Consider the following 113,368-nt stretch of genomic DNA (forward strand, 5'->3'; position numbering starts at 1 on the left):
CGGAAGCAGTACCGGGTTCCGGCCGATCTGCAGCGCGCGGTCCGCTTGCGAGACGGCACCTGTCGGGCACCGGGGTGCGGCAGGCGCGCCAGAGCCTGCGACCTCGACCACTCGGTCGCGTGGGACCACGGCGGCACAACAGATGTCGGCAATCTTGCCTGCCTCTGCCGACATCACCATCGCATGAAACACCTCCCCGGGTGGAACCTCGACCACGGACCCGGCGGGGTGCTCGATTGGACGACACCCGACGGGAAACATCACCGGACCGAACCGGACCCCGCGCCGTTCTAACCCCCGCAGGTCCCCGAGCCAGTCGATGGGTTCCTCGTGGGCACTTCGACAGGCTCAGTGACCGGGCTGGACTGTGCTCGCAAGCTTTTCGGTCCCTGAGCCTGTCGAAGGGCACTCGGGTCGCGCCGCCTCGATGAGCGGGAGAGGAGCACCCGGAACGATGAGGCATCCTCGTGGACACTTCGACAAGCTCAGTGACCGGGAGAGGAGCACCCGGAACGATGAGGTGTCCTCGTGGCCACTTCGACAGGCTCAGTGACCGGGAAACGTTCACCGGCGACGCTGAGGCATCCTCGTGGGCACTTCGACAGGCTCAGTGACCGGGAGAAGTCCACCGGCGACGCTCCGGTCGCTGAGCCTGTCGAAGGGCACCTCGGTTGCTCCGGCTCCGTGGCCGGGAGCGGTACGGCCGGATCGCTCCGGTCCCTGAGCCTGTCGAAGGGCAGTCGGGGTGCGTTCGCTCGGTACGCGGGAGGACTCCCGCCGGCTCACATCGTGTGCCACCGTCCGCAAGCCCCCGACATCGAGGTCCGATCGCGACAGACTGGTCGCATGAGTTCTGCAGACGACCGCACGACCGACGGCCCCGACGACGCCCACCGAGTACCCGCAGGGGTCGACGACGCGACCGTGGAAGCGGTCGGCAAAGTGACCGAGGCGCTCGAGGTCGTCGAGCAGGCGCGCGGCATGCTCTACGGCTTCCACCGACTGACCGGTAAGGCGGACCTCGCGCTCGGCGAAGCCGCGGAGGCCCTCCGCGAGGCAGGACAAGACGCCCTCGCCGACCGGATCGACACCGAGCTGGTCGGACGCAACGTCATCGACGGACGCTGGACGTTCCAGATCGTCGAGGACTACGACGGCAACTACTGGGAACCGTTCCGCACGCTCGAGGCGGAGGTCCGGAACGAGCTCGCGGGCGGCCGCCGCCACCTCGCGGAAGCCGCCATGAAGGAGGACCGCCGCACGCACGGCGCGCCCCACCAAGAAGCCACACCGCCGACGGTCTGAAGCCGCACGGCATCACGGCCGCGTGCCGTTAGGCTCGATCCGATGACCGATGCACCCGTTTCCCGGACCAAGTTCTCCCGCCAACGGGTGATCGTCGGAGCCGCCGAGTTCGCCGACACGCACGGCGCCGACGCCCTCACGCTCGCCGCCCTGGCCCGCGAGCTCGACACCTCTGCACCGGCCCTCCTCAAGCACGTCCGCAGCACCGAGGACCTCCGCGCCGCCGTCGCCCAGCTCGCCCTCGCCCAACTGGCCAGCGGACTCGACATCGCGACGAACGGACTGAGCGGGTCCACCGCACTCACCGCACTGGCCGACGGGTACCGCCGCTTCGCCCTCGCCTATCCCGGTCGGTACGCCCTCGCGTTCTCGACCGAAAACGCCCGTGCCGACACCGGCGAGCCTGCTGATCGCGAGCTCGTGATGCTCGTCGAACGCGCACTCGCGGGCCGCGGTCTCGACAGCGTGGCGATGACGGACGCCGGACGCATCGTCCGGGCAGCACTCCACGGCTTCGTGTCCCTCGAACTCGTCGGCGGCTTCACCCGCGGCGCCGACCCCGCCACCAGCTACGCTGCCCTCGTGGACCTCCTCGACCATTCGTCCGTGCTCGGCTCACGCCACCTCCAGGAGACGCCATGACCATCACGCCCACCATCCCCACCGTCCTCTTCGTCTGCGTGCACAACGCCGGTCGCTCCCAGATCGCAGCCGGCTTCCTCGGCGCCCTCGCCGGCGACCGGGTCGAGGTGCTGTCGGCCGGGAGCGAACCGAAGGACCGGATCAACACCGTGGCGGTGGAGGCGATGGCCGAACACGGTGTCGACATCACCGCAGCCGTGCCCCGCATCCTCACGACCGACGCCGTCCGGGCCTCCGACGCGGTCATCACGATGGGCTGCGGCGACGCCTGCCCGATCTTCCCCGGCAAACGCTACGAGGACTGGGAACTCGAGGACCCGGCAGGGCAAGGCATCGAGGCCGTCCGCCGCATCCGCGACGACATCGAGGAGCGGATCGCCGCGCTGTTCGTCGAGCTCGTGCCCGCCGAGGCGTCCGAGTTCCCGGCCACCATCGGCTCGGTCGCCCACGAAGCGCTCGGCGCGCACGGCTTCACCCGCTTCGAGCAGCTCACGCGGGTCTCCCCCGCCGCCCTGCTCCGCATCCACGGCGTCGGCCCGAAGGCCGTCGACGTCCTGACCGGCGAACTCGCAGCACGCTCGCTCGCCTTCGCCTCCTGAGCGCGGCCGGCGGCCGGCGCCCGGCGCCCGGCGCCCGGCGTCGGCACGCAACCCCATTGCCCAGCGCGACACCCGTCGTATCGTGGTCGTATGAGCAAGCACGCAGCGAACGACGACAACCTTCCCCAGGACCACGAGACCACCGAGGACTCCATCGAGCAGGAGGTCGACGGCGAGGACACGTTCCTCCCCGTCGCCGAGCCGACCACCGGTCCCGCTCCCGCCCCGTAACCCGAGGCACCTCGAGGACGCCGCGGATCAGGGGCCGACGAGGGCCTGGAGGTCGCGCAGGGAGCCGTCGAAGACGTTCACATCGATGAACTCCTCCTTGCCGACGTACCCGGGCATCCGTTCCCGGCTGGTGTACTGCCAGAGGTCCCACGCCCGCCCGCCCGACAGGACCGGCGGCGTGACGACCGAGCGGATCCAGAGCGGGTTCCGCTCGTACGAGCCCGCGAGGAACGCGTCGTAGTACCGCATGGTCGCGTAGATGATCGGCGGCCGGGCGTAGTGCTCCTCGAGTGCAGCAAGGAGCGGATCGAGTACGGCGGCGACCCGCTCCGCACTCGGAGGCGTCCGGCAGTAGTCGGCGTAGCACTCGAGATCGATGGTGATCGGGAGAGCGCCCGCGGTGACCGGCACGGTGTCGAAGATGTTCTGCGCCTGCGTCTCGGCCGGGCTGTCGAAGCTCAGGAAGTGGTAGGCCCCGATAAGCAAGCCGGTCTCATCCGCCGCACGCTGCGCGCCCGCCCAGTTCGCGGCGAACCGTTCGTCCTGATCGCCTGATCCCTCGGTCGCCTTCATGATCGCGAAGTCGATGGGCTGAGCCGAGAGGACGTCCCAGTCGATCTCGCCCTGGTACGAGGAGACGTCGACACCGCGCACCGCGTACGAGGCGGCCAGGATGGCGTTCGGGCGCACGAGCCCCATGGCGACGAGCGCCGCGCAGATCCCGCCGATCGCGAGCGTGCCGGCGGCCCCGACGACGAGCGGCCACCAGCGTCTCCAGAATCGGTTCATCGACTCACTCTGTCACGTCTCGGCCGTGTCCCGGTGCAGGACGCCTCAGCACGGGTACAGGACGGCTGCCCGCGGGTCGACCACGAAGTCGACGACGTCCCCCGTCGACCAGCCCGCGGCCGCGAGCTGCTGTACGGCGACGTCGGCGGTGATGACCGCCGAGCGGACCCGGACGACGTCGCCCCGCGGCTCGAGGTCGGTGATCGTCGCGCGGAGGGCACCCGGCGCACTCGGGCTGCCAGACCCGTCAGCCTCCCGGACCTCGACGCGGGAGGGTCGGAACGCGCAGGCGACGGCGACCCCGACCGGGATCGGGTCCGCCTCCGCGGAGGAGTCGACCTCGACCTCCGCTCCGTCCGGCAGACGGAGCCCGCGTTCCGTGCGCACGCCCGTCAGCAGTTCGAGTCCCGCGAGGTCCGCGGTGAACGCCGTCCGCGGCCGCTCGAGCACCTCCGCCGTCGGCCCCTGCTCGACGATGCGCCCGGCGTCCAGGACGATCACCCGGTCCGCGAGCGTGTACGCGTCGAGCACCTCGTGCGTCACGAGCACGGTCGTCCGTCCGTGCAACTGGTCACGGAGCATGCGGCGCAGGTGCGGCGCGACCGTCGCATCGAGCGCGGCCATCGGTTCGTCGAGGAGGAGGAGGGCCGGGTCGGGGGCCAGTGCGCGGGCGAGCGCCACCCGCTGCGCCTGGCCGCCGGACAACTCGGCAGGACGGCGCCCCTCGAGCTCGGACACCTCAACCTCCGCGAGTCGTCGTCGGGCGATGTCCCGAGCCTCGCCGCGCGACGCACCGGCGACCAAGGGGCCGTAGGCGACGTTGTCGAGCACGGAGCGGTGCGGGAAGAGCAGTGCCTCCTGGGCCAGGAGCGAGATCCCCCGTCGGTGCGGCGGCGACCACTGGTCCCGACCCGGTCCACCGACCGCGAACAGCTCGCGACCGGCGAGGGTCGCGTGACCCGTGTCCGGACGCAGGAGCCCGGCGAGGACGGCGAGCAACGTCGACTTGCCGGCGCCGTTGGGGCCGAGCACGGCGACGGTCTCCCCCGCGGCGAGGTCGACGGCGAGCTCCCAGTCGCGTTCGCGCAGCGTCGCTCGGAACTCCAGGGCCGCCCCGGTCATCGCACCACTCCGGCGACGGTCCGTCCACGCCGGATCGACCCCTGCGCCCCCGCGACGCCGACGACGAGGACGGCCACGACGACGAGGACGAGTGACAGCGCGACCGCGGCGTCGGGATCGGTCTCGCGCTGCAGGTAGATCTCGAGCGGCAGCGTCCGGGTGACCCCCTGCAAGCTGCCCGCGAAGGTGAGGGTCGCCCCGAACTCGCCGAGGGCCCGAGCGAACGAGAGGATCGCGCCCGACACGACGGCGGGTGCGAGGAGCGGCAGCGTGACGGTGCGGAAGACGGTGGTGGGACGTGCGCCGAGCGTCGCGGCGACGGCCTCGTACCGCGAGCCGGTCGTGCGGATCGCCCCCTCGAGGCTCAACACCAGGAACGGCAAGGCGACGAACGTCTGCGCGAGGACGACGGCGGTCGTGGAGAACGCGATGTCGATCCCGGCATCCGCGAGTGCCGGTCCGAGCAGGCCGAGCCGACCGAAGGTGTAGAGCAGGGCGATCCCGCCGACGACGGGCGGGAGCACGAGCGGGAGGAGGACGAGCGACCGCAGCAGCCGTTGCCCCGGGAATCGGGTACGCGCGAGGACGAGGGCGAGCGGCACGCCGAACACGATGCAGAGGGCCGTCGCGAGTGACGACGTCCGCAGACTCAACCCGAGCGCCGCGACCGACGACTCCGAGGTGACGAGCGCGCCGAAGTCCGCCCAGTCCACCCGCAGGACGATCGCGACGAGCGGCAGCAGGACGAACGCCGCGCCGACCATCGCGACGACGACGATCCAGCGGGGCACCCCCGAGCCGAGGTCCCTCACGGGGTCACGGTGCGCCGAAGCCGGCGTCGGCGAGCACCCGCTGTCCCTCGGCGCTCACGACGTAGGCCGCGAAGGCAGCCGCGACGGTGGGGTTCGCACTCCCTGCGAGCGGCGCGATGGGGTAGGTGTTGACGGCCTCCGACGACTCGGGGAAGGTGATGCCCTCCACGGCGTCGCCGGCCGCGATGACGTCGGTCACGTAGACGAGGCCCGCATCGGCCTCGCCCGAGGTCACCTTGCCGAGGACGTCGGTCACCGACGACTCCTCGCTGACCGGGCTCAGCGCGACACCCGTGGCCTCCTCGACGGCGACGGTGGCCGCTCCACAAGGGACCTGCGGCGCGCACACGACCGTCTTGACGCCCGGACGGGCGAGGTCGGCGAAGGTCTTCACGCCGGCGGGGTTCGACGGGGGCACGGCGATCTGCAGGACGTTGGTCGCGAAGTCGACCGGGTCGCCCTCGACGAGGTCGGCATCGGCGAGCTTCGTCATGTTCTTCTCGTCTGCGGAGGCGAACACGTCGCCGGGAGCACCGTTCGTGAGCTGCGTGACGAGGTCGGAGGATCCGGCGAAGGTCAGCTCGACGGTCGTGCCGGGGTGCGCCTCCTCGAAGTCCTCCGCGAGCGCCGTGAAGGTCGTCTTGAGCGACGCCGCCGCGTAGACCGTGATGGAGCCGCTGAGCTCGTCCGCCGTGGCCGAGGCGGTGGGTGTCGGCGTCGCGGCGGGGGCGGCGCAGGCGGACACTGCGAGCAGGACGCCGGCGCCGAGGGCCAGTGCGCTGAGCAGTCGGAAGGATCGACGGGGTGCGGTGCGGTTCATGAGCTCGCCTTCGGGGTCTCGATGAGGACCGTCGTGGCCTTCACGACGGCGATGGCCGTGGAGCCGAGTTCGAGACCGAGTTCGCGGACCGCCTCACTGCTCATGAGCGACACCACCCGGTGCGGCCCGCACTGCAGTTCCACCTGCGCCATGACCGTGTCCATCGTGATGTCGGTGACGATGCCGACGAAGCGGTTGCGGGCCGAACGCCCGATCTCCGAAGGGTCGACGGGGAGGACGGCGTTCTGCCGGGCCAGTTGAGCGAGCGACAGGCTGTCGACGACGCCACGGCCCGCGTCGTCCTTCGCGCTGACGAGTGCGCCCTGGTCGATCCAACGACGGACGGTGTCGTCGCTGACCCCGAGGAACAGGGCGGCGTCTCGGATACGGATCTGCGGCATGGAGTCAGGTTAGCGCACGTATTCGCGTGGACATGACCTAGCTGCAACCGCATTCGCGTTCCGAATCCTCCGCAGCCCATCGGCGCTTCGACCCTCCGCGACGCCCACCGCTCCGAAGCATCCGTATGAGATCACGACTGCTCGCCGCCGTCACCCTGCTCGCCCTCGCCACCGGCCTCACCGCCTGCGCGTCCCCCGGCGCAGGGACCGGCGGCGCCACGGGCGACGGACCCCTCGTCGCGTTCTATGGCGACTCGTACACCCTCGGCACCGGAGCGAGCGACCCGGCCGACCGCTGGTCCACCGTCGTCAGCGAGGAACGCGGCTGGCGGGAGTTCAACCCCAGCGTCAACGGCCTCGGATTCGTGAACCACCGCGACCGCTTCGGCGACGGCAGCGGTGACCTCCCCTCCCTCATCATCGCCGAGCAGCCCGACATCGTCTTCGTCACGATGGGGCTCAACGACGCGTTCAGCTTCGACGATGCCGCCGACCGGATCCACGAGCAGATCACGACGGACCTGCAGCGCCTCCGCGACGCCCTCCCGGAGGCCCGCTTCATCGTCGTCGAACCGTTCTGGTACACCGACGAGCGACCGCAGTCGATCGAGACGATCATCGGCTGGGTGGCCGACGCAGCTCAGGAGATCGACGCCGACACCATCCCCGGGGCGTCGCACTGGATCGAGGGGCACCCGGAGTGGATGGCCGCGGACGGCCTCCACCCGAACGACGAGGGGTACGCGGAGATGGCTCGCCGCATGGACACCGAGCTCGAGCGCCTCGGACTCTGACGACTCGATCAGAGGCGCGGCTCAGCCGAGGCGGATGCCCCGGTCCGCCATGAACGGGACCGCGTCGACGCGCGAACCGCCGATCCTGACCTCGAAGTGCACGTGGCATCCGGTCGAGGCACCCGTCGTTCCGACGAGCGAGATGTTCTGACCGGCGGACACCCGCTGACCCTCGCCGACGAGGATGCTGCTGTTGTGCGCGTACCCGGTCATGACGCCGCCGCCGTGGTCGACGAGGACCCAGTTGCCGTAGGTGCCGAGCCAGCCCGCGTAGACGACGGTGCCGGCGTTCGCGGCGTAGACCGCTCGCCCGCAGCCCGCTCCGATGTCGGTGCCCGAGTGGAACGGGTTGACGCCGGGCACGGGGCGACCGGGTCGCGGTCCGTAGCTGTCGGTGATCCGGCCGGAGATCGGCAGGGCCCATCCCTGGCTCCCGACGGCACCCGAGGCACCACCACCACCACCTCCGCCGCCACCGCCACCTCCGCCGCCGGCGTTCGCAGCGGCCTCGGCCGCCGCGCGTGCAGCCTCAGCTGCGGCCGCCGCGGCTGCAGCAGCGGCGGCCGCAGCCGCCTTCACTTCCTCGCCCTTGCGGTAGTCGGCCTCGGTGGCTGCGCGGTTCTCCTTGAGGACCACGAGCTGGGCCTCGAGCGTCGCGAGGTACTCCTGCTGCTCGGACACGGCGGTCTCGGCGTCGGCACGGGCTGCGACCGCGTCCCCGAGCGCGGTCTCAGCCGCGGCGGCGAGCTCGCCGAGGGCGGCCTCCGCGATGGTCGCCTGTTCGGTGAGCAGCGACGCCGTGTTCGCGTCGGTCCTCGCCCGCTCGTAGGTGCCGTCCGTGGACTCGCTGAGCTTCGTGATCGTGCTCAAACGCCCGAGGAGCGACTCCGGTTCCTGGCCGTCGAGGAATGCGGCGGTACTGAGGTCGACACTCCCCGACCGCAACCACGCGGCGACGAGCGCGCCGGCCTGGCGTTTGGAGGCCTGCGCCGCGGTCGTCGCGGCGACGGCCTGCTCACGGAGGGAGACGGCACGGTAGCTCGCCTCGTCGACGGCCAGCTGAGCGGCCTCGTACTCGTCGGCACGGAGGACGGCCTCAGCTTCGGCGAGCGCCGCAGCGGTCTTCAGCTGCTGGACCAGCCCCTCGATCTGACCGATGGTCGACTGCTTCGAGGACTCGCTCGAGCGGGCCGCCTCGACGTCCTCCCAGCTGGGGTACTCCGCAGCGGCGGCCGGCTGGGCGAGACCCATCGAGAGGACGATGACTCCGGCGAGCGCCGCGGCGATGGAGGCGCGACGGCGCGCGGGACGGAGGCGTGGCATGGTGTCATCGTGGCAGTGGTCAGCCCCGTTCGGGGGGAGGCTCGCCAGCCTGGGGACGAACCGGCTCGGCCCGGTGGGCGAGCACGAGGTCGAGCAGCCGGTCGGCGATGCTGCGCTTCGAGCCGGTCGCCTCACCGACCACGTCGCCGACGCCGTCGATCACGACGACCTCGTTGTCGGGCGTGCCGAAGCCGTCCGTCCACCCCACGCGGTTGAGCACGAGGAGGTCGGCGCCCTTGCGTGCCACCTTGGCCCGACCGAGGGCCAACAACTCCTCGTGGTCGGCGGCGGTCTCCGCGGCGAACCCGACGACCAGTCGTCCGGGCACCCGGGCCGCGGCGAGTCCGGCGAGCACGTCGGGGTTGCGGACGAGTCGCAGGGTGAGCTCGTCGCCGGTGTCGTCCTTCTTGATCTTGCGTTCGGCGATCTCGGCGGCGCGGTAGTCGGCCACGGCTGCCGCCATGACCACGAGCGTCGCGTCGGCCGCCACGTCCTCCATGGCGACCGCGAGTTCCGCTGCGGTGCCGACCGGGACGACCCGCACACCGTCGACCGCGGCCGCTTCGGCAGCGACGTCGGCGTCCAGGTGTGCCGCGACGAGCACCACCTCGGCCCCGCGCTCCGCGGCGGCCTGCGCGATGGCCAGCCCCTGCCGGCCGCTCGACCGGTTCCCGAGGAACCGGACCGGGTCGAGCGGCTCGCGGGTGCCTCCGGCCGAGACGACGACGCGCTCGGCCCGCAGGTCGTCCGGGTGCGCGTCCGTTCCGCCTGTGCGTCGGGCGAGCAGCGCCAAGCCGGCGGCCACGATGTCGTCGGGTTCGCTCATGCGTCCCGGACCCGTGTCGCCGCCCGTCAGCGCGCCGTGCGCCGGCCCGATGACGGCCACCCCGCGCGATCGCAGGAGGGCGACGTTCGCGGTCGTCGCGGGGTGCTGCCACATCTCGGTGTGCATCGCCGGTGCCAGCAGGACCGGTGCCCGGCTGGCCAGGATCGTGGTGCCGAGGAGGTCGTCGGAGAGTCCCGCCGCGAGTTTCGCGAGGGTGTTGGCCGTCGTCGGCGCGACGACGATGAGCTCCGCGCGCTGCCCGAGGGCGACATGCCGGACTTCGGCGACGCCGTCGTACAGCGAGGTCGTGACGGGGTTCCGGCTGATCGCCTCGAGCGTCGGCAAGCCGACGAACCGGAGGGCACTCTCGGTCGGCACCACGTGGACGTCGAAGCCCGCGAGCACGAACCCGCGGACGACGCCGACCGCCTTGTACGCGGCGATCCCGCCCGTGATCCCGACGACGACCGTGCACCCCGCCGCCTCCCGCGATGCGTCCCGCACGCCCATGCCGCCTCCTCGCTTCCGGCGCTCCCGCGCCGGGTCCTCGTCTAGTCTGTCCTAGTCCGGCCGGCCGAGGAGGAACCAGCGTGTGCACCGTCATCATCGACTTCGACCCGGGGCGCGCGTGGCCGATCGCCGTCCTCGGGCTGCGAGACGAGCAGCCGGGGCGTGCCTGGGACCCACCCGGCGCGTGGTGGCCCGGACTCGGTGACGGCGTCCGCGGCATCCACGACCGCGAAGCGGGCGGCGCGTGGCTGGCGACGAACGACGATGCCCCGGGCGGCCCACGGGCGGCGGTGGTCCTCAACCGACGCGAGGACCTCGACATGCCCGCCGCCGGGTGGACCTCGCGGGGCGTCCTGCCGCTGGAGGCCGTCACGACCGGCGTCGATGCGGAGGACGCCCGCAGCGCCCGGTCATGGAACCTCGTGGAGCTGCGTCCTGACGGCGTCGCCGTCACCAGCTGGGACGGCTCCTCGCTCCGGTCGATCGACGTCGCGCCCGGTCTCCACCTCGTGACGCACGAGGGCCCCGACCACCTCGACGTCCCACGGGTCCACCGGTGGCGGCCGGCCTTCCTCGACGTCCCGTCGCCCATCGGGCCGCTGGACGGTGCGACGGCCGCGTCCTGGGAGCCGTGGTTGCGCACGTTGCGCTCCACGACGAGCGTCCCCGCCGACGCCGACGAGGCGATCGTCCGTGTCGACGACCACGACGGCCTGCGCCTCGCCTCGCTCTCGGTGACGGCACTCTCGCTCGGCACCGACGGCGCGGTGCTCCGGAACGCCCGACTCGCCGAGCCCGGCCGTCTGCCGGAGGAGTTCGTCTGGGAGTGACCCGGACGGCGACGGTCTGCACCCTCCGGGAGCCACGGGACCCGGATCGGACTGCCACCCGTGTGGAGGGCGCCCTGGCGCGCTCGATACTGTTGCAGCATGGCCCTGAACCCCGTGCGACTGCGACTGCTCGAGGCGTTCGACCGCCTCGGTACGATCCGCGCCGTCGGCCGTGAGCTCGACCTCAGCCCCTCGACCGTCTCGCAGCAGCTCTCCGTGCTCGAGGCCGAGACCGGCGCCGCACTCCTGGAACGACGCGGCCGGACGCTCACCCTGACACCGACGGGTGCGCTGCTCGTGGAGCGCGCTCGGGCCCTGCTCGCGCAGATGGACGCCATCGAGGTCGAACTGGCCGAGGTCGAGTCCGAGCCGTCCGGTCGGTTCCGCATCGCCGGGTTCGCGAGCGTCATCGCCCCCATCCTCATCCCCGCCGCGCGCTCCCTCGCACGGCAGTACCCACGACTCGAGGTCGAACTCATCGAGGTCGAACCACACGAGAGCACCACCGCCGTCCAGCGCGGCACCTGCGACGTCGTGATCACGGTCGACCAGGAGGACGGGTTCCTCCTCGACCCCTCCGTGCACAGCGTGCCCCTCACCACCGACCCGCTGCTGCTCATCGCGCCGCTCGACCACCGACTGGCCGCGCAGGAGCAGGTCACCTTCAGCGAGCTGCAGACGGAGTCGTGGGCCCTCGACGCACCGGGCACCTACCTCGGCGAACTCGTCCCGCTGATCTGTCGTCGCGCGGGGTTCGAGCCGAGGGTGGCCGGACGGTTCACGAGCTACGAGGTCGTCATCGACCACGTGGCGGCCGGCCTGTCGATCGCCGTGCTCCCGGACATCGCGATCGGATCGCGAACGGACGTCGTGCGGAAACCCATCACCGGGATGAGTGAGCGGAAGATCGTCGCGACGGCGAGGAAGGGTTCACTGCAGCGTTCGGCCGTCGCGGCAGCACTGGCAGCGGTGCAGCGGGCCACGGACGAGGCCGTCGCCCGCTGAGCCGCCGCGAAACCGGCCGAGCCCCTGCGGGGAGGATCAGCCGTGGTAGCCCGACTTGGACATCGCGACGAGCGCCCCGACCAGGCCGATGCCGCCGAAGACGGTGATGAAGGCGATCACGCCGATGAGGATGTCGTTGACGGTCATACACCCATCGTACTGAACTCGACGGGCCCCGCGACTAGGGTTGGTCCGTCCCCCGACAACCACCCGGAGCAGCACCATGATCACCTCATCGAGCGAGTCCCAGGCTGCCGCCTTCCGCGACGGCCGGATCCCCGCGACGGAGCACCTCGACGCCGACACGGTCGTCATCGCCGTCCCGACCGGCGACCCCGGAAATCCCTCCACCCTCTGCTCGGTCCTCTTCGGCACCGACGGTCGCGCGATCGTCGTCGACCCCGGAACCGACACCCCCGAGGGCCGCGAACACCTGCTGCAGGAGCTCCGCGGCATCGGGGTGACGACGCTCACGGGCGTCGTCGTGACCCACCTGCACCCCGATCACCTGGGCCTCGCCGGCACCCTCCGCGACGAACTCGCGGCACCGGTCCTCATGCACCGCCTCGAGGACGAGGCGGCCGGCTCGACGCCCCCGGGCCCGGCCGACCTCGCGGTGGCGTTGGACGAGTGGGGCGTCCCGGCGGACGACACGACCGTGCGCCCCTGGGCCACTGGTGCGACGGCACCCGCCGGGCACCTCGGCGACACTCGCGCGGACCGGACGCTCGAGGACGGCGAGCTGCTGACGCTCCCCGGTCGCTCGATCAGGGTCCTGCACACACCCGGCCACACGACGGGCCACATCACCCTGCGCGACGAGGACCGCGGCTACCTGTTCACGGGCGACCACGTGCTGCCGACGATCTTCTCGGGCCTCGGCCTCGGGGCGCGCACCTCGGAGAACCCGGTGACGGCCTACCTGTCGTCGCTCGACCGCGTCCGCGGCTACGACGGCGATCAGGTGGTCCCCGGACACGGCTTCCGGTTCACGGGACTCGCGGACCGGTGCGACGAGCTGGCCGCACACCATCTGCGGCGCGCCGACGAGGTGCACGCCGCCCTTCTGGACGACCCCGACGCGAGCGTGTGGACCATCGCCTCCCGCATCGGTTGGTCGGCCGGATGGGACGCACTGACCGGTCTCCTCCGCGTCTCGGCCCTCACACAGACCGACTGGCACCGGGCACGACTCCGGCAGCTCGCCGGCTGACCGTCCGCGCTACCGGCTGAGGCCGGCCCACCCGCCTCGACGACGCGCCAGCGCCCGTTCGAAGGCGTAGAGCCCACCGCCGGCCGCCACACCGGCGGCGAGCACCGCGAACACGACGACCCCGATCGTCGAGCCGAGTCCGATGGGTGCGGCGATGAGGCCGCCGACGATCAGGACGAGGAAGGCCGCACCGCCACCGGCGATCCAGGCCCGATGGACCGGGCCCCGCTCGCCCCAGTGGTCGAGGATGCCGAGCGCCAGCAGCGCGCCGACCGCCCCGACCGCTGCGAGCATCCCTCCGACGAGTCCGCCGACGAGGACGGCGATCCCGCCGAGATCGGCCGGATGCACCGAGATGGTCCCGACCGTCCCGAAGAGCTCTGCACCGGCCGCGAGGGACGCCCCGGCGACCGCTCCGATGCTGACGGCGAGGCCGAACAGCGGGACGACGCGGAGGAGGGACCAACCCGGGTCCGCTGCTTCATCGAACACGTCCATGGCCTCGACCGCCTCCTGCGCGCCTCGTCGTCGACGGCGCTTGGCGCTCAGCGTGGCATGCGGGTGCGTGGTGCTCCAGGGCGTTGCGCGCGAGAGAGGAGCGGGTGTAGGGCGGCGGCGTCCGCTACCAGCCGCGCGTGCCCGGGGCGCCCTTGAACGGCCCGACGATCCCCGGCGTGATCCATCCGCCGTAGAAGTCGCCCTCCTGCGCCTGCACCGGTACCCCGTCGACTTCGCACGCGTCCATGCGTCCCGGATAGACGGCGATCATGCCGAACAGCGGCGCGTATCCCGGGCGTGGATCGGGGTAGGTCCACGCGGCGGCACCGGCTACTGCTTCGCCCACGCGCACGTCGAGGTAGTGGGCCTCTCCCTTGAACTCGCACATGGTCGTCCCGTCGACCGGCACCAGGACCCCGGGCGAGAAGTCCGCCGCCGGGACGTAGTACACCGGCGGGTGGCTCGTCTCCAGGACCCGGACCGCGGCCGTCGACTCCGCGATGACCGTGCCGCCGAACCGGATCACGACGCGCTCGTCGCGCGGCTCGACCCGCGGTGGACGCGGGTACTCCCAGACGGACTCCTCACCGGGTCCGGGCTGGACGGGCAGGGGGCGGCGGAATCGCGAGGAGTCGGGCATCTCCCCATGCTGCCCGTTCCACCTGAACGACGACCGCGAATCAGGCGCGCCGGCCATTGGGCCGGAGCGCCTGCCAGAGCAACCAGGTACCGGCCGCGGCGTACCCGATCAGCAGCAGCACGACGGCCGTCGACCCGAGGTCGTAGACGACGGGGATCACCGGGGAGCCACCGACGCCGGCGTCCGTCGACTTCCAGTTCGCGGTCAGGAGGGCCAGGACGAGCAGCACCACGGTGCTCGCGAGGATCGGTCCGCCGGTGGCCCAGGCCTTCTGCCTGGTGGTCCAGGCGCGCGACCGCCACAGCATGACCATGCCGGCCACCCAGCCGACGAACGGCACGACGAGCCCTCCGAGCATCACGAACAGGGCCGCCGTGATCGCGAACCCGCGGCGTTCGAGGAGCTGCTCCGCGAAGGGCCGGTCGTCCTCGGGTTGGCGGGCGCCCTCCTCGTCATCGTGTCCGATCATGCGCTCCTCCTCGTCGACGTCGCCCGGACGTGCATCCGTTCCGCAGCCGCTAGCACTGCGCGCCGCTCCCCTCATCCAGCCGCGGCGACCAGGACTGACAGGAGTTATCTCAGTTAGTGTGTTCGTCGCTTGTTAATTGCGCCAATGGGCACTCGGTCCCCACCACCTCAACGACAGGAATCCGTCCAGATATGCCGGGGCACACCCCACGGTGGGGTGAAGACCCCGCCGTCGGATGCTTGCCGATGAAGCAGCGATCAGCGGCCCTCCCCCTGTCACACCCGGACGTCACGAACCGCGACTGACGCACCAACGCCCGACCCATCGACACAGTACCTTCCCCATCGGGGCAGGATCCTCGACAGGCAGGGCGTGTCACCGAGGTCGGCGCCGCTCCACAGCGGCTGTGCCACGGCAGTGCCGTCGCACGCGTCGGAACGAACAACGCCCTACCGGAGTGGGGTCCGGCATGATTTCACTGGTGTCTGAGGCGATTTGACCGCGCTGATCAGGTGACTGCCGTCGGAACGGGTGATGGACCGGATCATCTCATCGGCCTGAAGGATTCGTTCTTGCGTTGGATGGAGTCGTTGGTGCCCCAAGGTCCTTTGAGAGCGAGGACGAGTTGCAGGACTGCAGCCGCGACAATGGCGACAGCGAGAGAGACTGACCCGTCGAGCGCGAGACCTCGGCCGATGCCGAACATCAGGAGAGCAGCGGCATCGATGATGACGACTATGCGGAGCACGGTGTTCGACATGGTCAAACCAGCGAGTAGAACTTGTTCTCGAAGGCCAGAAGGAAGACGCTGCCGAAAATAGGGCCGATGGCTCCGATGACCATGGCGCGCATGCTCCATTTGATCTCCTGGTACTCCGCGAACCGCAGGCCGGCGTAGTACATGCGTTGTGCGGCCTGGCTTCCCATGTAGTCAGCCGCGCCGCCGGCTGCGATGACTGCGGTCAGGATGGTCGCCCAGGCGATCCTCGTCTCGCGGGCCTCGGCGTCGAGGCCAGTGGCCGATTGGGCTCCTGCTGAGTGCGCGATAGCCGTTGTAGTCGCTGGTCGCGCGCCCAGCGGTGCGGCGTTCGCGGGGGTTGCCATTGATGTGGTGAGGGCAAGGGTGATTACCGAGGCGGTACCAAGACGCGCGAGTTTCGAGCTCGGTGCGAACTTCATGATGACTCCTTTGTCTCCGTTGATGCTTACGACAACAAGGTTAGCTATCGATATGATCAGTAGGTATCCGTATAAATGTGGACTTGATCTGGATTTGCATCTGATGTATCAGAGCTATCTGGATCGAACGCCTGGGGGACAGGCAACCTCGGCGGAAGGCGCCTGCCGCTCTCAGCCGCCGGTAATCACCCGTGCACGCCATCAGGTGAGCGGCGACGGATCCTCTTGGGTCTGCGACGTGGCGCTCAAGGCAGCACGTCGCCGCCGCAGGTAACTGCCCGCGCATGGCGGGTGGGCCGCAGCGGAGATCTTGGGGACAGTCCGCTACGGCCCACACGAGCAGTGTGCGCCGACGAACGGCACGACGAGCCCTCCGAGCATCACGAACAGGGCCGCCGTGATCGCGAACCCGCGGCGTTCGAGGAGCTGCTCCGCGAACGGCCGGTCGTCCTCGGGTTGGCGGGCGCCCTCCTCGTCATCGTGTCCGATCATGCGCTCCTCCTCGTCGACGTCGCGCGGACGTGCATCCGTTCACCCTGCTTGCCGAACAGGCTGAGGAACTCCACCGCTCCGGCCTCTGCCCGGCCGAACCAGTGCGGGACGCGGGTGTCGAACTCGGCGACCTCCCCCGCGGTGAGGATGATGTCCTGGTCGCCGAGGAGGAGCCGCAGCCGCCCGTTGAGGACGTAGAGCCACTCGTATCCCTCGTGGACCTGCTGCGTCTCAGGCGCCTGCGGGCCGTCGCCGCCGTGGATGATGCTCTTGAACGCGTGGATGCCGCCCGATCGACGGGTCAACGGCACGATCGTCTGGCCGTACCGCTGGAGGGGCTTCAGGTGGACGCGGGGATCACCCGTCTGCGGAGCGCCGACGAGGTCGTCGAGGGGCACCTGGTGCGCCTTGGCGAGCGGGAGGAGCAGCTCGAGGTTCGGTCGGCGCTGGCCGGACTCGAGCCGGGAGAGGGTGGAGACCGAGATGCCCGTCTCGGCTGACAGCGCGGCGAGCGTGGTGCCGCGATGCTGCCGGATGGCTCGCAGTCTCGGCCCGACGGCATCCAGGACGCCGTCGATGGACCGTTGCTCGTCGTGTGCATGCGCCATGGGTCGATTCTCGCTCGCACGTTGCCGCTTCGGCAAGTGTTCTTGCCACTTCGGCACCGGTCGGCGCACCCTGGGAACCTCCCAGCACGTCGACCGAACGGAACGATCCATGAGCACTCCCGTCACCCCAGCAACCACCACCGACCTCGTCGACGCCGTCATCGTCGGCGGGGGCGCCGCCGGGCTCAGCGCAGCCATCATGCTCGGACGATCACGACGGTCCGTGATCGTGGTCGACGGCGGCGAGCCCCGGAACGCACCCGCCGACGGCGTCCACGGCTTCCTGACCCGCGAGGGCACCCCGCCTCGCGAGCTCCTGCGCCTCGGCCGCGCGGAAGTGGCGTCGTACGGCGTCCGCGTCGTCGACGGTCAGGTCGTCGATGCCGGGCGCGACGATGACGGGTTCACCCTCACGACGGCGGACGGCGCGATCGTCCGAGGCCGCCGCCTCCTCATCGCCACCGGCACCTCCGACGAGCTCCCGCCGATCCCCGGCCTCTGGGAGCGGTTCGGCCGCGACGCCCTCCACTGCCCCTACTGCCACGGCTGGGAGGTCCAGGACCGCGTGATCGGTGTCCTCGGCACGAACGCGGAGGCCGCAGCCCACCAGGCGCAACTGTTCCGGCAGCTGAGCGACCGGGTCGTCGTGCTCCGCAACACCGCGGGTGTTTTCACGGCGGAGCAGGAGGCGGCGTTCGCGGCGCGGGGCATCGACGTGGTCGACGGCATCGTGGAGCGGCTCGAGATCGCCGACGACCGGCTCGTCGGTGTGCGCCTGGACGACGGCCGCACCGTCCCCGTCGAGGCGCTGGCCGTCGCCCCGGTCAACCGCGTACGCGCCGAGGCGTTCGCCGGTCTCGGACTCCACACGCGACCGCACCCGCGCGGAGCCGAATTCGGCGATGCGATCGGCGTCGACGAGCTGGGCGCCACCTCGGTTCCGGGTGTCTGGGCGGCCGGAGACGTCACCAACCTGCGCACCCAGGTCCTGCAGGCCGCGGCCGCCGGATCGATGGCCGGTGCGATCATGAACGCCGACCTCGTCCAGGAGGACGTGCGCCGCGCCCTCGCGAAGCGGTAGAACCACCACTGTCGCGCGAGACGCGGACATGGGACGATGACGGCACGGGGGCAGCGGCTCCCGTGCCGTCTCCGTTCCGACGAGGAGAGACATGCCGGGTGCACCCACCACGATCGACGACTACCTCGCCGCGCAACCCACCGACGCCGCGGACGCCATCGAGGAGATCCGACTCCGCGTCCACCGCATCGTGCCAGGAGTCACCGAGGCCATCCGCTACGGCATGCCGACGTTCATGCTCGACGACCGCTACCTGCTCTACCTCGGTGCCTGGAAACACCACATCGCCCTCTACTCGATCCCGCCGTTCGACGGCCCCCTCCAGAACGCCGTCGCCGACTACCGGGCCGCGAAGGACACGCTGCAGTTCCCGTTCAGCCGGCCGATCCCCTTCGACCTCATCGACCGGATCGTCACGGAGCTGCTGGAGCGACGGCGGGCGGCGGACGCACGGCACGAGCACTGAGGGAGAGCGCCCTTCGACAGGCTCAGGGACCGGGGAGGGTGCTCAGGGACCGGGGAGGGTGCTCACGGACCGGGGAGGGTGCTCACGGACCGGGGAAAAGTGCGATAGGACGTCACGGCAGGATCGCGCCGGCACCCTGGGCCAGCCAAAGCCCGACGGTGGCAAGGGCGACCGTCAGCGGGGCGACCACGAAGCCGAGCGCGATGAACCGGCCCCAACCGAATTCGACGTCCGCAGCGGTGAGCCGCGCGTGCCAGAGCAGCGTCGCGAGCGCCGCCCACGGGGTGATGAGCGCGCCGGCGTTCACGCCGATGAGCAGGGCGGCGAAGCGCACGGGGTCGCCGGCCACCGGCTCGAGGGCGAGGTACGCCGGGAGGTTGTCGACGAGGTTGGCACTCGCCATGCCGACCCCTGCCAGCTGCAGGAGCGCCAGGAGCGAGTCGCCGGTCCCCGCGATGGACGCGAGCGCCCGTGCGAGTCCAAGGGCGTGGGCCGCCTCCACCACGAGGAACAGTCCTGATGCGAGCAGGACGAGCTGCCACGGGACGAGCGCCGGACGCAGCGCCGCCGGACGCCGGATGAGGAACACGACGACGAGGATCACCGCCGCACCGACCGCCGACATCCACACCGGGATGCCGGACACCAGCAGCGGCAGGAGCACGAGCACCACGAGCCCGGACGTCCACAGCAGCACCCGGTCGTCGTCCTGCGCTTCCACGTCCACCGTGTAGGCACCGGCGAGCTGACGGCGGTACACGATCGCGAGGACCACGCACGGGACCACGACCGCGATGATCGCGGGGACGACCATGAGCGCTGCGAATCCGCCGGGGCCGAGCGGGCCGCCACCGGACGCCGTGGCGGCCTCGTCGATCGCGTGCTCCGCGAGGAGGTTGGTGAGGTTGGACACCGGCAACAGCAGCGACGCCGTGCACGCCAGCCAGACGGTCGTCAGGGCGAACGGCACCGGCGACAACCCGGCGTGCCGCGCGAGGGTGATGACGACCGGCGTCAGCAGGACTGCCGTGGTGTCCAGGGAGAGGAAGACGGTGCTGAGCGTGGCCAGCGCGACGACGAACAGCCAGAGCAACCAGGTGCTCCCCCGACCCCAGCGCACGAGCCGGGAGGCGACGAGGGTGAACAGGCCGGCGTCGGCAGCGAGTTCGGCGACGACGGTGATCGCGACGACGAACAGGAGGATCGGCCACACGCGGTCGGCGATGCCGAGTGCCTCCGGGGCGGGGAGGACACCGGTGAGGATCGCGATCGTCCCGATGACGAGCAGCACGACGCCGAGCACGGCACTGCGCACGAGGCCTCCTTCACCACCGGTCCGTCGGTGCGCTGTCGCCCGCTCGGCAGTCGATCATACGACGGCTCGCCGACCGCGTGCTCCCGCGCTCGTCGACGGGTGTCAGGCCCGTACCCAGCGCCCGATGAGTTCGAGCAGGGCGGGCTCAGCGTCGGCTGCCGCATCGATGGTCGAGAAGGTGACGACACCGCGATCCGGTGCCGCCCACACCACGAGACCGGAGGGGTCGTCGAATCGGAAGTCGTCGGTGTCGTCCCGCTGCTGCGCGCCCCGATGCAGGATGATCCTGATGCGGTTCGCCGGGTGCAAAGCGAAGGTGACGCGGTCCTCGCCGTCGTAGACGAAGCTCGGGGCCTTCCACTTGAGGTGCTCCGACATGCCCTCGTCCGAGGCCATGATCGCCTCGCGCAGCCGCACGACCGCCGGCTTCAGCTGGTGCGTGAGGGAGGCGAGGTAGGCGTCGACCTCGGCGGAGCTCATGAGGTCAACCCGTCGGGCGACCGACGTAGGGCGCGACGTCGCCGGATCCCCAGATGCCGCCGACACGGGTGCCGGCCCGCTCGTTGGCCGCCTCCACGATCTGGCCGTTCCCGAGGTAGATGGCGACGTGGTAGTAGTCGTAGCCGCTCGACCAGAAGATGAGGTCGCCGCGCTGCTTCTGGCTGTAGGGCACGAGGCGTCCCTGCGACTGCATCGTGTAGTACTGGTTCGTCGCCGAGTGCGTCCCGATACCGCTCCCGTAGGCCGCGCGGGTGAGCCCCGAGCAGTCCCACACGTTCGGGCCGGAACCGCCGAGCTGGTAGCCCTTGCCGACCTGGGCGAGCGCGAAGGCGATCGCCGACTCGACGCCGGCGGAGTTCGGAGGTGCGACCGAGCCGCCTCCGCCGCCGCTGGACGCACCGCCGCCACCGCCGCTCGATCCACCGCCGCCGGAGGAACCGCCGGACGACGCGGGAGGGGTGTTGGCCGCGGCTGCCGCCGCCGCTGCAGCCGCTTCCGCCGCCTGGCGAGCGGACTCCCCGGCCGCGTACCCGCGCTCGGTCTCGGCGGTGGTGTTCTTCAAGGAGGCGAGCTGCGCGTACAGCTGGTCGGCCTGCTGCTCCTGTGCCGCCACCGCTGCGGATGCCGCCGCCGAGGCGCTCTCCGCCTCGTCGTACTTCGTCTGCGCTTCGCCCTCGAGGCGCTCGCGTTCCGTCTTCGCGACCTCCGCCTGGTCGGTCAGGCCGCTCGCCGCGTTGCGGTCGGTCACCGCCTCGGCGTAGCTCGCGGCGTTCCGTTCGCCCAGCTTGTCCATGACGGACAGGCGGGACAGCAGGTCGTCGGACTTCCCCGCGCCGAGGACCAGGTCGAGCGAGACGTCGCCGCCGCCGCCGCGCGACAGCTGCGCGATGAGCGCTCCGGCGCGCTGCTTCGAGACCTTGGCGGCGGCCGCAGCGGCCTCGGCCTGCTCGCGCAGCGCCGACTCGCGGGCGGTCGCCTCGGTCACGGCGTCCTGTGCTTGACGATAGGCCTCCGCGGCGATCTGGGCGGTGCGGAACGCGGCGTCGGACTGCTCCTGCAGGGAGGTGATGAGTGCGGTGATGTTCGTGATCTCGGCGGCCTTCGCGGACTCACTCGACTTGGCCGCTTCGACGTCGGCCCAGCTCGGGTAGTCGTCCGCGTGGGCGGGCAGGGCACCGACGGTGAGTGACGCCGTGACGACGCCGACGGAGAGGGCCATCGCCAGCCAGGGACGGCGGCGGCCGTACTGCGCACCGGGCGTTCGTGCGGGGGTCATCATTCTCCAGTCCGACGACACGATCACGGCGACCTCGGCGGGTCGCGGCCGTCATCCTGTCACAACAGTCACAATAGAAACTTTGATCACACTAGCCACTCTCGCCCCGGAGCACCAGCTCGAATCCCCCCGGACGGGGCACGGGTGCGCGCAGATCCGGCCCTGAGCGAACCGTCGACGGGCAGCCCCGGCCGGACACCCTCGCATCACGAAGGTCCCCCGTGGGCGCTTCGACAAGCTCAGCGACCGGAAGACGTGCACCCGAACCCGGCACGGTCCCTGAGCCTGTCGAAGGGCAGCCCCGACCGGACACCTGCGCTTCACGAAGGTCCCCCGTGGGCGCTTCGACAAGCTCAACGACCGGAAGACGTGCACCCGGACCCGGCACGGTCCCTGAGCCCGTCGAAGGGCAGCCCCGACCGGACACCCTCGCATCACGAAGGTCCCCCGTGGGCACTTCGACAAGCTCAGCGACCGGAAGAAGTGCACCCGGACCCGGAACGGTCCCTGAGCCCGTCGAAGGGCAGCCCCGACCGGACACCCTCGCATCACGAAGGTCCCCCGTGGGCACTTCGACAAGCTCAGCGACCGGAAGAAGTGCACCCGGACCCGGAACGGTCCCTGAGCCCGTCGAAGGGCAGCCCCGACCGGACACCCTCGCATCACGACGGTCCCCCGTGGGCACTTCGACAAGCTCAGCGACCGGAAGAGGTGCACCCCGACCCGGAACGGTCCCTGAGCCCGTCGAAGGGCAGCCCCGGCCGGACACCTGCGCATCACGAAGGTTCCCGTGGGCGCTTCGACAAGCTCAGCGACCGGGGGCAGGCTCAGTGACCGGGGGCACGCTCAGTGACCGGGGAAGGGCGGCCCGGCAGGCAGGTCAGGCGGGTTCGACGTCCTCCGGCGACCAACGGGCGGACTCGCCCGAACGGATGATCGCGAGCAGCTGCGACCGCAACGCCGACTCGTCGGGAAGATCCGGGAAGACGTCGGCCTCGAGCCGGTGTGCGGCGAGCCAGGCCTCATCGCCTGCGGGCGTCCGGCTCACCACGTGACGACGACGGTCGTCGGCCGCGGCGATCCGCTCGATGTGGCCGGCCCGCTCCAGTCGGTCGAGCGTGCGCGACATCGTCTGGTTCTGCACGCGGGCCCGCCGGGCGAGCTCCTTCTGACTGGCGGGGCCGCTGTCGAGCAGGTGCAGCACGATGAGCCCGGCGTGGGTGACACCGATGCCGTCGAGGGCCTGCTGCCAGGTGTGCTCGATCAGTCGCGAGGCCGTGGAGAGGAGCCGTCCGGTGGGCCAATCGGCCATGGGATCACGGGCGGCGTCGGCGATCACGCCATCGGTCGCGCGCGCTCCATCCATGGCACCAATGTAGTCGCTGAGCGTACGGCCGAGCCGCCACCCACCACCGGCGTGACGTCGGCAGTGGGTGCTGTCCCCCAACCGGCAGTGGCGAGAGCCACCGACGAGGTCCGTCGTCATCTCAGCCGATGACGACGGAATCACGCGCGGCAGGACCTCCACACCCCCAGCATTGGGGGCGGCGACCCCCCTGGAGTGGGGGATCCGCCGATGACCCCCGCTTCCTACAGTTGAGGGATATCCAAGGGGGACGCTCATCTCGGCCGGTTTCACCGGTCGGTCGTGGGCACACGAACGACGTCGCGTTCTCCGCGGGCGGCCCGAACCGCCCTCGCGCACCGCGCGTCCGAAGCACACCCGAACCCACAAGTGGATAGCAGCCCCATGACGACGTACCCGAACCGCCGTCGGTCCTCCCGACAGCCCGGTCCGCACCCGCGGATCGAGGCCACTCCCGCGCACCGTCCCGAAGGACGGGTGCACGCGTGAGCGCGGAACTCAACGAGAGCCCGTTCCCGATGAGTACGCCGATCGCGACCCCCATCGGCCTGCGCCGCCGTCGGACCGCAACGCTCGGCGCCCAGTCGTCTCCCGCCGCGGTCACCTCGTTGACGCAGCGCGAGTGGTCGAAGCGCTACCGTCGCTGGCTCATCCTCACCGACAGCGTCATCGCGCTCTTCGCCGTCTCAGCCGCCTTCGTGGTGCGGTTCGGCGACGACCCGGTCGGCCCCGAGGCCCAGCAGCTCTACATCCTGCTGTCGGGGGTCATCGCGCTCGTCTGGCTGGCCTTCCTCAGCTTCACCAGGACCCGGGACAGCCGCATCATCGGTTCCGGCGTCGCCGAGTACAAGCGCGTCGTCAACGCCAGCGCGTTCGCCTTCGGCATCCTCGCCATCGTCTTCCTCATCCTGAAGATCGACATCGCCCGGGGGTACTTCATCCTCGCGCTCCCGGCAGGGACACTCGCGCTCCTCGCCTCCCGGTGGATGTGGCGCAGGTGGCTGCTCAGCCGTCGTCGCGTCGGTGAGTACACCGCACGGACGGTCGTCGTCGGCAAGCGCGACGACGTCGCGTACGTCCTGGAACAGGTCGCCAAGCAGCACAGCATGAGCTACACCGTCGTCGGTGCGGCCGTGGTCGACCAGGAGACGGCCGAGCCGTTCTCGAGCCGGGGAACCTCTGTCCCGGTCATCGCGCACATCGACGGCGTCGCCCAGGCCGCCGCGAACCTCACCGCCGACGCGGTCATCATCGCCGGGCCCGTCGACGGCGGCAGCGACTACGTCCGTCGCCTCGGATGGGACCTCGAGGGCACGGCGACCGAACTCGTGCTCGCGGCCCGTCTCACCGACGTGGCCGGGCCCCGCATCCACTTCCGCCCGGTGGAGGAGCTGCCGCTCATCCACGTGGAGATCCCGCAGTTCGAGGGCGGTCACCACATCATGAAGCGCGCACTCGACGTCGGGCTCACGAGCCTCGGGATCCTCCTCATCTCGCCAGTGCTGGCGCTCGTCGCCCTCGCCGTCAGGCTCGACAGCCCGGGCCCGGTCCTGTTCCGTCAGGAACGCGTCGGCCGCAACGGCGAACGGTTCACGATGTTCAAGTTCCGGTCGATGGTCACCGACGCCGAGGCCGCGCTGCCCGCCCTCATGGCGCAGAGCGAGGGCAACGGCGTGCTCTTCAAGATGAAGGACGATCCGCGCGTCACCCGCGTCGGTCGCATCCTGCGCAAGTACTCCCTCGACGAGTTGCCCCAGCTGTGGAACATCCTCACCGGTGACATGAGTCTCGTCGGCCCCCGGCCGCCACTGGCCAGCGAGGTCGCCGAGTACGAGAAGGACGTCCACCGGCGTCTGCACATCAAGCCGGGCCTCACCGGCATGTGGCAGGTCTCCGGGCGCTCCGACCTGACGTGGGAGGAGAGCGTCCGCCTCGACCTCTACTACGTCGAGAACTGGTCCATCACGGGCGACCTGATGATCATGTGGCAGACCGTCAAGGTCGTCGTGAAACCGGTCGGCGCGTACTGATGTCGAGGCCGCTGTCGGTGATGCCCCCAAAGCGAGGGGTGTCCTGCAAAAAGAGGACAAATCCCCTTCCAGAGGGGGCAACACTTCGATACAGTCGTCACCATCACCGCGAACCGGTGGGCTTCTCGACACCCGAATCCGTCGAGTCCCCACCTGGTCAATGAAGCCCCTCGCGCGCATGCACCCGAAGCTGCGACGAGACACGCGACGCTTACCCGAGCCGACCGCGCCTCCGTCCCGTCATCTCCCGACGACGGACGCTCCGCACGCTCGCGAGCGGAAGCATCGTCGACGTGCACCGGTACCCGACCGAGCACCAGACACCCGAACACCGACGCCTGAGGCGCCGGGCACCAGCACCATCGCACCCACCCGAACCCGGTGCGGCGGTCGAACGACCATGAGAGACCCGAACTCAGCCATGTCACCCACCCTGCTCCCCGCCGTCCGAACGACCTCGGCGTCCACCCGATGAGCGCGCCGAGGCGCAAGACCGTCGCCCACGGCCGACGCCCCGACGGCACGCTCCGGATCGCGATGGTCGGGACGAGAGGCGTCCCGGCCGCTTACGGCGGGTTCGAGACCGCGGTCGAGGAGATCGGCAGCAGGCTCGCCGCCCGTGGACACGATGTCACGGTCTACTGCCGACGCACCGCCGCAGAGCAGCCGGCGGAGCACCTCGGGATGCGCCTCGTACACCTGCCCGCGGTCCGCAAGAAGGTCCTCGAGACCCTCAGCCACACCGCCCTGTCGGTCCTCCACATGGCGCTCACCCGCCGCAACGACGTCGCCTTCGTCTTCAACGCGGCGAACGCACCTTTCGTCCCCGTCATCCGTGCCAAGGGCGTACCGACCGCCGTGCACGTCGACGGCCTCGAATGGAAGCGGGCGAAGTGGAGCGGTTCCGGCAAGCGCTACTACCGCTGGGCCGAGGAACGTTCCGTTCGCACCGCCGACGCCCTCATCGCCGACGCGGCCGGCATCGCCGACTACTACGAGCAGCAGTTCGGTGTGCCGACGGAACTGCTCACCTACGGCGCGAAGATCCTCGAGCAGCCGCGCACGGACCTGCTGGGCTCCGGTGCGGGCGTCGAGGCCGGTGCCTTCCACCTCGTGGTCGCCCGCTTCGAGCCGGAGAACCACGTCGACCTCATCGTCGAGGGCTTCATCCGCAGCGCCGCGCGCCACCCGCTGGTCGTCGTCGGCTCGGCACCGTACGGCGCCGAACACAGCGAGCGCATCGCCGCCCTTGCCGCGAGCGATCCGCGCGTGCACCTGCTGGGCGGCGTCTGGGACCAGGAGCTCCTCGACCAGCTGTACGCCGGCGCACTCACCTACGTCCACGGCCACTCGGTCGGCGGGACGAACCCCTCGCTGCTCCGCGCCATGGGTGCCGGAACGGCCGTCATCGGCTTCGACTCGGTCTTCAACCACGAGGTCGTCGGGAGCACCGGTTCCTTCTTCGCCACGGCGGACGAGGTCGCCCGGCTCATCGAACAGGCCGAGCTGGACGAGGCGGGCACGGCAGCCCTCGGAGCAGCGCTCCAGGCACGCGCCGGCGAGGTGTACCGCTGGGACACCATCGCCGACGGCTACGAGGCACTCGCCCTCCGCCTGGCCGACGGCGCGACCATCCACGGCACCGGACGGTTCAACCGTCTGCCGATCGACTGGAACCCGAAACCCGTCGCCGGCATCCACCCGACACGCATCACCGAGAGCACCGGAGGCTTGGCATGACCCGAATCACTGCCGACACCCGTTCGACCACCGAGTCCTACACCGAGATCGTCGCCCGCCTGGCCGGCGCCCAGAAGAAGCGCGCTCCGGGGGCCCCGGCGTACTCCATCTACGTGAACCGCAAGGCCGGACGCTATCTCGCGGCCGGCGCCTACAAGGTCGGGCTCACCCCGAACCTCGTCACGGCCATCAGCGCGGTCTTCACCTTCTCGGGCATCGCAATGCTGGCCATCCTCCCGCCGGAGTGGTGGACCGGCGTCGCCGTCTGGCTCGCGCTGGCGATCGGCTACGCCTTCGACTCGGCCGACGGTCAGGTCGCCCGACTGCGCGGTGGCGGCTCCGCCAGCGGCGAGTGGCTCGACCACGTCATCGACGCGACGAAGATCTCGACCCTGCACCTCGCCGTGCTGATCATGGTCTTCCGCCACTTCGAGTTCACCGACCCGGCGCTCTACCTCATCCCCATGGGGTACACGGTGGTCGCGGCGGTGTCGTTCTTCGCGATGATCCTGAACGACCAGCTGAAGGCCGCCTACGGGTTCAAGCCCGCTGCGGACGCACGGAAGAGCTCTCCGCTCCGCTCGCTCCTCGTGATCCCGACGGACTACGGCTTCCTCTGCCTGGTGTTCCTGCTGCTCGGCGCGCCCGTCCTCTTCTTCGCCGTGTACACGCTGATGTTCGTCGCGAACACCGGCCACCTGCTCCTCGCCTCCGTCAAGTGGTTCCGCGACATGGACCGCCTGGGTGCAGACCCCGTCTCCGAGCTGCTGAGTTGATCGGACGATGAACGACCTTGGGGGGTCTGGACGGCCCGAGTCGGCCGGACGGAGGACGTTGCTGCTCGCTCACCCGAGCGCGGACCTGTACGGTTCCGACCGCGTGTTCCTGGAGACGGTCGAGGCGTTCGTCCGCGACGGGGCCGACGTGGTGGTGACCATGCCCGCAGACGGGCCGCTGAGTCCGCTGCTCGTCGAGCGGGGGGCGCAGGTGCGCATCGTGCCGACCCTCGTGCTGCGCAAGCGGCTGCTCACGCCGCGCGGGTTCGGCGAGCTCGTGTCGCAGACCGTCCGTGGGCTCCGGGCGGGCGGTCGCCTCATGCGCGAGGTGCAGCCCGACCTCGTGTGGACCAACACCATCACGATCCCGCTGTGGACGGCGCTCGCGCGGCTGCGCCGCCTCCCGTCCGTCGTGCACGTGCACGAGGCGGAGGGCTCGGCGAAGCCGATCGTGATGCGCGCCCTCGCGTTCCCCCTGCTGTTCGCCGATCGTCTGATCGCCAACAGCTCGTACAGCGCCAAGACCCTCGAGCGTTCGTACGCTCGACTCGCCGCCCGCACGACCGTCGTCCTCAACGGGGTCCCCGGGCCGTCCGAGGTCACGGCTCCTCGGACGGACGTCCTCGACGAACTTCGCGTGCTCTTCGTCGGACGCCTGTCACCGCGGAAGGGGCCGGACCTCGTCATCGAGGCCGTCGACGAACTCAACCGCCGTGGGATCGACGCGCGAGCCGACATCGTCGGCGCGGTCTACCCCGGCTACGAGTGGTTCGAGGACGAGCTGCGCGCCTCGATCACCGCGCGGGACCTGACGGACCGCGTCACGCTCCTCGGCTTCCAGCCGACCCCGTGGCCTGCACTCGCCGCCAGCGACGTGCTGGTCGTGCCCTCCCGGCTCGACGAGCCGTTCGGGAACACCGCCGTCGAGAGCATCCTCGCCGCACGGCCGGTCGTGGTGAGCGACACCTCCGGGCTCCGCGAGGCCGCCGCCGGCTACCGCGCAGCGAGTTTCGTGACCCCCGGAGACGCCGTCGCGATCGCCGACGCGCTCGCCGAGATCCAGTCCGACTGGGCTGCCCGGTCCGCGGCAGCGCTCGACGACGAGCGCATCGCGGCCGACCGCCATTCGGTCAGGGCCTATCAGGACCGCATCATCGAGTCGGTGGACGGGCTTCCGCTCCGGCCTCGTGGGGCGGAGCGGGTCGATGCGTAGCGTCCTGCTTCCAGCGCAGGGCCTCCTGGCAGCGGCGGGTGGTCAGGCCACGTCGCGCGGTGCCGTCCTCGGCAACGCGTCGGCGAGCAGCCCGGCGACCTCACCGACCTGCGCGATGGTGCGGTCGTGGGCTGCCGCCCCCGCGAGGTGGCCGTCGGCGATGTCGAACGGGTCCGTCGGCGCCGCAGCCCGTCCGAACCGTCGGAGGCCCTTTGGTCGACGGCTCGGCGCGACGAACCCGCGGCGCCCGTGGATGACTGCCGCGAAGCGGTCGAGCACACCCTCCAGCTCGATCCCGTCCTCGTCTGCGAATCCGGGCACGACGGCCAGAGCCGCCGCCTCCCGTAGGGTGAACGTCCGGGACCGGGCAGCGGGTGCGAGCGTGGCGATCGCTGACCGCTCGGCCGTCGACGCCGTGAGGATCAGCGATGCGTGGTCGATGATCGCCTCGGTGATCGGCCGTGAGCGGTGGGCATCGGCGAACGCCGCGAAGCCGGTGCCGCGCTCGAGCCGCCTCACCCGCTCGCAGATCTCCGAGCCGGTCCGCGCCGTCACCCCGGCGCTCTCGACGATGACCTGGTCGAATTCGGCGAGACCGCTCAACCGGCGTCCCAACTGGAACGCCGCAAGTGGCGACCGGCAGATGTTCGCCGCGCACACCACCAGCAGTGTCTGGTCACGATGCTCGTCCAGATCCCTGCTCCCCTCGTCCTCCCCACATGATAGTGGGACCGCCGGGACGGCCGTACCGGCCCTCCCGCAGTACAATCCCGGCCCGGTGCCGGCAGAAGGGCACTGACGTGACCGTTCACGACTACCTCGGCGCGATCCGCAAGCAGTGGGCCGTCATCCTCATCCTGGCGCTTCTCGGTGCAGCCGGTGGGTACGTCTACGCCCAGTCCATGCCGAGCATGTACCGCTCGACGAGCAGTGCCTACGCCTCGGCCGCCTACGGTGAGTCCACGAGCGAACTGGTGCAGGGGTCGACCTACGTGCAGAACCTCGTGCAGTCCTACGCGCTGATCGCGAAGTCGCCCTACGTGCTGCAGCCGGTCATCAACGACCTCGACCTCGACCTGAGCGTCGCCCAGCTCGCCCGCACGGTCACGGCCGACACCCCGCTCAACACGGTCGTCGTCGACATCTCCGTGGTGAACTCCGATCCCGAGCTCGCCAGGGCGATCGCAGACGGCATCGCCAAGTCGCTGTCGGACGCCGTCGCGAACATCTCCCCCAAGGACGCCGCGCAGGCGGCCTCGGTCCAGCTGACCATCATCTCGCCGGCCTCGGCGCCGGTGAACCCGGTCTCCCCGGACGTGCGGCTGATCACCGGTCTCGGCGCCGCAGTCGGTGTCCTGCTCGGCCTCGCTTGGGCGGTCCTCCGCGAGCTCGTGGACACCCGGATCCGGAGCAACACCGACATCGACCTCGTCACCGACCTGCCCCTCCTCGCGGAGATCGGCCGCACCTCACGCGAGCGACGCATCGCCCAGGTGGTCCGCTCCAGCCCGAACGGCGTCACCGCCGAGGCGTTCCGGTCACTGTGCATGAGCCTCGCCTTCGCCGACGTCGACAAGCCGGTCGCCTCCGTGGTGGTCACCTCCGCACTGCCTGGCGAGGGGAAGAGCTCCGTGTCGGTCGGGCTCGCGATGTCACTCGCGGAATCGAGCGGGAGTGTCATCCTGGTCGACGGCGACCTCCGGAACCCTTCGATCGCCGACTACACCGGCCTCGAGGGATCGGTCGGTCTCACCAGTGTCCTCCTGGGCGACTCCTCGCTCGACGAGGCGGTCCAGCCCTGGGGTGTCCCCGGCCTGGACATACTCGTCGCGGGCGCCGTCCCACCGAACCCGAACCAGCTCCTCGCCTCGGACACGATGCGCGGCACCCTCGAGGCGTTGAAGGCACAGTACGACTTCGTGGTCATCGACACGTCCCCGGTCATCCCGGTGACAGACCCCCTCTGGCTCGTCCACGAGACCGACGGTGCGATCGTCGTCGTCCGGGAGCGTCGGACGAAGCGGCAGCAGCTCCAGAAGGCGCTGTCCAACCTCGACTCCGTCGGCGCGCGCGTGCTCGGTGTCGTGGCGAACGACGTCCGGCACCATGAGCGGACCACCTACTACACCGATGACGAGAACGCCCGACCCCGCCAGAGCGGCCGTGCGCTCCGCCCGCGCCGGCGAGCGGTCACGACCGGGGCCTCGGAGCCGACCCCCGAGACCGCCGGAGACCGGTAACCCCATGTCCGCGACCGCCCGACACGCGCGGCCGGGTTCGGCTGAGGACGCCGGTTCCCGAGAAACCTGGATCGATTCCGCACGCGGGATCGCGATCATCCTCGTGGTCCTGTTCCACGCAGTCATGTACCTCGGCGTCGCCGGGATCGCCGGTCCATGGGCGCTCGCGAGCACTCCGCTCGACACCTTCCGGATGCCGCTGTTCTTCTTCGTATCCGGGCTGCTGGCGCCCTCGGCGCTCGCCCGATCCTTCGGGGATCTGTTCCGCAAGCGTCTGGTCTTGCTGCTGTACCTCTACGTGGTGTGGAGCACCGTGCAGACCGCGTACGGCGCAGTGATGCCCCCCTTGAACGACGCACCGGACCCGGTGAGTTGGTGGTCCTTCGCCTCGATCCTCGTCCAGCCGCACCCCAACCTCTGGTTCATCTACGCACTGCCGATCTACTTCATGATCACCTGGCTCATGCGCAGCTGGCCGCGGCTGCTGCAACTGGCGATCGCCGCGATCGTCTCCGGTGCGTTCGGCACCGGGATCTTCTCCTCGCTCGGTGTCCCGTGGGAGAAGGCGGGGCGTTACTTCTGCTTCTTCCTCCTCGCCGCGCACGCGGCACCGATCATCCGGCGGCTCGCTCCGCGGCTTCGGCTCGGACATCTGTTCGTACTCGTCGTGATCTACGGAGGCATCGTCGCCTTCGTCCTCCGCACCGAGTGGCGATTCGCTCCCTTCGTGCTGCTCGGAGCCGGACTCGTGGCCACCGCCACCGGCATCGCGCTCGCGGTGGTGTTGTCCCGCGTGCGCGCGGGTGCCTTCCTGGCCTACCTCGGCACCAGGACCCTCCCGATCTACCTCGTACATACGTTTCCTATGATTGCATTGGCCGGCGCCTTGCACCCGGTCGCCGCAAGCCTGCCGAGCTGGGTCACCGTGGCACTGCCCCCGACGCTGACGACAGCTGCAATCCTTGTCGCCCTAGGCGTTCACCGGATCTTGCGATCCGTCCCAGGCATCTTCACGGTTCCGGTGCGGAGCTGGACGACCACCTCAGACCAGCGGCTCGGAAACATGGACCCGTCACAGATCCTTGATGTACCATCCGTCAACAGCACTACAGCGCCACCCGACCGAAACGGCCCATCACGGGCCGAGTCCGCTCCGTTCGACGCAGTTGCATCGCCCTCGCCCCCACCCCGCGTCGAAGGATCGGGCTCCCCCGAACTCCGTGAGGAACCCCTTCTTGATTTCCGCTCTCCCCACATCCGAAGCACCCAAGGTGCCCCGGACACCGAATCGAACGACCACCGCTGACCGAGCAGCCCCGACTGCCGCACGTCGCAGCGTCAAGCGCCTCGGCTCCGTCCTCGCCACCGGCCTCGCCGCCGGTGCCCTGTTGCTGACCTCGTTCACGGCCACAGCCCCGGCGAGCGCCGCCGCCTCGACCGGTTGGGAGCACGGCGCTCCGATCGTGACCGACACCTTCAAACGAGATGCTGCCAGCGGGTTCGGCGCAGCCGAACTGGGTGGCAAGTACACCACCTCGGGCAAAGGCCTGTCGGTGTCCTCCGGGGCCGGTGTCATCTCCTTCGACACCGCTGCCACCGCGCGCCAGGCCGTCCTGACCGGCGTGCAGACCGGCGACGCCCAAGCGAGCACGACCGTCGTCGTCCCCGCGCTGCCCAGAGGCGGAAACGGTGTCTCGGTCGGCCTCCAGCTGCGGTCGGACGGAGCCAGTTACTACCAGGGCACCTTGCGCATCGCACCGAACGGATCCGCGTTCCTCGGCATCTCGCGTGTCGACGGGTCCGCGTCGAAGCAGTCCCGGCTTCAAGACGAGGTCCTCGTCGCATCCGCTCTGCAGGCCGGCTCCACCATCAACCTGGACGTCCGCGTGCACGGCGACACGACCGTCCGCGTGGCGGCTCGGGCCTGGTCGCTCGGGGCCGCGACACCGAGCTGGCAGCGGGTCGTCGACGACCAGAGCGACCAGCGCATCACGAAGGGTGGCATCGGGGTCTGGAGCTACCTGTCCAGTGCGACCGCCGCGCCCGCGAGCCTCACCGTGACCGCTCTCAACGCGGTCGCCCTCATCCCGGGAACCAACGATACGGATCCGGAACCGGCCACTCCGACCACCCCCACGCCGGATCCTGCAGAACCCGCTCCCACGACACCAACGGTGCCAGCACCCGTCGATCCCGCGGCACCGACCACCGAGGTCCCTGTCGCGTCTGCAGGGCGCGGTTCGGCGCCGGTCGGCACCACGGCGTATCCGATCCCGTCCGGAGCGAAGTACGTGAAGGCCGGCAACGGTACGAGCGGAACGGGCACGCTGGCGTCGCCCTACACCTCGCTCGCCTACGCGGTCGCGACGGCTCCGTCGGGGTCGACGCTCGTCCTGCGCGCCGGGATCTACCGGGAGAGCGTCAGCGTTTCCGGCGCCAAGAAGGTCACGATCGAGGCGTATCCGAACGAGGCCGTCTGGCTCGACGGAAGCGACACGGTCACCGGCTGGAAGAAGAGCACGACGGGCTGGGCCGTCGGCGGGATCTCCACCAACTTCGATTCGGGCCCGACCTTCACCAAGGGTGCTCCGGACAACACCGCAGAATCCACGAAGTTCGTCGATCCGGCTTACCCCATGGCGGCGCACCCCGAGCAGGTCTGGGTCAACGGGACCGCGCAGAAGGAGGTCGCTTCGGAGAAGGCGGTCACCGCGGGCACCTTCTACGTCGACGATGCGGGCAAGCGGGTCGTCCTCGGCAGCGACCCGACCGGGAAGACCGTCGACGTGACCAAGCGTCAGACCGCACTCGCCGTGAAGAGCGTCGGCAGCATCGTGCGAGGCATTGGCGTCCGCAACTACGGCAACTCGGTGTACCAGATGGGCGCGATCACCGCGCAGGCGAACTCGATCACCTTCGAGAACCTCGTCGTGAAGAACAACGCCACCATCGGGATGCACACCTGGGGTAGCGGCGTCACCTTCGCGAACATCACCTCGACCGGTAACGGGATGCAGGGCGGCGGCGCCAACAACGCCGACAACCTCGTCGTGAAGAACTCGGTCTTCTCCGGGAACAACGTCGAGCGGTTCAAGCGCACCCCCGCCTCGGGCGGCTTCAAGATCAGCCGCTCCCGTACGGTGTCGTTCATCAACAGCGATTTCCAGGACAACACCTCGGTCGGGCTCTGGCTCGACGAGTCGGTCTACAACGCGAAGGTCGTCGGCAACCGGGTGACCGGGAACGGCGCGAGCGGCCTCATCCTCGAGATCTCCGACACGATCACCGTCGCGAACAACATCATCGCCGGGAACGCCCGATACGGTCTCTGGATCGGGAGCACCGGGAACGTGCAGATCTGGAACAACACCCTCACCGGCAACACCCTGACGGCCCTGCAGATCACGCAGGACACCCGCCGTCAGACGAACCTGAGCCAGGCCGGGCACGACCGACGCCAGCCACAACCGGACATGACGGTGCCGTGGCTGGTGCGGAACATCACGGTGTCGAACAATGTGGTCTCCGGTGCCGCCGGCGGTTGCTTGGTCTGCGTGGAGGACCAGTCGAAGGAGTTCACGGCCGAGCAGATGAAGCTCACCCTCAACGGCAACCTGTACCAGCGCGCGTCGGCGAGCGCACCGTCGCTCGTGGTGCGCTGGGGCCAGGCTGGGGCGACTCCGAAGAGCTTCAAGACGCTGGCCGAGTTCACGAAGGCGACGGGACAGGACAAGCGTTCGGCGCTCGTGGACGGCACAGCCGTGACGACGGCGAGCTATCAGCTGACGCCCGCGGCACTCGCGAAGTCCGCCGCGATCTCCGTCCCGCTGCCGAACGCCGTCGCCGCACTCTTCGGGCAGACCCCTGGAGCGGCACCGGCGAGGACCGGCAGTCTGTTGACACCTTAACGTCCTGTGATCCTCGGCCGGGTGGCGCAGCTCGACGCTGCACCACTCGGCCGTCGTCGTCCGCCTACCCCACGCTTTGGGGGCAACACCCCCGTGAACTGGGGCCTCTTCCAGAACCGGCGCTTCGCTAGAATCGTGGGATCGGACGGTCACGCTACCCGGCGCGTCGCCTCCGACGGCCGACGCAGCCCCGACGGATGCCCAGGCACCGGCGGATGCCGCCGCGATGGTGCTCCGACGAGCTGACGGGTGCCACGAGGGGGCGATCATGACGGCAGGGACGACTCCGGCCCCCGTTCGCCGCACGCTGCTCACACCCGCGGTGACCCGGCTGCCGGAGACCCGTGCGTCCTGGCTCGACCGCGCTGCCGCAGCGGCCGTGCCGGTCGTGCTCGCGCTGTCGATATCCCTGCCGCAGGGCCTGAAACTCGGATACCTCGTGGTCCTCCTGCTCGTTCCGGTCTGGCTGCCGGTGCTCGGCCGCTTCCGCGAGGCGCGTCTGTTCGTCGTCCTCGGCCTCGCGGGGGTCGTCGGCGGGGCGCTCCTGACCGCCTTCGCCGCGGCGAGCCAGACGACGTCGCAGACCCTGCTCGTCGCGAACTCCTTCATGCTGCTCGGCCTCGTCGCGGGCACCGGGGCGCTGCTGTGGGCCAGGACCGTCCTCGGGGCGCCGACGGTCGCCGTCTGGTTCGGTCTGGGGATGGTGGCGAGCATCCCCCTGGGGAGCGGTCTCGGGAGCAGCAACGTGTGGCGCTTCGGGCTCTCACTGCCGGTCACGGTCCTGCTGCTCGCGCTCGCCTGGCGGTGGAGCAGCAGACTCATGGAGTTCATCGTGATCGTGATCATCGGGCTCATCGGCGCATTGAACGACGCGAGATCCGGTAGCGCCATGCTCGTCATGACGGCCGCGCTCGTGGTCTGGCAGCTGCGTCCGTCGACGCCCGGCCGTCGTGGGTCGACGATCCGCACCCTGCTCGGTCTCGGCGTCCTCGGCGCGCTCGTGTACACGGTGACACAGGCCGTCATCCTCGGCGGCTACCTCGGTGAGCGCGCGCTGGAACGGACGCAGGACCAGATCAACACCTCGGGGAACCTCATCGTCGGCGGGCGTCCTGAGGCCGCAGCCACGATCGAGCTGCTGACCGACCGCCCCGTCGGATTCGGCTCTGGCGCGTTGCCGACGCTCACGGACATCCTCAACGCGAAGACCGGCATGTCGGCGATCGGGTACCAGCCGAACAACGGCTACGTCGAGAACTACATGTTCGGGTTCGGGTACGAGGTGCATTCGGTCATCGGCGACCTCTGGATCCGGTTCGGCCTCGCGGGCTGCGCCATCGCCGTCCTGATCTTCGTCCTCACCTTCCGAGCTCTGGGGGACGGACTCGCGCGACGGGCGGCGAGCGCCCTCATGATCTGGCTCACCGTGCGCATGCTCTGGAACCTCCTCTTCAGTCCGCTGGAATCGTCGCTGCTCTTGACGATGCTGTTCCTGGCCATCGCCTTCGTGCCTCGGCGCTCGGTCGACACCGACCGCGATGTCCGGATCGCCGGGCCCGAGGCACCCCGACCGCGAAGGCTCCCGGTATGAACGGGATCGGGCAGGGGACGAGGCGACCGGAGCGCTCACGGCTCGCCTGGGTCGACGCCGGCAAGGGACTCGCGATCAGCCTCGTCGCCATGTACCACTCGGCGAGCTGGCTGATCGGCACCGGCTTCGAGATCGAGGGTTGGCGCGCCGTGAACGAAGCGCTGTCCTCGCTCCGCATGCCCCTCTTCTTCATGCTCGCCGGTTTGTTCGCCGGGAAGTGGTTGACGGCGTCCTGGTCGTCGCTGTGGCGATCGAAGCTGTCGCTGTTCGTCTGGGTCTTCCTCGTCTGGGAGGTGATCGGCTCGGTGGTGTTCCTGCTCGGCACCAGCGTCCAGGGGCAGGCGATCGCCATCCCGGCGACCATCCGCGAACTCCTGCTCTCGCCGTTCGCCCCGCGCTTCGAACTGTGGTTCATCTGGGCTCTCGCGATCTTCTTCGTCGTCGCGAAGCTCATCCGACGCGTCGACTGGCGGGTGCAGCTCGTGCTCGCCGGGCTCTGCTCCGCTGCAGCGCTCAGCGGGTGGGAGACCGCCAACATCGGGTGGAGCGGCTCCATCAAGTACTTCTTCTTCTTCCTCGTCGGGCTGTACTTGAAGGACGCGGTGTTCCGACTGAGCCGGACCAAGGTCGGCCCGTCGCTGGTGTCGCTCATGATCGCGTGGGTCGGGGTCTCGGCCGTCGTCGCCGTGTACGGGCTGCGCTGGGTGCCCGGGCTCTACTTCGTGAACTGCGTGCTCGGCGTCGTGACCGGGGTGACCGTGAGCCGCTGGCTGGCGCGGATCCCCCGACTCGTGGCGATCGGGTCGAACACCCTCCCGGTCTACCTGACGCACACGCCGCTCATCATCGTCATGTCGTGCGCCCTCGCACTGCTGGCGCGGGTCATCCCGTTCTCGCCCCTGGCTCCCGCGCTGCCGCCGGCGCTCGCCGTGCTGGCGATCGCCGGCTCGCTCGCCGTCAGCGCCGCGGCCATGCGGACCCCCTTCTCCGTGCTCTACGCGGCGCCTCGGTTCGTCAGCGGCGCCCCGAAACCCGTCAGACGCCACGCCATGCCCGCTCGACGCGATCCACCCGATCCCTCCCGGAGGTCCTCCTCGTGACACACGCGCGCGCCATCACGGTCCAGCAGTCGTTCCCCGAACCACGCCCGACCACCAACCCGTACATCGTCATGCTGCGGGACCACCTCGCCACGACCCCTGGGCTCGCCGTGCGCACCTTCTCCTGGCGCGGCGCCATCCTCGGCCGCTACGACGTGTTCCACGCCCACTGGCCCGAGATCCTCGTCTCCGGGGGCTCCGCACCCAAGCGCGCGGTGCGTCAGGCGCTCACGCTCGTCCTCCTCGCGAAGCTCGCACTCACGAGGACGCCGATCGTCCGCACGCTGCACAACCTGCACCGCCCGACCGGCATCTCGCGGGTCCAGCATGCGCTCCTCTGGCTCTTCGAACGCCGGACCGCCTACGCGATCGTCCTGAACGAGCAGACCGTGCCGCCGGCCGGCATCGGCAGTGCGGTGATTCCGCACGGACACTATCGAGACTGGTACGCGAGGTTCCCGCAGCGAGCGTCCGTCAGCGGTCGGCTGAGCTACTTCGGCCTCATTCGCCGCTACAAGGGCGTCGATGGACTGCTCCGAGCCTTCACCCGCCTCCAGGGTCCGGAGCGGAGCCTGCGTGTCGCCGGTCGGCCGTCGAGCGAGGAACTCGCCGACGAGCTGCGCGAGCTGGCGATCGCCGATGACCGCATCGATCTCAGCTTGGAGTTCCTGAGCGACGCCGAGCTCGTCGACGTCGCACGGCAGGGCGAACTCGTCGTGCTGCCGTACCGCGAGATGCACAACTCGGGTGGAGCGCTCGCGGCACTGTCGGTCGATCGCCCGGTCCTCGTCCCGGCGAACGCCGTCAACGAGCGGCTCGCCGCGGAGGTCGGACCAGGCTGGGTCGTGCAGTACGAGGGTGAGCTCGACGCCGACGATCTGGAGCGAGCACTCGCGGTCGTCGCGGACCCCGCGCGCAGCGACTCCCCCGACCTCTCCGCGCGCGACTGGGACCTCGCGGGTGCCCTGCACCTCGCGGCCTACCGCGCGGCGAGCTCCCGGTCACGCCCGGCGGGCGGCATCGATGCGATCTGAGCGCATCTCGGCACTCGTGCGGGTCCGACCGGCTCAGCCCTCCGAGCGCCGGTACTCCTCGTACGAGTACCCGAGTGCGCCGGCGATCATGCCGAGTCCCCTCGCGGTCGTCCGCACGCCCTTCGCACGATGGCGCAGCGAGCCCGAGACCACCCCGAGCAGTGCGCGCACCAGGCCCCCGGCGGTCCGGACGAGCCCACGGGCGATGCAGCGCATCCGCGCGACGAATCGCCCACGCGTCGAACCCTCCAGCGCGATCGACGTCTGGCTCCAGCTGTTGCCACTGCTGAAGGCGCGGCGCACCACCCAGTCCCGGGTACTCCGCGCGGCCGGGACGATGTCCCACACGATCGCCTCGTCGCACCACACGAGTCGCCCGCCGTTGGCGTGCAGCGTCCTCGTGAACATCGTGTCCTCGCCGCCGGCATGCCCGAACGCGGTGTCGAACGCGAGTCCGATCTCGCGCACCACACGCAGGTCGAGCAGCAGGTTGTTCGTCGCAGCGACCGACACCGCGGTCCCCGTCGGCATGCGTCGCCGGGTGAAGAACTCGCCGGCGACGATCCACGACGACGGCTCCACCTCGAACCGCGACACCACCGGTCCGACGACCGCGACCGCGTCACCGCGCTGGAACGTGTCGACGAGGTCCGCGAGCCAGCGCTCACTCGGGCGTTCGTCGTCGTCGATGAACACCAACAGGTCGCTCGACGCCGCCTCCGCGAGTGCCCGATTGCGTGCCGCGGTGATGCCGCTCTCCGACTCGCAGCGATATGTGACGACGACCGACTCGAGCGGCGGCGAGGACGTGACGAATTCGCGCGCGCTCTCGGCCGGGTCGTTGTCCACCACGAGCACTTCGACTCGTTGGAAGCGGTCGGCGACGCTCGTCGCCTGCTCCACGAGCGCGGGGAGCGCGACGCGCAGGTCGTCGGGCCTGCGGAAGGTCAGCATCGCGACGACGAGTGAGGTCGCAGCAGCTCCCGCTCCGGTGTCGGCGGCGGTGCGTCCGGCTTCAGGGCTCTCCGCGTGCATATACTCCCTCTCCGCGGCCGAGCCGTCGATCGACCACCAGACTATTGCTTCGCACCGGGCGTCCGACGCCCCCATGACGGGAGTCACACGGATGGCACACCGATGAGCACCGAGACCGCCAGCGAGACCACGGGCGGCGACTTCGGTCGCCGGGCCGCACGTGGCGCCGCGGTCACGATGGCGGGTCAGCTGACGAGGATCCTGGTCCAGGTTGGGTCCGTCGTGGTCCTCGCCCGCTTCCTCACGCCACACGACTACGGCCTGTTCGCCATGGTGATGGCGGTCGTCGGGGTGTCTGAGATCTTCCGCGACTTCGGCCTCTCCAACGCCGCGATCCAGGCGAAAACGCTCAGTACCCGCCAGCGGGACGTCCTGTTCTGGGCGAACTCGGCCATCGGGCTCGCTCTCGGTGCGATCATCTTCGGCCTCGCCTACCTGATCGCCGCCCTGTACGGTAAGCCGGAACTGATCCCCCTCGCACAGTTCATGGGGGTCGCGTTCGTCCTCAACGGCGTGGCGACGCAGCATCGCGCGAGCCTCAGCCGCGCACTCCGTTTCGGGACGCTCGCGATCGTCGACATCCTCGCCTCCGTGATCGCGCTCGTCGTCGCCATCGTCTTCGCCGTCCTGGGCGCAGGATACTGGGCGCTCGCGATGCAGATGGTCACGATGTCGGCGACGACGCTCGTGCTCGTGCTCGTCACCTCGCACTGGCTGCCCCGACTCCCGAAACGCGGTGTCGACATGGCCGGCTTCTACCGTTTCGGCTGGAACATGGTCGCCACGCAGCTCGTCAACTACGCGGCCAACAACACCGACTCCTTCGTGATCGGCCTGCGCCTGGGCGCCGCTCCGCTCGGCATCTACAGCCGGGGCTTCCAGCTGCTGATGAACCCGTTGAACCAGCTGCGTTCGCCGATCACGATGGTCGCGATCCCGGTGCTGTCCCGCATCCAGGACGAACGGGCGCGGGTGGACGGCTACATCGTCCGCGGCCAGATCGCTCTGGGGTACACACTCGTCGCCGGGCTGAGCATCGTCGCGGCGGCCGCAGACCCCATCGTCGCCCTCTTCCTCGGCGAACGCTGGCTCGAGGTGGCGCCGGTGCTGCGCTTCCTGACCATCGCCGGCGCGTTCCAGACGTTGGCGCTCGTCGGCTACTGGGTCTACATCTCCCGTGGCCTGACCGCCAGACTCTTCCGGTTCACGCTCATGAGCGCGTCCATGAAGATCGTCTTCGTCCTCATCGGCTCCAACTGGGGTGTGGTCGGCGTCGCCGCCGGCTTCGCGCTCGAGCCCGTCCTGTCCTGGCCGCTGTCGCTCTGGTGGCTGAACGGCGCGACACCGATCCCGATCAGGAAACTCCTGCTCGGCGTCATGCGCATCTCGGCAGTGGCGATCATCGCCGGCGTCACCGGCTACGGAGCGACACTGCTCACCGTCGACGGCGGCTGGCTCGTCCAGATCGTCTGCGCGGCGGCGGCCGTCATCGCGGCGTACGCACTGCTCGCGCTCCTCCTGCCCGTCATCCGTCGCGACCTGCAGATGGTGCTCATCCTCGTCAAGGCGGCTCGGCGATCACGCGGGAGTGCTGCCGCTCCGAAGCCCGCCGGCCCGGCCGATGACGGGAGCATCGCGTGAACGGGCCCGGCGACCCGGCGTTCGCCGACGCTGCGGTCATCGTCGTCAACTACGGCTCAAGCGCTCTCCTCGCCGCGAACCTGACGAAGCTGACACGCTCGGCGACCGGGCTCGTCACGGTAGTGGTCGACAACCTGTCCACGCCGGACGAGCGGGAACGTTTGCACGTCCTGGCGGCCGCGGAGGGCTGGTACCTCGTGGAACCGCCCACCAACCTCGGCTTCGGGGCGGGCGTCAACGCCGGAATCGAGCTTGCGATCGAGTCGGGCGCCAGCCGCTTCATCATGCTGAACCCCGACGCCGAACTCCTTCCGGACGCCGCTGCGAGGCTCCTCGCAGCCTGCGCCACGTCACCCACGCTGGTGGCCCCGCGCATCCTCCGCCCCGACGGCAGCGTGTGGTCCAACGGCAGTGACCTGTACCTCGACGACGGCCGGATCAGGTCACGACGCCGGCGGCTGGTCGGCGTCCCCGCGGACCGCATCGAGCCGTGGCTCACAGGAGCCTGCCTCGCCATCGGTTCGAAGCTCTGGCAGGACATCGGTGGATTCTCCGACGAGTACTTCCTGTACTGGGAGGACGTCGACCTCTCCCATCAGGTGGTCGCCGCCGGCGGCGAGCTCCTCGTCCTCGACGACGTGACCGCGGTCCATGCGGAGGGCGGTACGCAGGCCGTCGGCCACACCGAATCCGGTCAGGCGAAGTCGGACACCTACTACTACTACAACATCCGCAACCGGCTCGTCTTCGCGGCCCTCCGCCTCGACCAACAGGATGAGGCGCTCTGGCAGCGTCACACGCTCGCCGTCGCTCGCGAGATCCTGTTGCAGGGCGGCAGACGCCAGTTCCTGACGAGGCCGCAGACGCTGTGGATCGCCGTACGCGCCATCCGTGACGGCCGCAGGGTCGCGAAACGGATCCGAGCCTGTCGGGGCTCCGGCGCCGCCTCGGACCGATCCGCCTGAGCCGTCTGCATCGCCGGAGCAGGCTGGCTCGGCACCCGCAGGACATGGAAACGCCCCTGGTTGTCACCAGGGGCGTTTCTCGGTGTGCTCCGTATCCCGACGGAGACACATCGGACGATGCCACTGCACTGCGAGCACAGGGACACCGCCGTTGGTGCGGCCGGGAGTGGGCGACTTGGGGACGGCGTCCACTCCCGGCCGGGTCTCGATCAGGTCAGAGCGCGCTGACCTTGTATCCGGAGAAGGTGAACACGATGGGTGCGTTCGTGACGGAGCCCGACACGTACGTGTCGATGCCGACGGCACCCGGTGCCTGCAGGGCCGCCGTGGTGTCCGTCGTGGCCGCCTGCCAGTTCGGCTCGGCCTGACCGTCGATCCAGGCCTTGGCCTGCATGGTGGTCGTACCGGAGCCCGACACCTGGGAACGGAAGTTCACCTTCGCGCCCGGCGTGTAGGCCACCCCGGTCAGATTGACCGCCCGGAGGACGGTCGTCCCACGCATCAACTGCACCTGGATCACCCCATTCGCCTGCACCCAGGCACGGGCGGTGTAGCTGTCCGTACCGACACGGCGTCCGACGAGCGAGACGAACTGGCCACCCCCGGTCGGTGCCTGGGCGATGGTGAACGAGACCGACGAATCGGTGCCGGCTGCCGACACACCGGCGAGCCGCGCGCTCCGCGTCTGGCCGGCCGGCACCTGGATGACTCCGGCACCCGGCGTGACCGAGAAGGACGAGGCAGCACCGGAGAGCGTCCAGGCTCCACCCGTCTCCGCGCTGCCCCAGCCGTTGGCCGTGGTGCGTGCGAAGGTGTCGGCCGCGACCGCGACGGGCGCCGGATCGACCGGCGGTACCACGGGAGCGGTGACCGTGACGGCCTGGGTGGTCGTCGCCGTCAATCCGCCGTTGTCCGTGACGGTCAGCGTGACCGTGTAGGTCCCGCCGGCGGCGTACACGTGCGAGGACGTCACCCCGGTACCGGTCTGCCCGTCGCCGTAGTTCCAGGCGACCGAGGCGATCGTGCCGTCCGGGTCGGTGGAACCGCTGGCGTCGAGCGCTGCCGTCAGGCCGGACGGGGTCGCCGTGAACGCGGCCGTCGGAGCCTGGTTGACGGGCGTCGGCTGGACCGCGCCGGTGGCTCCGGCGAGGAAGTCGTCGAACGTCAGGGTGATCGGACCGTTCGTGGTGGAGCCGGAGAGGTATCCGCCGAGTCCGACCAATCCGGCAGCCTGCAGGCCGGCGGTCGAGTCGGTGGCCGTCACCTGCCAGGCGGTGGGCTCCGTCGCACCGGCGACCCAGACCTTCGCGCCGAGGGTCGTGGGCGCTGTACCCGTCACCTGGAGCTTGACCTGGAGCGCCTGCCCAGCGGTGTACGTGAGCCCGGGGATCGTGACCGCCTGGAGCGCGGTCGCGCCCTGCAGCAGTTGGATCCGGACCGCGCCGTTCGCCTGCAGCCACACCCGAGCCGAGTAGAACGCGGATCCGACCTGTCGTCCGATGACCGAGGCGTAGACGCCACCTCCGTCGGCGACTGCCGAGGCCGTGATCTTCGTGGTGACGGTCACGTCGGTGACCGAGACGGCGTTCAGTCGCGCCGTCCTCGTACCGCTCGCCGGGAGCGAGATCTTGCCGGTGCCGTTGGCGACCGAGAAGCTCGAGTTCCCGCCCGAGACGGTCCAGGCGCCACCGGTGGCGGCGTTCCCCCAGGCACTGCTCGCAGTGCGCTCGAACGTGTCGTCCGCGTAGGTCGACGCTGCAGGGATCGGCGCGACCGTGACGCTCAGGGTGGTGGCCGCCGTGCCGCCGCGGTTGTCCGTCACGGTCTGGGTGACCGTGTACGTGCCGGCCGTCGCGTAGCTGTGCGTCGTCGTCGTCCCGGTACCGGTCGCTCCGTCACCGAAGTTCCAGGCCACCGAGGCGATCGTGCCGTCCGGATCCGAGGCACCCGACCCGTCGAAGCTCGCGGTGAGTCCCGTGGAGGCCGCCGTGAAGCTCGCGACCGGCAGCTGGTTCGGCGGCAGCGTGGTGACCACGTCGTGCGTCGCACTCGCCGTGGCGCCGACGTTGTCGGTGACCGTGAGACTGACCGTGAACGTGCCGGCCGTGGCGTAGCTGTGGGTCGCCGTGACACCGGTCCCCGAGGTGCCGTCACCGAAGTTCCAGGCGTACGAGGCGATCGTCCCGTCCGGGTCGGCGGAGGCCGAGGCGTCGAACGACCCATCCAGGTTCACGACGGTCGGCGTGAACGCCGCGGTCGGGAGCTGGTTCGGAGCCACCGCGGTGACCGTCTGCTGCATGGTGGCGGTGCCGCCCCGGTTGTCCGTCACCGTGAGGGTGACCGTGTAGGTGCCACCGGCGGCGTAGTGGTGTGCCGCCGTGGCGCCGGTCCCGGTCTGACCGTCCCCGAAGTCCCAGGCGTAGGAGCTGATGACGCCGTCGGTGTCGGTCGACGTCGTCGCGTCCGTGGTGAGGTCGAGGTTGGCGACCGCGTTGGTGAACGCGGCGGTCGGGAGGGCGTTCGGAGCCTGGCCGAGGCCGAGCTCACGGTGCTGGGCGACCTGGGCGTCGGTGAGGGGGGCGTTGTAGACGGCGACCTCGTCGATCTTGCCGTTGAAGTACGGCACCGAACCCTGCCAGGCGTTGTCGCCACCCACTCGCCAGTAGCCGGTGTAGTCCTGCGCACCGGTCTGCGGGTTGGTACCGACGGACGAGCCGTCGATGAACAGCTTCATGCCGGCTGCGGACTGCTGGGCGACCACGTGGTGCCACTGGCCGTCGTTGACGGCGGCCTGCGAGGTGATCGTGTTCTCCTGGCCGGTCCAGGTGCCGAAGACGAGCTTGCCGTCGGGACGCAGGAACACGTGCCGGTCGTACCCGCCCGATCCACCGGTCTGGTTCGACCCGAAGCCGATGACCTTGCCGCCCTGCGTCGAGGTGGTCTGGAACCAGGCCTCCATCGCGTAGCTGGTCGGGTTGGAGTAGCTCGACTGACTCGAGACACCACCCTCGTCCCAGCCGTTGGAGGTGAACTGGGCAGCCGTGTTGTCCACACCGGAGATGGCGCCGTTCGCACCCTTGGTGACCTGACCGAAGTACAGGCCGTTCGCCTCGGTCGGGCCGGCGTCGACGGCGGTGGACCCGCTCGTCTCGTTGAGGCGCCAGTAGAGCGCCGGGTCGAGGCCGAACACCGCAGCGCCGTACGCGTCGGCCGGTGCGGTCGGGACGGTGGACGTGCGGCCCGATGCGACGTAGTGCGCGTCGATCTGCTGGCGGGTGAGGACCGTCGGGAACACCGACACGTCGTCGATGTCGCCCGAGAAGGTGCTGCTGCTCGGACCGTTCGGCCAGCCGCCGATGTTGTCGCCGCCGACCCGCCAGTAGCCGTTGAACACCTGGCCGGACGTGATGTCGGCGCGCGAGGCGACCTTCTTGCCGTCGACGAACAGCTGCATCCCGTTCGCGCCGAGCGATGCCGCGACCTGGTGCCACTGACCGTCGTTGTACGCGTTCGGGCTCGTCACGATGTTCGTGTTGCCCGTGTAGGTGCCGAAGTTCAGGCGGCCGTCGTTGCCCATGTAGACGTGACGGTCGTAGGACGAGGAGTTCCCGGTCGCCGACCCGCCGAAGCCGATGATCTTGCCGCCCGAGGTGGTGGTCGTCTTGAACCACGCCTCGGTCGTGAAGGTGTTCGGCGAGGGCTTCTGCACCGTGGAGGAGCTCGAGCCGCCGGAGAAGGTGGTGGCCTTATTCGTCGACGAGGCCTCCTGACCGGTGGCACCGCGGGTCACGCCGGTGTCGGTGAGGAGCAGGTCGTCACCCGAGTTCCAGTCGTAGGCGGTGGTCCCGCTCGACTCGCCGAGCGGCCAGAGGGAGGTGGGGTTGTCGTTCAGCACCGACTGTTGGTAGCTGCTGATCGCGCCGTCCTCGGAGATCGTGACTGCGACGTTCAGCCCCTGCTGGAAGTTGCCGTAGGGGTCGGTCGCCCGGATCCGGTAGTTGTACGTCTGGCCCGGAGTGAGCCCCGTGTCCAGGAAGGACATGACCGGACGCTTCCAGAACGTCGACTTCGCGCTCGTCGTGTAGACCGGCGACCCCGTGACGTTGTTGCGGATGACCTGGTAGGTGAGGTCGGAGTTGTCGCGGTCGTAGTTGGCCTGCCACGAGATCCGGGCGGTGCCGCGGCTGAACGACGTCACGGTCGGGACGAAGTTCGCACCGTTGAGGCGCGGGCCGTCCTTGTTCGGGGCGATCGACGGGTTGGCGAATCGGACCAGGCCCTGCATCGCTACGCCGTTCACCACGGTGAACTCGCCGCCGTACAAGACGTAGTCACCGGCGACGGCGACGTCCCACGGACCCTGGCTCGCTCCGGTGAACGTTCCCGTGTTGATCGTCGGGAACCAGTTGAGCAGGGTGGGTGCCGGGGTGCCGTTGAAGTTGTAGTAGCCGTGGGGGTCGGCGGTCAGCGTGCCGGTCGTGGCCTTCGTGAAGGCGGTGGCGCGCTGGAAGCCCCACGGATCGGTCTGCGGGTATCCGCCGACGTTGCCGCAGTAGTGGGCGTGGCTCGCGACGTAGACGACGTCGGTCGCGGCAGCGACCGCGTAGGAGTCGCCGTGGCAGTCCTCGACCCACTGGAGGGTTCCCCCGTCCCAGTCGGCCTTGAAGGCGCCCTCGATGTTGCCACCGCCCCCGAAGGTGTAACCGGTGCCGTAGACGCTCGTCCCATCGCTCGTGAGCGAGTTGATGGAAGCGTCTTCACCGCCGTTGCGGATCAGCGAGTTGATGGCCCAGGGCAGTGCCGAACCGTCGGCCGTGTTGAATGCTGCGAGGCCGTACCCAGGGTTGTCCGAGCCGTTGACGGAGGTGAAGTTGCCACCGATGACGATCCTCGAACCGTCCGGGTTGAGCGTCAGCGCCTGCACCGTGCCGCCGGCGACGGCGGGGGCGAGCGGGGTGAGGGCTGCATTGGACGCGGAGAAGCCCGCGATCCCGGCTCGCGCCGCGCCCTGAGCGGACGTGAACTGACCGCCGGCGTAGACGGTCGTGTTCGTCGCAGCGACTGACTTGACGATCGAGTTGATCGACGGAGCGAAACCGGCGACGAGTGTCTGCGTCGCCAGGTCGAACGCAGCGAGGCGGTACCGGTTCGCTCCGTTCACGGTCGTGAACTGTCCACCGGCGTAGAGGCGGGTGCCGTCGGGCGACGCTGCCAACGAACGGACCTGCTGGTTGAAGCTCGGAGCCCACGGCAGCAGTGCGCCGGTCGTGAGGTTGTAGGCGAGGAAGTTGTTCCGAGCCACGGTGTTCACGCCCGCGGCCGAGCCTGCCGGGCGGGCCGTGGTGAAGGAGCCGGCGACGTAGACGGTGTTCCCCACCGCGACCTGGTCCCAGACGACACCGTTGATCTGCGGAGCGGGGAGGGCGTCCGACGAGGCGGTGACGGGCGTGCCGTCGGTCGGCATCGTGTCGGCGGACGCCGTCTGCGCGCTCGTGAGCATGCCGAAGATCACCGTCGCGACGGTGATGCCGACGAGCGCGACGAGTCGCGGTCTCACCGTGCGGCGGGTCCGCCGCGCGTGCGCGGAGTCGGACGACAGCAGTGTGGTCATGGATATCTCGCAGTCTTCTCGGGTGAAGGTGTCGGACCTCTGGCGAGCACGGTCGGGCACCGTGAACCAACGGGAATGGTCCTTCCACGCAGTCAACCGCAAGCGGTAGCGGGATGATGCACCCCATTCAGGGGCACGACGCCCCCAGATCAGGGGTGATTCGCACCGGATCGGCCCGATTCCCGGGCGGATCTGACACGTGTCTGGTACCGCGGGGCGCTTCTTAGCGCGGTGCTGCGCCCTCGAAGACGACGGCGGGTTCGGCCGCCGCGTAGTCCACCGTGATCCGTACGGCGTCGCGGGCGTCCTCAGGGATGTTGAAGATGAATGTCCCGCGGACCGTCTCGCCTGCCGCCACTTGCTCCGGGAAGCGGACGCCGCCCGGGGCGGCGAGTTCGATGGCCGGCGTGAGGTCGGCGCCGTAGTACGCGTTCGCAACCGCTCCGGCAAGTGAGTAGGCCTCGTTGCCGCTGTTCGTGAAGGCGATCGTCACTCGGACGGACGGGCCGGCGACCTCCCCCGGCTGGGACGCCTCTCCCGTCACCGCCTCGAGGGACTCGATCTTGAGGCTGACTGCGTCCGTGACGTCGGCGGTGTCATCGAACCCGATGGAACCTGTGCCGGAGCCTGCGGGCGGCAGGGTGGCGTCGGGGTCTCGGGTCGGATCGGCCGAGCTTGACGAAGCGGGCGTGCTGGACGGCTCGGTCGTGCCATCGCCCGCGGGCGTTCCAGGACGGATGGTCAGCCAGAGCACGACGCCGATGACCACGAGCGCCACGACGACCGAGATGACGACGCTCGTCACCCGGCGGCGCCCGGGGGCACCGGTCTCGCCCGAGGGTGCGGCGGTCTCAGGGCGCTCTTCTGCTTCAGCCATGTCGTGCTCCAGATCGTCTCCGGAACAGTATCGCACCGCGGTTCGCTCGTCCGCGAGGCGCGACACCCCTGCTCGGGTGGCACCTGAAAGTGGACTCGGCAAGCGTTGATGACCCTCATAGCCTCTGAGGTGGCTCAATGAACGCGCCGACAACGACAGGCAAACACGCACCGTGGGGAGCGTTCGACCATGAACGAGTATCAGAGCAGCGATCAGGCATCAGCGCGCCAGGGTCGCGTGGGCTACGCCGCAGGGGCGTTCGATCTCTTCCATGTCGGCCACCTGAACATCCTCCGTCACGCCAAGAGCGCCTGCGACTACCTCATCGCCGGCGTCGTCTCCGACGAGCTGCTGCGCACCCGCAAGCGCATCGAGCCGGTCGTCCCCCTCACGGAGCGACTCGAGATCGTCCGCCACATCGGCTTCGTCGACGAGGCCGTCGAGGAGACCTGGGAAGACAAGCTCCAGGCCTGGGAGGCGCTGCGCTTCGACATCTTCTTCAAGGGTGACGACTGGCGCGGGACCGCGGAGGGTCTGCGCCTCGAGGCGGAGTTCGCCAAGGTCGGCGTCGAGGTCGTGTACTTCCCGTACACGATGAGCACCTCGAGCACCGCGCTGCGACGTGCGCTCGCCCAGCTCGAGGAGCAGCGCGAGCTCGACACCACCCTCGTCCAGGCCTGAGGCCCGCCGCTCCCCGCACCCGTCCGGGCCTCGATCCTCCGCTCCCCTTCGCCACCACAGCGAGGTACTGTTGGACGGATCGACTCACAGGGCGGTGGACACATGACGAAGGCTCGGCAGGCGCTGCTCGCCCGGCTCACCGGCTCGCTGCCCGTCCACGGCTCGATCGTCGGCGTCGCCACGGACGAACGCACGGTCGTCATCACGTACGGCGACGGACCGAGTCCCGACGGCACGCCGGGAGTCCTCGACGCCCTCGCCGACGCCGGAGCGACCGCGACGTTCTTCGTGCTCGTCGGCCGCGCACGGAAGCACCCCGAGCTCCTCGAACGCATCGTCGCTGGCGGGCATGAGCTCGCGCTGCACGGCGACGACCACGTGCGCCTCACCGACTTCTCCGAGGAGGCCGCCTATCGGCGCACCCTCGCTGCCAAGCAGGAGCTCGAGCAGCTGAGCGGCCAGCCGATCGAGTGGTTCCGGCCGCCCTACGGCGCCCAGAGCATCGAGACGTGGCAGGCCGTCAAGCGTGCCGGTCTCCAGACCGTGCTCTGGACCGCGACCGCCTGGGATGTCAAGGACGTCGGCGAGCACGAGCGGGTCGCGCACGCCGTGCGGCACTGCCACCAGGGGTCCATCCTGCTGGCCCACGACGGGTTCGCCGGTCCGGCGGACGGGGTCGACGACGGCCCGGAGCCCGAGGTCGACCGGGGCGCACTCGCGGCTGAGCTGCTGAGCGGCTTCGCCCGGGAGGGGCTCGTCGGACGCTCGCTCGGCGAGGCGCTCCGGGCGGGCAAGGCCGTCCGCCGGGCCCGATTCACGGAGTAGCGCGGCCGCCCCCGCTTTGGGGGTGCGGAAAGCCGTTCGGACCAGGGAAATCCTGACCGTTGCCCCCCGCGCCCTGCTACCGTTGCAGGACGCTTCAGGTCCGGTTCACCCGAACGACCGACCATCAGGGGGATCAGTCATGCCCGCGCTTCCTCGCTCGAAATACGACGGTATTCAGACGCTGCGGTTCGTCGCTGCGCTGCTCGTCGTCATCACGCACTCGACGTTCTACGCGAGCGAGCGCCTCGGCGCCGGTACGGACACCTGGCATTTCGGCGAGGTCGGCGTCGACATCTTCTTCGTGATCAGCGGGTTCGTCATGATGATCTCCGCAGGCAGTTTGGCGGGGACGCGCGACGGGTGGAAGTTCTTCGGTATGCGGCGACTCGTCCGCATCGTGCCGATGTACTGGCTCGCGACCACGGTCAAACTAGCGACGCTCATCGTCATCCCTTCGGCCGTCCTGCATGCAAGCCTCAATCCGGGGACGACCGTCCTCTCGTACCTGTTCCTCCCCTCGCGCAACGAAGCGGGCCGTATCGAGCCGCTGCTCGGCGTCGGTTGGACGCTGACCTTCGAGATGTTCTTCTACGTCGTCTTCACCATCGCCCTGCTCGTCCGGGCGAAGCCCATCGTGTTCTGTGGGGCGATCCTCTCTGCGGCCGCGGTCGGCTCGGCGTTCCGAGCCGACGACTGGCCGGCGGCCACGGTGTACCTGAACGCCATCGTCCTGTACTTCCTCGTCGGGATGGTGATCGGGCAGTGGACCAAGGACCGTTCCCTCAAGCGACTCGCTGCCTGGCTCGGCTACATCGTCGCTCTGTGGGCGGTCATCCCGTTCCTCGACGGCTCCTATTCGGCCGGCGACGCGCAGGGGCTCCTCCGGCACCTCGGCGTCGCGGCGCTCCTCCTCGCCGTGGCCGCGGCCGAGCCGTGGATCGGTGGCCGGATCCCTCGGCCGCTGATCTTCATGGGCGACGCGTCATACAGCCTGTACCTGTTCCACCCGCTCATCGCACCGATCGTGCCGGTCGTGCTCGCGAAGATCAGCTTCCCCTCGGCACCGCTATCGGTGATCCTGTCGATCATCGTCGTGACGGCGGCCGCTGCACTGATCTTCCGGTTCGTCGAACGTCCGATCACGCGCGCGTTGCAGGACCGTTTGCCCTATGTGCGTCGCCACCGAGCCGCGACGATCGAGCCTGCGCCCGTCCCCGACACTGGCTCAGTTGAGCGACCGGTCTCTGAGCCCACACCCGGTCCCTGAGCCTGTCGAAGGCCCTCAGTCCTTCGCGAAGCGGTCCGTCGCGTCGATGAGTGCCGACAGGATGCCCGGCTCGTCGAAGGCGTGCCCCGCGTCGGGGACGATCGTGAAGTCCGCTTCCGGCCAGGCCTGGTGCAGGTCCCACGCGGTGAAGACCGGGGTGCACATGTCGTAGCGGCCCTGGACGATCACGCCGGGGACCCCGGCGAGCTTGCCGGCGTCGCGGATGAGCTGCTCGGGTTCGAACCAGCCCTTGTTCGTGAAGAAGTGGTTCTCGATGCGCGCGAACGCCACCGCGAAGTGCGGGTCGGTGAACCGGGCGACGGTCTCCTCCTGCGGGAGCAGGGTGATCGTCGACGACTCCCATCGCGACCAGGCGACGGCCGCCGGTCCGTGGACGGCCGGGTCCTCGTCGAACAGGCGACGGTGGTAGGCCTCGATGAGGTGACGGCGCTCGTCGACCGGGATCGGCTCGAGGTAGCTCTCCCACAGGTCGGGGAAGACCGCGGAGGCACCGCCCTCGTAGAACCAGTCGAGCTCGGCGTCGCGCAACGTGAAGATACCCCGGAGCACGAGCTCGGTGACGCGCTTCGTGTGCTTCTGCGCGTACGCGAGCGCGAGGGTCGAGCCCCAGGACCCGCCGAACACCATCCAGCGCTTGATCTTCAGCGCCTTCCGGAGCACCTCGAGGTCGGCGACGAGGTGCCAGGTGGTGTTCGTCGACAGGTCGGCTGCCGGGTCGCTCGCGTGCGGGGTGCTCCTACCGCAGCCGCGCTGGTCGACGAGGACGATGCGGTACCGCTTCGGGTCGAAGAGCCGACGGTGGATCGGACTCGTCGCGCCGCCCGGGCCACCGTGGAGGAACACGACGGGCTTGCCGTCGGGGTTGCCGGAGGTCTCCCAGTACAGCGACTGCCCGTCGCCGACGTCGAGCATGCCGGTCTCGTACGGCTCGATCTCGGGATACGGCTCACCCATACGGTCCACTTCCTCCTGTGTTCACGACACGTGTCTCATCTAGCATGCCGCACCCGGCCCACCGGTCAGAGCTGGTCGGCCGACACGGAGAAGGTGTCGCACGCGGATGGACCGGACTGGTAGCCGGTCATGAACCAGCGCTGGCGCTGTTCGGCGGAACCGTGGGTCCACGCCTCGGGGTTCACCTGGCCGGTCGCGGCCTCCTGGATGCGGTCGTCACCGACGGCCGCCGCGGCGCTCAGCGCGTCGTCGATCTCCTGCTGGGTCACCGGCTTCAGGAAGGCGACCCCCTTCGCGTCCTCCGTGTCGGACGCCGCGGCGACCCACGCGCCGGCGAAGCAGTCGGCCTGCACCTCGATGCGGACGGAGTCGGAGGCTGGACCCGTGCCGCTGCGGTCGGCGCGGTCCATGATGCCGGTGAGCGCCTGGATGTGGTGACCCCACTCGTGGGCGACGACGTACATCTCGGCGAGCGGTCCGCCCGAGGCGCCGAATCGGTCGCGCAGTTCGGCGTAGAAGCTGGTGTCGATGTAGATGGTCTGGTCCGGCGGGCAATAGAACGGGCCGGTGGCGCTCGTGGCGGCACCGCAACCCGTGTTCGTCTGCTGGTCGAAGATGATGAAGTCGGCCGGCGAGGTGTAGTCGACGCCGAGCGCGGGCAGCTCCTCGGCCCAGTAGGCGTCGAGTGACGAGTAGGCACCGCCCATGCGGCAGTCGACGTTCGCGTTCGCGTCGGCACCGGTCTGGCACTCGTCAGAGAGCTGGCTCTCCTCCTGCTGGCCCCCGCCGACACCACCGCCACCGAGGATGCCCGAGACGTCGACCCCGAGGAACTGCGAGATGAGGGCGATCACGATGACGCCGACCGCGCCGCCACCGACGGCGATGCCGGTCGTGCGGCCCCGTCGCTTGACCTTGTTCCCGCTGATGTCGGCGTTGTCGTTGAACGTCATGTCGGCACCCTATCGCGCAGCGCGAGGTGAGGCATATCGTCGCCGGACCCTTGCGCCGACGACGAAATGCCTCCTCTCAACCGGCTGCGGTCAGCGGGACTTCTTGGAGAGCGTCTTCTCGTCGACGGGTGCGTCGCCCGAAGCGCGGAGGGCGGCGAAGTAGTCGGCGGCCTCCTGCTGGCGCTGCGCCTCCTGGCCGGTCGCGATGGGTGCGCGCACGTGCTCGGGCGCGAAGCCGAAGGCCTCGACGAGGTCGAGGGCGTGCGGTCGCAGCCGGGCGATGAGGCGGTCGACGTACGCGCTGACGGCCTGGCCGCGCTGCGGCGAGAGGCGCCCGTGGATCAGGTACCAGGCGAGGTGCTTCTCGATGAGCGAGAGCCCGAAAAGGTCGTGCACCCAGGTCAGCACCTGCTTGGTCCCGGGGTCCTGGATCTGCTCGACGCCCTCGGTGAACGCTTCCCACTGCAGAAGCTCGCCGTGGGCGCGTGCGGCCTCGATGAGCTCGTTCTGGTGCGCGTTGAAGAGGTCGGACGCGGCCTGCTTCGACAGCTTGTTCGCGCCGCGCAGCTTCGTCGCGACCTCGGCGATCATCGACTCGACGCGCTCCGTCAGCAGCTCGCGCTGGACGTTCGTGTCGCGCAGCTGGCTCACCGAGCGTGCCGTGGAACCGAAGTCCTTCACGGTCTGTGCGAGGCTCCGGAGTCCGCTGCTGTGCACGGCGCGGTCGGTCGCCTGCTCGACGACGTAACGGGCGAGCGCACCGGCGTCGACCTTCGCGAACTTCCGGCTGTAGTCGGTGAGGAGACGCTTGGCGACGAGCTGCAGCAGCACGTTGTTGTCGCCCTCGAACGTCGCGTAGACGTCGAGGTCGGCGCGCAGACCGGTGAGGCGGTTCTCCGCGAGGAAGCCGTTGCCACCGCACGCCTCCCGCGCCTCCTGGAGCGTGTCGAGCGCGTGCCAGGTCGACAGCGGCTTGAGGGCCGCCGCGAGCGTCTCGAGGTCCTGACGGTCGTCGTCCGAGTCGGCCTTGCCGCTGAACACCTCGTCGAACTTCACGAGCAGCCGGTCGTGGGCGAAGATCTGCGCGTACGTCGTCGCGAGGCGCGGCAGGAGCCGGCGCTGGTGGCGCTGGTAGTCGAGGATGACCTCCTCCTGGGTGTCGCTGCCCGCGTTGAACTGCCGACGCTCGCTGCCGTAGGTGATCGCGATCTGCAGGGCGAGGGCGGAGGCCGACGTCGCGGCTCCGTCGAGGGACACCCGGCCCTGGACGAGCGTGCCGAGCATGGTGAAGAAGCGTCGCCCGGGGCTCTTGATGGGCGAGGAGTAGGTGCCGTCCTCGGCGACGTCGCCGTAGCGGTTGAGGAGGTTGGTGCGCGGCACGCGGACGCCGGTGAAGTGCAGCCGGCCGTTGTCGATGCCGTTGAGCCCACCCTTCAGGCCGTCGTCCTCGCCGCCGATCCCGGGGAGGAATGCGCCCTCGTCGTCGCGGATGGGCACGTAGAAGCAGTGCACGCCGTGGTTCACGCCGTCCGTGATGAGCTGCGCGAACAGGGTCGCCGCCTTGCCGTGCACGGCCGCGTTGCCGAGGTAGTCCTTCCACGCCGCACGGAACGGCGTGTCGATGACGAACTCCTGGGTCTCCGGATCGTACGTCGCGGTCGTCGCGATCGAGGCGACGTCGGAGCCGTGACCGGACTCCGTCATCGCGAAGGCACCGGGGACGTCGAGGTTCATCGCGCCGGGCAGGAACGCGTCGTGGTGCGGCTCGGTGCCGAGGTGCAGGATCGCCGCACCGAACAGGCCCCACTGGACGCCGGACTTGATCTGGAGGGACGGGTCCGCGAGGACGAGCTCCTCGAACCCGGCGATGTTGCCACCGTGGTCGTCGGCACCGCCGAGGCGCTTCGGGAACGCCTTGAGCACCTGACCGTTCTCGACGAGGAGCTTCAGCTGGTGGAAGACGCGGTCGCGGTGGTCGTCCATCGACTGGCCCTCGATCCGCTGCATCTCGGGCTTGGCGGCGAGCGCACGCGACGCGAGACGGGCCTCCGGCCAGGTGCCGAGCAGCTGGTGCGCGAGCGCCGGGACGTCGATCCGCGCGTCGGACGGCGCCACCTCGACCGTCGCTGCCGTGGTACCGCTGACGCTCGTCCGGATCGCTGTGTCGACCATCGCTGTGTCCTGCCTTTCACCCATGAAAACCTCCCACAATGGTAGGACTGTCATAACGATGGGTGAAAGCGCCTGTGGGATGTGGACAAGGGCCCGCCCGATCGTCGTCGATCGACTTGGTCCTCCCCCACAGCTGTCGCAGCTCGCTCCCAGGAGCGGCGTCAGGCGTTGGCGGCGACGACCTCGATGAGCGCCTGTCCGTACGCGTCGAGCTTCTTCGCGCCGATGCCGCTGATGCCGTCGAGCGCACCGAGCGAGTCGGGCTTCGCCGTCGCGACCTCCCGCAGCGTCGCGTCGCCGAAGACGATGTAGGCGGGGACGCCCTGCTCCTTCGCGACCCCGGCGCGCCAGGCACGCAGGGCCTGGAACAGCTCGGCCGCGGCGGGCTCGAGCTCGGCGTTCGCGCTCGACGAGCGGGAGGATGACCTCGACGAGGAGCGGGCGGCACGTTCCGGCTCGCGACGCATGGCCACCGGCCGGTTCCCGGCGAGCACCTCGGCGCTCCCGTCGGTGAGGCCGAGCGTGCCGTACTCGCCGACGGTGGCCAGGAGGTCGCGTGCGAGCAGCTGACGGACGACGCCGCGCCACTCCTGGTCGCTGAGGTCCTCGCCGATGCCGAAGGTCGCGAGTTCGTCGTGCCGCTGCTGAGCGACGCGGTCGGTCCGCTTGCCGCGGAGGATGTCGATGATCTGCCCCGCGCCGAAGGACTGGTTGCGCTCGCGCTTCAGGCGCACGATCGTCGAGAGGAGCTTCTGCGCCGGCACGGTGCCGTCCCAGGTGACCGGGGGTTCGAGACAGGTGTCGCAGTTGCCGCACGGCGTGGAGGGTTGGCCGAAGTAACGCAGCAGGTTGACCCGGCGGCAGTCGACGGTCTCGCAGAGGGCCAGCATCGCGTCGAGGTGGGCGCTGAGGTTGCGCTGATGCGCGAGGTCGCCCGGCGACTCGGCGATCATGCGCCGCTGCTGGACGACGTCCTGCAGGCCGTAGGCGAGCCAGGCGATGGACGGCTCGCCGTCGCGCCCCGCACGGCCCGTCTCCTGGTAGTAGCCTTCGACGCTCTTCGGGAGGTCGACGTGGGCGACGAAGCGGACGTCCGGCTTGTCGATGCCCATGCCGAAGGCGATGGTCGCGACGACCACGACGCCGTCCTCGCGGAGGAAGCGTGACTGCGCAGCTGCTCGCACGGAGGCGTCGAGTCCGGCGTGGTACGCCACGGCGTCCACCCCGTTGTCGCGCAGGAGCTGCGCCGTCTGCTCCACCGTCTTGCGGCTCAGGCAGTAGACGATCCCGGCGGTGCCGGCCGGCTGCTCCTTCACGAACGCGACGAGCTGCTTACGGACCTCGTTCTTGCCGACGATCCGGTACTGGATGTTCGGGCGGTCGAAACTCGAGACGAAGTGCTTGGCCTCACCGAGGTGGAGCCGCTGCGTGATCTCCTGGTGTGTCGCGTCGGTGGCGGTCGCGGTGAGCGCGATGCGCGGGACGTCGGGCCAGCGTTCGGCGAGCTCACCGAGCATGAGGTAGTCGGGACGGAAGTCGTGCCCCCACTGCGACACACAGTGCGCCTCGTCGATCGCGAGCAGGGCGATGGTGCCCTGGCCGAGGAACCGCCGGGTCGCCTCCGAGCTCAGGCGCTCCGGCGCGACGTAGAGGAGGTCGAGCTCGCCGGCGAGGTAGGCCTGTTCGACCCGGGAACGCTCAGCGGGATCCTGCGTCGAGTTGAGGAACGCGGCGCGGACGCCGACGGCGAGGAGTGCGTCGACCTGGTCCTGCATGAGCGCGATGAGCGGGGAGACGACGATGCCGGTGCCCGGTCGGAGCAGGGCGGGGATCTGGTAGCAGAGGCTCTTGCCCCCACCCGTCGGCATGAGGACGACCGCGTCGCCGCCGCCGGCGACCTGCTCGATGATCTGCTGCTGTTCGCCACGGAACGCGTCGTACCCGAAGACGGAGTGGAGTGCCTCCTGCGCCGTGGCGAACTTCTGGCCGGCCGCACGGACGGCCACCGGAGGCGCAGTGCGCGGAGCGGCTGGAGCGGACGCGACCGCTCCACTCCCCCACGCGACACCACCGCCGAGGTATGCGTCGTCGGGCGGTGGGGCGTCGAAGTCGTCGGGAGCGTCCGCGTCGTCCGGGATCCAGTCGGGTTCGGTGCTCCAGCTCATCCGTCGATCGTAGCCGCAGCAGCTGACACCCCGGTGCCCCTCCACAGGAACGGATCCGAAGAATTTCGCTCCTCTTAATGCGCGACCCCGTCCGACACGCGATCGGATCTTTTTCCAAACCACCCCCGTGGGGGCTCCGAAGTGTCATCGAGGGCCGGTTCTGAGAGGCACTCGAACAGCCGGTCCAAACCTCATCAAAGGAGAATCACATGCGTACCATCAAGCGAAACCACATGGCAGTGCTCGCACTCGCCGCCGTCGCGACCTTCGGCCTCGCAGCCTGTTCCAGCGGCTCCAGCTCCGACAGCGGTTCCTCGATGGAGCCGAGCTCCGCTCCCACCGAGTCGATGGCTGCAGACCCCGCAGCGGACCTCGTCGGCTCGGGCTGCGCCGCCTACGCTGACGCCGTCCCGGACGGTGCTGGCTCCGTCGCCGGCATGTCGGCCGACCCCGTCGCCGTCGCCGCGTCCAACAACCCGCTGCTGACCACGCTCACCGCTGCGGTCTCCGGCCAGCTGAACCCCGACGTCAACCTCGTCGACACGCTGAACGGCTCCGAGTTCACCGTCTTCGCCCCGGTCGACGACGCGTTCAAGAAGATCGACGCCGCGACGATCGACAGCCTCAAGACGCCTGAGGGCGCTGCGACGCTGACCTCGATCCTCACGTACCACGTGATCCCCGGCCAGATCGCTCCGTCCGACATCGACGGTGAGCAGACCACTGTCGAGGGTGGAACCGTCAAGGTCGAGGGCTCGGGTGACAACATCACCGTCAACGGTGCCAAGGTCATCTGCGGTGGCGTCAAGACCGCCAACGCGACCGTGTACCTCATCGACTCGGTGCTGATGCCGCCGGCAAAGTAGCCGACCGCGGGTTCACCCGCACGCTACACCGGTAACAACCGAACAGCCCCGTCATCCTCTCGAGGATGGCGGGGCTGTTGCGTTGTGTCGGGACCGGAACCCGCTCGCCGGAACCTCCCCCGATCACTGAGCCTGTCGACGTGCCCACGAGACGCCCTTCGACAAGCTCAGGGACCGGAACGTGTCACCTCCCCCGGTCACTGAGCCTGTCGAAGTGCCCACAAAACGCCTCGCGAGCCGAAAGCACCATCGACCGGACCACCCTTCGACAAGCTCAGGGACCGGACGGGATGGCGCTCAGGGACCGGACGGTGTCACCTCCCCCGGTCACTGAGCCTGTCGAAGTGCCCACAAGACCCCTCGCGAGCCGAAAGCACCATCGACCGGACCACCCTTCGACAAGCTCAGGGACCGCAGGGTGTCACCTCCCCCGGTCACTGAGCCTGTCGAAGTGCCCACGAGACGCCTCGCGAGCCGAAACCACCATCGACCGGACCACCCTTCGACAAGCTCAGGGACCGGACGGGATGGCGCACAGGGACCGAAGCGTGTCACCTCCCCCGGTCACTGAGCCTGTCGAAGTGCCCACAAGACGCCTCGCGAGCCGAAAGCACCATCGACCGGACCACCCTTCGACAAGCTCAGGGACCGGACGGGGTGGCGCACAGGGACCGGACGGAGTGCGGCCTCAGGGACCGGACGGGGTGCGGCTCAGGGCGCCGAGGTGTCCGTGCCCTGGTCGCCCGAGGTCGGCTCCGGCTTCCGCCGGGTCACGAGCAGCACGCCGATGCCGGCGATCAGGACGACGCCGATCGCGCCGACAATCCACCACACATCGCCACTGAGCCCGCCAGCGGTCGACTCCGGATCGACACCGCCCGCCTCCGACGAGGGCTCGACGGTGGAGGCGCCGCTCGTCGCGCATGCGGGCTTCGCACTCCCCGCGGCGAGTTCCTGGCCCTCGGCCGGCGCCCACTCGAAGGTGTAGCTGCCCGACAGCGGGTGGCCGTCGGTCGAGACGAGCTGCCAGACGACGGTGTACTCGCCGGCCTGCCCGAGCTGCAGCGGCATGACGAGTGCAGGACCGTTCACCGCTGCGCATGCGGTGCCGTAGTACAGTCGCTCGTCGCCCGGGCCGGTCACCTGGATCTGGTTGGACTGGCCGGCATCCCCGAGGTCGAGCAGGTTGTCGTTCGTCGTGATGACGAGCTGCTCCGGCTGCTCCGAGATCGTCGACCCCTCGGCCGGCGTCGTCGAGATGATGCTGTTGTGCGCTGAGGCCGGCTGGGCCACGGCGAGCACCGCTGCGACCGCGAGGAACGCGGTCGCAGCGGTGCCGACGAGACGACGACGACGGGAGACCGTCATCAGGCCTGGCGCTTCGCGTCGGACGCTGCGCGGCGTGCGGAGGCAGCGATGACGATGCCGGCGGCACCGACGACGAGACCGGCGATGCCGAGCACGCGGCCCAGCACGTCGGTGGTGCCGGCGTCGGTCGCGGCGGCGGCCTCGGTGTGGTCGCCGTCACCGTCGTCGTCCATGGCAGCGCCACCGTGGTGGTCGCCGGCCTCGGCAGCGGTCACGACGACGACGGGCGCCGGTGACTCGAGGTCGTCCTCGGTCTGACCGTCCTTCGCGACGTCGGTCCAGTCGGTCTGGCCGACCTCGCACGTCTGCGTCACCGGGAAGACGAGGGTCTTGCCCTCGGCGTCGGCCGGCAGCTGGACCTGGAAGGAGACGGTGTCGCGGTAGCCGTCGGCGAGCGGCGTCTTGGCCGTGTAGACGACCGTGCCGACGCGCTCGGCGAGCTGCTCACCGTGACTGTCGGTGATGGGCTTCGCGAGCGGGGCCATCTGCTTGTCGATGGTCCAGTTCGGGTTGACCGTCGGCGTCACGGCGTTGATCTCCTCGGGGATCTCGAAGGAGAGGCTCGTCGTGGGCGAGCCGTCGCAGCCGTGACCGACGGCGAAGCTCAGCACCGTGTACGAGCCGGCGGCGGTGGAGGTCGGCGTGACGCTGACGTGGGCGCTGGCGGCGAGCGGTGCACCGACCGCGAGGAGCGCTCCGGCGCCGATGGCGACGGCACCGAGCACGGCGGGCTTGCGGAAGGTGGGGCGGGGGGTGGTTGCGTTCATGATCGTCCTGTCGACTGATCCGCACGGCGTCGAGCGTGCGGAAGGGGGTGGCTCACGCCGGATGGCGCGCCGAAGGGTGCTGCTGCGTCGGGGCCGCCCCGGCCACGCACGGCACCCGTCCCGGTCGGAGGGTGGTGCGTCGGTCAGGCGGCGGCGAGCGCCGGCGGACCTCGGTGTCGCAGGTGGAGCAGGACCACCCCGATGTTGCGGGGACGACGGTTGACGCGGACCCAGCGCACCCGACGGGGCGCGGGGACGAGGTGCTTCGGTGCGGCACGGCGGGCGAGGATCCGGACGGTCAGGGCGGCGAGCGCGGCGAGCGTCGCGCGTTCGGCGAACAGGATGGCTGCGATGGTCGCGACGGCCGCGACGAGGTGCGCCGCCCACATCGTCGTGTCGCCGTGGGTGTGCGCCGCGGTGACGCCGCCGGTCGCGAGTTCGACGACCCCGTGCCGGTGCCAGTTCGCGGGGCCGGTCGCACCGCCGGATGCGACCGTGGCGCTGACGGTGCTCGGGACGAGGGTGAAGAGCGCGTGGTACCCGAGCTGGCTCACGAGCACGGAGGCGACGACCCCGACCGCGGTGATGCGGCGGCCGGCGAGGAGGACACAGACCAGGACGGCGAAGGTGCCACCGACCAGGAGCACGAACGCGGACGGTGCGGCGGCCCCGCCGATCGTGTGAGAGAGGGCGGCGGCGAAGGTGGCGAACGCGGCTGCGGCGGTGCCGCGGGCGACACGGGCCCACCGTTCCGTCATGCGATGCCTCCGGGAGAGCGAGCGGACCAGGTGTCGACGCTCGTGCTGACAGCCTACCCGAGCGGTGGTCGCCCTTCGACAGGTGGCCAGGACGATCGGAGCCCGGACCAGGGGGTCACTCGGGGGCATTTCGACAGGCTCGACGACCGGGAGGATGGCCCTTCGACAGGCTCAGGGACCGGGGAAAAGGTACTCAGTGACCGAGGAAGAGGTACTCAGGGACCGAGGAAGAGGTACTCAGGGACCGGAAGGAGGAGCGGGTGCTCAGGCCCCGGTGTCGGCGACGAACAGCAGCACGATGGAGGCGATGGAGCAGACGACGCCGATGCCGAACGTCACGCCGAAGAGCAGGCGGAGTGCCCTCGTATGGTCGGCCGTCCGGCGGAAGCGTGCGCGCGACGGTTCCCGGCGGGCGTAGAAGACGTTCGGCTCCTCGGGGTCGCGCAGGGCGTCGAACTCCGCATCCGTGACGGGTCGTGAGTACAGCTCGGCCGCCTCGGTCATCCAGCGGACCTCGCGCCCCTGCCCGCCGTCCGCGTCGTCCGGCAGGTCCACGATGACCCCGTGCGTCTCCACCCAGCTGCCGTCCGCGGCCCGCGCGATGAGCATCACGAGCAGCACGACGACGGCGCTGCCGAAGCCGATCCAGGTGAAGACCTCGAAGACGAGGCCGAGGAGATCGTGGGGGTCCACGATCACATGCTATCCGGCGAGCGGACCCACGCCCCTGACGGCCTGCCTCAGACGGACTCGGGTCGCTTCTGCCGCATGGGCTCGGCCGGCTGGTCCGGACCGTTCCAGACGCCGATGATGCCCCACGCGACCGCGGCGATCGGGACGGCGAGGACCGCGCCGACGATGCCGCCGAGGATGGTTCCGGCGGTCAGGGCGAGGAGGACGACGAGGGCGTGCAGCTTGAGCGAGCGTGCCATGACGACGGGCTGGAGGAAGTTGCCCTCGAGCTGGTTCACGAGTACGACGATGCCGACGACGATGAGGGCGGCGACCGGACCGTTGGCGACGAGCGCGACGAGGGCCGCGAGGATGCCGGCGGCGGTCGCACCGACGATCGGGATGAACGCGGTCAGGAACACGATGACGCTGAGCGGCAGGGCGAGCGGGACCCCGATGATCGCGAGGCCGATGCCGATGCCGATCGCGTCGACGGCCGCGATCGTGGCGGTGCCACGCACGTACCCGCCGAGGGTGTCCACCGTCTTGCCGCCGATGCGCTTGGCGCGGTCGTACGCGGTTCCGGTGAAGGGGCGGAGCAGGAACTCCCAGAGCCGCGGCCCGTCCTTGAGGAAGAAGAACAGGACGACGACCATGAGCACCAGGCCGGTGAGGAAGCTCGCCGTCGCGGAGACGCCGGCGAGTGCGCCGCTGCCGAACTGACTCGAGGTGAGGAAGTCGACCGCGGTCTGCTTGGCGTCCTCGATCTGCTTCTCGTCGATGTCGAACGGCAGGGTGCCGAGCCAGTCCTGCAGCTGCCCGAATCCCTTCGAGGCGGAGTCGACGAGGTCGTCCCACTGGCTGCGAACGGCCCAGACGATGAGCCACCCGATGCCGCCGAGGACGACGAGGATCGAGACGAGGGCGATCCAGGTGGCGAGGATCGACGGGAGCCCCTTCGACCGCATCCACCGCATGAGCGGGTAGATCGCCGAGGCGAGGATGAGCGCGATGACGACGGGGATCATCACGAGCGAGAGCTGGGTCAGTGCGAAGACGATCAGCGCGGCGACCGCGACGATGGCGAGCGTCTGGATGCTCCGGGTCGCGAACGTGCCGATGCGGTCGTGCCAGAGGCCGCGGGCGAGCGGCTCCGGTGCGTCCTCATGCTTGTCGAACAGGCCCATGGGATCCCCAATCTCGGCAGCGGCGGAGCCGGACGGGCCCCGCGCCCAGTCAACCACGTCGGTGCGGGCCGAGGTCAGGCCGAGCGGGAGTAGCGTTGTCCGTGATAAGGAGGCGCTCATGACGAGACTCGACGCCGACCCGGTCCCCAGCGTCTGCCACGCACCTGACGGATCCGGGACGAGACTCCTCGAGGCCCGCGAGGTCCCCCTCGGCGGCGTCCGCGGCCTGAGCGTCCATCGCACCCTCCCGCAGCGCGAGCTGCCGATGATCGGCGCCTGGTGCTTCCTCGACCGCTTCGACGAGGACCGGTCGCTGATGCGCGTCCTGCCGCATCCGCACACCGGCCTGCAGACCGTGACGTGGCCGCTCGTCGGCGACATCCGCCACCGCGACAGCGTGGGCAGCGACGTGGTCGTCCGCCCGGGCGAGCTCAACCTCATGACGAGCGGTCGAGGCGTGTCGCACTCCGAGTTCTCGGTGGGCGAGGAAGCGGCCGCCATGCACGGCCTCCAGCTGTGGGTGGCGCTCCCGGAGACCGCCGCCTCGGTGCCGGCGGCGTTCGAGCAGCACACGGACCTGCCGGTGCACCGCGCTCCAGGCTTGGAGGCGACCGTCCTCGTCGGCACGCTCGGCGGCGTGACGTCGACCGCGACCGTCCATTCGCCCCTGCTCGGTGCCGACGTGACGCTCGAAGCCGACACCGTCGTCGAGGTGCCGGTGGACCCGGCCTTCGAGCACGGCGTCCTGGTGCTCGACGGGGTGCTCGAGGTCGGCGGCGTCGAACTCGGCTCCGGCCCGTTGCTGTACCTGGCGCCCGGGTGCGATCGACTCGAGCTCCGGAGCGCGACCGGTGCCCGCTTCGTGCTCCTCGGAGGGACGCCGTTCCCGGAGGAGCTGGTCATGTGGTGGAACTTCGTCGGTCGCAGCCACGAGGACATCGAGTCCGCCCGCGAGGACTGGGAGGCGGGGTCGCCGCGCTTCGGATCGGTCGCCGGCCACGGCACGGACCGCATCCCGGCGCCGCCCCTGCCGAACGTCCGTCTGACCCCGCGCCGACGCTCGATCTGACCGCCAGGACCGGGTGCTCCGGACCCCGTTCCGGACGGTGTCCGTCGGCGTCTCGACGGGCTGATAAAGGATAGGCTGTCCTCAGGAGATCGGCTGCTCGTGAAGGTGGGCTCATGCAACGTCTGAGTACGCGACTGCTGCTGACCTGCGCCGCCATCGGCGTCGGTGGCGGCCTCGTCTTCGTCGTCTCCGGGTACGTCGGCGGCACGATCTCCGCGACCGCCCCCGTGCTCTACGGCCTCATCATCGGCGTGTACTTCCTGCCGGGCGTCGTCTCGCAGGCGCTCCTCCGACGTGGTGGTGTGGCCCTCATGACCGGGCTCACCGCCGGGCTCGTTTCCGCGGCGTTCAGCCCGCAGTGGTTCTTCCGCTACTTCGGCACCGGACTCGCGATCGGGCTCCTGCAGGAGATCCCCTTCGCCGTGTCGCGTTACCGCGTCTGGAGGGCCTGGGTGTTCTACCTGGCAGCGGGCATCGCGGGACTCGTCTTCGGCGGATCCGTGCTCGTCGTCCTCGGGATCGAGCATTTCGCACCCCTCGCCCAGACGGTCTACATCGCGCTCTTCGTCCTCAGCCCGATCGCCTTCACCGCGCTCGGGCGGGCGGTCGCAGCGGCGCTCGCGAGAGCCGGTGTGGGGCGTTCCATCGCGAAGCCGCTGCAGCGCGACCGCGGCTCGGCCGGCACGCGGGCCTGAGTGCATCCCGTACCGCCGACGCACCCCGCCACCGTCGTCCGGCGGGTGCGCATCCGTCACGACGAGCGCGAGGAGTGGACCCCGGACGACGTCTCGTTCCAGGTCTCCCCCGGTGAGGTGGTCCTCCTGCTCGGGCCGAGCGGCTCGGGGAAGTCGACGCTCGCCCTGGCCCTCAACGGCCTCGTCCCCCACGCCGTCCCGGCCGAGTTCGAGGGTGCTGTGGTCACCGGCGGGCTCGACACGGCCACGTCGACGGTCGCGCAGCTGAGCGAGCACGTTGCGATGGTGTTCCAGGACCCCGACGCGCAGATCGTCACCGGAACGGTCCTCGACGAGGTGTGCTTCGGCCCGGAGAACCTCCTGCTCCCCGCCGACGAGGTGCTGTCCCGCGCCGAACGGGCGCTCCGGCAGGTCGGGCTCTGGGAGCGCCGGACCGAGAACCCCGACCGCCTTTCGGGCGGAGGCCGACAGCGACTCGCGATCGCTTGCGCCCTGGCCATGGGGAGCGACCTCCTCGTCCTCGACGAGCCGACGGCGAACCTCGATCCGGCCGGGATCGAGGAGGTCTACGCCGCCCTCCGTTCGCTCGTCTCCGGACCAGAGGGCGCCGGGAAGCGGCACGCGATCCTGCTCGTCGAGCACAACCTCGACGCCGCCATCGACCTCGTCGACCGGGTCGTCGTCCTCGATCGCGACGGGCGACTCGCCTTCGACGGCCCGACCCGCGACGTCCTGCTCGGTCACCTCGACGAACTGCTCGAGATGGGCGTCTGGCTCCCGGTCGCGACGCTCGCTGCCCTGCGACTGCGGGAGGGCGGTGTCCTGCTGCCGGACCTCCCCCTGACACCTGCCGAGCTGACCGCCGCACTCGACGGGACCGCACTGCCGACGCCGCCGACAGCACCCGTCGCCCCGGTCACCACCGAGTCGTCGGTGGCGGTCCGCGTCGACCAGCTCAGCGTCGAACGCGGTCGCGGCCGCCGGCGCACCCCGATCCTCCACGAGGTGAGCCTCGAGGTCGGGACGGGCGACTTCCTCGCGGTGATCGGGACGAACGGTGCAGGCAAGACGACCCTGCTGCAGGCGATCGCCGGGGTGGTCCGTCCTCCCCGCGGGCGCATCGACGTCGGCGGGATCGACCCGGGGCGCAGCGACGTCCGGACGATCGCGGCACACATCGGCTTCGTCTTCCAGAACCCCGAGCACCAGTTCATCGCCCACACCGTCCACGACGAACTCGCACACGGCCTGCGGATCCGGGGCGTCGACGACACCGAGACCGAGCGGCGCGTCGACGACCTGCTGCGGCGGTTCGGCCTGGAATCCGCCCGCGACGTGCATCCGTTCCTCCTGTCCGGCGGCCAGAAGCGCCGGCTGTCCGTCGGGAGCGCCCTCATCGCCGGAGCCCCGGTGCTCGCGCTCGACGAACCGACCTTCGGTCAGGACCGGGCGCGGGCGAACGAGCTCCTGGACCTCCTCGCCGGACTCAACGCGCAGGGCACCACGGTCCTCGTCGTGACCCACGACCTCCAGCTCGTCGCCGATCACGCGAGTCACGTCGCGGTGATGGCCGGCGGTCACCTGCTCGCCCACGACACGACCGCCGCGATCCTCGGCGACGACGAGCTCCTGCGCCGCGCGGGGCTCCGCCCACCACCACTCGCCCAGGCGATGCGCTCGCTGGCGAACCACCCCGACTGGCAGCACCTGTCGAGACTCGACGACCTGCCCGGGGCGGCCGCCCGATGAGCGCCACGACGATCGACCCGTACGCCTCGAGCACGGCACCGGCCGGTCGATTCCTGTACCGGTTGAACCCGCTCGCGAAGCTCGGAGCTCCGCTCCCGGTGATGATCCTGCTCGCGTTCACGAGGGACCCGGTCACGCCGGCACTGTTCATCGCCCTCGCGGTCGTCGTCATCCTCGTCGGGGCCAGCCTGACGCGGACGGTCGCCCTCCTGCTCTTCGTGGCGCTGCCGCTCATCGTCACGATCATGTCCTTCAGCTTCGGCCTGTGGACCGACCCGAGCCGCGTCGACCAGTCCGTCCTGCTGTTCCAGGTCGGCGACTACCGGTTCTTCCTCGGGGCGCTGCTCGTCGGCCTCGCGACGGCGCTGCGACTCGCGGCCCTGCTCGTCCTCGCCTGCATCGGCGGCCTCACCTCGACCGGTCCGGAGTTCGTCCGCGCGATGATCCAGCAGCTGCACGTGCCCTACCGGATCGGGTACACGGCGCTCGCCGCTTACCGGTTCGTGCCGCGGTTCGGGCACGAGCTCGAGGTGATCCGCTCCGCCCACCGGGTTCGCGGCATGGCCGAGGGTCGCGGACCCATCGCCGCCGTCCGACGCGCCGCCGGCACCGTCGTGCCGCTGCTGGCCGGTGCCATCCGTCACGCGGAGCGGGTCGCGCTCGCCATGGACTCCCGCGCGTTCGGCGCCCATCCGCAGCGGACGGAGCGGACCCGCATCCCCTTCCGCACCCGCGACTGGTGCTTCATGGTCGCCTTCTGGCTCGTGAGCGCCGCCCTCCTGTGGTGGAGTCTCTCCGCCGGTCCCGGCCTCGTCATCCGGAACTGATCGTCCGGAGCCACCCGGACGACTCGAACATATGTTCTAATGGATGCATGCGGTGGAGCGGACAGGAACTCGGGGTTGAGACGACGTCGGCGCTGCCGGGCCTCGCGAAGCTGAACAACCTCGTGCGCAGCGTCCAGACGCCCGAGTTCGCCGGGATCACCTTCCACGAGGTGCTCGCGAAGTCCGCACTCAACCGCGTGCCCGGCCAATCGGTCATGCCGTTCGGGTGGACCATCAACCCCTATCGGGGCTGCTCGCATGCGTGCGTGTACTGCTTCGCTCGACCGACGCATTCGTATTTGGACCTCGACGCCGGGAAGGACTTCGACTCGCAGCTCATCGTCAAGGTGAACGTCGCCGAGGTCCTCGAGAAGGAGCTCGCGAAGGCGAGCTGGGGCAGGCATCCGGTGGCGCTGGGCACGAACACCGACCCGTACCAGCGCGCCGAGGGCAAGTACCGCCTCATGCCGGGGATCATCAAGGCCCTCGCCGACTCGGGGACCCCGTTCTCGATCCTGACGAAGGGCACGCTGCTCCGGCGCGACCTGCCTCTCCTGGCCGAGGTCGCTCAGCGCGTACCGGTCGACCTCGCCATGTCGATCGCCATCTCCGACGACGAGCTGCAGCAGTCGATCGAACCCGGCACCCCGACGGCGGCGGCCAGACTCGCGACCGTCCGCGCCGCTGCCGACCTCGGCTTCGACGTCGGGGTCTTCATGATGCCGATCCTCCCCTACCTGACCGACACCGTCGACCACCTCGATCTCGCCCTGTCGCGCATCCGCGAGGCCGGCGCGAGCACCGTCCTCTTCTCGACCCTGTATCTGAAGGCCGGCGTCAAACCCTGGTTCATGCAGTGGCTGTCGCGGGAGCACCCCGAGCTCGTCGAGCGATACACCTCGATGTACGCCGACGGCGCCTACGCCCCGAAGGAGTACCGGAAGTGGCTCGCGGCGCGCATCCGCCCGATGATCCGCGAGCACGGGCTCGAGCGCGGCACCGAAGACCCCGCCACCGGGGGTGTCCGCTCATCGGCGCTCGGCATGTTGCGCGACGGGTACGGCGAGCGGGCCGAGCTGCGCAAGCGCGCCCCGGAGTTCGTCACGACCGGCCTGCAGGTCCAGCCGACCCTCTTCTGACCCGCTCGTTCGCCCATTCTCGGGCGAACGAGAACTCCCTCGCCCAAGAATGGGCGAACGAAGCGGCGTCAGGCGTCGGGGATGAGCCGCTTGCTCAGCAGCGCGACCTCGTCGGTGCCGTACCCGAGCGCCTCGTAGAACCCGATCACCTGGTCGTTGCCCGTTCGGACCATGAGGTTGATCTTCGGGCACCCGAGTCCGATGAGCAGGCGTTCGGCCTCGGCCATGAGCTCCCGGCCCAGCCCGCTCCCCTGCTGGACCGGTGACACTGCGAGGTAGTGCACCCACCCGCGGTGCCCGTCGTACCCCACCATCGCCGTGCCGACGAGGGCGCCGTCGGCATCCACCGCGACGAGGAACAGCTCGGGCTGCGTCGTCGACTTGCGCTCGATGTCCTTGGCCGGGTCGTTCCATGGTCGGGTGAGCCCGACGGTGTGCCACAGGGCGATGACGGTCTCGGTGTCGAACGATGTGAAGGGACGAATCTGCATCAGCCCAGTCTTCCGCACCCGCGGCGTCGATACAGTTGGTCACCCGAGCATCGACGAACGGACCCGTATGAACATCGACCCTGGCCTGGAACCGACCGGCGAACCGATCCCTGCGCGTGACGGATCGACGCCGGTCGCTGTCACCATCGGCAGCGGCCCGATCACCGGGGTCACCGAAGCGGGTGTCTCCCGATTCCTCGGTGTCCCCTACGCGGCAGCACCGTTCGGCGACGACCGCTTCCGACTCCCCCAGCCGGTCGTCCCCTGGGAGGACGCCCGCGATGCGACCCGCCCCGGCGCGACCGCTCCACAGCCGCCCTACACCGGCGCGGTCGGCGAGCTGCTCGCGACGGTGACGGTGCCGGGCAACGAGATCCTGAACCTCAACGTCTGGACGCCGGCCGAGCGGTCGGACACCCCGCTCCCGGTCATGGTGTGGATCCACGGTGGCTCGCTCGTGCACGGCTCCAACGCGCTCGACTCGTACGACGGCACCGCGTTCGCGCGCGACGGCGTCGTCCTCGTCTCCGTCAACTACCGCCTCGGGTCCGAGGGGTTCTCGGTGCTCGACGACGTCCCGCTGAACCTCGGTCTCGCCGACCAACTCGCGGCGCTGACGTGGGTGCAGGACGAGATCGCCCGCTTCGGCGGTGACCCCGACAACGTCACCGTGTTCGGCGAATCCGCGGGCGGGGCCTCGGTCGCGGCACTCCTCGCACACCCGGACGCCTCGTCCGTGATGCGACGGGCGATCATCCAGAGCGGCCCGCTGCGCTCGGAACCCCGAGAGCGCTCCGGCCGGATCTCGAAGCTCACGGGCAAGGACCTCGGCGTGCCGACCACCAGGGCCGGCTTCCGCCGTGTGCCGCCCGAGGGACTCGTGGGGGCCCAGGAACGGGTGATGGGTGGAGGCAACCCGCTGACCGGCGGTCCGGGGTTCTCGATCACGACGTCGTCGCCCCTCGCGCCGCTGAGTCCGCTGGACGCCCTGGTGTCGGGCGGCTCCGCCGACATCCCCGTGCTCATCGGGACGACGACGGAGGAGCACCGACTGTTCCTCGTCCCGACCGGCATCGCCCGGCGGATCACGCGCCTCCAGCTGTTCGCGGCGCGGCTGCGCTTCGGGGTCAGTGCTTCGGCCGTGCGGACCTTCCGCCGCAACCGTCCGAAAGCGAAGTCCGGCGAGATCCTCGGGGCGATCGCCACCGACATCCTGCTCCGGGTCCCGCTCAATCAGCTGGCGGACGCACGCGCCGACAACGGTTCGGACACCTGGGTGTACGAGTTCGCCTGGCGGAGCCCGGTCGGCGGGGACGGCGAAGGTGAGCTCGGTGCCGCCCACGCGATGGAGATCGGCTTCGTGTTCGACCACCTCGACTCCCCGGAAGCGGTCCGCATGGCGGGCCCGTCCGCCCCGCAGTCGCTCGCGACCGCGATGCACGACGCCTGGGTCGCGTTCGCGAAGGCGGGCGACCCCGGCTGGCAGCGTTGGGACGCCACCCGCCCGGTCCGGACCTTCGACGGGGTCGACGACGCCGTCGTCCTCGCGCCGCGCGACGACGAGCGGGCGGCCCTCACCCCCTGACCCGCTGCGATCAGGCCTCCGGGGGCACGTGCCCGCGCTCGCAGGAACGCCCGCCGAGCGTGAGCTCGGCGGGCGTTCCTGATGCGGGGCGGACTACGCGGTGGCGATGTCCTCGACGAGCTGGTCGCCGGGGGCGGCGTCGTCGAACGCGGCCTCGATCTCAGCACGGTCGAGCAGTTCGGTCATCCGGCGGCGACGGGCCTTGGGGATGATCGTGACGACGCGACCGATCTTGCCGGCACGACCGGTGCGGCCGGCACGGTGCAGGTACGTCTTGTACTCGTCCGGGGCGTCGGCCTGCACGACGAGCGTGATGTCGTCGACGTGGATGCCGCGGGCGGCGACGTCGGTGGCGACGAGTACGTTGACCCGACCCGAGGTGAGCTTCTCCAGGTTGCGCGTGCGGCGCGCCTGGTTGAGGTCGCCGTGGAGCGATACGGCGGGGATGCCCGCCATGCCGAGCTGCTCCGCGAGACGCTCGGCGTACGCCCGGGTGCGGGCGAACACGAGGGTCTTCTCGGTGCGGTTGACGAGCTCCTCGATGAGGCGGTCCTTGCCCTTGTGCTCCACCACCAGCACGCGGTGGTCGATCGTGGAGGACGCCTGGTCCTCACCGGCGACCTCGTGCACCGACGGGTTCGGGAGGAACTCGTTGACGAGGGCTGCGACACCCTTGTCGAGGGTGGCGGAGAAGAGGAGCTTCTGGCCGTCGGGCGCGGTGCGACGCAGGATGCGCTGCACCGGCTCGAGGAAGCCGAGGTCGCACATGTGGTCGGCCTCGTCGAGGACGGTCACGGTGACCTGCGAGAGGTCGAGGCGACCCTGCTCGATGAGGTCCTCGATGCGACCGGGCGTGCCGACGATGATGTCGACGCCGCGCTGCAGTGCGCCGACCTGGCGACCCTGCGGGACACCGCCGTAGATCTGCGTGGTGAAGAGGCCGACGGCGCGCGCGATGGGCTGCACGGTGCGGTCGATCTGCAGGGCGAGCTCACGCGTCGGGGCGAGGATGAGGGCGCGGGGCTTGCGACCCGGCTTGCGGTTCTTGCCGCCGCCGTTCTCCATGAGCTTCTCGACGAGCGGGGCACCGAAGGCGATGGTCTTGCCGGAGCCGGTGCGGCCACGGCCGAGGACGTCGCGGCCCGCGATGACGTCCGGGATGGTCGCCGCCTGGATCGGGAACGGGCTGTCGGCGCCGAGCTCGGCGAGCGCACGGACGATGTTGCCGCCGAGGCCGAGGCTCTCGAAGGTCACACCCTCGACGTCGCCGGCCTGGATCGCGTCGGCCTCGAGGCGCTCGAGCACCACGTCGTCCTGGGGCGTGTAGGAGCCCGCGTCGCGCTTCGGGTAGTAGTCGCTGCCACGGCCGGCGTCGGACGCGCCGCGGTCGTCGAACGAGCGCTTCGGGCGGTCGTCGTAGGACCGCTTGGGGCGGTCGTCGTACGAACGCGCCGGACGCTCCTCGAAGGAACGCTTCGGACGGTCGTCGTACGAACGCGCGGGGCGGTCGGTGCGGTTCGCCTGACGCGGGTCGCCCTGACGAGCCGGGCGGTCACCGTACGAGGGACGCTCCGTGCGCTCACCCCGGTTGTGGGCGGGACGCTCAGTGCGGTCACCGTACGAGGGACGCTCCGTGCGCTCACCCCGGTTGTAGGCGGGACGCTCAGTGCGGTCACCGTACGAGGGACGCTCCGTGCGCTCACCCCGGTTGTAGGCGGGACGCTCAGTGCGGTCGCCACCACGGTTGTATGCGGGACGGTCGTTCCGGTCACCGTACGAGGGACGCTCGGACCGCTCGCCACGGTTGTACGCAGGACGCTCGGTGCGGTCGCCGCCACGGTTCGAGGACGGGCGGTCATTCCGGTCGCCGTACGAGGGACGCTCGGACCGCTCACCACGGTTGTACGCAGGACGCTCGTTCCGGTCGCCGTAGGAGGGACGCTCGGACCGCTCACCACGGTTGTACGACGGGCGCTCATTGCGGTCACCGTAAGACGGACGCTCGGACCGCTCACCACGGTTGTGCGCAGGACGCTCGTTCCGGTCGCCACCGCGGTTGTACGCAGGACGCTCGTTCCGGTCACCGTACGAAGGACGCTCAGTCCGCTCGCCACGGTTGTAGGCGGGGCGCTCGTTGCGGTCGCCACCACGGTTGTACGCGGGACGCTCGTTGCGGTCGCCACCACGGTTGTACGCGGGACGCTCATTGCGGTCGCCACCACGGTTGTACGCGGGACGCTCGTTGCGGTCGCCGCGGGGTGCGCGGTCGCCGCGCTCCTCCGACTCGAAGCGGGCGGCGCGCTCGGCGCGCTCGTCTGCGTTCCAGCGAGACTTCTGCGGCGCTCCACCGGCGTCGGGACGGTAGCCGCGGTGGCCTTCGCTCTTGCTGCCGGACTTCGCGCCGGGGCGTGAGCCGAAGGGCCGCTTGTTCTCGCCGTACTTGGACTTGGGGTCGAAGTTCTTGGCCGGGCGTTTGCCGGCGGGGGTGTTGTTCTTGGGCATGGAGAAATGCTTTCCGGGTTATAACTCGTTCGCATGAACAACCTGCATGACTCACACAGCGCCATCCGAAACCTCGGCTGCGCTGCGGCATGCTCATACCCGGGCGATCACTGGCCGGGGCCGTCCACATCATGTGTGTGTTCGCGGAGTTGTCTCCGACGAAACCGGCCCACCAGACTGACATAACCCTCCGCGGTACAAACGCGGTGTCTAGAGCCGACTCACCTACGTTACCCGATCCACCCTGAGAAGTCACGGAGCATGGCTCCCAGGCAGGCCCGCGGCGGCGTGGCAGCATGGGTGCATGCCCAGCCCCATCGAGGATTACGCCCTCATCGGTGATTGCCACACCGCCGCGCTCGTGTCGTCGGAAGGCAGCATCGACTGGCTGTGCCTCCCCCGGTTCGACTCGCCCTCGATGTTCGGTGCACTGCTCGGCACCGAGGACCACGGCTGCTGGACGGTCCGACCCGCCGACGCTCGGGCGACGGCGAGCCGCGCCTACCTCGACGACACCTTCGTCCTCGAGACCGTCTGGACGACCCCCGATGGCCAGGTGCGCGTGACCGACCTCATGCCCCACGGCGACCGCCGGGCGGATGTGGTCCGCCGGGTCGAGGGGCTCAGCGGCACCGTCGCGGTCGACGTCGAGGTGCGCCTCCGTTTCGGGTACGCCGACGCGATCCCGTGGGTGCGGCAGCTCCCGGACGGATCCGGGATCGTCGCGGTCGCCGGCCCCGACGCCGTCGTGGTCCGCGGCGTGCACCTGACGGCCTCCGATCACGCCCACTCGGCGACCGTCGAGGTCTCCGCGGGCAACACCGTCGACCTCACCCTCACCTGGTACCCCTCGCACCGCGAGGTGCCGGACCCGGTCGACGTCGGCCCGCGCATCGACCACACGATCGCCTGGTGGCGCGACTGGGCGTCCCGCTGCGACCCCGCCGCCGAGTACGAAGAGGCGGTCGTGCGGTCGCTGCTCGTCCTCCGCGCCCTCACACACGAGGACACCGGGGGCATCGTCGCCGCTGCGACCACGAGCCTGCCGGAGTCGTTCGGGGGCGTCCGCAACTGGGACTACCGCTACGTCTGGCTGCGCGACGCGTCACTGACCCTCGAAGCCCTCATGCAGCACGGCTTCACCGAGGAGGCGCACGACTGGCGCAGGTGGCTCCTCCGGGCCATCGCCGGAGACCCGAACGACCTGCAGATCATGTACGGCCTCGCCGGCGAACGCCACCTCGTTGAGGAGGAGCTCGACAGCCTCCCCGGCTACCTCGGCGCCGCCCCCGTGCGCGTCGGCAACGGTGCCTACACGCAGTACCAGGGCGACGTCTTCGGGTCCGTGATGATCGCCCTCGACGAGGCGCGCTCGGTCGGTCTCGCGGACGACGACTTCTCGTGGAGTCTCCAGCGCGCCCTGCTCGGCGTCCTCGAGGGGCACTGGAACCGTCCCGACCGCGGCATCTGGGAGGTACGGGGCGACGAGCAGCACTTCACCCACTCGCGCGCCATGATCTGGGCGGCGCTCGACCGCGGCGTCCGCGCGGTCCGCGAGCACGGCCTGGACGGCCCCGTCGAACGCTGGGAGGCCCTCCGCGAGACCCTCCGCGAGACCATCGAGCGCGAGAACGTCGACCACGCACGCGGGTGCTACGTCCAGCACGCCGGGACGACCGAGGTCGATGCGTCGCTGCTCGTCCTCGCGCAGATCGGCTACGTGGCGCCCGACGACCCGCGCATGCTCGCGACCGTGGCCGCGATCGAGGAGGACCTCCTCCAGGACGGTCTGCTCCTGCGCTACCGCACGACCAGCGGGGTCGACGGTCTGCCGGGCGACGAGCACCCGTTCCTCGCGTGCTCGTTCTGGCTCGTGCAGCAGTACGCAGCCTCGGGCCGACTCGACGACGCCCGCGAGCTGATGGACCGGCTGCTGTCCTTCCGCAACGACCTCGGCCTGCTCTCCGAGGAGTACGACGTGCAGCAGGCGCGGCAGGTCGGCAACACCCCGCAGGCGCTCTCGCACCTCACCCTCGTCCGAGCCGCCGACGCCATCGCCGCAGCCACCGCCACCCCCTCCAGCCCGCGAACTGTCACCAAACGCTAGTCACAGGCCCCGGAACTAGCCTCAAGTGACAGTTCGCGGGCAGGTGGAGGGACGTCAGCGGGTGAAGCGGGCCTCGCGCTCGTCGGAGGCGGCGAGCGCGATCCGGGTGCGGAAGTTCTGCGAGACCTGCTCGGGCAGGGCGTCGAGCGGGAACCATCGCGCCTCGGAGTTCTCGCCGTCCGCCGGATACGGCTCGCCCGACTCGTAGCGGCATCGGAACACGAGGTCGATGTACTGCGTGATGTCGCCGTTGTCGTAGACGTTCTGCGGGAGCACCTGCACCTGGGCGAGACGCTCGGCGACGGCGACCACGGCCGCCTCCTCGAGGACCTCGCGCTCCGCCGCCACCGCGGGCTCCTCGCCCGGGTCGATGATGCCGGTGACCGGCGTCCACGCCCCGTTGTCCTGTCGCCGGACGAGCAGCACCTCCGCCTCGGGCGTCCCGAGACCGCGCAGGACGACGGCGGTCACCCCCGTCAACCAGAGGGGCGCGTGCCCGATCCGCTCGCGGAGGGCCAGTACGAAGTCAGGAGTCGCCATGCCTCGACTCTACGGGGGCTGCTGCGGGACACGAGATCGAAACACGAGTGCGGTCTACTGGGCGCATGGAACACGATCCCATCACCGTCTCGATCGAGCGACGCGTCAACCCGGCGTCGATCTCCGAGGCCACCATCTGGGTCCAGGCGGGCATCAACCTGGCGAACCGATACCCCGGCTTCCTCGGCTCCGGCTGGGTGCGCGCGGGCGCCGAGAGCGACGTCTGGTACATGCTCTACCGCTTCGCGGACGAACAGACGCTCACCGACTGGGAGGACTCCAAGGAACGCGCCTGGTGGCTCTCGAGCGGCCGCGAGTTCATGGAGCAGTCCCGCGTCGAACGGCGCAGCGGGATCGAAGGGTGGTTCGACGCACCGGACGGCATCCTCCGCGTCGAGGAGGCCGAGCTCTCCGGCGACCCGGATCCGATCCCGCCCGCACCGCCGCGCTGGAAGCAGGCGGTGAGCATCTGGTTGGGCTTCTTCCCGCTCAACCTCGTCTTCACCCTCCTCGTCACGGCGCTCGTGCCCGGGTGGGAACCGCTCGGTGTGTTCCTCCACGTGCTCATCTCGACGCTCATCCTGACGCCGATCATGACCTACTGGCTCCTGCCGCTCGTCACGAGGTTGTTGCGTCCGTGGTTGACGGCTCCGCGACGAAGCGGGCGCACCGCAGCCTGATCCGGAGCACTCGGACGGCGCTGCGACGTCAGGAGTCCTCCGCCTTCGTCTGCTCCCGGAACTGGCTCGGGCTGAGACCGGTGTGCGCGACGACCGCTCGTCGGAGGTGCGCCTGGGAGTGGTAGCCGCATCGGGTCGCGACCTCGGCGATCGACAGGCCCCGGTGATCGGGGTCCGAGAGGAGGACGAGCGCGAGCTGCACCCGCCGCTCGGCGATCTCGCCCGCGGCGCTCGTGCCCGAGCCCTCGAACACCCGTTGCAGAGACCTGGTCGACATGTTGAAGCGACGCGCCAGCGTCTCCGGTCGCAGCTCCCGCTCGGCGAAGGACGCGGCGATGTGCTCGATGATCCGGAGCCGGAGCGGAACCCGTCCGGCCTCACCCTCGGCCCGGAAGAGGTCGTTCTCCGCGTAGAGGGTCGCGAGCATCGTGTCGATCACCCGACAGAGCCTGAGCTGCGCGGCGCCGCCGATCGGTTCGAACGCGGAGATGACCTCCACGAGGAATGCGGCGCTGGCCCGCAGCAGCGGCGACGGTGCCAACGGGCCGAGGGCGCTGGTCGGGGCGATGCCGAGGCGGCGGAGCGCACGCATCGGCACGAACACGTACAGATAGGTCGCGTGGTCGTGGATCGTCGTCCGATACGTCTCGGCACCCTCCGTGAGCGTCCCGGTCCCGGGGAGCAGGTCGAGTTGCTGTCGGCCGTGGACCAGACTGGCCGCCCCCTCGATGAGCATCACGATCGTCGCGACCGGTTCATCGAGCCCGTAGGCGTCGGCGACGACGTCGAAGGTCCCGGGCCCGACCGTGTTGCGATGAAGGACGTACTCGCCGAGCGTGATCGAGTCGACGGTCATCGAGAACCGATCGGGGTCCACCTCCACGAATCGCAGTGCGCCCGACGCCTCCTGCATCCCGGTCGCACCCTCGAACCGTCGTGTGGTGACGCGGCCGCGCGCAGGGAACCGACCGGATAGGCCGTCATCAGGTGCGGGCATCATCGGACCCTTCGAAGAGATCCTCCACCCTCGCACAGGGTTCCGTTCGAATCGAGGGGTTGCCAGCCGCATCGCACAGTGGTCGGGGATACTGGACTGATGATCTCCGCTGACCTCGCCCGAGCGCTCCGCACCGCCGGCCTCCGCTGGACCCCCGAACCCGGCGACCGCTTCACCATCGACGGCGGCGAGCTCGCCGGCGACGTGTTCACGGTGAGCGAGATGACCGTCGAGGTGCACGAGCACCCGGGTGGGCGCAGCTTCGGCTTCAACGGCACGACCGAGTGGGCGTTGGACTCCGTCGACCAGGAGGAGACGCTCTGGCTGCCGTCGGAACACCAGCTGCGGGCCCTGCTGCGCGGCTCGTTCCGGTCGCTCGAACGCGCGGTGTCCCCGGCTGCACCGATCGACGGCGAGCCGACGCTCGACGACGAACTCGACGTCCTCCTGTCGCTCGGCGACGCCGAGGCGTACACCGTCGTGGTCGAGCTCGGCGGCGAACTGCGACGGTTCAGCGCCGCGACGGCCCCAGACGCCTACGCGACCGCACTGCTCGAGCTCATCCTGCGCTCGGTCGCCTGACCACGGTGCCGGAGCCGCCGCTCCGCCCGCATGCACCGCCCGCCCGCTCCGCCGAGCGCTCAGCGACCCCGGATCCGACGCGACAGCTCGGCCGCCGCCGGGTGGATCTCGCGCGCCAGCCACGCCGGATCGAGCCCGGCATCGGCGTCGTAGGTGACCGCGATCGCCGCCGCCGGCCACCCCGTGTGGTCACGGACGACCACCCCGACACTCGCGAGACCGAGCGTCACCCCGCCGGCCTCGCGCGCATAGCCGTCCTGGGTCGTCTGGGCGAGGACCTGTCGGAGTTCCCGGTACCGCTTCGGCCCGTGGCCGGTGCGGTCGACGAACGACGCCTGGTCGGGGAACAGGGCGCGCAGCTGGCCGGCCGGGAGCGCGGCGAGGATCGCGCAGCCGCTGGCGGTCAGGTGAGCCGGGAGGCGCACACCGACGTCGGTGACGAGGTGCGGCCGACGCGGGGCACGCTCGTCCACGATGTAGAGCACGTCCCGGCCGTGCAGCACGGCGAGATGTGCGCTCTCGCCCACCCGGTCGACCAGCTCGGCGAGCAACGGGCGCCCGAGCATGCTGAGCGGCTCCTGGCGCGCGTATCCACCGGAGAGTTCGAAGGCGGCGACCCCGAGTCCGTAGCGACGGGCTTCGGGCAGGTGGACCACGAAGCCGTGCTCCTGCAGCACGCTGAGGAGGTGGTAGACCGTCGATCTCGGCAGGTCGAGTGCCGAGGCGATGGCCGCGGCCGGAAGCGGGCCGCGGGCGCCGGCGAGATGGCTCAGCACGCGCAGGGTGGCGTCGGCTGCCGGGACCTGACTCACCGTTGACCTCGTCTCCGCGGCTCGGACGCGGCCGCCTGGTCGTCCATGTCTGTCATCCCAGACACGGACGACTCTACGCGCACCGCCGCGGTCGATGTCCGGGTGTTCCATCGGAACATGGACATCCAGCCCGGCGCGACCCCGACCACCAGCGACCCGACGACCTCAGGTCGCTCGCATCCAGAGCCCGTCGGCCCGACCTCGGTCGTCCTGGGCGCCGGGCCGCTGTCGATCGACGAGGTCGTCGCCGTCGCCCGACACGGCGCGCGGATCGACCTCGACGGCGCGGCCCTCGACGGTGTCGCGGCATCCCGCCGGATCATCGAGGCGCTCGCTTCCGACCCCGAGCCCCACTACGGAATCTCGACCGGGTTCGGTGCGCTCGCGACCACGTTCATCGAGCCGACGCGCCGCGCGCAGCTGCAGGCGAGTCTCGTCCGCTCGCACGCCGCCGGTAGCGGCGAGGTCGTCGAGCGGGAGGTCGTGCGTTCTCTCATGACGCTGCGCCTCTCGACGCTCATGACGGGCCGCACCGGGGTGCGGGTGGAGACGGTCCGCGCCTACGCGGCGATGCTGAACGCCGCCATCACCCCGGTCGTGCGCGAGTACGGGTCGCTCGGCTGCTCCGGCGACCTCGCGCCCCTCGCGCACTGCGCGCTGGCGGTGATGGGCGAGGGTGAGGTGACCGACATGTCCGGTCGCGTGCGCCCCGCGGCGGACGCGCTCGCGGACGCCGACCTCCAGCCGGTCCAGCTCGCCGAGAAGGAGGGGCTCGCGCTCATCAACGGCACCGACGGCATGCTGGGGATGCTCGCGCTCGCCGTGGACGACCTGCGGATGCTCCTGCGCACCGCCGACGTCGCCGCGGCGATGAGCGTCGAGGGCCTGCTCGGCACGGACGCCGTGTTCGCCGCAGACCTGCAGGCCCTGCGCCCGCAGTCGGGTCAGGCCGAGAGCGCCGCGAACCTGCGGTTGCTGCTTGACGGCTCCCCGATCGTCGCGAGCCACCGGGGCCCTCAGTGCACCCGGGTGCAGGACGCCTACTCACTGCGCTGCGCCCCGCAGGTGCACGGTGCCGCCAGGGACACCGTCGACCACGCCGCGATGGTCGCCGAGCGGGAGCTCGCGAGTGCCGTCGACAACCCGGTGCTCACGCCAGACGGGCGGGTCGAGTCGAACGGGAACTTCCACGGCGCCCCGGTCGCCTACGTGCTCGACTTCCTCGCGATCGCCGTCGCCGACGTCGCGTCCATGTCGGAGCGCCGCACCGACCGCTTCCTGGATCGGAGCCGGAGCAACGGCCTCCCACCGTTCCTCGCGCACGAGGTGGGTGTCGACTCGGGCCTCATGATCGCCCAGTACACGGCGGCAGGCATCGTGAGCGAGCTGAAACGCCTGGCGCACCCGGCGTCCGTCGACTCGATCCCGTCGTCCGCGATGCAGGAGGACCACGTCTCGATGGGCTGGGCGGCGGCGCGGAAGCTCCGTCGGGCGATCGACGGTCTCAGTCGGGTGCTGGCGATCGAGGTCATGACGGCAGCCCGGGGCCTCGACCTGCGCGGCCCGCTCGAGCCGGCCGTCGGCACCGGGGCGGTGCTCCGCCGGGTGCGTGAGCAGGTCACGGGTCCCGGTCCCGACCGGTTCCTCTCCCCCGAGATCGAGGCGGTCACCGCGCTGGTGCAGTCGGGCGAGGTCCTGCGGGCGGTCACCGGCGCGGTCGGCGATCTCCGCTGAGTCGGGCGTCACACGACGAAGCCCTCGGGCGCCGGTGATGGCGTTCCCGAGGGCTTCGTGTCGAAGGGCTCGAACCTCAGCTCAGCGACCGCGCGGCAGGTGGTCGATCACGGCCACTGCGCGCGGCGACGCTTCGGCCGTTCGGTGCCCGAAGACGGCTCGGTCCCGGGTGCCATGTCGGCATCGGGCTTCGGCTCAGCGTCAGGCGTCGGCGCAGTGTCGCTCGTCGGGCTGGAGTCAGCAGGGAGCTCGGACTTCTCCGCCGCCTCAGCCTCTCCGGCCGGCTCCGTCTCCAGGACCGGGTCAGGCTCAGCGACCGGCTCAGCCTCAGCGACCGCCTCAGCCCGCGCGACCGGCTCAGCCTTCGCATCCGGCTGAGGCTGCACCGCAGGGGCGGCGTGCTCGCCGGAATGCACGACCTCGTCCGCAGGGGCGTCGGACACCGCGTCGGGAAGGGTGATCGCCTCGGTGCGAGGCAGTTCGTCACCCGTCGCCACATGTGCCCCGTGCACCTCGTGGGCTTCGTGCACCTCGTGCACGGCGGGCCGCGTCATCGGTCGATCCACCGCCGGCTCACTCGGCGCAGCGACCTGCGGCTCGGGTGCCGCATCCGAGTTCGTGGGAACCGCATCGGCAGGGTCGGCGTCGGCGGGAACCGAATCGATCGGGGCCTCATCCGCCGGTTCCGCGTCAGCGGGAGCGGCGCCATCTGGAGCCGCGTCCACCGGAGCCACGTCCGCCGAGGCCGACGGAACGGACGTGTCAGGCACACTCGGCGCGGTTGTAGCGCTTCCGCCACCGGCGTCGACGAGGGCCGGCTCCTCAGCGGGGACCGTCGCGGCCCGCGGGCCCTCGATCGCCGCGACCGTGCGCGTCGTGGGCTTCGGCTCGGCCGCAGCGCGGCGCTGCTCACGACGCTCACGGAACCCCTCGACGAGGTTGTACAGCGAGGGCAGGACGACGAGCGTCAACACGGTGGAGGAGATCAGCCCGCCGATGACGATGATCGCGAGCGGCTGCGAGATGAAGCCGCCGTGCCCGGTGACGCCGAGCGCCATCGGGGTGAGCGCGAAGATCGTCGCGAGTGCCGTCATCAGGATCGGGCGGAGCCGGCGTGCGGCACCGTGCTCGACTGCCTCGATGACCGTCATGCCACGTCGCCGGTACTGGTTGACGAGGTCGACGAGGACGATCGCGTTCGTCACGACGATGCCGATGAGCATCAGTGCGCCGATGATGGACGGGACACCGAGCGGGACACCGGTGATCACCTGGAGTCCGATGGCGCCGGTGGCGGCGAACGGCACCGACACGAGCAGCTCGAGCGGCTGCCGCAGCGAACGGAACGTCGCGACCATGATGACGTACACGATGAGGATCGCGGCGAGCAGGGCGAGACCCAGCTGACCGAAGGCGTCGCTCTGCGACGCCGTGACGCCGCCGAGGGTCGCCGTGGTGCCCGCTGGGAGCTTCACGTCGTCGATCGCCGTCTGCACCTCGGCGCTGGCGGTGCCGAGGTTGTCGCTGCCCGGTGTCGCGCTGATCGTCGCCGAGCGCAGCCCCTTGACGGTCGAGATCGTCGCTGGTCCGTCGACCTGCGAGACCGTCGCGAGGGCGTCGAGGCGCCGCGGGCCGGTGGCGGTCGGGACCTGCGTCGCCGCCAGCTCATCGACGGTCGTCGGCGGGTCCTGGGTGTCGACGTAGATGGTGAGCGTGGCGTCGTCGATGACGATCGAGCCCACCGTCGTCGGCTGCATGAGCTGCGAGACGTACGCACCGAGCGCGACCTCGCTGAACCCGGCGGCGGCAGCGGCGTCGCGGTTGACGGCCACCTGGACGTAGGGCCGCGATTCGCTGAGGTTGCTCGTGACCTGGTCGATGCCGTCGAGGCCGGTGACGGCCTGCTGGATCGCGTCGGCGGCCTCAGCGAGATCGCTCTGCCGGGCTGAGGTGATGTCGATCTCGATGTCGCTCGAGCCGCCGAAGCCCGCGGACGCGGCGACCTCGATCTCGCCGACGTCGTCGAGCCCGGACAGGTCCTTGCGGACCGTCTTCTGGAGTGCCGTCTGGTCGGCGTCTTCGCTCGTCGTGATCGAGTAGGTGATGGCGCCGCCACCGCCGCCCGAGAACGCGTCGCGCAAGGAGCTTCCGCTCGAGCCGATCGAGAGCTGGACGGTGTCGATGCCGTCGATGTCGCGCAGCTTCGTCTCGACCTGCTTCGCCGCCGCGTCCTGGGCGTCGAGGCTGGTGCCGACCGGCAGGGTCTGCGTGACCGTCAGCGTGTTCTGGCCGGAGTCGCCGAGGAAGTTGGTCTTCATCGAGGGGATCAGCACGATGGTGCCGCCGAGCACGAGCACCGACAGCAGCAGGGTGGTGACCGAGTGCTTCAGGGTCCAGTGGATGATCGGCAGGTACGCCTTCTGGAGCCGCGACGGCTTCTCGAGGTCGTCTTCGTCCTGCACACTGACACGACGCTCACGACGGCTCCGGACGGGTCCGGTCGCCGCGTCGGACGGCACTTCCTCCGCTGCAGCCGCAGCGGCGAGCCGCTGGGCCTTCGGGGCGCGGAGGAACCAGTAGGCGAGCACGGGCACGATGGTGAGCGCGACGAGGAGCGACGCGAGCAGGGCGATCGTGACGGTGAGGGCGAAGGGTCGGAACAGTTCACCGGTGACGTCGCCGACGAACGCGATCGGGAGGAACACCGCGACCGTGGTGATGGTCGAGGCGGTGATCGCGCCCGCGACCTCCTGGACGGCGCTCAGGATCGACCCGGCACGCTGCGCACCGGTGCGGTTGTCGCCGAACGAGAGATGCCGCTTGATGTTCTCGATGACGACGATCGAGTCGTCGACCACGCGCCCGATGGCGATCGTCAGCGCTCCCAGCGTGAGGATGTTGAGCGAGTACTCGGCGACCTGCAGCCCGATGAAGGTGATGAGCACGGACGTCGGGATGGAGATCGCCGTCACGAGCGTGGCCCGGACGTCGAGGAGGAACACGAGGATGATCAGCACCGCGAAGACGAGGCCGAGCAGGCCTTCCGTCGTCAGGGCCTCGATGGACTGCTCGATGTACGGCGCCTGATCGAAGACGACGGTGAGCTTGGCGTCGGACCCGATGGTGCGCTCGAGCTCGGGGAGGATGTCGCGCACGCCCTGCGAGACCTCGACGGTGTTCGCCGCGGGCAGCTTCGTGACGGCGATGGTGAGCGCCGGCTCGCCGTCGACGCGCGAGATCGAGGTGATCGGGTCGTCGCTCAGGGCGACCGTCGCGACATCGCCGATGGTCAGGACGGAGCCGTCCGCGGCGAAGGCGCCCGCGATCGGCAGGGCGGCGATGTCGTCGACCGAGGTGAGTTTGGTGCCCGTTTGCACGGAGAACGTCTTGTCGCCTTCGGTGATGTCGCCCGCGGGCTGCAGGGAGCCGTTCTGCTGCAGCGTCGTCCCGATGACCCGGCTGGTCTGCCCCGCGAGGGCCAGTTTGGCGTCGTCGGGGGTGATCGTGACCCGCTTGCCCACCTCACCGACGATCGCCGCGTCGCGGACGCCGTCGACGTCCTTGATGTCGGGGACCACGGAGCTCGAGAGCACCTCGGCCAGGGAGTCCTGGTCGGCCGCGCCGGACACGGCGATCTGGATCACCGGGAGGTCGTCGATGCTGCCGCTGACCACCTGCGGGTCGACGGTGTCGGGCAGGGTCGACTTGATGCGGTTGATCGCCTGGGTGATCTTCTGCTCGGCGGTGGCGAGGTCCGTGCCGTAGGTGAAGGTCGCGCTGATGAGGCTCGTGTTCGTGCTCGACGTCGCCGAGGTGGACTCGATGCCCGGCACACCCTGGATCGCGGTCTCGATCGGGGTCGAGACGTCGTCGTTGACGACCTCGGGCGCCGCACCCGGGTAGCTCGTGATGATCGCGAGCTGCGGGAACTGGACCGACGGGATGAGCTCCTGCTTGAGGCCGCCCACCGCCAGGACGCCGAACACGGCGGCCACGATGGTGACGAGCGCGATCAACGCGCGGTTCTTCATGCTGAGGACGGAGAGCAGGTGCACGGAGCCGCTTTCGGTTGTTGCGAGAGGTGCGGACGCTGTAATTATGTCACCGCACACCCCTCCGACGGCGGTCTCGCGCGGAGGCTGGACACGGCACGCACAAGCACTGCGTGTGGAGCGGCGTCACGCTCGACGGCGACGACCTCAGACGACGTCTTCGAGGTAGTCCAGGGCCGGCACGTGCCCGAACATCGCGGAGTGCCACGTCTGCGTCAGCAGCTCGACCGCCTGCTCGGTCTGGGCCCATGGATAGCTGATCGGGATGCGCAGGTAGCGCTCGAACGCACCGTCGATCCCGAACCGCGGCCCGGCGACGATCACGAGCCCGTGACTCCGCGCCGCGAGCGAGAGCTGCGATGACGCGGCCTCGCCGAGGTTCACCCACGTGGCGATCCCACCGTCGACCCGCGGCACGGTCCACTCGGGGAGGCGGTCGGCCAGGAGGTCGACGAGCCGGTCGCGGGTCTCGCCGAGCGCGACACCGCGCCGGGCGACGATGCCGTCCATCGCCGGCATCAACTGTTGGACGGTCAGCTGGTCGAGGATCGGCGTGCCGAGGTCGCCGAGCGAGCGTGCCGAGACGAGCTTCCTGATGGTGCCGCGCTCGGCCCGGATCCACCCGATGCGGAGGCCTCCCCAGATCGTCTTGCCCACCGAGCCGATCGTGATGATCGACGCCGGCGCACCCTGGAGTGCGGCGAACGGGGTGCCGTCGAGGCCCTCGTCCGTCGGCCGGTCGATGTCGAGCTCGGCCGTGGTCTCGTCGATCACGAGCACCGTCCCGTGCCGCTCGGCGGCCGCGGCGACCCGTCGGCGGGTCTCGAGCGGCATCGACGCCCCGGTCGGGTTGTGGAAGTCCGGCATGAGGTAGGCCATCGCGGGGCTCGTGCGCTCGAACCACTGCTCGAGTTCGCGGACGTCCCAGCCGGTCTCCGAGGAGACGGTCGCCGCGCCGAGCCTGGCTCCGGCCGCCCGGAGCGCCTCGTAGGCGTGCGGATAGCTCGGCATCTCGACGAGGACGCGGTCACCTCGGCTGAGCAGGGTGCGCGCGATGAGGGCGATCGCGTGTTGGGCCCCCACGGTCACCATGATCTCGTCGGGGTCGGTGGGCAGCCCGCGCGCGGTGTAGCGGTCGGCGATGGCCTGCCGCAGCTCGGGCATGCCGACGAGGTCGTAGTCGAAGTCGTGCATGTACCGCGGCAGTTCTGCGGCGGCGGTGGCCACGGCGTCGATGATCTCGGGGCACGGCGGGACGGCTGCCTTGCTGAAGTCGAGGAACCCGCCCTGTGGCACGGGAGCCAGCGCAGTGGGCGCCGACGGCAGGAGGGTGACGCTGCCAGAACCACGGATGCTGCGGAGGTAGCCGGCCTCGCGCAGTTCTCGGTACGCCGCAGTGACCGTGGTGCGGCTCAGCGCGAGCCGCTCGGCCAGTTCCCGCTCGGCCGGCAGACGGGTGCCGACCGGGATGCGTCCGTCGAGGACGAGGAGTCGGATGCGGTCGGCGAGACCGCGGTATGCGGGCGCGGCGGTCTTCCACTGCCCGAGCAGGGCGGCGAGCGATCGGGCACTCAGGGTGATGGAAGCCATTGAACCACGATACCCAGATTGGCCTCTAGCGCCAAAGCCAATCGTGCAATTGGATTGTCCACCATGACCCGTCGTGTGCTCCAACTCTTCATCGGCCTCTTCCTGTACGGCATCGCCATCGCGATGATCGTGCGCGGTGCGGTCGGCGTCGCCCCGTGGGACGTCCTCACCCAGGGACTCAACCTGCGGACCGGCCTGAGCTTCGGACTCATCACGATCATCGTCGGCGGGCTCGTGCTCCTCGCCTGGATCCCGCTCAAGCAGCGGCCGGGTGTCGGCACCGTCCTGAACGTCCTCCTCGTGGGACCATCGGCCGACATCGGGCTGGCGTTCATCCCCGCGGACCTCGACCTGTGGGCGCGCATCCTGCTGTTCGCCGGCGGGCTGCTCCTCCTCGGCGTCGCCTCGGGCCTCTACATCGGTGGCAACTTCGGCCCCGGCCCGCGGGACGGCCTCATGACCGGCATCCACCGGGTCACCGGGTGGCCGATCTGGGTCGGGCGCACGGGCGTGGAGCTCGTGGTCCTCGGCATCGGGTGGCTGCTCGGCGGGAACGTCGGCATCGGAACGGTGGTCTTCGCCGTGCTCATCGGCCCGATCTGCGGTTACACGATCCCGTTGTTCCGGATCGCTCCGCGGACGGAACACTCGACCACCGCCGTGGACGAGGCGGTGCTCGAGGGCGACACCCCGCCGTCGAAGCCGATCGTCGACTCCCCGGCGAACTGAGCGCCCTTCGACAGGCTCAGGGACCGGGAGCGACAGGCTCAGAGACCAGGAGCGACAGGCTCAGGGACCGGGAGCGACAGACTCAGGGACCGGGAGCGACAGGCTCAGGGACCGGATGTCCGGTTCCTCAGCCTGTCGAAGGGCCGATCCCTCAGGGCTTCGCCACCGCCACCGCGCCCGTGTGGTCGTCGACGCTCATCGTCGCCTCGTCGAACCGCGAGCGACCGGAGAGGACCTCGCCGACCTGCACCCGGTCGACCTCCTTCACCCACGTGCCGATGATGATCGTGGCGACCGCGTTGCCGGTGAAGTTCGTGAGCGCACGCGCCTCCGACATGAAGCGGTCGATGCCGACGATGAGGCCGACCCCGTCGACGAGGTCGGGTCGGTTGGCCTGCAGGCCGCCGGCCAGCGTCGCGAGCCCGGCGCCCGTGACGCCCGCGGCGCCCTTCGACGCGATGATCATGAACACGAGGAGCGAGATCTGCTCCCCGAGGTTCATCGGGACGCCCATGACGTCGGCGATGAAGATCGACGCCATGGTGAGGTAGATCGCGGTGCCGTCGAGGTTGAAGGAGTACCCCGTCGGGACGGTGATGCCGACGACCGGCTTGGAAACGCCGAGGTGCTCCATCTTCGCGATGAGTCGCGGCAGCGCCGCCTCGGAGGAGGAGGTGCCGACGATGAGGAGGTACTCACGGCCGAGGTACTTCATGAGCTTGAAGATGTTGAAGCCCGTCGCGAGGCGCAGCACGCCACCGAGCACGACGACGATGAACAACGCGCAGGTGATGTAGAACGCGATCATGAGCGTGGCGAGCCCGACGAGCGCGCTCGCACCGGCGGACCCGGTCACGGCGGCGATCGCACCGAAAGCGCCGATGGGCGCGATCCACATGATCATCGCGAGCACCCGGAACACGAGCGCCTGGATGAGCTTGATGCCGCGCAGGATCGGTTCACCCGCCGTCCCCATCTTCTGCAGGCCGAATCCGACGAGCAGGGCGACGAAGAGGACCTGCAGGATGTTGCCGCCGGTCAGCGAGGACACGAGCGTCGTGGGGATGATGCCGAGGATGAACTCGGTCGTGCTCTTGGCCTCCCCCTCCACCTGGTAGCTCGTCTCGGCGAGGTTCAAGCCGGCGCCCGGCTGGATGAGGTTGCCGACGACGAGGCCGATCGCGAGGGCGAAGGTCGACATCACGATGAAGTACAGCAGCGCGAGCCCGCCGACCTTGCCGACGGTCGCTGCCTTCGCGATCGATCCGACGCCGATCACGATGGTGCAGAAGATGACCGGGGCGATCATCATCTTGATCAGCGCCACGAAGGCGTCGCCGATGGGCTTGAGTCCCTTCGCGAACTCCGGGGCGGCGAGGCCGACGACGATGCCGGCGAGCACCGCGAGGATCACCGCGAGGTAGAGGTAGTGGGTCTTGTCCAGCCGTTTCAGGGAGGAGAGCGTCATTGCCATTCCGGATCCGTTTCGTCGGCCGCGTCAGTGCGGCAGCGGGTGGTCGATCGACCCATGCTGCGACCGCCCCGCCGGATCGACCGGGTTGTGGTCGTAGTGACCGCTTGTGGTCGTACTGGTCACGGTCGGCGACGCCTGACGCCCTCGTCACCCCCGATACTTGAGGGGTCGACGCGACGGAGCAGACGGAGGTGACGCGATGGCCGGTCGGTCCAGGAGCATCGCCTCGCGGCTCTTCCTCGTGCAGCTCGTCGCGGTCGTCGCGATGACGCTCGTCGCCGGTGTCCTGCTCTGGTTCCAGGCCCGCACCGAGACCGAGGACCGCGCGGTCGCGAAGTGCCTCGACGTCGCGAACAGCGTCGCGGACAACCCCTACGTCGTCGCACAACTCGGCTCGGATCGCCCGTCGGACGCACTCCAGCCCTACGCCGAGGCACTCATGCGCGACACCGGTGTCGACTTCGTGACGATCATGGCTCCGGATCGCACGCGGTACACGCATCGCGAGCGCGACCAGATCGGCAAGCCGTTCATCGGCACCATCGGACCGGCGCTCGAGGGACGGACCTTCACCGAGACGTACACGGGCACGCTCGGCCCCTCGGTCCGCGCCGTCGCACCCATCCGTGACGACGCCGGCGAGGTCGTCGCCCTCGTCGCCGCGGGGGTCACGGTCAGCAACGTGTCCGAGACCTTCGAGACCCGGGTTCCGTGGTTGCTCGGAACGGCCCTGCTCGTGCTCGTCATCGGCGCGATCGGCTCCTGGACGCTCCGCCGCTACCTCGCACGGGTCACCGGTTCGCGCGGACCGGAGGACCTCGCCAGGATGTTCGACTACTACGAGTCGGTGCTCCACTCGGTGCGGGAGGGTCTCGTCCTCGTGGACCGCCACCGCCGTCTCGTGCTCGTCAACGACCAGGCGGCCGAGCTCCTCGGGCTGCCCCTCGGCGAGCGTTCCGCGGGAGCGCTGCAGGTCGACGAGCTGCCGATCGACGCCGGCCTGCGGGAGCTCCTCGCGAGCGGGCGCCAGGCCGTCGACGAGATCCACCTCACGCGCGACCACGTGCTCGTCGTGAACCAGGAGTCGGCGGTCGGTCCGGGCGAGACGGCGGGCCCGCACCCGCGAGGGTGGGTGATGACGCTGCGCGACCACACCGAGATCGAACACCTGAGCGGCGAGCTGGCCTCGATGCGGACGATGAGCGACGCCCTGCGCTCGCAGACCCACGAGTTCGCGAACCGGCTGCACACGATCGTCTCGCTCATCGAGCTCGACCGGCGGGAGGAGGCGCTCGACCTCGCCGCGCAGGGCCTCGGAGCGAGTCAGCGGTTGACCGATCGCGTGCTCGCGGCGGAGCAGGAGCCGGTGATCTCTGCCCTGCTCCTCGGCAAGACGGCGCAGGCGGCTGAGCAGGGGGTCGAGCTGCACCTCGAGAGCGACCCCGCGCTCGGACGCGTGCGCGTCGACCCGGCCGTGATCGTCACCATCCTCGGCAACCTCATCGACAACGCGATCGACGCGGCGTCCGGCGACCGCCCCTGGGTGGAGGTCTACCTCGGGCAGGGACTGCCGGACGAGCTCGGGGCCGGGCGGTCCGCCGACGCCGCGACGACGGAGCTCGTGATCCAGGTGACCGACAGCGGACCGGGCCTGCCCCAGGAGGCGCTCGACCTCGCCTTCGTGCGCGGCTGGTCGACGAAAGAGCCCGGCCGATACGGCCGGGGGTTCGGTCTCGCGCTGGTCCAGCAGGCGGTGACACGGCTCGGCGGCACGATCGAGGTCGTCCGCCAGCCGTCCTCGGCGTTCGTCGTGACGCTGCCGGCCGCGGTCGGCGTACGGGACGAGGTAGGCACATGAGCGAGCGCATCCGGGTTCTGGTCGTCGAGGACGAACCGATCGCCCAGCAGGCCCATGCGTCCTACCTGCGCCGTGTGGAGGGCTTCGAACTCGCCGCCGTGGCGGGCGATGCGGCCACCGCGATGCAGGCGCTGCGGGCAGCTGCGGCCCACCGCTCCCCCGACGACCGGATCGACCTCGTCCTGCTCGACCTCAATCTGCCGGACGCGCACGGTCTCGAGCTGTGCCGACGCATCCGGACGGCGGGTATCGACGTCGACGTCATCGCCATCACCGCTGCCCGTGATCTCCGGATCGTCCGAGCGGCGGTCTCGGCGGGCGTCGTCCAGTACCTCATCAAACCGTTCGCGTTCCCCGCGTTCGCCGACAAGCTGGAGGCGTATCGCTCCTTCCGGCACACGATGTCGGCGGAGGGCTCGGTGGCGAGCCAGCACGAGGTGGACCTCACGCTCGCCACGCTGCGAGCGCCGTCCTCCCGCCCGCAGTTGGCGAAGGGACTCTCGGAGGACACCCTGCGTCTGGTCTCGGACTTGTTGCGGCAGGCGACCGGACCGCTGTCCGCGAGCGAAGCGGCAGCCGCCGGGTCCCTGTCGCGGGTGACGGCCAGGCGCTACCTCGAATACCTCGCCGAGACGGGCGCCGTCGAGCGGTCGCCGCGCTATGGCACTCCGGGGCGCCCGGAGCTCGAGTACCGCTGGCGGTGAGGCCGCGGCTCGCACGCCGCTCGTGTCGACACCTTGGTCGTGCGAATCAGGGTCGACTCAGGGTGATCCCGGAGGTTCCAGGGGTTGCCACGCGCCGAGACGCGATATATCGTGAATTCCAGTTCAACGCGATATATCGCGATCACTCGGAAGGAACCGCACCATGGCACAAGAGAAGTGGATCATCGCTCCCGGCGAGAGCCGCATCATCGACCTCGAGCTCGTCAGACGGCTCAAGGTCAGCCTCATCGGCGGGCAGATCGACATCATCGGACACGATGAGCCGGGCGCACGCATCGAAGTGTCGGGCGTCACCGGCAAGGACCTCAAGATCACCATCGACGGCGACGTCGCCGAGATCGACCACCCGCAGCTGCGCTGGGACAACTTCCTCGAGGTGTTCTCGAATTTCGGCGCCAAGCGGGCCACAGCCCAGGTGAGCGTCCTCGTCCCCCGCGACATCGCTCTGACGTTCGGCGTCGTGAGCGCCAGCGGCCTCGTCGCAGGCCTCACCGCCGACGCCAAGCTCAACACGGTTTCCGGCGACCTCGTGGCAGACCGGATGACCGGTCGACTCGACCTCAACTCCGTGAGCGGCGAGCTCACGGTCCAGAACCACACGGGTCGTATCCAGGCGCACACGGTCTCGGGCGACGTCACCGTCTCCGGCGACATCACGCGTGCCTCGATCGACGGCGTCTCCTCCGACCTGCTCCTCGACATCCACGGTGCGTGCGAGCAGCTCGACCTGAACACCGTGAGCGGCGCGATCACGGTCCGCCTCGACGAGGAGCTCGCCGCGCGCTACACGGCGAACTCGGTCGGCGGCCGCCTGGCGATCGACGGCGTCGTCCTCAAGGGACTGCGCGGTGGCGGGTACAACTCGCACACCGGCGCTCTGTCCGGACAGTTCGCCGAGGTGCGCGTGAACACCGTCGGCGGCGCGGTGACCGTCCTCCGCCGCCCGGCCGCCGAGCCGGCGGGCGCGGCCACGACCGCGGGGAGCGAGGCAGGCGCATGAGCCCCGTCTTCGCCCACGGCAGCCTGCGGCTGTACCTCCTGAGCCTGCTCGACGAGTCGCCGAAGCACGGCTACGAACTCATCCAGGCCCTCACCGACCGGAGCGGTGGCACCTACAGCCCGAGCGCCGGCACCATCTACCCGCGCCTCGCGAAGCTCGAGGAGGAGGGACTCGTCACGAAGACGAGCGACGGCCGGAAGACCGTCTACGAGATCACCGAGGCGGGCCGGGCCGAGCTCGCGGCACGGGCGGGCGAGCTCGACGGCATCGAGGACCAGCTCACCGACTCCGTCCGGCGCATCGCCGACGAGGTCCGCAGCGGGGTCACAGCGGCCATGAAGAGCCTCCGGGCCGATCTCGCCTCAGCCGCGCGCGAGGCGAAGCAGTCCGCGAAGCCCGGTCCGAGCTGGACGTCGACCACCGAGGAGCAGGCCGACCAGCAGGTGCAGGGTCGCCTGGCGCTCCACGAGACGGACGTGTCGATCAACGAGTTCCGGCAGGCGGTCCGAGCCGAACTCCGCGAGCACGTCGCCCGAGGAGGCGCGCTCGACGACGACACCGTGTCGGCCCTGCGTGCCGACCTCGTCGCCGTCCGCGACCGCCTGCGGGAGCGCCTGCAGGGCTGACCACCCCGACACGCAGGCCGAGACACGGAACCGCCCGACCCCTCACGGGAGTCGGGCGGTTCCGTCGATGCAGCGCGTGCAGGCGGTCTAACGCGCTGCACCGGCCAGCGAGCCCGTGGTCGCCGCGGAGTCGTAGATCACGCAGGTGACGAGCCGGTCGTCCACCCCGTTCCAGCTGGCCTCGGTCGGCGTGTAGTAGTTGAACTCGAGCGAGGAGTCCTCGTAGACGATCCCGACGAACGCCTGGAACTGCGCGTAGCAACCGTCGTCGGCCTGCTGCGTGACGGCCTCCTCGCCGGGCCACTCGTCGCCGGTCAGCGTGACCTCGCCGTACACCTCGTACTGGTGCGGCTCGGAACAGGGCACGGTCGGCACCTCTGTGACCTCGTCGGACGACGACTCGTCGTTCAGGCAGTCGCCGACCGAGAGGGTGAAGACGTCCGTGGTGCCTCCACCGACGATCTCGCCGGACTGCGCGTCCCGGGTCTCGGCGGGCTTCGGGAGGATGCCCTCCACGACACTGCATCCGGAGAGCGTCAGGGCCGCGGCGAGGGCGGCGAGGGCGAGCGGGAGGAGACGACGGCGAGCGGTCACGATGAGGGTCCTTGAGGTGGGTGGTCGATCACGAGCGACTGTCCGGGCTCACAGCCAGGCAACAGCCGTCGATCAGGATATTGGTCGACCGTCCTGGTCCGCCACTCCCCCGCTCGATGAACACTGCGTCACGGTCGGGTGACGATGCCTGTCCATCCAGCTCATCCCCGCTTGACTCCGGTTACCGAAGGAGTAATATCGCCGCTCGTGACAACTGAGGGTCGAGAGCCCGGGACAGAACCACGATCGGCAAAACGCTGGTTGATCGGGGACCCGCTGCCGACCGAGAACCTGGAGGGCCAGCTCCTCCCCAAACGCCTCGCGCTGCCGATCTTCGCGAGCGACGCACTGTCGAGTGTGGCGTACGCGCCGCAGGAACTCCTCATGATCCTGACGCTCGGCGGGCTCGCCTTCCTGAGCTTCGCGCCGTGGGTGGCGGCGTGCGTCGTGATCCTGCTCGTCGTGGTCGTCGCGAGCTACCGACAGCTCATCAAGGCGTACCCGTCGGGTGGTGGCGACTACGAGGTCGCCCACCGGAACCTCGGCGAGAAGGCCGGCCTCGTGGTCGCCTCAGCGCTCCTCGTCGACTACGTCCTCACGGTCGCCGTGTCGGTGGCCTCGGGCGTCGACAACATCATCTCCGCGATCCCCGGGCTGAACCCCTGGCGCGTCGAGCTGGCCGTGGGGTTCGTCCTCGTCCTCATGGCCGTGAACCTGCGCGGTGTCCGCGAGTCGAGCAAGGCCTTCGCGATCCCCACCTACTTCTTCATCGCGAGCGTGCTCGTCATGATCGTCGCGGGACTCGCCCGCACGTTCATGGGCGACGCCCCGGTCGCCTCGAGCGCCGAGTTCACCGTGCAGGGCGAGAGCCTGACCCAGGCGGCGTTCATCCTGCTCCTCCTGCGCGCCTTCTCCTCCGGTTGTTCTGCGCTCACCGGTGTCGAAGCGGTCTCGAACGGCGTCCCCGCGTTCCGCCGCCCGCAGATCAAGAACGCCCAGAAGACGCTGGTCCTCATGGGCGGCACCGCGATCGTGCTGTTCGTCGGTCTCACCGCGCTCGCCCTCATCTCCCGGGTGCACTACGCCGAGAACGCCTGTCACCTCGAAGGGTTCGCGGACTGCGCGACGACGCCGCAGCCGAGCCTCATGGCGCAGGTCGCGACCGCCGTCTTCGGCGCGAACAGCATCCCGTTCTTCCTCATCCAGGCGGCGACCGCGTGCGTCCTGCTCCTCGCGGCCAACACGGCGTTCAACGGCTTCCCGCTGCTCGGCGCCGTCCTCGCGCGCGACTCCTACGCCCCCAAGTCGCTCAACACGCGCGGCGACCGCCTCGTGTTCTCGAACGGCATGATCATCCTGGGTCTCGCCGCATGCGCGATCCTCGTGGTCTACCAGGCGAACCTCACCCAGCTCATCCAGCTGTACATCATCGGGGTGTTCGTGTCGTTCACGCTCGGCCAGACGGGCATGGTGAAGCACTGGCTGCGGATGCTGCGGGAGGGCTGCGACAACCGCGGCTCCGTCTACCGCGGACTCGCGATCAACGCGTTCGGCGCCCTGCTCACCGCGAGCGTCCTCATCGTCGTGACGATCACCAAGTTCACCCACGGCGCCTGGCTGGTCTTCGTGCTCATGCCGATCCTCTTCGTCCTCATGCTCGGCGTGAACCGCTACTACCGCGACGTCGAGAAGGAGGTCGAGGTCGACCCGACCACGACCTTCGGCGCGACCGGCGACCACGCGATCGTCCTCGTCGGGAAGATGCAGAAGCCGATCCTCAAGGCGCTGGACTACGCGATCGCCGCCAAGCACGACAGTCTCGAAGCGGTCCACATGTCGATCGACCCGGAGGCCACGAAGCTGCTCGAGCAGCAGTGGATCGAACAGAACATCCACGTGCCGCTCGTCATCCTCGAGTCGCCGTACCGCGAGTTCGCGATGCCGCTCGCGAAGTACATCAAGGCGCACCGTGCCGAGCACGGCGCCGAGGTCGTGACGGTCTACATGCCGCAGTACATCGTCGGGCACTGGTGGGAGAGCCTCCTCCACAACCGGCGGGCGTCGCGGATCCGCAACCAGATCATGCTCGTCCACGGGGTGACCGTCGCTCTCGTGCCGTGGCTGCTCGACTCCTCGGAGCTCATCTACGGCCGCCGGTCCCGTCCGCTGCCCGGCCAGGAGCGACGTGGTGAAATCGTCCGCGTCAAGAAGCCGATCGAGCGGAAGCCGCACATCGACCGCAACACAGGGCAGCCCCGCTCCTGACCGACCACGCGCTCCGGCGACGGCGTGAGGGGGTCGTCGCAGACTGACAGACTGGTGACATGTTCACCTGGGGTCTCTCGCTGCTGTTCCTCGCGGCCGTCTTCGGGACGCTGTCGATGGTCCGCCTCATCGCCGCGAACCCCGACTCGCCGCTGCCGATGTGGCAGGGTCGCCCGCAGCGGCTCCCGCAGTTCACGATCATCCTGCGCGGGCTGTCGGGCGGACTCGGCGTCTTCGGGGTCTTCCTGCTCTGGTCCGAGATCGGCTTCTGGAGCATCCTGCTGCTCGTCGTCGCCCTCGGGATCCCGATCGTGCTGAACCTCCGGCACAACCGCCGCTTCGAGGCATAGCCGCCGTGTTCGTTCGCCCATCTTCGGGCGAACGAACGCTCATTCGCCCATAGTTGGGCGAACGAGCGGCTACGCGAGGAGCGAACCGAGCCCGTAGCCGACCAGGGCAGCGACGACGGACGCGACGAGCATGCCCAACGCGTTCGCCAGTCCGGCCCGGGAACGTCCGTCGTGGAGCAGCCGGACGGTCTCGATGCTCGCGGTGCTGAACGTCGTGTATCCACCGAGCAGCCCGCCACCGAGGACGAGCCGCCACGCCTCATCGACGACCCCGCCGAGGGCCAGCGCGGTGACGAGGCCGAGCAGCAGCGACCCACTGACGTTGATCACGGTCGTGCCCCAGGGGTACGCACCACCCACACGGGAGCGGATGAGGCCGTCGACGACGAAGCGGGCCGCGGCGCCGACACCGCCGGCCGCCGCGATCGCGAGGAACAGCCAGGGGGTCATGAGCGGCCACCGCCGATCCGTCGGGCGAGGACGACGCCGCCCCAGCTCGCGAGGGCGCCCAGCACGACGCTCCCCACCGCGTACAGCACCCCCACGAGGGCGCTCCCCTCGATGAGGAGGACACTGCTGTCGGCGGCCAGCGCGCTGTACGTCGTGAAACCGCCGAGGACGCCGGTGCCGAGGAAGAGGCGGAGATCGCGTCGACGGCCGGCGTCGGGCCCGCGTCGGAGGAGCGACTCGAGGAGGAGACCGAGCAGGAAGGCGCCGACGACGTTGATGCCGAGGATGGCCACGGGGACACCACCGACGGGCGGGATCGCGAGGGAGATCGCCTCGCGGGCGCCCGTCCCGATCGCGCCACCGAGCGCGACCATCGCGATCGTGGCGGGTTGCAGGTGCGGAGCCCGTGTCCCCGTCGGAGCGGCCGTCACCGCAGGTCGCCGGCGGGGGCGTCCCAGAGGGGTTCGTCGGTGGCGCTCGGCGCGAGTGGGACCACGATCACCGGACGCGCCTGCCTGTGGGCGAGCGTCGCGGCGACGGAACCGTTGAAGAACTCGAGGATGCCCTTGCGGAGGCCGCGCTCCCGGGTCCCGACGATGATCGCCCGCGCGGACACCGAATCGGCGAGTCGTCCGAGCGCACGCGCCGGGTCGCCGGCGAGCTGGGTCAGCTCCCACACGACATCGGTGTCGTCGAGCAGGCGGTGCGCCGTCGCCTCCAGGGCGGGATCGGCGGGCTCCGGGTCGAAGTCGTGCAGATCGGCGTCGAACGGGAGCGAGGTGACGGTGCCGTCGACGTTCTCGACAACGACGAACCGACTCGCATCGACGTGGGCGAGCACGAGTCGGCAGGCGAAGGCCTGCGCGAACGACGCCGCCTCGACGAGCACGGTGTCGGGCTGCCCCGGCGTGACGCCGACCACGATCGCGTTGGCCCGCTGCTCGTCGCTCATGTCGTCACTCCCCCTTCGCGCGCTTCGCGGCGGCCTTGGCCGCCTGCTTCGCCGCCCGCACCTGCGCGAGCGACTCCGGGTCGACGATGTCGGCGACGGACCGGAGACTGCCGTCCTCGCCGTAGGGCGCCGAGGCCTTCCGCCAGTCGGCCGCGTCGAGCCCGTACTGCTTGCCGAGGAGCGCGAGGAAGATCTTCGCCTTCTGCTCACCGAACCCCGGCAGGGCGAGCAGGCGCTTCAGGATCTCCGGGCCGTCGGGCGCGTCGCGCGTCCAGATCGCCTCCGCGTCGCCGTCCCAGTCGTCGACGATCGCGGCGCAGAGCCCCTGCACCCGGCCGGCCATGGACCCCGGGAACCGGTGCACGGCGGGGCTCGTCTTGAAGAGGGAGGCGAACGCCTCGGGTTCTTCCCGCGCGATGGCGGCCGCGTCGAAGGAACCGAGGCGGTCGCTGATCTTCAGCGGGCCGGCGAACGCGGTCTCCATCGGCACCTGCTGATCGAGCAGCATGCCGACGAGCAGGGCGAGCGGGTCGGTCGACAACAGGCGGTCGGCGTCCGTGTCTCCGGTGATGTGCAGGGTTCCGGTCATGGGTCCATCGTCCCACCACTCCGCGTCCTGGCCCAGTCCCGTTCCGTCGCGGCGTCGGCATCGGCGCCCGGCAGACCGTCCCCGTACGAGCGCCCCGTCCACGGGCGGCATGGTAAGCTCAACGCTAGTCTTTATCGTTCCCTGGTAGGCGAAAGCCCCGGACGCCCCGCAAGCGCGGCCGGTCAGAAAATCATGAGGGGGTCTCGCATGGGTCGTGGCCGTCAAAAGGCAAAGCACACGAAGATCGCTCGTGAGCTCAAGTCGTTCAGCCCGGACGTGAACTACAACGCGCTCGAGCGCGAGCTCACGGGGCACTCCGTCGACCACCCGGGCACGGGCGTCGACGAGAGCTACGACGACGAGATCGCCAAGTGGGCTGAATACGCCGAGAAGTACGCCGACGGTGAGGCGAAGGGCGCGTAGGCGCGCCCTTCCCACCGTTCCGGCGCGCGCCAGCATCGGCGGTTCGCCGTCGCTCCAGCACCTCGCGTCTGGGTGATCTCCCAGACGAGTGACGGCAAATGGAGTTCTCGCTGGGCGGAGACTAGCCTGGACGGATGAACACCGACGAACTCCGCGTTGCCGCCAAGAAGCGCCTGAAGGCGCAGCACGATTTCAAGCAGTTTCTCGCCGTCTGGGGTGCGGTCTCCGTCCTCTTGATCGTCATCTGGCTCCTCACCGGTGCCTGGGGATACTTCTGGCCGATCTGGCCGATCTTCGTGATGGGCATCGCCCTGGTCTTCGTCGGACTCGACGCCTACGGTCCGTCCAAGCACATCACCGAGGACGCCGTCGACGCCGAGGTCGCGCGCCTCGTGAACCAGCAGCAGCAGCGCGCTGCCGCTCGCGAGGCCGCCTCGCAGCCGAACCCCGCGCAGGCACCGTACGCCGGTCAGAGCGGTTACGAGCAGCACCCGTACCAGGCGGGCCAGACCGGCCAGGCGCCGGTGTACGACCCCGCCCAGTACGGACAGACCACCGCCTACGACACCTCGCAGTATGCGGGTGGCCAGACCGGCGGCTACGGCACGCAGCAGGCCCAGCAGGGCACTCAGGCGACGCAGCAGTACGGCGCCTACCAGGCCCCGTCGGCGGAGGCTCCGGCCCCTGAGGCGCCGGCGGCGGAGCCGACTTCGGACTGGGTGCGCGCCGCCGAGCCCACCCCGACCCAGCAGTTCGCCGCGGTCTTCTCCGGCACCGACCGCGCACCCGAGGCCGCCGCCGCACCGGACACCTCCGCTGAACCGGCCGAGTCGATCGTCCTCGAGTCGACGTCCACCGGCGACGCCGAGACCGTCGCAGCCGCCGCCGACGAGACCGAGGCCCGCCTCGCGAACGACGAGACCGGCCCCGCCGACACGACCGGACGCGACGAGACCGTGTCGGCCACTGCACCGGCCGTGGCCGTGAGCGCGCCCCGCACCTCGACCAGCCGGTCGACGACGACGCGTTCGACGACGACCCGGAAGCCCGCCGCCAAGACGACCACGGCGGCGACGGCCGCGGGCACCACCGTCCGCAAGACGAGCTCGACGCGCGCCACCACCGGTTCGACGACGCCGAAGGCTGCAGCGGCGAAGACCACGACGCCGAAGGCCGCAGCCACGAAGGCACCGACGACGAAGACGACGGGCGCCGCAGCGAAGCCGGCCACCGCGAAGGCACCGGCGAAGCCGCGCACGACGAAGCCGAAGGCGGCCCCCGCGGCCACGCCGGCGCCGCTCGAGCAGCCCGGTACGCCGGAGTAGCAGTCGGTTCCTGAACGACGAAGCGCGCGATCCCCTCAGGGCTCGCGCGCTTCGTCGTTCAGGCGGTACTCAGGAGAGCTGCGAGCGCTCCACCCACTCGAGGTACTCCTCGGAGACGGTACCGGTGACGTACTCGCCGGTGAAGCAGCTCATCTCGAGGTCGCTGATGCCGGAGCCCTCGAGGATGGCGGCCTTCATGTCGGCGACCTCCTGGTAGATGAGGTTGTCGGCGCCCAGCTCGCGGGCGATGTCGGGAATCTTCTTGCCGTGTGCGACGAGCTCCTGGCGGGACGGCATGTTGATGCCGTACACGTGCGGGTAGCGGACCGGCGGTGCGGCGGAGGTGAAGGTCACCTTGTTGGCACCGGCGAGACGCGCCATGTCGACGATCTCCTTCGACGTCGTCCCGCGGACGATCGAGTCGTCGACGATGAGGATGTTCTTGCCCTTGAACTCGGAGCCCATCGCGTTGAGCTTCTGACGGACGCTCTTCTTGCGCTGCGCCTGGCCCGGCATGATGAAGGTGCGCCCGACGTACCGGTTCTTGTAGAAGCCCTCGCGGTACTCGATGCCGAGCTTCTGGGCGACCTGCATGGCCGCTGGGCGGGAGGAGTCCGGGATCGGCATGACGACATCGATGTCGCCCATCGGCGTGTACTCGGCGATGGTGTCGGCGAGCCGGTTGCCGAGACGCAGCCGGGCCTCGTAAACCGAGATGCCGTTCATGACCGAGTCGGGGCGCGCGAGGTACACGTACTCGAAGGAGCAGGGCACGAGCCGAGGGTTCTTCGCGCACTGCCGCGAGTACAGCTCACCCGACGCGGTGATGAAGACGGCCTCGCCCGGGGCGATCTCGCGGACGATCTCGTAGCCGCCGGCTTCGAGGACGAGCGACTCCGACGCGACCACCCAGTCGTTGCCGACGAGGCCCGTCTGGCGCTTGCCGAGGATGAGCGGACGGATGCCGAACGGGTCGCGGAAGGCGAGCAGGCCGTGACCCGCGATGAGGGCGATCGTCGCGTAGGAGCCCTCGACCCGCTCGTGCACGTTCTCGACGGCGTTGAACACCTGGTCGGGATCGAGGTCGAGACCGCTGATCTGCCCCTGCAGCTCCGTCGCGAGGACGTTCAGCAGCAGCTCGGTGTCGCTCGTGGAGTTCACGTGGCGACGGTCGACGTGGAACAGGTCCTTGCTGAGCTCGCGCGTGTTCGTGAGGTTGCCGTTGTGGATGAGCGTGATGCCGTAGGGCGCGTTCACGTAGAACGGCTGCGCCTCGCTCTCGTTGGCGGCGTCGCCCTTCGTCGCGTAGCGCACGTGGCCGAGGCCCATGTTGCCGAGGAGCGAGCGCATGTCGCGGGTGCGGAAGGCTTCACGCACCTGGCCCTTGGCCTTGACCATGTGGAAGGTGCTGCCGTCGGCGGTGGCGATGCCGGTGGAGTCCTGACCGCGGTGCTGGAGGAGCAGGAGGCTGTCGTAGACCTGCTGGTTGGCAGGCTCGGTTGAGACGATGCCGACGATGCCGCACATGCGTGGGGACTCCTTGGGGTTCGTGCTGGGCGAGTGACGGAACGGAGGAAGGTGTGCCGGAGCGGTGCGACTAGTCGCGGTAGGCGCCGACGAGGCGGACGGCACCGCCGTCGACCCCCTTGGCACCCTGTTCGAACGCGCTGAGGTCTGCGGCGGCGTCGCCGAGGTGCACGGTGCCGACCTGCCAGGTCGCGATCCCGTCGGCCTCGAGGGCGGCCGTGACGCCGTCGGCGACCGCCGGTGAGACGACGGCGAAGAATCCGACGCCCAGGTTCCAGGTGCCCTCGCTCGATTCGAGCGAGGATCCGGCCAGCCCGCTCAGCGTCCGGAACACCGGCGACGGGCTCCAGGTGGAGCGGTCGACCTCGGCCCAAGACCCCTTGGGCAGGACGCGCGCGAGGTTGGCGGCGATCCCTCCTCCGGTGACGTGGCTGAGCGAGTGGACGCCGCCCGCGAAGGCCGGGGTGTCGAGCAGCCGCAGGAGAGGCAGGGTGTAGAGCCGCGTCGGCTCGAGGAGGGCCTCGCCGAACGTCGTGCCGAGGTCGTCGCTGTGGTCGGCGTAGCCGACGCCCGCCTGGGCGAGGATGTGCCGCACGAGCGAGAAACCGTTCGAATGCAGGCCCGAGGACGCGAGTGCGAGGACGACGTCGCCGTCCTCGACCCGGTGCTCGCCGAGGATGGCGTCCGCTTCGACCGCACCGGTGCAGGCGCCGGCGACGTCGTAGTCGTCGACCCCGAGGAGTCCGGGGTGCTCCGCGGTCTCGCCGCCGATGAGGGCCGTCCCGGTGTCGGAGCAGGCCTGGGCGATGCCCGAGACGATGGACGCGATGCGCTCCGGGTGGACCTTGCCGCAGGCGATGTAGTCGGTCATGAAGAGCGGCTTCGCCCCGACCACGACGATGTCGTCGACGACCATGCCGACGAGGTCCTGGCCGATGGTGTCGTGCTTGTCGATGGCCTGCGCGATCGCGACCTTCGTGCCGACGCCGTCGGTCGACGTCGCGAGCAGTGGCCGACGGAAGGCGGTGAGTGCCGAGGCGTCGAACAGGCCGGCGAACCCGCCGAACCCGCCGAAGACCTCCGGGCCGTGCGTCTTCGCGACGGCGGCCTTCATGAGCTCGACGGCGCGGTCACCGGCTGCCGTGTCGACACCGGCCTCCCGGTAGCTGGTGGATGAGGTCATGACCGTCCTGAACCTTCTGCGATGGGTGGATTCGGGGGGCCGGACTCACCTGGCTCGGCACTGGCGGAACCGTTCGGTTCCGCGTCGGCCGCGGGGGTCCCGGCTGGATGCACGTCAACTCTATCCGCTGCGACGATCCGCGTCCGTCGCGCCATGGAGCGGTCGATGAGGAGACCGATGACGAGGGCGATCGCACCGAACACCACGACGCACACGAGCAGGAGGAAGCCGAACACCTGGGTGAGCGAGTAGTCGGCGCTCCCCGGGAACGCGAAGGTGAGGATGAGTGCGGCGATGATCCCGACGACGGCACCGATGACGAGGAACCGCCAGTAGCGCGGCGACCGCCGCACCGAGACCGAACCGGAGGAGTACACGGTCGCGACCTCGGTGTCGGGCTCGGTCGAGGGCGTCGGACCGGTCGGGTCGGATGGGTGCTGAGCTTCCGGTGCTGGCTGCCCGGTGGCGTCTGTCATGCCTCCATTCTCCCCCACGATCCTGGGCATCGTGAACCGACGGTGAACGACTGCCGCGCACGTGCCGACAGGTACGATCGAGCCGTGGACACGACCGGGATCGAGACGACCGATCCCGCTCCGATCCCTCCGGGCGACGCCCTGCTCTCGGCGGTCGAGTCCGCCGCCGCCGACGCCGGCTTCACGCTCGAGCCGGAGCAGCTGGAGGTTGCGAGGCGCCTGGCATCACTCCGGATCGCCGAGGATCGACCAGCAGCGCACCTGTACCTGTGGGGTGCGGCCGGGCGGGGCAAGACCTGGCTCCTCGACGCGTTCTTCGAAGCGCTCCCGACGCATCGGAGGCGTCGCGTCCACTTCCACTCCTTCTTCCGCGGACTGCACGCAGCGATCCACCGGGTCCGCACGGAGGCCGCCGACGCCGCGCGGGCGACGAGCGAGCCCGGCGCCGGGTCCCGCGCGGCGGCCGGAGCGGTGACGAACGCGGTCGAGCAAGCCGTCGACGAACTGCTCGACGAGGTGGACGTCGTACTGTTCGACGAGTTCCAGGTGCACGATCCCGGCGACGGCGCGCTCATGATCCGGCTGCTCGACGCGCTCTTCGCCCGACACGTGACCCTGTTGACGAGCTCGAACTCCGCGCCGCGGGACCTGCTGCCGGACCCGGCGTACCACCACATCTTCGAGCCCGGAATCGCCCTGATCGAGGCGAACATGCAGGTGCTCGAACTCGCCGGCTCGACCGACCACCGTCGCAGCTCCCCGGTCAGGCACGGCGACGGCTTCGCCCGCGGCAGCTGGTCCATCGCCGGCGACGCCGCGGACGCCCACCTCGCGGCACTCGGCCTCCACCGTCCGGGGCCGGCTGAGGCGACGACGCTGACGATCAGTGGCCACACGTTCCACGCGGCCGCCGCGCGTGACGGCCGCGTGTGGTTCGCCAGCGCCGAACTCATCGAGCGTCCGACCTCGGTCGGCGACTACCTCGCCTGGGCGGCGGACTACGACCGGTGGGTCCTCGACGGCCTGCCCGAGTCCCATGCCCTCACCCGGGAGGCGCGCGCCCGGTTCGTCCATCTCGTCGACGCCCTGTGCGATCTCGGCGTCGAACTCCACGTCGTGGCCACCACCGACCGGGAGACCTTCATGACCGATCCCGCCCTCGGACCGGATGGGTTCGCCCGCGACGCGGTCAGGACGCGCAGTCGGCTCGCCCTCCTCCGCGAGATCCACTGACAGCAGTCAGTTCCCGGCGAGCACGGCCCGTTCGACGGCGCGGTCCAGTCCGACGACGGGCCGGTCCGGACGCTCCGGCGCCACACCACCGAGACCCTGCAGCCACCCCCAGGTGTCGGCGACGGTCTCGGCGAGCGGACGACGACGGAGACCCGCCGCGACCGCACGCGAGACGTCACCGTGATGCATCGCGTCGGCGTCCGGTCCGGTGGGGAGCCAGACGGGCAGTTGGGTCCAGGGCTGGATCCCGGCCGCGAGCACCCGCTCCTGATCCACCCAGCGGAGGGTCGCACCTGACCCGGTCGCGGCGATGCAGGCGTCGAGCAGCTCCCCCAGCGTCGTCGCCCGTGGCTCGCTCACGACGTTGAACGCACCACTCGCGCGCGTCGAACCGGCCGTGAGGAGGAAAGCCGCGAGATCCCGCGCATCGATGTACTGGATGGGGTCGGAGGCGGCGCCGGGGGCGAGCACCTCGCCTCCCTCGGCGATCCGGGCCAGCCACCAGGGCAGTCGCCCGATGTTCTCGTGCGGGCCGAGGATGAGGCCGGCTCGCGCCAGGACCGCACGGTCGCCGAACGCCTGCACGGCGGCCAGCTCACCGCCGCGCTTGGCACGGGCGTAGTCGGCGAAGCCGTCGTCATGCGCCGACCCGTCGACGACCGGTGCATCCTCCGAAGCGCCGGCGGGGAGCGGGTCGGCGTAGACCGAACGGCTCGAGACGTACACGTAGCTCCCGACCCGGTCGGCCAGCAGCGCGGCCGCGTCGCGGACGGCGATGGGCGCCCACGACCAGGTGTCGACGACGACGTCCCACGACCCGACCCGGAGCGCGTCGAGTCCACCGGGCATCGTCCGGTCGCCGTGCAGCACGGTGACCGCGTCCGACGGCGAGGCGCGGTTCGTGCCGCGATGGAAGACGGTGACCTCCCAGCCGGCGGCGACGGCCTCGTCGACGATCGCTCGCCCGACGAACTCCGTCCCGCCCAGGACCAACAGCCGATTCGCGCTCATGCCTCCATCACAGCGCACGAGGCGGTGATGCACCACCCCGGTTCGCTCCGGGCAGCACGCGGAATCCCGCCGAATGGTCAGCGCGGCAGGAGCAGCGGCACGAGACCGGTGAGGTCCGCACGTTGGCCGGATGCGTGCACCGTGCCGCCGGCCATCGCCGTGGTCCAGTCGATACGACCGGAGGCGAGGGCGAGCCAGGTCGGCGCGTCCATCTCGATGACGTTCGGCGGCGTGCCTCGCGTGTGGCGGGGGCCCTCGATGCACTGCACCGCACCGAACGGCGGCACCCGCACCTCGACGGTGTTGCCGGGTGCCCGCTCGACGAGGAGCTCCAACAGGTAGCGGACCGCGGTCGCCGTGTCCGTGCGCGACGCCGGCTCGTCCCCGAGCGCCTGCTCCAGGGCAGCGCGACCGACGGCGTCCGTGATCCTGGGTCTGGCCATGCATTCGAGGCTAGGCCATTGCGCCTTAAGCTAGACGGGTGAAGATCCTCGTCCTCGGTTCCGGTGCTCGCGAGCACGCCATCATCAAGGCTCTCCTCTCCGAAGAGGCCGGGCACCACATCATCGCCGCCCCCGGCAACGCGGGAATCGCGGGCGACGTGACCGTGGTCGGCATCGACCAGGAGAACCCCTCGATCGTGCGCGACTTCGCCCGCGACGAAGCGGTCGACCTCGTCGTCATCGGGCCCGAGGCCCCGCTCGTCGCCGGTGTGGCCGACAAGCTGCGCGCCGCCGGCATCCCGGTCTTCGGCCCCAACCGCTCGGCGGCCGCGCTCGAGGGCTCGAAGTCCTTCGCGAAGCGGATCATGGACGAAGCCGGCGTGCCCACCGGTCGCGCGGTCCGCGCCGAGGACCTCGACGCGGCGATCGCCGCGCTCGACGACTTCGGGGCCCCCTACGTCGTCAAGGCCGACGGCCTCGCGGCGGGCAAGGGCGTCCTCGTCACCCACGACCGCGACGCGGCCATCCAGCACGCCACCAACTGGCTGGGCTACGGCGGCGTCCTCGTCGAGGAGTTCCTCGACGGCCAGGAGGTCTCCCTCTTCTTCATCACCGACGGCGAGACGGTGCTCCCGCTCTCCCCCGCGCAGGACTACAAGCGGCTCCTCGACGGGGACGCCGGCCCGAACACCGGCGGCATGGGCGCCTACTCCCCGTTGCCCTGGCTCGACAACCGCTTCGGGAGCGAGACGGCGTTCGTCGACGAGGTCCTGGAGACCGTCGCGATCCCCGTCGTGCGGCAGCTGGCGTCGGAGGGCAACCCGTTCCAGGGGCTCCTCTACGCCGGACTCATCCTCACCGAACGCGGGATCCGCGTGATCGAGTTCAACGCGCGCTTCGGCGACCCGGAGACGCAGGTCGTCCTCCCCCGGCTCGTCACCCCGCTGTCGGCGCTCCTGCTCGGCTCGGCCACCGGAACGCTCGGCGAGCAGCCGCGACCCGCGTTCGCCGAGGCGAGCGCGGTGACCGTGGTGCTCGCGAGCCAGAACTACCCCGAGACGCCCGTCACCGGCCGGAGCATCACCGGCCTCGACGCCGCCGTCGCCGTCGAGGGGGTCCACCTCGTCCACGCGGCCACGGCCGACGTCGACGGTGGCCTGGTCGCCACCGGCGGCCGCGTCCTCAACGTCGTGGCCCTCGGATCCACGTTCCCGGAGGCACGCGGCCGTGCGTACGAGGCACTGTCGCGCATCGAACTCGAGGGCGGTCAGTACCGCACCGACATCGCCGCACGCGTCTCCTGATCGCGGCCCGGATGAGCGCAGCAGCGGGAACCGGGTCGTCGGCCGTCGTCGAGAGTCACGACGGCATCAGACTGCACGTGGACGTGATCGGCGACGACGCGCTGCCGCCCCTCGTCGTCCTCGCCGGCGGTCCGGCGCGTCACCCGGTCTACCTCGGTGATCTCGGCGGCCTGAGCATCAGGCGTCGCCTCATCGTGCTGCACCAACGCGGGGTCGGACGGTCCGAGAGCGGATCGTCGACCGCTGCGGCGAGCTGGCCGGAATTGGCCGAGGACGTCGAGGCCGTGCGTCGCTGGCTGGACGTCGACCGTCTCGAACTCCTCGGGCACTCCGCCGGCACCCGCGTCGCCGTGAGCTACGCCGCGCGCTACCCGCACCGGCTCGACCGTCTGTGCCTCATCACGCCACCCGCCACGTGGCTCGTCGACACGGACGACGACAGCGCGGAGATCATCGCCCGGCACGCGGCGGAGGACTGGTACCCCGGCTTCCTCGAGGCGCTGCCGGCGCTCTTGGCAGCCCCGGACTCCGCCTCCACCGATCGTCGGTTGCTGAGCCTGTCGAAGTGCCCGGCAGTGGCGCCCATCGCCTGGGGCGAGTGGGACGACACCGCCCGCGAACACGAGCGTCTGGGCGCCTGGCACCCGGCCGCGCAGGACGCGTTCGTGCACACCCCCACGATCGACGAGGTGGAGGACATCCGCGACGCCCTCCGCACCGTCACCGCGCCCGTCCTCGTGGTCGCGGGCTCCGAGGACGGCCTGACGGGACTCGCGCCCGTCGTCGACCTCGCGAAGCGGTTCCCGCTCGGCCAGGCCATCGTGCTCGACGGGTGCGGACACTACCCCTGGGTGGAGCAGCCGCGATCCTTCGCCGCCGCCGTCCACGGCTTCTTCCCGATCGGCTGACCGGTGCGCAGCGTCGATCTGACGTTCGACGAGGCCCTCGAGGCCGCCGTCCGCGACCGCTGGCAAGCGCTCCTCGACCTCGGCATCAGCAGTCTCGCCACGCATCGCGGTGCGAGCAACCGCCCGCACGTCACCCTGTCCGCCGGCGAGGACCTCGAGCTCACCGGGCGACCGGCCTTCGCACCGTTCGCCGTCCGGCTCGGGGCTCCGCTGCTGTTCCCGCGTCGCTCGGGCGCCGTCCTCGCGCTCACGGTGATCCCCTCACGCGAGCTGCTGGAGCTGCACGGACGTGTGGCGGGCGACGTCACCGGTGCGTTCGAGCACACCCGGCCCGGCGCCTGGACACCCCACGTCACGCTGTCCCGACGCGTCGCCGGCGAGCAGACCGCCGCGGCACTCGCCGGGCTCCGGTCGCTCGGCGACCTCCCGTCCGGGCTCGTCAGCGGGGTCCGGTTCTGGAACGGCGACACCAGGACGGTCACGGACCTCCTCAGCCCGTGACCGTCCGGTTTCGTCGTGTCGGTTGAGCCGCTACCCGGCTTCTGGCCGGGCGTTGGCGGCAGCCGCGGCGACCGCGGCGGCCTGTCCGTGTTGGGTCTCCGGGGTCGACCAGGCGGCCGCCTTCGGCTTCTGGAAGAACAGGACCACGACCGCGCCCACGAGCGCGAGGGCTGCCGGGAGGAGCAGCGACTGTGCCATGGCGGTGGTGAACCCGGCGTGCAGGAACTCCGGCAGCTCGCCACCCGTCACCTCGCTCACGCCACCGGCAGCCCCACCGGGGGCCGCGGGCAGCTCGGCCGCGAGACGTCCCTGGATGAGCGCGGCGATGGCCGCGCTGCCGAGGACGGCCCCGATCTGACGCGTCGTGTTGAACACACCTGAGCCGGCGCCGGCCTGGTGCTGCGGAAGCCCCCGGGTGGTGAGGTTGGAGACCGGCCCCCACATGAAGCCGTTGGCGAGGCCGAGGACGGCACTCGGGAGGAGCAGCATGAGGATCGGCTGCTCGGGCGTGAGGAGGATCGAGTACCAGCCGAGCGCGAGGGCCAGCAGGAGGAGCCCCGCGAGGGCGAACCACTTCGGGTTCACTCGGTCGATCGCCCGCCCGACCACGGGCGCGAGCCCGGCGGAGAGCACGGCCATCGGGACGAGCATGAGCGCGGACTGCGTCGGGGTCAGGCCGCGGACGGTCTGGTAGAAGAAGACGAGCGGCAGCGACATGCTCGTGATCGTGAACCCGATCGTCGAGATCGCGAGGTTGCCGACCGAGAAGTTGCGGTCGCGGAACAACGCCAGCGGGAGCAGCGGCTCACCCTTCATGACGGCCTGCCACACGACGAACAGGCCGAGGACGACGACACCGGCGATGATGAGGCTCCACACGGTGATCGGACCGGCGATCGTGCCCCAGTCGTAGCTCTGGCCCTCCTGGATGCCGAACACGAGGAGGAACATGCCGAGGCCGCTCAGGACGACCCCGAGCACGTCGAACTTGTGCGGGTGCGTGGCGAGCGCGGGGACGTTTCGCCAGACCATGATGAAGCCGATGACTCCGACGGGCACGTTGATGAAGAAGATCCACTCCCATCCGAAGCCGTCGACGAGCACGCCACCCAGGATCGGGCCGACGAGCGTCGCGACACCAGCGGTCGCTCCCCAGAGGCCCATGGCCGCACCGCGGCGGTCCGGCGGGAAGATGCGGGTGATGACGGCCATCGTCTGCGGGGTCATGAGTGCCGCACCGAGGCCCTGCACGACGCGGGCGACGATGAGCATCTCGATCGACCCCGACAGGCCACACCAGAGCGAGGCGAGCGTGAAGACGACGAGGCCGATGAGGTAGAGGTTCTTCGGGCCGAAGCGGTCGCCGAGGCGGCCGGTGATGAGCAGCGGCACCGCATAGGCGAGCAGGTAGGCGCTCGTGACCCAGATGACGTTGTTGATGTCGGTGTCGAGCCCGCGCATGATCGCGGGGTTCGCCACGGACACGATGGTCGTGTCGATGAGGATCATGAAGAAGCCGATGACCAGGGACCAGAGCGCGGGCCAGGGGCGCACAGCCCCGGGTTTCGGACCGGAGACGCCCTGAGGAGGCGTCGTGGGGGTGGTGGACATGATGTCCCTTTCTGCACGGAGGACGGGTTCGCGTTCGGGACGCGAGGATGAGCGGGACCACCGGCCGGACTGGTCGGTCGTCCCGGAGGTTCAGGTGGAGGGTGTCGGCTGAGCGGACACGGGCGGGGTCGCCGCCTGCTCGTGGAGTGGCGCACGGGTCCCCGGCACGTGCCAGGCGAGTGCACCGTCGGCGATCTCGGCGAGGAGGGATTCGAGGTGGGCGATCTCGGCGCGCAGCATGGCGGCCGAGTAGGGGACGTTGATCCAGTACACGCGCGGGATCCCGCGCTCGAGCGCCCACGTCATGCGGCGATCGAGGTCGGCGAGCTCGGCCTGTTGCCGGAGGATACGGGTCTCGAGCAGCATCCGCACCTCCTCGGCACCCAGTTCGTGCGCCTCGGACAGCGCGAGTCCGAGCTCCGGGTACTCGTTCGTGGGGGTGCTGAGCAGCTCGCGCAGCCGCTCCCCCAGCAGGTGCCGGCCGAGGTCGGTGATCTCGAAGGTGGTGCGCTCGGGCCGGGCTCCCTCGCGGTCGGTCCCGGAGGCGAGCACGAGGCCGTCGGCCTCGAGCCCGTAGACGGCGCGGTAGAGCGAGCCGGGGCTCACTTTGACGACGCGGTCCTCCTGGCGGTGGAGCGCGAGTTGGTACATCTCGTACGGGTGCATGGGGCGCTCGGCCAGGTAGCCGAGCGCTGCGACGGCGAGCAGGCCGAGCGGCTTGACCTTGCCCATGACCCTCCCATCACTCCAGGCGAACTATTCCAGATGGAATATACGCGTACCGTCCCGAGGTCGCAAGCCCTGGCAACCGGCCCGCCCACCGCCGATGCACGATAATGAACGAGTGAGCGCACCCTCGGAGACCAACGCCTGGAACCACGTCTACTCGGGCAAGGTCCGCGACCTGTACGAGCCGGCCGCCGGCCCCGACGACCTGTTGCTCGTCGTCGCGAGCGACCGGGTGAGCGCCTTCGACCACGTGCTCGAGCCGGGCATCCCCGGCAAGGGCGACCTGCTCACCAGCCTGAGCCTCTGGTGGTTCGACCAGCTCCGCGAGGTCCCGAACCATCTCGTCCCCGACCACGAGCTCGACGCCGCGGGTGTCGCGGTGTCCAGCATCCCGGCCGAGTTCGCCGGCCGGGCGATGCTCGTCCGCAAGCTCGACATGTTCCCCGTCGAGTGCGTCGTCCGAGGCTACCTCACCGGCTCCGGCTGGAAGGAGTACGTCGCGAGCCGCACCGTGTGCGGCATACCGCTGCCCGACGGCCTCCGCGACGGCGATCGCTTGCCCGAGCCGCTGTTCACCCCCGCGTACAAGGCGCCGCTCGGCGAGCACGACGAGAACATCTCGTTCTCCCGGATGGTCGAGCTCATCGGCGAAGACGACGCGGTCGCGCTGAAGGACCTGTCGCTCGGCATCTACGAGACGGCATCACTGACGGCGGAACGCCACGGCGTCATCCTCGCCGACACGAAGTTCGAATTCGGCCGCAACCCGGCGACCGGCGTCATCACACTCGGCGACGAGGTGCTCACCTCCGACTCCAGCAGGTACTGGGACCGCGACGTCTACCTGACGAGCGACGACCCCACCGCACGGATGGCCAGCTTCGACAAGCAGATCGTCCGCAACTGGCTGGCCCACAACTGGGACCAGGACGACGCCTCGACGCCCACACCGCCGACCCTGCCTGCCGAGATCGTCACGCAGACGGCAGCCCGCTACCGCGAACTCCTGGAGCGCCTCACCGGTAGCGCTCGCTGACCACCGGAACCATCCGCATCGCGGAGGTGCCGGTCAGCTCGTCTTCCGACGGGCGCGGAGCCGAGCGTTGTCGGCCAGGATGGCCTGCGCATCGGGCAGCGGCCCCTCCGGCACGATGACGCCCATGAGCGTGGCCGTCTTCTCGAGTGCGTCGCGTGCGTCGTCGGCCGCGAGCCGCGCCTCGACGAGATCGCAGGAATCGTCACTGCCCACCTCGCTGCGGGTGCCGCTGCGCTCGACGAGCTCGCGCTGCAGTCGCTCCGCGGTGGCGTACATGCGCGTCAGCGTCCAGAGCGAGGTCCACGGGAGGTCGTCGCTCAGCCCGATGAGGTGATCATTGAGCGGGTCGACCCACCGCGACGGCTGGTGCCCGCCGTCCAGTCGACGACGACGGTTGCGTCGTTCGGCCGACACGAGCAGGAAGACGGCGACGAGGATCGCACCGAGCAAGGCGCCGACGACGTCGAGTCCGGGCGCCCAATCCGGGTCGAAACCGGGGAGCGACACGGAGGAGCGTTCGTCGTGGACGAGCGACCACTCGACGAGCACGCCCACCGTCGCGCCGACGACGAAGCCGGTGAGCAGGAGGAAGCCACCGAGCAGGAGCGTGATCCTCCGCCGCAGCCGGTGGCCGCGCTGCTGATCCTCGGTGAGCTCACCTCGTTCCGCGAACGGATCCACGACCATGAGGCGACCACCGACACGGACCGCACCAGGGTGGCGAGTCGTGACCGTCATGGCCCGAGGATACCCCACAAGGTGGGTCATGCGGCGGGATTCACGAGCCGAGATCGGCGGAAATCCGCGGTGGATCGGCTCCTGTGACCCCCGGAATGGGGGCGCTCGAAGGGGTTACGCCGCCCTCGGACGACGTCGCCGAGCCGTCGACGGAACCCAGGCAGGCTCACCGGACGATCCGCGCCAGGTCGAAGCGCACCCCGTGGTCCGTTCAGGGTCGGACACCGACGCGCGGGAACGCCCCCGATGCAGCTGCGACGAGCGCGTCGTCGACCTCGTGCAACGGGAACACCGGACCGACGAGTTCGGCGAACGGATACCGACGCCACGCACCGGTCAGGAAGTCGACCGCGCGCGCCAGATCCCGCGGTCGGTAGTTGTGTGCTCCACGCACCGTGAGGAGGCGTCGGACGATGCGTTCGGCGTCGATGCCGAGCGGCGCACCGGGAGACACACTGCCGACCAGGACCGCCGTGCCGCCGATCGACAGCGACGCGATGGCCGCGTCGACGGCACGGGCGTCGCCGGACATCTCGATGGCCACGGGGAAGCCCTCCACGCCCGCCGCCAGGTGCGCGGCGTCGAGGTGCTCGGCGGCACCGATCGTGGGGTCGACCGTCGCGATGG

103 protein-coding genes and 1 pseudogene (1 of these 104 cut by a window edge) are annotated in these 113,368 nt (G+C 70.1%); 51 read left to right on the top strand and 53 right to left on the bottom strand.

Features of this window, described 5'->3' with window-relative positions; genetic code table 11:
• The 5 genes and pseudogenes from B9Y95_RS10010 to B9Y95_RS20655 all read left to right on the top strand — a co-directional run.
• A partial coding sequence (locus B9Y95_RS10010) for an HNH endonuclease signature motif containing protein (RefSeq protein ID WP_143736433.1) occupies positions 1 to 294 on the top strand: 294 nt, incomplete at its 5' end.
• Between the two features lie 552 nt (positions 295 to 846).
• Positions 847 to 1,305 (top strand): hypothetical protein, encoded by a 459-nt coding sequence (locus B9Y95_RS10015; RefSeq protein WP_085511754.1) that lies wholly within the window; start codon positions 847 to 849, stop codon positions 1,303 to 1,305.
• Positions 1,306 to 1,347: 42 nt separating this feature from the next.
• The gene (locus B9Y95_RS10020; protein WP_085511755.1) at positions 1,348 to 1,947 is read left to right on the top strand and encodes a TetR/AcrR family transcriptional regulator; all 600 of its coding nucleotides are present in this window, start codon (positions 1,348 to 1,350) and stop codon (positions 1,945 to 1,947) included.
• Positions 1,944 to 2,351, top strand: a pseudogene (locus B9Y95_RS10025) (arsenate reductase ArsC); the annotation flags it as partial. The gene B9Y95_RS10020 and the pseudogene B9Y95_RS10025, both read left to right, overlap by 4 nt.
• Positions 2,352 to 2,636: 285 nt before the next feature.
• Entirely contained in the window at positions 2,637 to 2,777 is a 141-nt protein-coding gene (locus B9Y95_RS20655; RefSeq protein ID WP_159453379.1) for a hypothetical protein, read from the top strand.
• Positions 2,778 to 2,804: 27 nt separating this feature from the next.
• On the opposite strand, the gene B9Y95_RS10030 is transcribed toward B9Y95_RS20655, so the two are convergent.
• Genes B9Y95_RS10030 through B9Y95_RS10050 form a run of 5 tightly spaced genes read right to left on the bottom strand, consistent with a single transcriptional unit; the run spans position 2,805 to position 6,721 of the window.
• The gene (locus B9Y95_RS10030; RefSeq protein ID WP_085511757.1) at positions 2,805 to 3,566 is read right to left on the bottom strand and encodes a GH25 family lysozyme; all 762 of its coding nucleotides are present in this window, start codon (positions 3,564 to 3,566) and stop codon (positions 2,805 to 2,807) included.
• A gap of 45 nt (positions 3,567 to 3,611) precedes the next feature.
• A complete protein-coding gene (locus B9Y95_RS10035) occupies positions 3,612 to 4,688 on the bottom strand; it encodes a sulfate/molybdate ABC transporter ATP-binding protein (RefSeq protein WP_085511758.1) in 1,077 nt (358 codons plus the stop codon).
• Positions 4,685 to 5,452, bottom strand: coding sequence for an ABC transporter permease (locus tag B9Y95_RS10040; RefSeq protein WP_085512174.1), 768 nt, complete (start codon positions 5,450 to 5,452; stop codon positions 4,685 to 4,687). Before B9Y95_RS10040 ends, B9Y95_RS10035 begins: the two co-directional genes overlap by 4 nt.
• 52 nt (positions 5,453 to 5,504) lie before the next feature.
• Positions 5,505 to 6,320 (bottom strand): molybdate ABC transporter substrate-binding protein, encoded by an 816-nt coding sequence (modA, locus tag B9Y95_RS10045; RefSeq protein WP_085511759.1) that lies wholly within the window; start codon positions 6,318 to 6,320, stop codon positions 5,505 to 5,507.
• Positions 6,317 to 6,721, bottom strand: a complete 405-nt coding sequence (locus tag B9Y95_RS10050) for a TOBE domain-containing protein (protein ID WP_085511760.1) — start codon at positions 6,719 to 6,721, stop codon at positions 6,317 to 6,319. The genes modA and B9Y95_RS10050 overlap by 4 nt, the downstream gene beginning before the upstream one ends.
• A 125-nt stretch (positions 6,722 to 6,846) precedes the next feature.
• Here B9Y95_RS10050 and B9Y95_RS10055 point away from each other — a divergent pair, with 125 nt between their 5' ends.
• Positions 6,847 to 7,515: an SGNH/GDSL hydrolase family protein gene (locus B9Y95_RS10055; protein ID WP_085511761.1), complete on the top strand. Its 669-nt coding sequence runs from the start codon at positions 6,847 to 6,849 to the stop codon at positions 7,513 to 7,515.
• Between the two features lie 21 nt (positions 7,516 to 7,536).
• On the opposite strand, the gene B9Y95_RS10060 is transcribed toward B9Y95_RS10055, so the two are convergent.
• On the bottom strand, positions 7,537 to 8,838 hold the full coding sequence (locus B9Y95_RS10060) for a M23 family metallopeptidase (protein ID WP_085511762.1): 1,302 nt from the start codon (positions 8,836 to 8,838) through the stop codon (positions 7,537 to 7,539).
• A gap of 19 nt (positions 8,839 to 8,857) precedes the next feature.
• Positions 8,858 to 10,174 (bottom strand): bifunctional phosphopantothenoylcysteine decarboxylase/phosphopantothenate--cysteine ligase CoaBC, encoded by a 1,317-nt coding sequence (gene coaBC, locus B9Y95_RS10065; RefSeq protein WP_085511763.1) that lies wholly within the window; start codon positions 10,172 to 10,174, stop codon positions 8,858 to 8,860.
• An 80-nt stretch (positions 10,175 to 10,254) separates the two neighbouring features.
• Between coaBC and B9Y95_RS10070 the strand changes: the two genes are divergently transcribed.
• The 3 genes from B9Y95_RS10070 (at position 10,255) to B9Y95_RS10080 (ending at position 13,222) form a co-directional block, all read left to right on the top strand.
• Positions 10,255 to 11,004 carry an NRDE family protein gene (locus B9Y95_RS10070; protein WP_085511764.1) on the top strand — a complete coding sequence of 250 codons (750 nt, stop codon included), beginning with the start codon at positions 10,255 to 10,257 and terminating at the stop codon, positions 11,002 to 11,004.
• Between the two features lie 99 nt (positions 11,005 to 11,103).
• Entirely contained in the window at positions 11,104 to 12,009 is a 906-nt protein-coding gene (locus B9Y95_RS10075) for a LysR family transcriptional regulator (RefSeq protein ID WP_085511765.1), read from the top strand.
• A 223-nt stretch (positions 12,010 to 12,232) separates the two neighbouring features.
• Positions 12,233 to 13,222 (top strand): MBL fold metallo-hydrolase, encoded by a 990-nt coding sequence (locus B9Y95_RS10080; RefSeq protein ID WP_085511766.1) that lies wholly within the window; start codon positions 12,233 to 12,235, stop codon positions 13,220 to 13,222.
• A gap of 9 nt (positions 13,223 to 13,231) precedes the next feature.
• Here the strand turns inward: B9Y95_RS10080 and B9Y95_RS10085 are convergent, their stop codons facing one another.
• From B9Y95_RS10085 to B9Y95_RS10110, 7 genes are all read right to left on the bottom strand, one after another.
• Entirely contained in the window at positions 13,232 to 13,720 is a 489-nt protein-coding gene (locus tag B9Y95_RS10085) for a hypothetical protein (protein ID WP_085511767.1), read from the bottom strand.
• A 124-nt stretch (positions 13,721 to 13,844) separates the two neighbouring features.
• A complete protein-coding gene (locus B9Y95_RS10090) occupies positions 13,845 to 14,360 on the bottom strand; it encodes a DUF427 domain-containing protein (RefSeq protein WP_085511768.1) in 516 nt (171 codons plus the stop codon).
• Positions 14,361 to 14,400: 40 nt separating this feature from the next.
• A complete protein-coding gene (locus B9Y95_RS10095) occupies positions 14,401 to 14,829 on the bottom strand; it encodes a hypothetical protein (protein WP_085511769.1) in 429 nt (142 codons plus the stop codon).
• 544 nt (positions 14,830 to 15,373) lie between these two features.
• A complete protein-coding gene (locus B9Y95_RS10100) occupies positions 15,374 to 15,589 on the bottom strand; it encodes a hypothetical protein (protein WP_085511770.1) in 216 nt (71 codons plus the stop codon).
• Positions 15,590 to 15,591: 2 nt separating this feature from the next.
• On the bottom strand, positions 15,592 to 16,008 hold the full coding sequence (locus B9Y95_RS10105; protein ID WP_085511771.1) for a hypothetical protein: 417 nt from the start codon (positions 16,006 to 16,008) through the stop codon (positions 15,592 to 15,594).
• A 324-nt stretch (positions 16,009 to 16,332) separates the two neighbouring features.
• On the bottom strand, positions 16,333 to 16,500 hold the full coding sequence (locus tag B9Y95_RS20660; RefSeq protein ID WP_159453380.1) for a hypothetical protein: 168 nt from the start codon (positions 16,498 to 16,500) through the stop codon (positions 16,333 to 16,335).
• A complete protein-coding gene (locus B9Y95_RS10110; protein ID WP_085511772.1) occupies positions 16,497 to 17,108 on the bottom strand; it encodes a helix-turn-helix domain-containing protein in 612 nt (203 codons plus the stop codon). The genes B9Y95_RS20660 and B9Y95_RS10110 overlap by 4 nt, the downstream gene beginning before the upstream one ends.
• A gap of 109 nt (positions 17,109 to 17,217) precedes the next feature.
• Here B9Y95_RS10110 and B9Y95_RS10115 point away from each other — a divergent pair, with 109 nt between their 5' ends.
• Together B9Y95_RS10115 and B9Y95_RS10120 are read left to right on the top strand one after the other, a co-directional pair.
• The gene (locus tag B9Y95_RS10115) at positions 17,218 to 18,189 is read left to right on the top strand and encodes an NAD(P)/FAD-dependent oxidoreductase (RefSeq protein ID WP_085511773.1); all 972 of its coding nucleotides are present in this window, start codon (positions 17,218 to 17,220) and stop codon (positions 18,187 to 18,189) included.
• 91 nt (positions 18,190 to 18,280) lie between these two features.
• A complete protein-coding gene (locus tag B9Y95_RS10120; RefSeq protein ID WP_085511774.1) occupies positions 18,281 to 18,655 on the top strand; it encodes an iron chaperone in 375 nt (124 codons plus the stop codon).
• 112 nt (positions 18,656 to 18,767) lie between these two features.
• Here the strand turns inward: B9Y95_RS10120 and B9Y95_RS10125 are convergent, their stop codons facing one another.
• From B9Y95_RS10125 to B9Y95_RS10140, 4 genes are all read right to left on the bottom strand, one after another.
• A complete protein-coding gene (locus B9Y95_RS10125) occupies positions 18,768 to 19,970 on the bottom strand; it encodes an SLC13 family permease (RefSeq protein WP_085511775.1) in 1,203 nt (400 codons plus the stop codon).
• A gap of 102 nt (positions 19,971 to 20,072) precedes the next feature.
• Positions 20,073 to 20,450, bottom strand: a complete 378-nt coding sequence (locus B9Y95_RS10130) for a DUF1801 domain-containing protein (protein ID WP_085511776.1) — start codon at positions 20,448 to 20,450, stop codon at positions 20,073 to 20,075.
• Between the two features lie 4 nt (positions 20,451 to 20,454).
• The gene (locus B9Y95_RS10135; RefSeq protein WP_085511777.1) at positions 20,455 to 21,747 is read right to left on the bottom strand and encodes a C40 family peptidase; all 1,293 of its coding nucleotides are present in this window, start codon (positions 21,745 to 21,747) and stop codon (positions 20,455 to 20,457) included.
• An 880-nt stretch (positions 21,748 to 22,627) separates the two neighbouring features.
• On the bottom strand, positions 22,628 to 23,113 hold the full coding sequence (locus B9Y95_RS10140) for a MarR family winged helix-turn-helix transcriptional regulator (RefSeq protein ID WP_200811388.1): 486 nt from the start codon (positions 23,111 to 23,113) through the stop codon (positions 22,628 to 22,630).
• A gap of 485 nt (positions 23,114 to 23,598) precedes the next feature.
• Here B9Y95_RS10140 and B9Y95_RS10145 point away from each other — a divergent pair, with 485 nt between their 5' ends.
• The 4 genes from B9Y95_RS10145 (at position 23,599) to B9Y95_RS10160 (ending at position 28,872) form a co-directional block, all read left to right on the top strand.
• Positions 23,599 to 25,143: a sugar transferase gene (locus B9Y95_RS10145; protein ID WP_234994075.1), complete on the top strand. Its 1,545-nt coding sequence runs from the start codon at positions 23,599 to 23,601 to the stop codon at positions 25,141 to 25,143.
• Between the two features lie 471 nt (positions 25,144 to 25,614).
• Complete coding sequence (locus B9Y95_RS10150) at positions 25,615 to 26,883, top strand: glycosyltransferase (RefSeq protein ID WP_085511778.1); 1,269 nt, start codon at positions 25,615 to 25,617, stop codon at positions 26,881 to 26,883.
• Positions 26,880 to 27,659 (top strand): CDP-alcohol phosphatidyltransferase family protein, encoded by a 780-nt coding sequence (locus B9Y95_RS10155; protein ID WP_085511779.1) that lies wholly within the window; start codon positions 26,880 to 26,882, stop codon positions 27,657 to 27,659. The genes B9Y95_RS10150 and B9Y95_RS10155 overlap by 4 nt, the downstream gene beginning before the upstream one ends.
• 58 nt (positions 27,660 to 27,717) lie before the next feature.
• On the top strand, positions 27,718 to 28,872 hold the full coding sequence (locus B9Y95_RS10160; RefSeq protein WP_234994076.1) for a glycosyltransferase: 1,155 nt from the start codon (positions 27,718 to 27,720) through the stop codon (positions 28,870 to 28,872).
• 42 nt (positions 28,873 to 28,914) lie between these two features.
• On the opposite strand, the gene B9Y95_RS10165 is transcribed toward B9Y95_RS10160, so the two are convergent.
• On the bottom strand, positions 28,915 to 29,532 hold the full coding sequence (locus tag B9Y95_RS10165; protein ID WP_159453381.1) for an arsenate reductase/protein-tyrosine-phosphatase family protein: 618 nt from the start codon (positions 29,530 to 29,532) through the stop codon (positions 28,915 to 28,917).
• A 140-nt stretch (positions 29,533 to 29,672) separates the two neighbouring features.
• On the opposite strand from B9Y95_RS10165, the gene B9Y95_RS10170 reads away from it, so the two are divergent.
• The 6 genes from B9Y95_RS10170 (at position 29,673) to B9Y95_RS10195 (ending at position 38,745) form a co-directional block, all read left to right on the top strand.
• On the top strand, positions 29,673 to 31,112 hold the full coding sequence (locus B9Y95_RS10170) for a tyrosine-protein kinase domain-containing protein (protein ID WP_159453382.1): 1,440 nt from the start codon (positions 29,673 to 29,675) through the stop codon (positions 31,110 to 31,112).
• 4 nt (positions 31,113 to 31,116) lie between these two features.
• Complete coding sequence (locus B9Y95_RS10175; protein ID WP_159453383.1) at positions 31,117 to 32,418, top strand: acyltransferase family protein; 1,302 nt, start codon at positions 31,117 to 31,119, stop codon at positions 32,416 to 32,418.
• A complete protein-coding gene (locus tag B9Y95_RS10180; protein ID WP_123539683.1) occupies positions 32,384 to 35,020 on the top strand; it encodes a right-handed parallel beta-helix repeat-containing protein in 2,637 nt (878 codons plus the stop codon). The genes B9Y95_RS10175 and B9Y95_RS10180 overlap by 35 nt, the downstream gene beginning before the upstream one ends.
• Positions 35,021 to 35,288: 268 nt before the next feature.
• The gene (locus tag B9Y95_RS10185) at positions 35,289 to 36,611 is read left to right on the top strand and encodes a hypothetical protein (protein ID WP_143736436.1); all 1,323 of its coding nucleotides are present in this window, start codon (positions 35,289 to 35,291) and stop codon (positions 36,609 to 36,611) included.
• The gene (locus B9Y95_RS10190) at positions 36,608 to 37,711 is read left to right on the top strand and encodes an acyltransferase family protein (RefSeq protein WP_085511785.1); all 1,104 of its coding nucleotides are present in this window, start codon (positions 36,608 to 36,610) and stop codon (positions 37,709 to 37,711) included. The genes B9Y95_RS10185 and B9Y95_RS10190 overlap by 4 nt, the downstream gene beginning before the upstream one ends.
• Positions 37,708 to 38,745 (top strand): glycosyltransferase family protein, encoded by a 1,038-nt coding sequence (locus tag B9Y95_RS10195; RefSeq protein WP_085511786.1) that lies wholly within the window; start codon positions 37,708 to 37,710, stop codon positions 38,743 to 38,745. Before B9Y95_RS10190 ends, B9Y95_RS10195 begins: the two co-directional genes overlap by 4 nt.
• Positions 38,746 to 38,778: 33 nt before the next feature.
• Here the strand turns inward: B9Y95_RS10195 and B9Y95_RS10200 are convergent, their stop codons facing one another.
• Positions 38,779 to 39,780 (bottom strand): glycosyltransferase family 2 protein, encoded by a 1,002-nt coding sequence (locus B9Y95_RS10200; protein ID WP_085511787.1) that lies wholly within the window; start codon positions 39,778 to 39,780, stop codon positions 38,779 to 38,781.
• 102 nt (positions 39,781 to 39,882) lie between these two features.
• Between B9Y95_RS10200 and B9Y95_RS10205 the strand changes: the two genes are divergently transcribed.
• Both B9Y95_RS10205 and B9Y95_RS10210 read left to right on the top strand, forming a co-directional pair.
• Positions 39,883 to 41,421 carry a lipopolysaccharide biosynthesis protein gene (locus tag B9Y95_RS10205; RefSeq protein ID WP_085511788.1) on the top strand — a complete coding sequence of 513 codons (1,539 nt, stop codon included), beginning with the start codon at positions 39,883 to 39,885 and terminating at the stop codon, positions 41,419 to 41,421.
• Positions 41,418 to 42,386: a glycosyltransferase family 2 protein gene (locus B9Y95_RS10210; RefSeq protein WP_085511789.1), complete on the top strand. Its 969-nt coding sequence runs from the start codon at positions 41,418 to 41,420 to the stop codon at positions 42,384 to 42,386. The genes B9Y95_RS10205 and B9Y95_RS10210 overlap by 4 nt, the downstream gene beginning before the upstream one ends.
• Positions 42,387 to 42,600: 214 nt before the next feature.
• Here B9Y95_RS10210 and B9Y95_RS10215 read toward each other — a convergent pair whose 3' ends face one another.
• Entirely contained in the window at positions 42,601 to 47,997 is a 5,397-nt protein-coding gene (locus B9Y95_RS10215) for a PKD domain-containing protein (protein WP_085511790.1), read from the bottom strand.
• Between the two features lie 223 nt (positions 47,998 to 48,220).
• Entirely contained in the window at positions 48,221 to 48,874 is a 654-nt protein-coding gene (locus B9Y95_RS10220; protein ID WP_123539682.1) for a hypothetical protein, read from the bottom strand.
• A gap of 189 nt (positions 48,875 to 49,063) precedes the next feature.
• On the opposite strand from B9Y95_RS10220, the gene B9Y95_RS10225 reads away from it, so the two are divergent.
• The 3 genes from B9Y95_RS10225 to B9Y95_RS10235 all read left to right on the top strand — a co-directional run bounded on the left by B9Y95_RS10225 (position 49,064) and on the right by B9Y95_RS10235 (position 51,647).
• Positions 49,064 to 49,555, top strand: coding sequence for an FAD synthase family protein (locus B9Y95_RS10225; RefSeq protein WP_085511792.1), 492 nt, complete (start codon positions 49,064 to 49,066; stop codon positions 49,553 to 49,555).
• Positions 49,556 to 49,657: 102 nt separating this feature from the next.
• Positions 49,658 to 50,380: a polysaccharide deacetylase family protein gene (locus B9Y95_RS10230; protein ID WP_085511793.1), complete on the top strand. Its 723-nt coding sequence runs from the start codon at positions 49,658 to 49,660 to the stop codon at positions 50,378 to 50,380.
• Between the two features lie 139 nt (positions 50,381 to 50,519).
• Positions 50,520 to 51,647 carry an acyltransferase family protein gene (locus tag B9Y95_RS10235; RefSeq protein WP_085511794.1) on the top strand — a complete coding sequence of 376 codons (1,128 nt, stop codon included), beginning with the start codon at positions 50,520 to 50,522 and terminating at the stop codon, positions 51,645 to 51,647.
• Positions 51,648 to 51,662: 15 nt separating this feature from the next.
• Here the strand turns inward: B9Y95_RS10235 and pip are convergent, their stop codons facing one another.
• The 4 genes from pip to recQ form a co-directional block, all read right to left on the bottom strand.
• The gene (gene pip / locus B9Y95_RS10240; protein ID WP_085511795.1) at positions 51,663 to 52,622 is read right to left on the bottom strand and encodes a prolyl aminopeptidase; all 960 of its coding nucleotides are present in this window, start codon (positions 52,620 to 52,622) and stop codon (positions 51,663 to 51,665) included.
• 65 nt (positions 52,623 to 52,687) lie between these two features.
• Positions 52,688 to 53,575 carry a KPN_02809 family neutral zinc metallopeptidase gene (ypfJ, locus tag B9Y95_RS10245; protein WP_085511796.1) on the bottom strand — a complete coding sequence of 296 codons (888 nt, stop codon included), beginning with the start codon at positions 53,573 to 53,575 and terminating at the stop codon, positions 52,688 to 52,690.
• A 90-nt stretch (positions 53,576 to 53,665) separates the two neighbouring features.
• Positions 53,666 to 55,747: an acyl-CoA dehydrogenase family protein gene (locus B9Y95_RS10250; protein WP_085511797.1), complete on the bottom strand. Its 2,082-nt coding sequence runs from the start codon at positions 55,745 to 55,747 to the stop codon at positions 53,666 to 53,668.
• A 161-nt stretch (positions 55,748 to 55,908) separates the two neighbouring features.
• On the bottom strand, positions 55,909 to 57,912 hold the full coding sequence (recQ, locus tag B9Y95_RS10255; protein ID WP_085511798.1) for a DNA helicase RecQ: 2,004 nt from the start codon (positions 57,910 to 57,912) through the stop codon (positions 55,909 to 55,911).
• Between the two features lie 209 nt (positions 57,913 to 58,121).
• Between recQ and B9Y95_RS10260 the strand changes: the two genes are divergently transcribed.
• Positions 58,122 to 58,778, top strand: coding sequence for a fasciclin domain-containing protein (locus B9Y95_RS10260; RefSeq protein WP_079705110.1), 657 nt, complete (start codon positions 58,122 to 58,124; stop codon positions 58,776 to 58,778).
• 711 nt (positions 58,779 to 59,489) lie between these two features.
• Here B9Y95_RS10260 and B9Y95_RS10265 read toward each other — a convergent pair.
• The 5 genes from B9Y95_RS10265 to B9Y95_RS10285 form a co-directional block, all read right to left on the bottom strand.
• On the bottom strand, positions 59,490 to 60,146 hold the full coding sequence (locus tag B9Y95_RS10265) for a copper resistance CopC family protein (protein ID WP_085511799.1): 657 nt from the start codon (positions 60,144 to 60,146) through the stop codon (positions 59,490 to 59,492).
• Positions 60,146 to 60,913, bottom strand: coding sequence for a YcnI family copper-binding membrane protein (locus B9Y95_RS10270; RefSeq protein WP_085511800.1), 768 nt, complete (start codon positions 60,911 to 60,913; stop codon positions 60,146 to 60,148). Before B9Y95_RS10270 ends, B9Y95_RS10265 begins: the two co-directional genes overlap by 1 nt.
• A gap of 143 nt (positions 60,914 to 61,056) precedes the next feature.
• Positions 61,057 to 61,671 carry a hypothetical protein gene (locus tag B9Y95_RS10275; protein WP_085511801.1) on the bottom strand — a complete coding sequence of 205 codons (615 nt, stop codon included), beginning with the start codon at positions 61,669 to 61,671 and terminating at the stop codon, positions 61,057 to 61,059.
• 264 nt (positions 61,672 to 61,935) lie between these two features.
• On the bottom strand, positions 61,936 to 62,364 hold the full coding sequence (locus tag B9Y95_RS10280; RefSeq protein ID WP_143736438.1) for a DUF3592 domain-containing protein: 429 nt from the start codon (positions 62,362 to 62,364) through the stop codon (positions 61,936 to 61,938).
• A gap of 47 nt (positions 62,365 to 62,411) precedes the next feature.
• The gene (locus tag B9Y95_RS10285; RefSeq protein ID WP_079705105.1) at positions 62,412 to 63,530 is read right to left on the bottom strand and encodes an AI-2E family transporter; all 1,119 of its coding nucleotides are present in this window, start codon (positions 63,528 to 63,530) and stop codon (positions 62,412 to 62,414) included.
• 118 nt (positions 63,531 to 63,648) lie between these two features.
• Here B9Y95_RS10285 and B9Y95_RS10290 point away from each other — a divergent pair, with 118 nt between their 5' ends.
• The 5 genes from B9Y95_RS10290 to B9Y95_RS10310 all read left to right on the top strand — a co-directional run bounded on the left by B9Y95_RS10290 (position 63,649) and on the right by B9Y95_RS10310 (position 69,009).
• Entirely contained in the window at positions 63,649 to 64,599 is a 951-nt protein-coding gene (locus tag B9Y95_RS10290; RefSeq protein WP_085511803.1) for a pirin family protein, read from the top strand.
• A gap of 113 nt (positions 64,600 to 64,712) precedes the next feature.
• On the top strand, positions 64,713 to 65,294 hold the full coding sequence (locus B9Y95_RS10295) for an ECF transporter S component (protein ID WP_079705103.1): 582 nt from the start codon (positions 64,713 to 64,715) through the stop codon (positions 65,292 to 65,294).
• The gene (locus tag B9Y95_RS10300) at positions 65,295 to 67,043 is read left to right on the top strand and encodes an ABC transporter ATP-binding protein (RefSeq protein ID WP_085511804.1); all 1,749 of its coding nucleotides are present in this window, start codon (positions 65,295 to 65,297) and stop codon (positions 67,041 to 67,043) included.
• The gene (locus B9Y95_RS10305) at positions 67,040 to 67,870 is read left to right on the top strand and encodes an energy-coupling factor transporter transmembrane component T family protein (RefSeq protein ID WP_085511805.1); all 831 of its coding nucleotides are present in this window, start codon (positions 67,040 to 67,042) and stop codon (positions 67,868 to 67,870) included. Before B9Y95_RS10300 ends, B9Y95_RS10305 begins: the two co-directional genes overlap by 4 nt.
• 47 nt (positions 67,871 to 67,917) lie before the next feature.
• A complete protein-coding gene (locus B9Y95_RS10310) occupies positions 67,918 to 69,009 on the top strand; it encodes an Rv2578c family radical SAM protein (RefSeq protein WP_085511806.1) in 1,092 nt (363 codons plus the stop codon).
• A 68-nt stretch (positions 69,010 to 69,077) separates the two neighbouring features.
• On the opposite strand, the gene B9Y95_RS10315 is transcribed toward B9Y95_RS10310, so the two are convergent.
• On the bottom strand, positions 69,078 to 69,500 hold the full coding sequence (locus tag B9Y95_RS10315; protein ID WP_085511807.1) for a GNAT family acetyltransferase: 423 nt from the start codon (positions 69,498 to 69,500) through the stop codon (positions 69,078 to 69,080).
• Positions 69,501 to 69,567: 67 nt separating this feature from the next.
• On the opposite strand from B9Y95_RS10315, the gene B9Y95_RS10320 reads away from it, so the two are divergent.
• Positions 69,568 to 71,085: a carboxylesterase/lipase family protein gene (locus B9Y95_RS10320; RefSeq protein WP_085511808.1), complete on the top strand. Its 1,518-nt coding sequence runs from the start codon at positions 69,568 to 69,570 to the stop codon at positions 71,083 to 71,085.
• A gap of 93 nt (positions 71,086 to 71,178) precedes the next feature.
• Here the strand turns inward: B9Y95_RS10320 and B9Y95_RS10325 are convergent, their stop codons facing one another.
• Entirely contained in the window at positions 71,179 to 73,587 is a 2,409-nt protein-coding gene (locus tag B9Y95_RS10325; RefSeq protein ID WP_085511809.1) for a DEAD/DEAH box helicase, read from the bottom strand.
• Between the two features lie 244 nt (positions 73,588 to 73,831).
• Between B9Y95_RS10325 and B9Y95_RS10330 the strand changes: the two genes are divergently transcribed.
• A complete protein-coding gene (locus tag B9Y95_RS10330; protein WP_268808563.1) occupies positions 73,832 to 75,694 on the top strand; it encodes a glycoside hydrolase family 15 protein in 1,863 nt (620 codons plus the stop codon).
• A gap of 54 nt (positions 75,695 to 75,748) precedes the next feature.
• On the opposite strand, the gene B9Y95_RS10335 is transcribed toward B9Y95_RS10330, so the two are convergent.
• Positions 75,749 to 76,234 carry an NUDIX hydrolase gene (locus tag B9Y95_RS10335; RefSeq protein ID WP_071262396.1) on the bottom strand — a complete coding sequence of 162 codons (486 nt, stop codon included), beginning with the start codon at positions 76,232 to 76,234 and terminating at the stop codon, positions 75,749 to 75,751.
• Positions 76,235 to 76,299: 65 nt separating this feature from the next.
• Between B9Y95_RS10335 and B9Y95_RS10340 the strand changes: the two genes are divergently transcribed.
• Positions 76,300 to 76,914 (top strand): putative antibiotic biosynthesis monooxygenase, encoded by a 615-nt coding sequence (locus tag B9Y95_RS10340; protein ID WP_085511811.1) that lies wholly within the window; start codon positions 76,300 to 76,302, stop codon positions 76,912 to 76,914.
• A 28-nt stretch (positions 76,915 to 76,942) separates the two neighbouring features.
• Here the strand turns inward: B9Y95_RS10340 and B9Y95_RS10345 are convergent, their stop codons facing one another.
• Entirely contained in the window at positions 76,943 to 77,911 is a 969-nt protein-coding gene (locus B9Y95_RS10345) for an AraC family transcriptional regulator (RefSeq protein WP_159453384.1), read from the bottom strand.
• Positions 77,912 to 78,010: 99 nt separating this feature from the next.
• Between B9Y95_RS10345 and B9Y95_RS10350 the strand changes: the two genes are divergently transcribed.
• Entirely contained in the window at positions 78,011 to 78,493 is a 483-nt protein-coding gene (locus tag B9Y95_RS10350; protein WP_085511813.1) for a hypothetical protein, read from the top strand.
• Positions 78,494 to 78,552: 59 nt separating this feature from the next.
• On the opposite strand, the gene B9Y95_RS10355 is transcribed toward B9Y95_RS10350, so the two are convergent.
• A complete protein-coding gene (locus B9Y95_RS10355) occupies positions 78,553 to 79,305 on the bottom strand; it encodes an IclR family transcriptional regulator (protein ID WP_085511814.1) in 753 nt (250 codons plus the stop codon).
• A gap of 117 nt (positions 79,306 to 79,422) precedes the next feature.
• On the opposite strand from B9Y95_RS10355, the gene hutH reads away from it, so the two are divergent.
• Positions 79,423 to 81,039 (top strand): histidine ammonia-lyase, encoded by a 1,617-nt coding sequence (gene hutH / locus B9Y95_RS10360; protein WP_085512178.1) that lies wholly within the window; start codon positions 79,423 to 79,425, stop codon positions 81,037 to 81,039.
• A 107-nt stretch (positions 81,040 to 81,146) separates the two neighbouring features.
• On the opposite strand, the gene B9Y95_RS10365 is transcribed toward hutH, so the two are convergent.
• Positions 81,147 to 85,094, bottom strand: coding sequence for an efflux RND transporter permease subunit (locus tag B9Y95_RS10365; RefSeq protein ID WP_123539681.1), 3,948 nt, complete (start codon positions 85,092 to 85,094; stop codon positions 81,147 to 81,149).
• A gap of 144 nt (positions 85,095 to 85,238) precedes the next feature.
• A complete protein-coding gene (yczR, locus tag B9Y95_RS10370) occupies positions 85,239 to 86,681 on the bottom strand; it encodes a MocR-like transcription factor YczR (protein ID WP_085511815.1) in 1,443 nt (480 codons plus the stop codon).
• Positions 86,682 to 86,744: 63 nt separating this feature from the next.
• Between yczR and yczE the strand changes: the two genes are divergently transcribed.
• Positions 86,745 to 87,410, top strand: a complete 666-nt coding sequence (gene yczE / locus B9Y95_RS10375) for a membrane protein YczE (protein ID WP_085511816.1) — start codon at positions 86,745 to 86,747, stop codon at positions 87,408 to 87,410.
• A 151-nt stretch (positions 87,411 to 87,561) separates the two neighbouring features.
• On the opposite strand, the gene B9Y95_RS10380 is transcribed toward yczE, so the two are convergent.
• Entirely contained in the window at positions 87,562 to 88,884 is a 1,323-nt protein-coding gene (locus B9Y95_RS10380) for a cation:dicarboxylate symporter family transporter (protein ID WP_085511817.1), read from the bottom strand.
• A gap of 199 nt (positions 88,885 to 89,083) precedes the next feature.
• Here B9Y95_RS10380 and B9Y95_RS10385 point away from each other — a divergent pair, with 199 nt between their 5' ends.
• The 4 genes from B9Y95_RS10385 (at position 89,084) to B9Y95_RS10400 (ending at position 93,093) form a co-directional block, all read left to right on the top strand.
• Positions 89,084 to 90,742, top strand: a complete 1,659-nt coding sequence (locus B9Y95_RS10385; protein ID WP_085511818.1) for an ATP-binding protein — start codon at positions 89,084 to 89,086, stop codon at positions 90,740 to 90,742.
• Positions 90,739 to 91,446 carry a response regulator gene (locus B9Y95_RS10390; RefSeq protein ID WP_085511819.1) on the top strand — a complete coding sequence of 236 codons (708 nt, stop codon included), beginning with the start codon at positions 90,739 to 90,741 and terminating at the stop codon, positions 91,444 to 91,446. The genes B9Y95_RS10385 and B9Y95_RS10390 overlap by 4 nt, the downstream gene beginning before the upstream one ends.
• 163 nt (positions 91,447 to 91,609) lie before the next feature.
• Positions 91,610 to 92,467: a DUF4097 family beta strand repeat-containing protein gene (locus tag B9Y95_RS10395; protein WP_085511820.1), complete on the top strand. Its 858-nt coding sequence runs from the start codon at positions 91,610 to 91,612 to the stop codon at positions 92,465 to 92,467.
• On the top strand, positions 92,464 to 93,093 hold the full coding sequence (locus B9Y95_RS10400; RefSeq protein WP_085511821.1) for a PadR family transcriptional regulator: 630 nt from the start codon (positions 92,464 to 92,466) through the stop codon (positions 93,091 to 93,093). Before B9Y95_RS10395 ends, B9Y95_RS10400 begins: the two co-directional genes overlap by 4 nt.
• Before the next feature lie 87 nt (positions 93,094 to 93,180).
• Here the strand turns inward: B9Y95_RS10400 and B9Y95_RS10405 are convergent, their stop codons facing one another.
• Positions 93,181 to 93,687, bottom strand: a complete 507-nt coding sequence (locus tag B9Y95_RS10405; protein ID WP_229940073.1) for a septum formation family protein — start codon at positions 93,685 to 93,687, stop codon at positions 93,181 to 93,183.
• A gap of 261 nt (positions 93,688 to 93,948) precedes the next feature.
• On the opposite strand from B9Y95_RS10405, the gene B9Y95_RS10410 reads away from it, so the two are divergent.
• Together B9Y95_RS10410 and B9Y95_RS10415 are read left to right on the top strand one after the other, a co-directional pair.
• Positions 93,949 to 95,952, top strand: coding sequence for an APC family permease (locus tag B9Y95_RS10410; RefSeq protein ID WP_085511822.1), 2,004 nt, complete (start codon positions 93,949 to 93,951; stop codon positions 95,950 to 95,952).
• Positions 95,953 to 96,011: 59 nt separating this feature from the next.
• Positions 96,012 to 96,302 (top strand): hypothetical protein, encoded by a 291-nt coding sequence (locus tag B9Y95_RS10415; RefSeq protein WP_079001460.1) that lies wholly within the window; start codon positions 96,012 to 96,014, stop codon positions 96,300 to 96,302.
• A gap of 69 nt (positions 96,303 to 96,371) precedes the next feature.
• On the opposite strand, the gene crcB is transcribed toward B9Y95_RS10415, so the two are convergent.
• The 4 genes from crcB to B9Y95_RS10435 are packed head-to-tail and all read right to left on the bottom strand — an operon-like array spanning position 96,372 to position 98,293.
• Positions 96,372 to 96,752 (bottom strand): fluoride efflux transporter CrcB, encoded by a 381-nt coding sequence (gene crcB, locus B9Y95_RS10420; protein ID WP_085511823.1) that lies wholly within the window; start codon positions 96,750 to 96,752, stop codon positions 96,372 to 96,374.
• A complete protein-coding gene (locus B9Y95_RS10425) occupies positions 96,749 to 97,183 on the bottom strand; it encodes a fluoride efflux transporter FluC (RefSeq protein WP_412458822.1) in 435 nt (144 codons plus the stop codon). Before B9Y95_RS10425 ends, crcB begins: the two co-directional genes overlap by 4 nt.
• On the bottom strand, positions 97,180 to 97,704 hold the full coding sequence (locus tag B9Y95_RS10430) for a universal stress protein (RefSeq protein ID WP_085511825.1): 525 nt from the start codon (positions 97,702 to 97,704) through the stop codon (positions 97,180 to 97,182). The genes B9Y95_RS10425 and B9Y95_RS10430 overlap by 4 nt, the downstream gene beginning before the upstream one ends.
• A gap of 4 nt (positions 97,705 to 97,708) precedes the next feature.
• The gene (locus B9Y95_RS10435; protein WP_085511826.1) at positions 97,709 to 98,293 is read right to left on the bottom strand and encodes an HhH-GPD-type base excision DNA repair protein; all 585 of its coding nucleotides are present in this window, start codon (positions 98,291 to 98,293) and stop codon (positions 97,709 to 97,711) included.
• 207 nt (positions 98,294 to 98,500) lie between these two features.
• Here B9Y95_RS10435 and B9Y95_RS10440 point away from each other — a divergent pair, with 207 nt between their 5' ends.
• The gene (locus tag B9Y95_RS10440) at positions 98,501 to 98,716 is read left to right on the top strand and encodes a DUF3073 domain-containing protein (RefSeq protein WP_064294210.1); all 216 of its coding nucleotides are present in this window, start codon (positions 98,501 to 98,503) and stop codon (positions 98,714 to 98,716) included.
• Positions 98,717 to 98,850: 134 nt separating this feature from the next.
• On the top strand, positions 98,851 to 100,041 hold the full coding sequence (locus tag B9Y95_RS10445) for a 2TM domain-containing protein (RefSeq protein WP_085511827.1): 1,191 nt from the start codon (positions 98,851 to 98,853) through the stop codon (positions 100,039 to 100,041).
• Between the two features lie 69 nt (positions 100,042 to 100,110).
• On the opposite strand, the gene purF is transcribed toward B9Y95_RS10445, so the two are convergent.
• The 3 genes from purF to B9Y95_RS20840 all read right to left on the bottom strand — a co-directional run bounded on the left by purF (position 100,111) and on the right by B9Y95_RS20840 (position 103,227).
• Positions 100,111 to 101,568: an amidophosphoribosyltransferase gene (gene purF, locus B9Y95_RS10450; RefSeq protein ID WP_085511828.1), complete on the bottom strand. Its 1,458-nt coding sequence runs from the start codon at positions 101,566 to 101,568 to the stop codon at positions 100,111 to 100,113.
• A gap of 70 nt (positions 101,569 to 101,638) precedes the next feature.
• Positions 101,639 to 102,751: a phosphoribosylformylglycinamidine cyclo-ligase gene (purM, locus tag B9Y95_RS10455; protein ID WP_085511829.1), complete on the bottom strand. Its 1,113-nt coding sequence runs from the start codon at positions 102,749 to 102,751 to the stop codon at positions 101,639 to 101,641.
• Positions 102,748 to 103,227, bottom strand: a complete 480-nt coding sequence (locus B9Y95_RS20840) for a DUF2273 domain-containing protein (RefSeq protein ID WP_200811390.1) — start codon at positions 103,225 to 103,227, stop codon at positions 102,748 to 102,750. Before B9Y95_RS20840 ends, purM begins: the two co-directional genes overlap by 4 nt.
• An 84-nt stretch (positions 103,228 to 103,311) precedes the next feature.
• Here B9Y95_RS20840 and zapE point away from each other — a divergent pair, with 84 nt between their 5' ends.
• Complete coding sequence (gene zapE / locus B9Y95_RS10465; protein WP_159453385.1) at positions 103,312 to 104,460, top strand: AFG1/ZapE family ATPase; 1,149 nt, start codon at positions 103,312 to 103,314, stop codon at positions 104,458 to 104,460.
• A 6-nt stretch (positions 104,461 to 104,466) separates the two neighbouring features.
• Here zapE and B9Y95_RS10470 read toward each other — a convergent pair whose 3' ends face one another.
• On the bottom strand, positions 104,467 to 105,471 hold the full coding sequence (locus B9Y95_RS10470) for an NAD-dependent epimerase/dehydratase family protein (RefSeq protein WP_085511831.1): 1,005 nt from the start codon (positions 105,469 to 105,471) through the stop codon (positions 104,467 to 104,469).
• A gap of 77 nt (positions 105,472 to 105,548) precedes the next feature.
• A complete protein-coding gene (locus tag B9Y95_RS10475; RefSeq protein ID WP_085511832.1) occupies positions 105,549 to 105,914 on the bottom strand; it encodes a sterol carrier family protein in 366 nt (121 codons plus the stop codon).
• Between the two features lie 38 nt (positions 105,915 to 105,952).
• Here B9Y95_RS10475 and purD point away from each other — a divergent pair, with 38 nt between their 5' ends.
• Genes purD through B9Y95_RS10490 form a run of 3 tightly spaced genes read left to right on the top strand, consistent with a single transcriptional unit; the run spans position 105,953 to position 108,627 of the window.
• Entirely contained in the window at positions 105,953 to 107,218 is a 1,266-nt protein-coding gene (purD, locus tag B9Y95_RS10480; protein WP_085511833.1) for a phosphoribosylamine--glycine ligase, read from the top strand.
• An 11-nt stretch (positions 107,219 to 107,229) separates the two neighbouring features.
• Positions 107,230 to 108,126, top strand: a complete 897-nt coding sequence (locus B9Y95_RS10485) for an alpha/beta fold hydrolase (protein WP_085511834.1) — start codon at positions 107,230 to 107,232, stop codon at positions 108,124 to 108,126.
• 3 nt (positions 108,127 to 108,129) lie between these two features.
• A complete protein-coding gene (locus tag B9Y95_RS10490) occupies positions 108,130 to 108,627 on the top strand; it encodes a 2'-5' RNA ligase family protein (RefSeq protein ID WP_085511835.1) in 498 nt (165 codons plus the stop codon).
• A gap of 30 nt (positions 108,628 to 108,657) precedes the next feature.
• Here the strand turns inward: B9Y95_RS10490 and B9Y95_RS10495 are convergent, their stop codons facing one another.
• Both B9Y95_RS10495 and B9Y95_RS10500 read right to left on the bottom strand, forming a co-directional pair.
• Complete coding sequence (locus tag B9Y95_RS10495; protein WP_085511836.1) at positions 108,658 to 110,238, bottom strand: DHA2 family efflux MFS transporter permease subunit; 1,581 nt, start codon at positions 110,236 to 110,238, stop codon at positions 108,658 to 108,660.
• 90 nt (positions 110,239 to 110,328) lie between these two features.
• A complete protein-coding gene (locus tag B9Y95_RS10500) occupies positions 110,329 to 110,970 on the bottom strand; it encodes a PadR family transcriptional regulator (protein WP_079705064.1) in 642 nt (213 codons plus the stop codon).
• A gap of 94 nt (positions 110,971 to 111,064) precedes the next feature.
• On the opposite strand from B9Y95_RS10500, the gene B9Y95_RS10505 reads away from it, so the two are divergent.
• Positions 111,065 to 112,003, top strand: coding sequence for a phosphoribosylaminoimidazolesuccinocarboxamide synthase (locus B9Y95_RS10505; protein WP_085511837.1), 939 nt, complete (start codon positions 111,065 to 111,067; stop codon positions 112,001 to 112,003).
• A 33-nt stretch (positions 112,004 to 112,036) separates the two neighbouring features.
• On the opposite strand, the gene B9Y95_RS10510 is transcribed toward B9Y95_RS10505, so the two are convergent.
• Both B9Y95_RS10510 and B9Y95_RS10515 read right to left on the bottom strand, forming a co-directional pair.
• A complete protein-coding gene (locus tag B9Y95_RS10510) occupies positions 112,037 to 112,741 on the bottom strand; it encodes a hypothetical protein (RefSeq protein WP_085511838.1) in 705 nt (234 codons plus the stop codon).
• A 211-nt stretch (positions 112,742 to 112,952) separates the two neighbouring features.
• Positions 112,953 to 113,368, bottom strand: the 3' portion of a protein-coding gene (locus B9Y95_RS10515; protein WP_085511839.1) for a zinc-binding dehydrogenase. The gene runs 712 nt beyond the window's last position; 416 of the gene's 1,128 nt are visible here — the last part of the coding sequence; the start codon falls outside the window, past its right edge; it ends in the stop codon at positions 112,953 to 112,955.

Origin of the sequence: Plantibacter flavus, assembly GCF_900177615.1 — a bacterium.
GTDB lineage: Bacteria > Actinomycetota > Actinomycetes > Actinomycetales > Microbacteriaceae > Plantibacter > Plantibacter flavus.

Bases quoted from the DNA above. Each gene is read 5' to 3' on its own strand.
- B9Y95_RS10015 (WP_085511754.1), top strand. From the start codon at position 847: ATGAGTTCTGCAGACGACCGCACGACCGACGGCCCCGACGACGCCCAC.
- B9Y95_RS10020 (WP_085511755.1), top strand. From the start codon at position 1,348: ATGACCGATGCACCCGTTTCCCGGACCAAGTTCTCCCGCCAACGGGTG.
- B9Y95_RS20655 (WP_159453379.1), top strand. From the start codon at position 2,637: ATGAGCAAGCACGCAGCGAACGACGACAACCTTCCCCAGGACCACGAG.
- B9Y95_RS10030 (WP_085511757.1), bottom strand. From the start codon at position 3,566: ATGAACCGATTCTGGAGACGCTGGTGGCCGCTCGTCGTCGGGGCCGCC.
- B9Y95_RS10035 (WP_085511758.1), bottom strand. From the start codon at position 4,688: ATGACCGGGGCGGCCCTGGAGTTCCGAGCGACGCTGCGCGAACGCGAC.
- B9Y95_RS10040 (WP_085512174.1), bottom strand. From the start codon at position 5,452: ATGGTCGGCGCGGCGTTCGTCCTGCTGCCGCTCGTCGCGATCGTCCTG.
- modA (WP_085511759.1), bottom strand. From the start codon at position 6,320: ATGAACCGCACCGCACCCCGTCGATCCTTCCGACTGCTCAGCGCACTG.
- B9Y95_RS10050 (WP_085511760.1), bottom strand. From the start codon at position 6,721: ATGCCGCAGATCCGTATCCGAGACGCCGCCCTGTTCCTCGGGGTCAGC.
- B9Y95_RS10055 (WP_085511761.1), top strand. From the start codon at position 6,847: ATGAGATCACGACTGCTCGCCGCCGTCACCCTGCTCGCCCTCGCCACC.
- B9Y95_RS10060 (WP_085511762.1), bottom strand. From the start codon at position 8,838: ATGCCACGCCTCCGTCCCGCGCGCCGTCGCGCCTCCATCGCCGCGGCG.
- coaBC (WP_085511763.1), bottom strand. From the start codon at position 10,174: ATGGGCGTGCGGGACGCATCGCGGGAGGCGGCGGGGTGCACGGTCGTC.
- B9Y95_RS10075 (WP_085511765.1), top strand. From the start codon at position 11,104: ATGGCCCTGAACCCCGTGCGACTGCGACTGCTCGAGGCGTTCGACCGC.
- B9Y95_RS10080 (WP_085511766.1), top strand. From the start codon at position 12,233: ATGATCACCTCATCGAGCGAGTCCCAGGCTGCCGCCTTCCGCGACGGC.
- B9Y95_RS10085 (WP_085511767.1), bottom strand. From the start codon at position 13,720: ATGGACGTGTTCGATGAAGCAGCGGACCCGGGTTGGTCCCTCCTCCGC.
- B9Y95_RS10090 (WP_085511768.1), bottom strand. From the start codon at position 14,360: ATGCCCGACTCCTCGCGATTCCGCCGCCCCCTGCCCGTCCAGCCCGGA.
- B9Y95_RS10095 (WP_085511769.1), bottom strand. From the start codon at position 14,829: ATGATCGGACACGATGACGAGGAGGGCGCCCGCCAACCCGAGGACGAC.
- B9Y95_RS10100 (WP_085511770.1), bottom strand. From the start codon at position 15,589: ATGTCGAACACCGTGCTCCGCATAGTCGTCATCATCGATGCCGCTGCT.
- B9Y95_RS10105 (WP_085511771.1), bottom strand. From the start codon at position 16,008: ATGAAGTTCGCACCGAGCTCGAAACTCGCGCGTCTTGGTACCGCCTCG.
- B9Y95_RS20660 (WP_159453380.1), bottom strand. From the start codon at position 16,500: ATGATCGGACACGATGACGAGGAGGGCGCCCGCCAACCCGAGGACGAC.
- B9Y95_RS10110 (WP_085511772.1), bottom strand. From the start codon at position 17,108: ATGGCGCATGCACACGACGAGCAACGGTCCATCGACGGCGTCCTGGAT.
- B9Y95_RS10115 (WP_085511773.1), top strand. From the start codon at position 17,218: ATGAGCACTCCCGTCACCCCAGCAACCACCACCGACCTCGTCGACGCC.
- B9Y95_RS10120 (WP_085511774.1), top strand. From the start codon at position 18,281: ATGCCGGGTGCACCCACCACGATCGACGACTACCTCGCCGCGCAACCC.
- B9Y95_RS10130 (WP_085511776.1), bottom strand. From the start codon at position 20,450: ATGAGCTCCGCCGAGGTCGACGCCTACCTCGCCTCCCTCACGCACCAG.
- B9Y95_RS10135 (WP_085511777.1), bottom strand. From the start codon at position 21,747: ATGACCCCCGCACGAACGCCCGGTGCGCAGTACGGCCGCCGCCGTCCC.
- B9Y95_RS10140 (WP_200811388.1), bottom strand. From the start codon at position 23,113: ATGGATGGAGCGCGCGCGACCGATGGCGTGATCGCCGACGCCGCCCGT.
- B9Y95_RS10150 (WP_085511778.1), top strand. From the start codon at position 25,615: ATGAGCGCGCCGAGGCGCAAGACCGTCGCCCACGGCCGACGCCCCGAC.
- B9Y95_RS10155 (WP_085511779.1), top strand. From the start codon at position 26,880: ATGACCCGAATCACTGCCGACACCCGTTCGACCACCGAGTCCTACACC.
- B9Y95_RS10175 (WP_159453383.1), top strand. From the start codon at position 31,117: ATGTCCGCGACCGCCCGACACGCGCGGCCGGGTTCGGCTGAGGACGCC.
- B9Y95_RS10185 (WP_143736436.1), top strand. From the start codon at position 35,289: ATGACGGCAGGGACGACTCCGGCCCCCGTTCGCCGCACGCTGCTCACA.
- B9Y95_RS10190 (WP_085511785.1), top strand. From the start codon at position 36,608: ATGAACGGGATCGGGCAGGGGACGAGGCGACCGGAGCGCTCACGGCTC.
- B9Y95_RS10200 (WP_085511787.1), bottom strand. From the start codon at position 39,780: ATGCACGCGGAGAGCCCTGAAGCCGGACGCACCGCCGCCGACACCGGA.
- B9Y95_RS10205 (WP_085511788.1), top strand. From the start codon at position 39,883: ATGAGCACCGAGACCGCCAGCGAGACCACGGGCGGCGACTTCGGTCGC.
- B9Y95_RS10215 (WP_085511790.1), bottom strand. From the start codon at position 47,997: ATGACCACACTGCTGTCGTCCGACTCCGCGCACGCGCGGCGGACCCGC.
- B9Y95_RS10220 (WP_123539682.1), bottom strand. From the start codon at position 48,874: ATGGCTGAAGCAGAAGAGCGCCCTGAGACCGCCGCACCCTCGGGCGAG.
- B9Y95_RS10225 (WP_085511792.1), top strand. From the start codon at position 49,064: ATGAACGAGTATCAGAGCAGCGATCAGGCATCAGCGCGCCAGGGTCGC.
- B9Y95_RS10230 (WP_085511793.1), top strand. From the start codon at position 49,658: ATGACGAAGGCTCGGCAGGCGCTGCTCGCCCGGCTCACCGGCTCGCTG.
- B9Y95_RS10235 (WP_085511794.1), top strand. From the start codon at position 50,520: ATGCCCGCGCTTCCTCGCTCGAAATACGACGGTATTCAGACGCTGCGG.
- pip (WP_085511795.1), bottom strand. From the start codon at position 52,622: ATGGGTGAGCCGTATCCCGAGATCGAGCCGTACGAGACCGGCATGCTC.
- ypfJ (WP_085511796.1), bottom strand. From the start codon at position 53,575: ATGACGTTCAACGACAACGCCGACATCAGCGGGAACAAGGTCAAGCGA.
- B9Y95_RS10250 (WP_085511797.1), bottom strand. From the start codon at position 55,747: ATGGTCGACACAGCGATCCGGACGAGCGTCAGCGGTACCACGGCAGCG.
- recQ (WP_085511798.1), bottom strand. From the start codon at position 57,912: ATGAGCTGGAGCACCGAACCCGACTGGATCCCGGACGACGCGGACGCT.
- B9Y95_RS10260 (WP_079705110.1), top strand. From the start codon at position 58,122: ATGCGTACCATCAAGCGAAACCACATGGCAGTGCTCGCACTCGCCGCC.
- B9Y95_RS10265 (WP_085511799.1), bottom strand. From the start codon at position 60,146: ATGACGGTCTCCCGTCGTCGTCGTCTCGTCGGCACCGCTGCGACCGCG.
- B9Y95_RS10270 (WP_085511800.1), bottom strand. From the start codon at position 60,913: ATGAACGCAACCACCCCCCGCCCCACCTTCCGCAAGCCCGCCGTGCTC.
- B9Y95_RS10275 (WP_085511801.1), bottom strand. From the start codon at position 61,671: ATGACGGAACGGTGGGCCCGTGTCGCCCGCGGCACCGCCGCAGCCGCG.
- B9Y95_RS10285 (WP_079705105.1), bottom strand. From the start codon at position 63,530: ATGGGCCTGTTCGACAAGCATGAGGACGCACCGGAGCCGCTCGCCCGC.
- B9Y95_RS10290 (WP_085511803.1), top strand. From the start codon at position 63,649: ATGACGAGACTCGACGCCGACCCGGTCCCCAGCGTCTGCCACGCACCT.
- B9Y95_RS10295 (WP_079705103.1), top strand. From the start codon at position 64,713: ATGCAACGTCTGAGTACGCGACTGCTGCTGACCTGCGCCGCCATCGGC.
- B9Y95_RS10305 (WP_085511805.1), top strand. From the start codon at position 67,040: ATGAGCGCCACGACGATCGACCCGTACGCCTCGAGCACGGCACCGGCC.
- B9Y95_RS10310 (WP_085511806.1), top strand. From the start codon at position 67,918: ATGCGGTGGAGCGGACAGGAACTCGGGGTTGAGACGACGTCGGCGCTG.
- B9Y95_RS10315 (WP_085511807.1), bottom strand. From the start codon at position 69,500: ATGCAGATTCGTCCCTTCACATCGTTCGACACCGAGACCGTCATCGCC.
- B9Y95_RS10320 (WP_085511808.1), top strand. From the start codon at position 69,568: ATGAACATCGACCCTGGCCTGGAACCGACCGGCGAACCGATCCCTGCG.
- B9Y95_RS10325 (WP_085511809.1), bottom strand. From the start codon at position 73,587: ATGCCCAAGAACAACACCCCCGCCGGCAAACGCCCGGCCAAGAACTTC.
- B9Y95_RS10335 (WP_071262396.1), bottom strand. From the start codon at position 76,234: ATGGCGACTCCTGACTTCGTACTGGCCCTCCGCGAGCGGATCGGGCAC.
- B9Y95_RS10340 (WP_085511811.1), top strand. From the start codon at position 76,300: ATGGAACACGATCCCATCACCGTCTCGATCGAGCGACGCGTCAACCCG.
- B9Y95_RS10345 (WP_159453384.1), bottom strand. From the start codon at position 77,911: ATGCCCGCACCTGATGACGGCCTATCCGGTCGGTTCCCTGCGCGCGGC.
- B9Y95_RS10350 (WP_085511813.1), top strand. From the start codon at position 78,011: ATGATCTCCGCTGACCTCGCCCGAGCGCTCCGCACCGCCGGCCTCCGC.
- hutH (WP_085512178.1), top strand. From the start codon at position 79,423: ATGGACATCCAGCCCGGCGCGACCCCGACCACCAGCGACCCGACGACC.
- yczR (WP_085511815.1), bottom strand. From the start codon at position 86,681: ATGGCTTCCATCACCCTGAGTGCCCGATCGCTCGCCGCCCTGCTCGGG.
- yczE (WP_085511816.1), top strand. From the start codon at position 86,745: ATGACCCGTCGTGTGCTCCAACTCTTCATCGGCCTCTTCCTGTACGGC.
- B9Y95_RS10380 (WP_085511817.1), bottom strand. From the start codon at position 88,884: ATGGCAATGACGCTCTCCTCCCTGAAACGGCTGGACAAGACCCACTAC.
- B9Y95_RS10385 (WP_085511818.1), top strand. From the start codon at position 89,084: ATGGCCGGTCGGTCCAGGAGCATCGCCTCGCGGCTCTTCCTCGTGCAG.
- B9Y95_RS10390 (WP_085511819.1), top strand. From the start codon at position 90,739: ATGAGCGAGCGCATCCGGGTTCTGGTCGTCGAGGACGAACCGATCGCC.
- B9Y95_RS10395 (WP_085511820.1), top strand. From the start codon at position 91,610: ATGGCACAAGAGAAGTGGATCATCGCTCCCGGCGAGAGCCGCATCATC.
- B9Y95_RS10400 (WP_085511821.1), top strand. From the start codon at position 92,464: ATGAGCCCCGTCTTCGCCCACGGCAGCCTGCGGCTGTACCTCCTGAGC.
- B9Y95_RS10415 (WP_079001460.1), top strand. From the start codon at position 96,012: ATGTTCACCTGGGGTCTCTCGCTGCTGTTCCTCGCGGCCGTCTTCGGG.
- crcB (WP_085511823.1), bottom strand. From the start codon at position 96,752: ATGACCCCCTGGCTGTTCCTCGCGATCGCGGCGGCCGGCGGTGTCGGC.
- B9Y95_RS10430 (WP_085511825.1), bottom strand. From the start codon at position 97,704: ATGAGCGACGAGCAGCGGGCCAACGCGATCGTGGTCGGCGTCACGCCG.
- B9Y95_RS10435 (WP_085511826.1), bottom strand. From the start codon at position 98,293: ATGACCGGAACCCTGCACATCACCGGAGACACGGACGCCGACCGCCTG.
- B9Y95_RS10440 (WP_064294210.1), top strand. From the start codon at position 98,501: ATGGGTCGTGGCCGTCAAAAGGCAAAGCACACGAAGATCGCTCGTGAG.
- B9Y95_RS10445 (WP_085511827.1), top strand. From the start codon at position 98,851: ATGAACACCGACGAACTCCGCGTTGCCGCCAAGAAGCGCCTGAAGGCG.
- purF (WP_085511828.1), bottom strand. From the start codon at position 101,568: ATGTGCGGCATCGTCGGCATCGTCTCAACCGAGCCTGCCAACCAGCAG.
- purM (WP_085511829.1), bottom strand. From the start codon at position 102,751: ATGACCTCATCCACCAGCTACCGGGAGGCCGGTGTCGACACGGCAGCC.
- B9Y95_RS20840 (WP_200811390.1), bottom strand. From the start codon at position 103,227: ATGACAGACGCCACCGGGCAGCCAGCACCGGAAGCTCAGCACCCATCC.
- B9Y95_RS10470 (WP_085511831.1), bottom strand. From the start codon at position 105,471: ATGAGCGCGAATCGGCTGTTGGTCCTGGGCGGGACGGAGTTCGTCGGG.
- B9Y95_RS10475 (WP_085511832.1), bottom strand. From the start codon at position 105,914: ATGGCCAGACCCAGGATCACGGACGCCGTCGGTCGCGCTGCCCTGGAG.
- B9Y95_RS10485 (WP_085511834.1), top strand. From the start codon at position 107,230: ATGAGCGCAGCAGCGGGAACCGGGTCGTCGGCCGTCGTCGAGAGTCAC.
- B9Y95_RS10495 (WP_085511836.1), bottom strand. From the start codon at position 110,238: ATGTCCACCACCCCCACGACGCCTCCTCAGGGCGTCTCCGGTCCGAAA.
- B9Y95_RS10500 (WP_079705064.1), bottom strand. From the start codon at position 110,970: ATGGGCAAGGTCAAGCCGCTCGGCCTGCTCGCCGTCGCAGCGCTCGGC.
- B9Y95_RS10505 (WP_085511837.1), top strand. From the start codon at position 111,065: ATGCACGATAATGAACGAGTGAGCGCACCCTCGGAGACCAACGCCTGG.
- B9Y95_RS10510 (WP_085511838.1), bottom strand. From the start codon at position 112,741: ATGACGGTCACGACTCGCCACCCTGGTGCGGTCCGTGTCGGTGGTCGC.